This window comes from Pontibacter sp. GD7, from assembly GCF_058216375.1.
In genome coordinates this window covers 1-115343 of sequence record NZ_JBYZMP010000010.1, presented here as the reverse complement: position 1 = coordinate 115343, position 115343 = coordinate 1, and the positions used below count along the sequence as shown (strand labels likewise).

108 protein-coding genes, 1 tRNA gene and 1 pseudogene (1 of these 110 running past the window's edge) are annotated in these 115343 nt (G+C 46.5%); 60 read left to right on the top strand and 50 right to left on the bottom strand.

Translation table 11 applies throughout. The features are described 5' to 3' along the window. Both AC4BAP_RS15320 and AC4BAP_RS15315 read left to right on the top strand, forming a co-directional pair. Positions 1 to 645: the 3' portion of a TonB-dependent receptor gene (locus tag AC4BAP_RS15320; protein ID WP_490583544.1), read on the top strand. It extends 1713 nt beyond the left edge of the window; only the last 645 of its 2358 coding nucleotides appear in the window; its start codon lies beyond the left edge, outside the window; the stop codon is at positions 643 to 645. Between the two features lie 6 nt (positions 646 to 651). After that, positions 652 to 1686 (top strand): DUF4249 domain-containing protein, encoded by a 1035-nt coding sequence (locus AC4BAP_RS15315; protein WP_490583543.1) that lies wholly within the window; start codon positions 652 to 654, stop codon positions 1684 to 1686. A gap of 7 nt (positions 1687 to 1693) precedes the next feature. Here the strand turns inward: AC4BAP_RS15315 and AC4BAP_RS15310 are convergent, their stop codons facing one another. The 5 genes from AC4BAP_RS15310 to AC4BAP_RS15290 form a co-directional block, all read right to left on the bottom strand. After that, positions 1694 to 2410 carry an SAM-dependent methyltransferase gene (locus AC4BAP_RS15310; protein WP_490583542.1) on the bottom strand — a complete coding sequence of 239 codons (717 nt, stop codon included), beginning with the start codon at positions 2408 to 2410 and terminating at the stop codon, positions 1694 to 1696. 217 nt (positions 2411 to 2627) lie between these two features. Further along, entirely contained in the window at positions 2628 to 3398 is a 771-nt protein-coding gene (locus tag AC4BAP_RS15305; RefSeq protein WP_490583541.1) for an alpha/beta fold hydrolase, read from the bottom strand. A gap of 48 nt (positions 3399 to 3446) precedes the next feature. Beyond that, a complete protein-coding gene (gene selD / locus AC4BAP_RS15300; protein ID WP_490583540.1) occupies positions 3447 to 4493 on the bottom strand; it encodes a selenide, water dikinase SelD in 1047 nt (348 codons plus the stop codon). A 5-nt stretch (positions 4494 to 4498) separates the two neighbouring features. Beyond that, positions 4499 to 5527, bottom strand: coding sequence for a tRNA 2-selenouridine(34) synthase MnmH (gene mnmH / locus AC4BAP_RS15295; protein ID WP_490583539.1), 1029 nt, complete (start codon positions 5525 to 5527; stop codon positions 4499 to 4501). Between the two features lie 139 nt (positions 5528 to 5666). Further along, on the bottom strand, positions 5667 to 6380 hold the full coding sequence (locus AC4BAP_RS15290; RefSeq protein WP_490583538.1) for a pyridoxine 5'-phosphate synthase: 714 nt from the start codon (positions 6378 to 6380) through the stop codon (positions 5667 to 5669). Between the two features lie 176 nt (positions 6381 to 6556). On the opposite strand from AC4BAP_RS15290, the gene AC4BAP_RS15285 reads away from it, so the two are divergent. The 14 genes from AC4BAP_RS15285 to AC4BAP_RS15220 all read left to right on the top strand — a co-directional run bounded on the left by AC4BAP_RS15285 (position 6557) and on the right by AC4BAP_RS15220 (position 19899). After that, on the top strand, positions 6557 to 7018 hold the full coding sequence (locus AC4BAP_RS15285) for a GatB/YqeY domain-containing protein (protein ID WP_490583537.1): 462 nt from the start codon (positions 6557 to 6559) through the stop codon (positions 7016 to 7018). Positions 7019 to 7165: 147 nt separating this feature from the next. Next, complete coding sequence (locus AC4BAP_RS15280; protein WP_490583536.1) at positions 7166 to 7684, top strand: CvpA family protein; 519 nt, start codon at positions 7166 to 7168, stop codon at positions 7682 to 7684. A gap of 166 nt (positions 7685 to 7850) precedes the next feature. After that, on the top strand, positions 7851 to 8420 hold the full coding sequence (locus tag AC4BAP_RS15275; RefSeq protein ID WP_490583535.1) for an anthranilate synthase component II: 570 nt from the start codon (positions 7851 to 7853) through the stop codon (positions 8418 to 8420). A 49-nt stretch (positions 8421 to 8469) separates the two neighbouring features. Then, positions 8470 to 9246, top strand: coding sequence for an alpha/beta fold hydrolase (locus AC4BAP_RS15270; protein WP_490583534.1), 777 nt, complete (start codon positions 8470 to 8472; stop codon positions 9244 to 9246). Further along, positions 9243 to 9908 carry a CBS domain-containing protein gene (locus AC4BAP_RS15265; protein WP_490583533.1) on the top strand — a complete coding sequence of 222 codons (666 nt, stop codon included), beginning with the start codon at positions 9243 to 9245 and terminating at the stop codon, positions 9906 to 9908. The genes AC4BAP_RS15270 and AC4BAP_RS15265 overlap by 4 nt, the downstream gene beginning before the upstream one ends. 12 nt (positions 9909 to 9920) lie before the next feature. After that, positions 9921 to 11315, top strand: a complete 1395-nt coding sequence (locus tag AC4BAP_RS15260; RefSeq protein ID WP_490583532.1) for a BamA/TamA family outer membrane protein — start codon at positions 9921 to 9923, stop codon at positions 11313 to 11315. A 10-nt stretch (positions 11316 to 11325) separates the two neighbouring features. Next, positions 11326 to 12213, top strand: coding sequence for an NAD kinase (locus tag AC4BAP_RS15255; protein WP_490583531.1), 888 nt, complete (start codon positions 11326 to 11328; stop codon positions 12211 to 12213). Between the two features lie 124 nt (positions 12214 to 12337). Further along, a complete protein-coding gene (locus AC4BAP_RS15250; protein WP_490583530.1) occupies positions 12338 to 13342 on the top strand; it encodes a DUF6089 family protein in 1005 nt (334 codons plus the stop codon). Positions 13343 to 13390: 48 nt separating this feature from the next. Next, the gene (gene porG / locus AC4BAP_RS15245; protein WP_490583529.1) at positions 13391 to 14161 is read left to right on the top strand and encodes a type IX secretion system protein PorG; all 771 of its coding nucleotides are present in this window, start codon (positions 13391 to 13393) and stop codon (positions 14159 to 14161) included. Positions 14162 to 14221: 60 nt separating this feature from the next. Then, complete coding sequence (gene uppS, locus AC4BAP_RS15240; protein ID WP_490583528.1) at positions 14222 to 14965, top strand: undecaprenyl pyrophosphate synthase; 744 nt, start codon at positions 14222 to 14224, stop codon at positions 14963 to 14965. An 8-nt stretch (positions 14966 to 14973) separates the two neighbouring features. Then, positions 14974 to 17457, top strand: coding sequence for an outer membrane protein assembly factor BamA (gene bamA, locus AC4BAP_RS15235; RefSeq protein WP_490583527.1), 2484 nt, complete (start codon positions 14974 to 14976; stop codon positions 17455 to 17457). A 12-nt stretch (positions 17458 to 17469) separates the two neighbouring features. Beyond that, a complete protein-coding gene (locus AC4BAP_RS15230; RefSeq protein WP_490583526.1) occupies positions 17470 to 18126 on the top strand; it encodes an OmpH/Skp family outer membrane protein in 657 nt (218 codons plus the stop codon). A gap of 30 nt (positions 18127 to 18156) precedes the next feature. Beyond that, a complete protein-coding gene (locus AC4BAP_RS15225; RefSeq protein ID WP_490583525.1) occupies positions 18157 to 18774 on the top strand; it encodes an OmpH/Skp family outer membrane protein in 618 nt (205 codons plus the stop codon). A 93-nt stretch (positions 18775 to 18867) separates the two neighbouring features. Next, a complete protein-coding gene (locus AC4BAP_RS15220) occupies positions 18868 to 19899 on the top strand; it encodes an RluA family pseudouridine synthase (protein WP_490583524.1) in 1032 nt (343 codons plus the stop codon). Positions 19900 to 19997: 98 nt separating this feature from the next. Here the strand turns inward: AC4BAP_RS15220 and AC4BAP_RS15215 are convergent, their stop codons facing one another. The 9 genes from AC4BAP_RS15215 to mazG all read right to left on the bottom strand — a co-directional run bounded on the left by AC4BAP_RS15215 (position 19998) and on the right by mazG (position 28700). Then, on the bottom strand, positions 19998 to 21596 hold the full coding sequence (locus AC4BAP_RS15215; RefSeq protein WP_490583523.1) for a tetratricopeptide repeat protein: 1599 nt from the start codon (positions 21594 to 21596) through the stop codon (positions 19998 to 20000). Positions 21597 to 21642: 46 nt separating this feature from the next. Then, entirely contained in the window at positions 21643 to 22590 is a 948-nt protein-coding gene (locus AC4BAP_RS15210; protein WP_490583522.1) for a PstS family phosphate ABC transporter substrate-binding protein, read from the bottom strand. Further along, positions 22580 to 22801 carry a hypothetical protein gene (locus tag AC4BAP_RS15205; RefSeq protein WP_490583521.1) on the bottom strand — a complete coding sequence of 74 codons (222 nt, stop codon included), beginning with the start codon at positions 22799 to 22801 and terminating at the stop codon, positions 22580 to 22582. The genes AC4BAP_RS15210 and AC4BAP_RS15205 overlap by 11 nt, the downstream gene beginning before the upstream one ends. 156 nt (positions 22802 to 22957) lie before the next feature. Beyond that, positions 22958 to 23782 (bottom strand): energy transducer TonB, encoded by an 825-nt coding sequence (locus AC4BAP_RS15200; RefSeq protein WP_490583520.1) that lies wholly within the window; start codon positions 23780 to 23782, stop codon positions 22958 to 22960. Between the two features lie 767 nt (positions 23783 to 24549). After that, positions 24550 to 25371 carry an energy transducer TonB gene (locus tag AC4BAP_RS15195; protein WP_490583519.1) on the bottom strand — a complete coding sequence of 274 codons (822 nt, stop codon included), beginning with the start codon at positions 25369 to 25371 and terminating at the stop codon, positions 24550 to 24552. 2 nt (positions 25372 to 25373) lie between these two features. Beyond that, positions 25374 to 25901, bottom strand: a complete 528-nt coding sequence (locus AC4BAP_RS15190) for an ExbD/TolR family protein (protein ID WP_490583518.1) — start codon at positions 25899 to 25901, stop codon at positions 25374 to 25376. A gap of 16 nt (positions 25902 to 25917) precedes the next feature. Continuing rightward, positions 25918 to 26529, bottom strand: coding sequence for an ExbD/TolR family protein (locus AC4BAP_RS15185; protein WP_490583517.1), 612 nt, complete (start codon positions 26527 to 26529; stop codon positions 25918 to 25920). A 20-nt stretch (positions 26530 to 26549) separates the two neighbouring features. After that, complete coding sequence (locus AC4BAP_RS15180) at positions 26550 to 27422, bottom strand: MotA/TolQ/ExbB proton channel family protein (RefSeq protein WP_490583516.1); 873 nt, start codon at positions 27420 to 27422, stop codon at positions 26550 to 26552. Between the two features lie 465 nt (positions 27423 to 27887). Further along, entirely contained in the window at positions 27888 to 28700 is an 813-nt protein-coding gene (gene mazG, locus AC4BAP_RS15175) for a nucleoside triphosphate pyrophosphohydrolase (protein ID WP_490583515.1), read from the bottom strand. Positions 28701 to 28979: 279 nt separating this feature from the next. On the opposite strand from mazG, the gene glmM reads away from it, so the two are divergent. The 3 genes from glmM to AC4BAP_RS15160 all read left to right on the top strand — a co-directional run bounded on the left by glmM (position 28980) and on the right by AC4BAP_RS15160 (position 32320). Next, positions 28980 to 30371, top strand: a complete 1392-nt coding sequence (gene glmM / locus AC4BAP_RS15170) for a phosphoglucosamine mutase (RefSeq protein ID WP_490583514.1) — start codon at positions 28980 to 28982, stop codon at positions 30369 to 30371. A 135-nt stretch (positions 30372 to 30506) separates the two neighbouring features. After that, positions 30507 to 31649: a cysteine desulfurase family protein gene (locus AC4BAP_RS15165; protein ID WP_490583513.1), complete on the top strand. Its 1143-nt coding sequence runs from the start codon at positions 30507 to 30509 to the stop codon at positions 31647 to 31649. An 89-nt stretch (positions 31650 to 31738) separates the two neighbouring features. After that, complete coding sequence (locus AC4BAP_RS15160; protein WP_490583512.1) at positions 31739 to 32320, top strand: LOG family protein; 582 nt, start codon at positions 31739 to 31741, stop codon at positions 32318 to 32320. Positions 32321 to 32499: 179 nt separating this feature from the next. On the opposite strand, the gene hemH is transcribed toward AC4BAP_RS15160, so the two are convergent. Then, a complete protein-coding gene (hemH, locus tag AC4BAP_RS15155; RefSeq protein WP_490583511.1) occupies positions 32500 to 33528 on the bottom strand; it encodes a ferrochelatase in 1029 nt (342 codons plus the stop codon). A gap of 880 nt (positions 33529 to 34408) precedes the next feature. On the opposite strand from hemH, the gene era reads away from it, so the two are divergent. From era to AC4BAP_RS15130, 5 genes are all read left to right on the top strand, one after another. Next, the gene (era, locus tag AC4BAP_RS15150) at positions 34409 to 35296 is read left to right on the top strand and encodes a GTPase Era (RefSeq protein ID WP_490583510.1); all 888 of its coding nucleotides are present in this window, start codon (positions 34409 to 34411) and stop codon (positions 35294 to 35296) included. Between the two features lie 64 nt (positions 35297 to 35360). Continuing rightward, positions 35361 to 36674, top strand: coding sequence for a ribosome biogenesis GTPase Der (gene der, locus AC4BAP_RS15145; RefSeq protein ID WP_490583509.1), 1314 nt, complete (start codon positions 35361 to 35363; stop codon positions 36672 to 36674). A 69-nt stretch (positions 36675 to 36743) separates the two neighbouring features. Further along, the gene (locus tag AC4BAP_RS15140) at positions 36744 to 36923 is read left to right on the top strand and encodes a hypothetical protein (protein ID WP_490583508.1); all 180 of its coding nucleotides are present in this window, start codon (positions 36744 to 36746) and stop codon (positions 36921 to 36923) included. Between the two features lie 194 nt (positions 36924 to 37117). After that, positions 37118 to 37288: a hypothetical protein gene (locus AC4BAP_RS15135; protein WP_490583507.1), complete on the top strand. Its 171-nt coding sequence runs from the start codon at positions 37118 to 37120 to the stop codon at positions 37286 to 37288. A gap of 178 nt (positions 37289 to 37466) precedes the next feature. After that, on the top strand, positions 37467 to 37655 hold the full coding sequence (locus AC4BAP_RS15130; RefSeq protein WP_490583506.1) for a hypothetical protein: 189 nt from the start codon (positions 37467 to 37469) through the stop codon (positions 37653 to 37655). An 87-nt stretch (positions 37656 to 37742) separates the two neighbouring features. Here AC4BAP_RS15130 and AC4BAP_RS15125 read toward each other — a convergent pair whose 3' ends face one another. Then, positions 37743 to 38312 carry a hypothetical protein gene (locus AC4BAP_RS15125; protein ID WP_490583505.1) on the bottom strand — a complete coding sequence of 190 codons (570 nt, stop codon included), beginning with the start codon at positions 38310 to 38312 and terminating at the stop codon, positions 37743 to 37745. A 203-nt stretch (positions 38313 to 38515) separates the two neighbouring features. On the opposite strand from AC4BAP_RS15125, the gene AC4BAP_RS15120 reads away from it, so the two are divergent. Continuing rightward, positions 38516 to 39580, top strand: coding sequence for a hypothetical protein (locus AC4BAP_RS15120; protein ID WP_490583504.1), 1065 nt, complete (start codon positions 38516 to 38518; stop codon positions 39578 to 39580). A 194-nt stretch (positions 39581 to 39774) separates the two neighbouring features. On the opposite strand, the pseudogene murQ reads toward AC4BAP_RS15120, so the two are convergent. The 4 genes and pseudogenes from murQ to AC4BAP_RS15100 all read right to left on the bottom strand — a co-directional run bounded on the left by murQ (position 39775) and on the right by AC4BAP_RS15100 (position 43121). Beyond that, a pseudogene (gene murQ, locus AC4BAP_RS15115) lies at positions 39775 to 40592 on the bottom strand (N-acetylmuramic acid 6-phosphate etherase). A 42-nt stretch (positions 40593 to 40634) separates the two neighbouring features. Beyond that, positions 40635 to 41504 (bottom strand): hypothetical protein, encoded by an 870-nt coding sequence (locus tag AC4BAP_RS15110; protein WP_490583503.1) that lies wholly within the window; start codon positions 41502 to 41504, stop codon positions 40635 to 40637. Positions 41505 to 41549: 45 nt separating this feature from the next. Next, positions 41550 to 41810, bottom strand: a complete 261-nt coding sequence (locus AC4BAP_RS15105; protein WP_490583502.1) for a cytochrome b5 domain-containing protein — start codon at positions 41808 to 41810, stop codon at positions 41550 to 41552. A gap of 144 nt (positions 41811 to 41954) precedes the next feature. After that, on the bottom strand, positions 41955 to 43121 hold the full coding sequence (locus AC4BAP_RS15100) for a formimidoylglutamase (protein WP_490583501.1): 1167 nt from the start codon (positions 43119 to 43121) through the stop codon (positions 41955 to 41957). A 226-nt stretch (positions 43122 to 43347) separates the two neighbouring features. Here AC4BAP_RS15100 and AC4BAP_RS15095 point away from each other — a divergent pair, with 226 nt between their 5' ends. The 6 genes from AC4BAP_RS15095 to AC4BAP_RS15070 all read left to right on the top strand — a co-directional run bounded on the left by AC4BAP_RS15095 (position 43348) and on the right by AC4BAP_RS15070 (position 51743). Continuing rightward, entirely contained in the window at positions 43348 to 45108 is a 1761-nt protein-coding gene (locus tag AC4BAP_RS15095) for an AMP-dependent synthetase/ligase (RefSeq protein WP_490583500.1), read from the top strand. Between the two features lie 268 nt (positions 45109 to 45376). Beyond that, complete coding sequence (locus AC4BAP_RS15090; RefSeq protein WP_490583499.1) at positions 45377 to 45811, top strand: MarR family winged helix-turn-helix transcriptional regulator; 435 nt, start codon at positions 45377 to 45379, stop codon at positions 45809 to 45811. Positions 45812 to 45835: 24 nt separating this feature from the next. Further along, positions 45836 to 48238, top strand: a complete 2403-nt coding sequence (locus AC4BAP_RS15085; protein WP_490583498.1) for a 3-hydroxyacyl-CoA dehydrogenase/enoyl-CoA hydratase family protein — start codon at positions 45836 to 45838, stop codon at positions 48236 to 48238. An 85-nt stretch (positions 48239 to 48323) separates the two neighbouring features. Beyond that, positions 48324 to 49502 carry a thiolase family protein gene (locus AC4BAP_RS15080; protein ID WP_490583497.1) on the top strand — a complete coding sequence of 393 codons (1179 nt, stop codon included), beginning with the start codon at positions 48324 to 48326 and terminating at the stop codon, positions 49500 to 49502. 37 nt (positions 49503 to 49539) lie between these two features. Further along, entirely contained in the window at positions 49540 to 49893 is a 354-nt protein-coding gene (locus AC4BAP_RS15075; protein ID WP_490583496.1) for a four helix bundle protein, read from the top strand. 65 nt (positions 49894 to 49958) lie between these two features. Then, the gene (locus AC4BAP_RS15070; RefSeq protein ID WP_490583495.1) at positions 49959 to 51743 is read left to right on the top strand and encodes an acyl-CoA dehydrogenase FadE; all 1785 of its coding nucleotides are present in this window, start codon (positions 49959 to 49961) and stop codon (positions 51741 to 51743) included. Between the two features lie 189 nt (positions 51744 to 51932). On the opposite strand, the gene AC4BAP_RS15065 is transcribed toward AC4BAP_RS15070, so the two are convergent. Then, entirely contained in the window at positions 51933 to 53384 is a 1452-nt protein-coding gene (locus AC4BAP_RS15065) for a hypothetical protein (protein ID WP_490583494.1), read from the bottom strand. Between the two features lie 258 nt (positions 53385 to 53642). Between AC4BAP_RS15065 and AC4BAP_RS15060 the strand changes: the two genes are divergently transcribed. Beyond that, positions 53643 to 53843 carry a hypothetical protein gene (locus AC4BAP_RS15060; RefSeq protein WP_490583493.1) on the top strand — a complete coding sequence of 67 codons (201 nt, stop codon included), beginning with the start codon at positions 53643 to 53645 and terminating at the stop codon, positions 53841 to 53843. Between the two features lie 177 nt (positions 53844 to 54020). On the opposite strand, the gene recG is transcribed toward AC4BAP_RS15060, so the two are convergent. From recG to mutY, 5 genes are all read right to left on the bottom strand, one after another. Further along, positions 54021 to 56120 (bottom strand): ATP-dependent DNA helicase RecG, encoded by a 2100-nt coding sequence (gene recG / locus AC4BAP_RS15055; RefSeq protein WP_490583492.1) that lies wholly within the window; start codon positions 56118 to 56120, stop codon positions 54021 to 54023. Between the two features lie 780 nt (positions 56121 to 56900). Beyond that, on the bottom strand, positions 56901 to 57467 hold the full coding sequence (gene gldD / locus AC4BAP_RS15050) for a gliding motility lipoprotein GldD (RefSeq protein ID WP_490583491.1): 567 nt from the start codon (positions 57465 to 57467) through the stop codon (positions 56901 to 56903). Between the two features lie 13 nt (positions 57468 to 57480). Then, positions 57481 to 58851, bottom strand: a complete 1371-nt coding sequence (gene gldE, locus AC4BAP_RS15045; RefSeq protein WP_490583490.1) for a gliding motility-associated protein GldE — start codon at positions 58849 to 58851, stop codon at positions 57481 to 57483. A gap of 26 nt (positions 58852 to 58877) precedes the next feature. Then, on the bottom strand, positions 58878 to 59333 hold the full coding sequence (locus tag AC4BAP_RS15040; protein WP_490583489.1) for a single-stranded DNA-binding protein: 456 nt from the start codon (positions 59331 to 59333) through the stop codon (positions 58878 to 58880). Between the two features lie 103 nt (positions 59334 to 59436). After that, positions 59437 to 60528: an A/G-specific adenine glycosylase gene (mutY, locus tag AC4BAP_RS15035; RefSeq protein WP_490583488.1), complete on the bottom strand. Its 1092-nt coding sequence runs from the start codon at positions 60526 to 60528 to the stop codon at positions 59437 to 59439. A 324-nt stretch (positions 60529 to 60852) separates the two neighbouring features. Between mutY and AC4BAP_RS15030 the strand changes: the two genes are divergently transcribed. From AC4BAP_RS15030 to AC4BAP_RS15020, 3 genes are all read left to right on the top strand, one after another. After that, entirely contained in the window at positions 60853 to 61158 is a 306-nt protein-coding gene (locus AC4BAP_RS15030; RefSeq protein ID WP_187068752.1) for an HU family DNA-binding protein, read from the top strand. 59 nt (positions 61159 to 61217) lie between these two features. After that, on the top strand, positions 61218 to 62081 hold the full coding sequence (locus AC4BAP_RS15025) for a tetratricopeptide repeat protein (protein ID WP_490583487.1): 864 nt from the start codon (positions 61218 to 61220) through the stop codon (positions 62079 to 62081). A 206-nt stretch (positions 62082 to 62287) separates the two neighbouring features. Further along, positions 62288 to 63886, top strand: a complete 1599-nt coding sequence (locus tag AC4BAP_RS15020) for an Rne/Rng family ribonuclease (protein ID WP_490583486.1) — start codon at positions 62288 to 62290, stop codon at positions 63884 to 63886. Between the two features lie 120 nt (positions 63887 to 64006). Here AC4BAP_RS15020 and AC4BAP_RS15015 read toward each other — a convergent pair whose 3' ends face one another. Continuing rightward, a complete protein-coding gene (locus AC4BAP_RS15015) occupies positions 64007 to 64666 on the bottom strand; it encodes an outer membrane beta-barrel protein (RefSeq protein WP_490583485.1) in 660 nt (219 codons plus the stop codon). 76 nt (positions 64667 to 64742) lie between these two features. On the opposite strand from AC4BAP_RS15015, the gene gldB reads away from it, so the two are divergent. Beyond that, positions 64743 to 65747, top strand: a complete 1005-nt coding sequence (gene gldB / locus AC4BAP_RS15010; RefSeq protein WP_490583484.1) for a gliding motility lipoprotein GldB — start codon at positions 64743 to 64745, stop codon at positions 65745 to 65747. Between the two features lie 19 nt (positions 65748 to 65766). After that, on the top strand, positions 65767 to 66966 hold the full coding sequence (locus tag AC4BAP_RS15005) for a glycosyltransferase family 4 protein (protein WP_490583483.1): 1200 nt from the start codon (positions 65767 to 65769) through the stop codon (positions 66964 to 66966). Between the two features lie 283 nt (positions 66967 to 67249). Here AC4BAP_RS15005 and AC4BAP_RS15000 read toward each other — a convergent pair whose 3' ends face one another. Continuing rightward, the gene (locus AC4BAP_RS15000) at positions 67250 to 67762 is read right to left on the bottom strand and encodes a YdeI/OmpD-associated family protein (protein WP_490583482.1); all 513 of its coding nucleotides are present in this window, start codon (positions 67760 to 67762) and stop codon (positions 67250 to 67252) included. A 183-nt stretch (positions 67763 to 67945) separates the two neighbouring features. Between AC4BAP_RS15000 and AC4BAP_RS14995 the strand changes: the two genes are divergently transcribed. Next, positions 67946 to 68401 carry a DUF4890 domain-containing protein gene (locus tag AC4BAP_RS14995; protein WP_490583481.1) on the top strand — a complete coding sequence of 152 codons (456 nt, stop codon included), beginning with the start codon at positions 67946 to 67948 and terminating at the stop codon, positions 68399 to 68401. 63 nt (positions 68402 to 68464) lie between these two features. On the opposite strand, the gene AC4BAP_RS14990 is transcribed toward AC4BAP_RS14995, so the two are convergent. From AC4BAP_RS14990 to AC4BAP_RS14950, 9 genes are all read right to left on the bottom strand, one after another. Continuing rightward, positions 68465 to 69055: an LURP-one-related/scramblase family protein gene (locus tag AC4BAP_RS14990; RefSeq protein WP_490583480.1), complete on the bottom strand. Its 591-nt coding sequence runs from the start codon at positions 69053 to 69055 to the stop codon at positions 68465 to 68467. A gap of 144 nt (positions 69056 to 69199) precedes the next feature. Continuing rightward, positions 69200 to 69706, bottom strand: coding sequence for a hypothetical protein (locus tag AC4BAP_RS14985; RefSeq protein WP_490583479.1), 507 nt, complete (start codon positions 69704 to 69706; stop codon positions 69200 to 69202). Between the two features lie 83 nt (positions 69707 to 69789). Next, on the bottom strand, positions 69790 to 70191 hold the full coding sequence (locus AC4BAP_RS14980; protein ID WP_490583478.1) for a hypothetical protein: 402 nt from the start codon (positions 70189 to 70191) through the stop codon (positions 69790 to 69792). Between the two features lie 329 nt (positions 70192 to 70520). After that, positions 70521 to 71204, bottom strand: a complete 684-nt coding sequence (gene nth, locus AC4BAP_RS14975; RefSeq protein WP_490583477.1) for an endonuclease III — start codon at positions 71202 to 71204, stop codon at positions 70521 to 70523. A gap of 19 nt (positions 71205 to 71223) precedes the next feature. Then, positions 71224 to 71454, bottom strand: coding sequence for a hypothetical protein (locus AC4BAP_RS14970; protein WP_490583476.1), 231 nt, complete (start codon positions 71452 to 71454; stop codon positions 71224 to 71226). Then, a complete protein-coding gene (locus AC4BAP_RS14965) occupies positions 71429 to 72031 on the bottom strand; it encodes an RNA polymerase sigma factor (RefSeq protein WP_490583475.1) in 603 nt (200 codons plus the stop codon). The genes AC4BAP_RS14970 and AC4BAP_RS14965 overlap by 26 nt, the downstream gene beginning before the upstream one ends. A 483-nt stretch (positions 72032 to 72514) precedes the next feature. Beyond that, positions 72515 to 72892 (bottom strand): group III truncated hemoglobin, encoded by a 378-nt coding sequence (locus tag AC4BAP_RS14960; RefSeq protein WP_490583474.1) that lies wholly within the window; start codon positions 72890 to 72892, stop codon positions 72515 to 72517. A gap of 267 nt (positions 72893 to 73159) precedes the next feature. Beyond that, positions 73160 to 73498, bottom strand: coding sequence for a hypothetical protein (locus AC4BAP_RS14955; RefSeq protein ID WP_490583473.1), 339 nt, complete (start codon positions 73496 to 73498; stop codon positions 73160 to 73162). A gap of 280 nt (positions 73499 to 73778) precedes the next feature. Then, entirely contained in the window at positions 73779 to 74207 is a 429-nt protein-coding gene (locus AC4BAP_RS14950) for a hypothetical protein (RefSeq protein WP_490583472.1), read from the bottom strand. 224 nt (positions 74208 to 74431) lie between these two features. Here AC4BAP_RS14950 and AC4BAP_RS14945 point away from each other — a divergent pair, with 224 nt between their 5' ends. After that, positions 74432 to 75694: an MFS transporter gene (locus AC4BAP_RS14945; RefSeq protein WP_490583471.1), complete on the top strand. Its 1263-nt coding sequence runs from the start codon at positions 74432 to 74434 to the stop codon at positions 75692 to 75694. Between the two features lie 67 nt (positions 75695 to 75761). On the opposite strand, the gene AC4BAP_RS14940 is transcribed toward AC4BAP_RS14945, so the two are convergent. Both AC4BAP_RS14940 and AC4BAP_RS14935 read right to left on the bottom strand, forming a co-directional pair. After that, entirely contained in the window at positions 75762 to 75884 is a 123-nt protein-coding gene (locus tag AC4BAP_RS14940; RefSeq protein WP_490583470.1) for a 30S ribosomal protein THX, read from the bottom strand. A gap of 72 nt (positions 75885 to 75956) precedes the next feature. Then, entirely contained in the window at positions 75957 to 76652 is a 696-nt protein-coding gene (locus AC4BAP_RS14935) for a T9SS type A sorting domain-containing protein (RefSeq protein WP_490583469.1), read from the bottom strand. An 871-nt stretch (positions 76653 to 77523) separates the two neighbouring features. On the opposite strand from AC4BAP_RS14935, the gene uvrA reads away from it, so the two are divergent. From uvrA to AC4BAP_RS14900, 7 genes are all read left to right on the top strand, one after another. Continuing rightward, complete coding sequence (uvrA, locus tag AC4BAP_RS14930) at positions 77524 to 80331, top strand: excinuclease ABC subunit UvrA (protein WP_490583468.1); 2808 nt, start codon at positions 77524 to 77526, stop codon at positions 80329 to 80331. A gap of 218 nt (positions 80332 to 80549) precedes the next feature. Beyond that, positions 80550 to 81311 carry a triose-phosphate isomerase gene (gene tpiA / locus AC4BAP_RS14925; RefSeq protein ID WP_490583467.1) on the top strand — a complete coding sequence of 254 codons (762 nt, stop codon included), beginning with the start codon at positions 80550 to 80552 and terminating at the stop codon, positions 81309 to 81311. A gap of 92 nt (positions 81312 to 81403) precedes the next feature. After that, a complete protein-coding gene (locus tag AC4BAP_RS14920; RefSeq protein WP_490583466.1) occupies positions 81404 to 81778 on the top strand; it encodes a 7(1) septoil knot domain-containing protein in 375 nt (124 codons plus the stop codon). Positions 81779 to 81785: 7 nt separating this feature from the next. Further along, entirely contained in the window at positions 81786 to 82616 is an 831-nt protein-coding gene (gene prmA / locus AC4BAP_RS14915; protein WP_490583465.1) for a 50S ribosomal protein L11 methyltransferase, read from the top strand. 16 nt (positions 82617 to 82632) lie between these two features. Further along, positions 82633 to 87399 (top strand): hypothetical protein, encoded by a 4767-nt coding sequence (locus AC4BAP_RS14910; protein WP_490583464.1) that lies wholly within the window; start codon positions 82633 to 82635, stop codon positions 87397 to 87399. A gap of 164 nt (positions 87400 to 87563) precedes the next feature. Next, complete coding sequence (gene plsY, locus AC4BAP_RS14905; RefSeq protein ID WP_490583463.1) at positions 87564 to 88211, top strand: glycerol-3-phosphate 1-O-acyltransferase PlsY; 648 nt, start codon at positions 87564 to 87566, stop codon at positions 88209 to 88211. Positions 88212 to 88309: 98 nt separating this feature from the next. Next, positions 88310 to 89689: a dipeptidase gene (locus AC4BAP_RS14900; RefSeq protein WP_490583462.1), complete on the top strand. Its 1380-nt coding sequence runs from the start codon at positions 88310 to 88312 to the stop codon at positions 89687 to 89689. A 61-nt stretch (positions 89690 to 89750) separates the two neighbouring features. On the opposite strand, the gene AC4BAP_RS14895 is transcribed toward AC4BAP_RS14900, so the two are convergent. From AC4BAP_RS14895 to AC4BAP_RS14860, 8 genes are all read right to left on the bottom strand, one after another. Then, positions 89751 to 90395, bottom strand: coding sequence for a porin family protein (locus AC4BAP_RS14895; protein WP_490583461.1), 645 nt, complete (start codon positions 90393 to 90395; stop codon positions 89751 to 89753). A gap of 131 nt (positions 90396 to 90526) precedes the next feature. Continuing rightward, positions 90527 to 91192, bottom strand: coding sequence for a porin family protein (locus tag AC4BAP_RS14890; protein WP_490583460.1), 666 nt, complete (start codon positions 91190 to 91192; stop codon positions 90527 to 90529). A gap of 432 nt (positions 91193 to 91624) precedes the next feature. Continuing rightward, positions 91625 to 92215, bottom strand: a complete 591-nt coding sequence (locus AC4BAP_RS14885) for a porin family protein (RefSeq protein WP_490583459.1) — start codon at positions 92213 to 92215, stop codon at positions 91625 to 91627. 225 nt (positions 92216 to 92440) lie between these two features. Continuing rightward, the gene (locus AC4BAP_RS14880; RefSeq protein ID WP_490583458.1) at positions 92441 to 93979 is read right to left on the bottom strand and encodes a YifB family Mg chelatase-like AAA ATPase; all 1539 of its coding nucleotides are present in this window, start codon (positions 93977 to 93979) and stop codon (positions 92441 to 92443) included. Between the two features lie 899 nt (positions 93980 to 94878). After that, a complete protein-coding gene (gene lpcA, locus AC4BAP_RS14875) occupies positions 94879 to 95454 on the bottom strand; it encodes a D-sedoheptulose 7-phosphate isomerase (RefSeq protein WP_490583457.1) in 576 nt (191 codons plus the stop codon). Next, the gene (locus AC4BAP_RS14870) at positions 95451 to 95798 is read right to left on the bottom strand and encodes a hypothetical protein (RefSeq protein WP_490583456.1); all 348 of its coding nucleotides are present in this window, start codon (positions 95796 to 95798) and stop codon (positions 95451 to 95453) included. Before AC4BAP_RS14870 ends, lpcA begins: the two co-directional genes overlap by 4 nt. A 130-nt stretch (positions 95799 to 95928) precedes the next feature. Beyond that, entirely contained in the window at positions 95929 to 97767 is a 1839-nt protein-coding gene (locus AC4BAP_RS14865; protein WP_490583455.1) for an ABC transporter ATP-binding protein, read from the bottom strand. 589 nt (positions 97768 to 98356) lie between these two features. Continuing rightward, the gene (locus AC4BAP_RS14860; RefSeq protein ID WP_490583454.1) at positions 98357 to 100024 is read right to left on the bottom strand and encodes a hypothetical protein; all 1668 of its coding nucleotides are present in this window, start codon (positions 100022 to 100024) and stop codon (positions 98357 to 98359) included. 114 nt (positions 100025 to 100138) lie between these two features. On the opposite strand from AC4BAP_RS14860, the gene AC4BAP_RS14855 reads away from it, so the two are divergent. The 3 genes from AC4BAP_RS14855 to AC4BAP_RS14845 all read left to right on the top strand — a co-directional run bounded on the left by AC4BAP_RS14855 (position 100139) and on the right by AC4BAP_RS14845 (position 102342). Beyond that, positions 100139 to 101080: a GNAT family N-acetyltransferase gene (locus tag AC4BAP_RS14855; RefSeq protein WP_490583453.1), complete on the top strand. Its 942-nt coding sequence runs from the start codon at positions 100139 to 100141 to the stop codon at positions 101078 to 101080. Next, positions 101053 to 101709 (top strand): uracil phosphoribosyltransferase, encoded by a 657-nt coding sequence (gene upp, locus AC4BAP_RS14850; RefSeq protein ID WP_490583452.1) that lies wholly within the window; start codon positions 101053 to 101055, stop codon positions 101707 to 101709. The genes AC4BAP_RS14855 and upp overlap by 28 nt, the downstream gene beginning before the upstream one ends. 174 nt (positions 101710 to 101883) lie before the next feature. Then, a complete protein-coding gene (locus AC4BAP_RS14845) occupies positions 101884 to 102342 on the top strand; it encodes a hypothetical protein (RefSeq protein ID WP_490583451.1) in 459 nt (152 codons plus the stop codon). Positions 102343 to 102665: 323 nt separating this feature from the next. Here AC4BAP_RS14845 and AC4BAP_RS14840 read toward each other — a convergent pair whose 3' ends face one another. Then, positions 102666 to 104024, bottom strand: a complete 1359-nt coding sequence (locus AC4BAP_RS14840; protein WP_490583450.1) for a DEAD/DEAH box helicase — start codon at positions 104022 to 104024, stop codon at positions 102666 to 102668. 134 nt (positions 104025 to 104158) lie between these two features. Here AC4BAP_RS14840 and AC4BAP_RS14835 point away from each other — a divergent pair, with 134 nt between their 5' ends. The 6 genes from AC4BAP_RS14835 (at position 104159) to AC4BAP_RS14810 (ending at position 108983) form a co-directional block, all read left to right on the top strand. After that, entirely contained in the window at positions 104159 to 105493 is a 1335-nt protein-coding gene (locus tag AC4BAP_RS14835; protein WP_490583449.1) for a dihydroorotase, read from the top strand. 2 nt (positions 105494 to 105495) lie between these two features. Next, positions 105496 to 105864, top strand: a complete 369-nt coding sequence (locus AC4BAP_RS14830; RefSeq protein WP_490583448.1) for a DUF6980 family protein — start codon at positions 105496 to 105498, stop codon at positions 105862 to 105864. Positions 105865 to 106117: 253 nt separating this feature from the next. Beyond that, a tRNA-His gene (locus tag AC4BAP_RS14825) sits at positions 106118 to 106194 on the top strand. A gap of 136 nt (positions 106195 to 106330) precedes the next feature. Next, complete coding sequence (locus tag AC4BAP_RS14820) at positions 106331 to 107254, top strand: PfkB family carbohydrate kinase (RefSeq protein ID WP_490583447.1); 924 nt, start codon at positions 106331 to 106333, stop codon at positions 107252 to 107254. A 152-nt stretch (positions 107255 to 107406) separates the two neighbouring features. Beyond that, positions 107407 to 107607 (top strand): hypothetical protein, encoded by a 201-nt coding sequence (locus AC4BAP_RS14815; RefSeq protein ID WP_490583446.1) that lies wholly within the window; start codon positions 107407 to 107409, stop codon positions 107605 to 107607. Between the two features lie 137 nt (positions 107608 to 107744). Next, on the top strand, positions 107745 to 108983 hold the full coding sequence (locus AC4BAP_RS14810; protein ID WP_490583445.1) for an NAD(P)/FAD-dependent oxidoreductase: 1239 nt from the start codon (positions 107745 to 107747) through the stop codon (positions 108981 to 108983). Between the two features lie 141 nt (positions 108984 to 109124). Here the strand turns inward: AC4BAP_RS14810 and AC4BAP_RS14805 are convergent, their stop codons facing one another. After that, on the bottom strand, positions 109125 to 110840 hold the full coding sequence (locus AC4BAP_RS14805) for a M61 family metallopeptidase (protein WP_490583444.1): 1716 nt from the start codon (positions 110838 to 110840) through the stop codon (positions 109125 to 109127). 216 nt (positions 110841 to 111056) lie between these two features. Here AC4BAP_RS14805 and rpmH point away from each other — a divergent pair, with 216 nt between their 5' ends. From rpmH to AC4BAP_RS14780, 5 genes are all read left to right on the top strand, one after another. Beyond that, positions 111057 to 111218, top strand: coding sequence for a 50S ribosomal protein L34 (rpmH, locus tag AC4BAP_RS14800; RefSeq protein WP_162347583.1), 162 nt, complete (start codon positions 111057 to 111059; stop codon positions 111216 to 111218). 43 nt (positions 111219 to 111261) lie between these two features. Continuing rightward, entirely contained in the window at positions 111262 to 111672 is a 411-nt protein-coding gene (locus tag AC4BAP_RS14795) for a ribonuclease P protein component (RefSeq protein ID WP_490583443.1), read from the top strand. A gap of 28 nt (positions 111673 to 111700) precedes the next feature. Then, on the top strand, positions 111701 to 113350 hold the full coding sequence (locus AC4BAP_RS14790) for a S41 family peptidase (protein ID WP_490583442.1): 1650 nt from the start codon (positions 111701 to 111703) through the stop codon (positions 113348 to 113350). A gap of 139 nt (positions 113351 to 113489) precedes the next feature. Then, positions 113490 to 114191, top strand: coding sequence for a tRNA (adenosine(37)-N6)-threonylcarbamoyltransferase complex dimerization subunit type 1 TsaB (tsaB, locus tag AC4BAP_RS14785; RefSeq protein WP_490583441.1), 702 nt, complete (start codon positions 113490 to 113492; stop codon positions 114189 to 114191). A gap of 11 nt (positions 114192 to 114202) precedes the next feature. Beyond that, entirely contained in the window at positions 114203 to 114715 is a 513-nt protein-coding gene (locus AC4BAP_RS14780; protein ID WP_490583440.1) for a DUF2480 family protein, read from the top strand. 353 nt (positions 114716 to 115068) lie between these two features. Here the strand turns inward: AC4BAP_RS14780 and AC4BAP_RS14775 are convergent. Next, the coding region (locus AC4BAP_RS14775; protein WP_490583439.1) for a hypothetical protein at positions 115069 to 115343 on the bottom strand (275 nt) is incomplete at its 5' end.

Sequence of the window (115343 nt, the reverse complement as noted above, 5' to 3'; positions counted from 1 at the left end):
AGCTGGGAAGTATACTACAAAGAACTCTACAACCAGATCGATTATAAGGATGGCGCCGTGCTGTTGCTGAACCCTGCCCTGGATGCTGATCTTTTGTTTGGTGATGGCTATGCCTATGGCTCAGAATGGATGTTTAAAAAGAACCAGGGCAGGCTTACCGGCTGGGTAAGTGCAACCTATTCCCGCTCGATGAGAATGATAAAAGGAGAGACCAGGGAAGAGACGATAAACGACGGCGATCCATACCCGACCAATTATGACAAGCCGGTAAACCTGAACATCTTCGCCAATTACCAGGCCTGGCCAAAATGGACGGTGTCGGCAAACTTTACCTATACCACAGGCAGGCCCATCACTGCGGCAGACTCCTGGTACAGGTATAACGACCAGATATTTGCAAACTACGTGGGCCGCAACCAGCAGCGCATGCCCGACTACCACAGGCTTGATGTATCGCTAAACCGTGAGCCGATCATTAAAGAGAAAGCAGTGTATGAGTGGGGCTTCTCTGTGTACAACCTTTATAGCCGGAAAAATGCCTACTCAGCTTTATTCCAGCACTACTATGGGGCGCCTCCCGGGGCATTTAAGCTTTCCATTATCGGGGTGCCGGTGCCATCTGTAAACTTCAACGTTAAATTTTAGCCAGCCATGCTGAAACAAACTTTTTTAGTGGTGTTGATACTCCTGCTAACAGGATGCATAGACCCTATTGATATCAAAAACAGCCAGCAGGAAAGCCACCTGGTGGTAGAGGCCGCATTCACCAACGACCCGGAACACAACTATGTGCGGCTTACATACTCCCGGCCTTATGCAGAGCCATACATGAAGTATGAAAAGGACGCTACAGTTTCGGTGCACAGTAACAACGGCGAAGTATACGGCTTTGCCTACGATGCGACTACGAACACTTATTACCCAACTGCCGGTGCCGCCGCGTTCGGCACCCCTGGGCAGGCTTATATGTTAAAGATTACGCTGGGGCCAAGGGTATATCAGTCGGAGTGGGTAACCATGAGAAACCCTGTCCCGATAGACACGGTGCATTTCGAGATCGATGAGCAGCAGTTTGCCTTTAAAGGCGACCGTAAAAAAGAGTTGTACCCTGGCTACCGCGTGCTGGTAAACTACCAGGACCCGGCAGAAGAAAAGAATTTTCTCAGGTGGTCTTTCTTCACTGAGTTTGAGGTAGCCACTCAGCCCTGGGACTATGTAAATGAAGACGGGATTGCAATACCTAAAAACTGCTGTGCCAAGTGCCTGCTGACCGAGAAACTGGACAGGTTTAAGGTAATAGATGACCGCCTTTCAAACGGGAAACATGTAATTAACCAGGAAGTGCTGTTCGTGCCCTTTTACCGTTACTTAGGTGTTAAGAATAAGCTAAAAGTATTTCAGTACTCCGTAACCGAAGAGGCTTATGAATTTTACCGGCTCATGGAACAGCAAAAAGAGGCTACCGGTACCGTTTTTGACCCGCCTCCGGCAAGGATAGTTGGCAACATGAGAAACGTGAACAGCGAAGATGAGCAGGTGATCGGCTTTTTTGATGTGGCCTCGGTGGTGACAAAGCAGGTAACCATTCTGCGCGACGATATCAACCACAATTTCCTGCCCTATAAATTCCCCGACGACTGCCGTGTACTGCCCAACGCTACAAGCAAAATTCCAGCAGACTGGTAAAGTATGGCTACCGGTAGATCAGGAAAACCGCAGGCTGCTTGTGTATGTCGGGTAGCTTGCCTTTCCATTGCTGTATGGTTTTGGTCTGGATGAACTCGTGCTCCGGAGAGGTGATATTGGCGGCAATGCAGAGTTTTGTTTCTGGGTGTAGCGTAGATAAAAGATCCTCAAGGAGTTTGTTATTGCGGTAAGGCGTTTCCATGAATATCTGCGTCTGGTTGCGCTGTTGCATCTCTTTCTCCAGTTGGCGCAGCGCCTGCAGCCTGTCGCGCTTTTCTATGGGCAGGTACCCATGGAAGGCAAACTGCTGCCCGTTAAAACCACTGGCCATCAGGCTTAGAAGTATAGCCGATGGTCCGGCAAAAGGCACTACTTTTATACTTTTCTGGTGCGCGTACTTTACCACCTCCGCACCGGGGTCAGCTATGCCGGGGCAGCCAGCCTCCGAAATGATACCAGCATCAATCCCTTTTTCCTGCAGTGGCTTAAGCGAGGCCTGCACCTGTGCCGGCGTAGCATCCTTATCTACCTGCACAAACGTTAGCTGCTCAATTACCAGATCCGGGCAAATGCTTTTTACATAGCGGCGGGCCGTGCGCAGGTTCTCCACGATAAAGTATGTCAGGTGCTGCACCGTTTCCTTTACCTGCGGCGATATTACCTGGTCTTGTGTGTTTTCTGCCAGTATAGTCGGTATCAAGTATAAAGTGCCGGTCTTTTTCATAAAGCAAAGGTAGGGGTTTAATTGTTGACCACAGATTAAGGGGATTCAATTGATTAGTGGGATTACCTTATTGTATAGGATTTATGTAGAGACGCAATATTTTGCGTCTTTTTTGAATCAGGATGAACAGATTATAGTATCCGTTATCTCAGTAAAAGCATAGTTTTCAGCCAAGACAAAATCCTATAAATCAATAAAATCTCCTTAATCACCGGTCCTAGTCGATTTGCAAAAACCTTGTAACAAGGTCGTATACTTCGTCGGGGGCTTCGGCGTGTACCCAGTGGCCGGCTTGTGGTATTGTTTCTACCTCAACCATGGTAAACAGATGCTCTATGCAGCCATAAATATCCTCTTGCTTAATGTAACCTGACTTACCGCCTTTTATAAACAGGGCATGTTTCTTAAAAGGAATATCCGCTGAGATGCCTTCGGCAATGTGGTCGTAATTGTTCCGGATGGCCTCCAGGTTCATGCGCCAGCCAAAGGTGTTGTCCTCCTTGCGGTACAGGTTCTTCATCAGGAACAGGCGCACATCACTCTCAGGTATACTTTTAGCCAGTTGCTCGTCAATCTCGCCACGGCTGGTTGCCTTACTCAGGTCTACTGATTCCAGCGCCTCAATTATATCATCGTGATGTGGCGGGTATGCTTTTGGGGCAATATCTACTACAATAAGCTTGGTAAGGCGAGTAGGGTATTTAAGTGCATACTTCATGGCAACCTTCCCACCCATCGAGTGGCCCATTATGGCAGGTGTGGATATGCCCAGTTCATCTACTAAGCGCAGCACATCGTCGGCCATTACATCATAATTGTGCTCCTCGTCGTGCGGCGAGCGGCCGTGGTTGCGCAGGTCTACCAGAAAAACGTTGTAATGCTCTGCCAGTCGTTTGGCCAGCGTTGCCCAGTTATCCAATGTGCCGAACAAGCCGTGCAAAATCAGCAGCGGCTGGCCGTGGCCCATTTCCTTAAAGTGTAGTTTCATTTATGTCGGTTAACAATTAGCAATAAACAGTTATCAGTCTACGGAAGTCTAAACCACTCGGATTAATTTGCTTTGTGGCTCGGTTAATACTCCAAGCGGCTCCAGCTGCAAGCCATAGTTTTCAAACAGCTGCAAAACTTCCTCACGACCAGCCGGATCAACTGCCACCAATAAACCGCCGCTGGTTTGCGGGTCGCAGAGCAGGTGCTTTTGGTCCGGGGTAAGGTCGGCGAGTTTGTGGCCGTAGCTGTCGAAGTTGCGGTGTGTGCCGCCAGGTATGGCTTTTTGCGCCAGGTACTCCAGGGCCTCTGGTATCACGGGCACTTTATCGAAGTATACTTCCGCACTCAGGTTACTGCCCTCGCACATTTCCGAAAGGTGGCCCATCAATCCGAAACCAGTTACATCGGTCATTGCCTTTACCTGTGATAGTTGACCCAGCTCTGCGCCAACTTTATTCAGCTGCATCATCTGGTTAGGTGCCAGGTGCACGTGTTCTGGTTTTAGTAAGCCTTTTTTCTGAGCCGTGGTAAGGATGCCTACCCCAAGCGGCTTGGTTAAGTATAGCTCACAGCCGGCGGTGGCGGTATCGTTACGTTTCAGGTTCGGGATGTCGAGCATGCCGGTTACTGCCAAACCAAAAATAGGCTCAGGACTGTCGATGCTGTGGCCTCCGGCCAGCGGTATGCCTGCTTCGTGGCAAATGCTGCGGCTGCCCTCAATCACCAGTTTGGCAACTTCGGGTGCCAGCTTATCAACAGGCCAGCCCAATACGGCAATTGCCATCATAGGAGTGCCGCCCATAGCATAGATGTCTGAGATGGCATTAGCCGATGCGATGCGTCCAAAGTCGTAAGCATCATCCACAATCGGCATAAAAAAATCAGTGGTGCTGATCACGGCGCGGTTGTTCCCGATATCGTACACAGCGGCATCGTCGCGGGAGCTGTTGCCTACCAGCAGCCGTTTCTCTTCGGGGTAATGCACATCGGAGTGCAGAATGGCATCGAGCACTTTAGGCGATATTTTGCAACCGCAGCCAGCGCCGTGGCTGTACTGGGTAAGTTTTATACTTTGAGTGGATGTCTCTTCCATGGTGTTTAGATCAGTTGATGTTGTTTAGCGAATGCCAGCACTTTGGCAGCGTTTTCTTCTGGGTTTATAACTGTGAGCTCCAACTGCAGTACGCGCTGTTTTTTTGCGAGGTCAAAAGTATAGGCTTTGTCGTAATAGGAGAGGGCAATGCTTACCATCTTTTCCATATCATCGTTTTCGATCGCAGCCAATGCCTCTTTTGTGGCCAGGCCTCCGAGGCGTTTCTTTATCTTAAGTATGGCAGCGGCAAGTATACTTTTATCGGTGCGGCAATACTCTTCGGTTAGCTTTTGCACGCGCAGTTGTTGCGGCACTTGCAGTACTATAGTAGGAGCTAGCTGCATCTGGTCGAAAAACGGTTTAGGCAACTGCGCTCTGCCAATGCTTATACTTTCGTCTTCCAGCCACACAGGTTTGCTTTGGTCAAGCTTAAGCAGCTCCGTGCCGAGCAGGTTCTCGAAGTGCTCAGTGGTGGGCTGCGGGGCCATGCCTATACTTCCGAAGGCAGAGCCTTTGTGGCTGGCAAGCTTCTCCAGGTCAATCACCTGCTGGTTTTGCTCCTGTAAGTAAGGTAGGAGGTCGGTTTTGCCGCTGCCGGTAAAGCCGCTAAGTATAAGTAGCTTTTGCTCTTTCTCGAACTGGTGATGTAAGTGTTGCCGGTATGCCTTGTAACCGCCTTGCAGCAGGTTTACCTTAAACCCTGAGAAGCTTAGCAGCCAGGCCATAGCCCCACTGCGCATGCCACCACGCCAGCAATGCAACAGCACTTCCTTCTCAGGAGCCAGTTCTGTTGCCTGCTTCACAAACCCCGACATCTTAGGCCCAAACAAATCCAGACCAATCAATACAGCCGGATCGTGACCCTGGTGCTTGTATGCGGTACCTACCGTGGCACGTTCTTCATCCGAAAAAATAGGAAAACTCTGTGCTACTGGGATGTGCCCTACCTCATACTCTTTGGGTGCACGGGCATCCAGCACAGGCAACCGCTCTGCCAGCTTCAGAAACTCTTCTATGGTAATTGAATTGATCAAAGGAGGTTATTTGTTTCTGAGAATATACTTGTCATTCAAAGTGTAACCCACCCCTGCGCCCCTCCCAAGAGGGGAATATTCGCGTAATTGTAATTCCCCTCCTCGGAGGGGTAGGGGTGGGTATTGCAAAGTATAAGAGCTACCTTAGCTGGTCCAGATAAAGTTGTATAGTTTTCTCCAAGCCAAAGTATAAGGCATCGCAAACCAAAGCGTGACCAATGCTTACTTCCAGCAGCCCCGGCAGTGTGTCATGCAGGTACTTCAGATTATCCAGGTCAAGGTCGTGGCCCGCGTTGAGGCCAATGCCAAGTTCCTGCGCTTTTCTGGCTGTGGCTAAGTATGGGGCTATGGCCTGCTCGCGGTTGCTGTGGTAGTTGGTGGCGTAGGCCTCTGTGTAAAGCTCCACTCTGTCGGTGCCTACCAGCTTGGCTCCCTCTATCATACTCTCCATTGGGTCAACGAAGATGGAGGTGCGGATACCCAACTCTTTCAACTCACCGATCACATCTGTTAAAAAATCTTTGTGCCTAATCGTATCCCAGCCGGCGTTTGAGGTAATGGCATCGGGTGCATCGGGTACCAGGGTTGCCTGCTCCGGGCGTATCTCTTTTACCAGCTTCAGGAAATCCGGGGTAGGGTTGCCTTCTATGTTAAATTCTGTGGTTACTACCTCTTTCAGGTCATACACATCGCGGTAACGGATATGGCGTTCGTCGGGGCGGGGGTGCACGGTAATGCCCTGCGCACCGAAGCGCTCACAGTCCTTTGCGGCCTGCACCACGTTTGGCCTGTCGCCGCCACGTGCATTACGCAGGGTGGCAATTTTGTTTATATTTACGCTCAGTTTGGTCATGTTGCTTATTTTGTAGCCTTATGCAGGCTTTTTTCGTCATACAAGTATAGAAGCTAAAATTAATGGAAATTTGGTTAAGATGTTAACCTATACACATCCCCGGATTACCGTATAAGCAACACACAATTATTTTTATAGCAGATTCTCAATAGTATAAGTATAAACTCATAAAAACTATGTCATTAAAAGAACGGGTTGATGCCGACATTAAACAAGCTATGCTGGCTAAAGATAAAGCACGCCTGCAGGCCCTTAGAAGTATAAAATCCCTGATTTTGCTTGCCGAAACAGAAAAAGGAGGAACAGAAGGCATAAGCCAGGATGCTGAAATGAAACTGCTGACCAAAGCGGCCAAGCAGCGCCGCGAGTCGGCTGAGCTATATGCCAAGCAGGGCCGCACTGACCTGGAAGACATCGAAGTAGCAGAGCTGCGTGTAATCGAAGAATACCTGCCAAAGCAACTCGATGAAGGCGACCTGCGTGTGCGCCTGGTAGAGATCATCCAGCGTGTGGGTGCCACCGGACCATCGGATATTGGTAAAGTGATGGGGGTAGCCTCTAAAGAACTAGCTGGCCAAGCCGACGGTCGCGCTATTTCCACGGCTGTGGGTGAGCTGCTGAACAACACTGATTTTTAAGCGGTTTACGGGTGGGCTGTGCCGGAGCCAGATGCTTTAAAGTAAAATTATTTTACAGCTTTTGCGCTTAATTAGCTAAATTAGATGCCGCAGTGTTGCAACACAGATTGTAGCGCTGCGGCATTTATACTTTATAGTTTTTCACCCTTGAGCACGTTTGATTTTTTTCTGGCGCTGCCCATACTTTGGGGCGCGTTCCAGGGTTTCCGGAAAGGTTTACTGTTAGAGTTGGTGTCGCTGGTGGCACTGGTGCTGGCCATACTTGGCGGCCTGAAACTGCTGGATGCGGCCTTGCCTGTAATGGAAGGCTTTATCGGTGATGTGCATGGCTTGTTACCTTACGTTACCTTCCTGGTGGTGTTCGTGGGTATTATCCTGCTCATCCATTTAGGGGGCATCATCCTAAAAAAAGTCATCGACTTCACGCCTTTCGGCCTGTTCGATAATGTACTGGGCAGTATTCTTGGCGCATTAAAATGGTGCGTAGCCCTCAGCCTGTTACTTTACGTTTCCGATATGGCTGGCATCAGCATCTCAAAGGACACTGCTGACGCTTCGATGGTGTACCCTGTCGTGCTAAAAACCACCCCCTACGCACTGGACATCCTAAGCTATGTGTTACCATTCGTAAAAGCACTGATCACTTCGCTTAAACAACACTTTTAGGATTTGAAAATGTGGAGATTTGGAAATTTGAAGATGAGGGAATATCTGACATAAAAAGCTTTAAAAATTATTGAAAGTTGGTCGTAAAGTATACCTAACAAGCATTTTCAAATTCTCGAATTTTTACATCTCCAAATTTTCTCATCTTCAAATTTCCAAATCAAAAATGCTCCTCCTCCTAGATAATTTTGACTCGTTTACCTACAACTTGGTAGATTACTTTGGGCAGGCTGGGGTGGAGGCGAAGGTGGTTCGGAATGATGTGCCGCTGGAGGAAATAAAACAGTTGCCGGTTACGGCTGTTGTGCTTTCGCCGGGGCCGGGCACGCCTGGGCAGGCAGGTAGTTTGATGGATGTGATCCATTATTACCACGAAAAGGTGCCAATGCTGGGAATCTGTTTGGGCCACCAGGCGCTTGGCGAATTTTTAGGAGCAAAGCTGGAGAAAGGTATCCGGCCCATGCATGGCAAGGTGTCGGAGATAATCTGTGAGCCGGATCCGATCTTTAAAGGTATACCCACTAAAACAGAGGTGGTTAGGTATCACTCGCTGGTGCTGCGCCACACCCCGGAAAGTATACTTCCGCTGGCGCATACTTCCGAAGGCGAACTGATGGCTTTCAGGCACAGAACGCTACCACTTTACGCGCTGCAGTTCCACCCGGAGGCCGCTCTGACGGCTTATGGTTTGCAGATGCTCAAAAATTGGGTTACTATTGCTAATATTGCAGATTAATTAACCGTATTGACGATAAAATACGTTTCTGTTACAAAGTATAGTTTACATGAATTTACAAATTAGAGAAGAGGCTGGATTTAAATATATAGACGAAGGCAATGGAGAGGTGATGGTGTTGCTGCACGGTTTGTTTGGTGCGCTTAGCAACTGGCATGGCGTGGTAGACCATTTCTCGAAGCATTACCGCGTGGTTATTCCGCTGATGCCGATCTATGAGATGTCGTTGCACAAGGCGGGTGTACCCGGGCTGGTGTCGTTTGTAGAGGATTTTGTAGACCATATGAACCTGACCGACATGACCCTGCTGGGCAACTCGCTGGGTGGCCACGTGGCACTGGTTTATACTTTGAAGAACGCCGACAAGGTAAAGCGCCTGGTATTAACTGGTAGCTCCGGCCTGTTCGAAGACTCGATGGGTGGCTCGTTTCCAAAGCGCGGCAACTACGACTACGTGAAAGAGCGCGTGGAGTATACTTTCTATAGCCCCGAGACAGCGACAAAAGAACTGGTGGACGAGGTGTTTGACATTACTAACAGCAATGCAAAGTGCCTGCGCATTATCGCTATTGCCAAATCGGCGCAGCGCCATAATATGGCCAAGGATATCACAAACATCAAGGTGCCTACGTTGTTAATATGGGGGTTGAACGACACAATTACCCCTCCGATGGTAGCTCATGAGTTTAACAGGCTGATCCCGAATTCAGAGTTATACTTTATCGATAAGTGCGGACATGCCCCTATGATGGAACATCCGGAGAAGTTTAACAGTATCTTAGATAAATTCTTAGCCAAAACACCCTTAACAGCCACCACTCCATGATCGCAGAAGAACTCATCAACCAAATGATCCCGCCGTTAAAGCCCTATGACTCGGTAGAGAAGGCTTTGCGCTGGATGGATGAGTTCCGTGTGAATGAATTGCCTGTGGTGAGCAACCGCAAGTATAAAGGGCTTGCCACTGAGCTGAAGTTAATAGAACTGCCTAACCGCACCCAGCAGCTAAAAGAACTGGAGCTTGAGTTCCCGGATGTGTTCGTGATGCACAACCAGCACTTTTACGATGTAATGGAGGCGGCCATTAAAAACAAGATCCAGGTGGTGCCCGTGCTGGACGAGGAGCACGACTACATGGGCATTATCACCATAAACGATACGCTTGCGGCTTTCGGGCAGATGTCGGCTTTGCAGGGGCAGGGAAGTATACTGGTGCTTTCGATGCCGGAGCGCGATTACTCGCTAAGCCAGATCAGCAGGCTGATTGAGGAGGAAAACAGCAAGATACTGAGTGCCTATGTGTCGCCGGATGAACTGGATCCTTACAAAATAAAGCTGACACTTAAGCTGAATACAACAGACCTTACCCGTATCATAGCCACCCTGGAGCGTTTCGAGTACCGCATTACAGCCCAGTTCAACGACACCTCAGACAGCGACATCGGCCGTGACCGCCTGGACATGCTGTTTAAATACCTGGATATTTAAAACTGCGCGTACATGATGCTGCGTGCACTCCTTATTGTCTTACTCTTAAGCTTACCCGGCATGGTGGCAGCGCAATCTGTACCCTGCGATACTCCCTTTGTAATAGTAGAAAGTATAAACCTGGTTGGCAACGAAACCACCAAAGACCAGGTCATGCTGATCGAGCTGACGTTCTCTCCAGGCGACACGCTGGTAACCGAAGATCTCCCTAAATTGCTGGAGGAGAACCGAAGGCGGCTTTTTAACCTGCGCCTGTTCAATAGCGTGGCTGTCGATTATACTTGTGGGGGTGGCTCGGTGCAGGTCAGTTATCGGGTGCAGGAACGTTTCTACCTTTACCCTATTCCCATACTTGACTTTGCCGATCGTAACTTTAACGCCTGGCTGGAGAAAAGAGACTGGAGCCGTATAGACTATGGCCTGAGCCTGGTGCGGCGCAACTTCAGGGGGCGCAACGAGGATGTGCGGGTTCGGGTGCAGCAGGGCTTTAACAAGCGCCTGGAACTGTCTTACCGGGTGCCATACATTATCCGGAAGTATAACCTTGGGGCCGACTTTGCAATATCAGACTACAGAAGCCGCGTCACGAGCTATACTAACTTTAATAACAAACAGCGTTTTGTTGAGCAGCAGGATGTATTGCCTATAAAGAGAAGCTCATTCGCAATGGGTATTGTACACAGGCAAAGCGTGCAAAGACAACAGGGGGTAAGGGTATCGTACCACAACGAGCAGATCTCCGATTCGGTGTCGCGCCTTAACCCGGACTTTTACCGCGATGCGCAGCAGGAGCGTCAATATATGCGCCTGGAACTCTATAAAGTCGTAAACCTGCGAAACAACTTTGTGTATCCTACCTCGGGTAGCTACTTTGAGGCTGGGGTGGCACAGACTTTCTTTATGAACGATACCGGCACACCGTTTACCACTGTCAGGGCAAAGTATGCGCATTACAGTAAATTGTCGGATAAGTATTTTTACATGGCAGGCGGCGAAGGGCAGTTACGGTTAGCAGGGGAGCATGCCTTTGCTGACAATATTGCTCTTGGCTACAGGTCTTATGTAAGGGGGTATGAACTGTACATTGTCGGCGGGCAGCATTATGGCCTTTTTAAGCAGAGCCTCACACGACAGCTTATTGACATTAAAAGTATAAAGCTTAAATTTATAGATAACCCAAAGTTTAATAATATACCTTTGTCGGTATACCTGAATGCCTTTACAGATGCAGGCTATGTGGTGGACAATGCGTTTGAGGAGGGAAACCCGCTAACCAATCGGTTTCTTGCGGGCGGTGGAGTGGGCTTACATGTTGTTACCTTTTACGACATGGTGCTGCGGGCAGAGTATACTATAAACCGCGAAGGAGACAGGGGTATTTACATCAGTACCCGAATACCTTTTTAAGTTCGACCCTATGAGAATAGCAATACTGGGAAAACCATTCAGCGACAATATTTCGCCTTTCATTCAAATGCTTTTCGATGAGCTGACCCGGCGTAAGGCAGAGTTATACCTGGTAGAGCATTTTTACCTGTATCTTAAAAACACCCTTAACCTGCCCACTGGCATACAGACCTTTACCCGCGGCGATAAACTGGAGGGCGTGGATGTGGTGCTGAGCATTGGCGGCGATGGCACGCTGCTGGATTCGGTGACGTATGTAGGTGCCCAGGAAATTCCTATACTAGGAATCAATACAGGTCGTTTAGGGTTTTTGGCCACCATCCCTTACGATAGTATAAACATTGCCCTGGACGCTTTGTACAAAGGACATTATACTTTAGATGACCGTGCATTGATACGGGTAGATTCCGATCAGGAGGTTTTTGACGGCATTAACTTCGGATTAAATGAGTTTAGCGTATTAAAGCGTGATACGTCGGCTATGATAGTGGTGCATACGTATATAGATGGTGAATATCTGAATTCGTACTGGGCTGACGGTCTTGTGGTCGCCACCCCTACAGGATCAACCGGCTACTCGTTAAGTTGTGGCGGGCCATTAGTGCTTCCGCAGACTAACAATTTTGTGATATCGCCCGTATGTCCCCATAACCTTAACGTGCGCCCAATGATCGTGTCTGATCGCAGCGTTATTTCCTTTGAGGTAGAGGGAAGGAGCAGTGGTTATCTGGCCTCTTTGGATTCCAGGTCTACGCCGGTAGACATGTCGGTACAACTGGCAGTGAGGAGAGAGAATTTCGTGGCAAGGCTGGTAAAGCTTAACCACGTTAACTTTCTGTCCACGCTTCGCAGCAAATTGAACTGGGGACTTGATAAAAGAAATATACTCTTAAAGTAATTATATTAAATATATCAAATATGATTTCTTTAATAGGCTTAAATAACTATTTTTGTCTTTGCTAGAGTGAAATTGGGGTAAGTGTTTGTTTCAGCGAATCTCCATCCATAAGAAATACTTAGATATGAGAAAATTTTGTACCCTGGTACTGCTGCTTATTTTCACGATCACCTTGGTAGCTACCGAGGCAGATGCACAGCGATTTACACAAAGAAAAAGGTATGGGTCTGTAGGTTTGAGCCTGGGTGCCATGAACTACTTTGGCGATATTGTACCAGAGCCAGACTTTACCAGCTTACGATTTAAGTCAACGCGTCCGAATGTAGGCATCAGCTATACTTATAGGTATTTTCCGAGAATCTCTGTGAGAGGCGCGCTGCACTGGGGGCGTATTATGGGTGATGACATGCTGAGCGCTTCACAGAATGAGGCGGAGAACATTGGCCGTTTTAAGCGTAACCTTTCTTTCCGAAACGATATCAAAGAACTTAGCGGGGTAGTTATTGTAGACTTGTTCGAAAACCGCCAGACGTATCGCCGCCGTCCTGACTTCGTGCCTTATGGCTTTGTAGGTATCGCTGTTTTCCACCACAACCCGAAGGCTTATTATGAAAGAGGTACATACTTTGCCGAAGGACAGGGTACATTAAACCCGGCCAATGATATCCCTACTGGATGGTATGAGTTGCAACCGCTTGGCACCGCCGGTCAGTATGCGGATGGAGATTATCCTGATCCCTATAAGCGCGTAGGCATTGCTATACCTTTTGGATTAGGCGTGCGTTATAAGCTGGACAGAAACTGGGACCTAAACCTGGAACTGGGCTGGAGAAAAACCTTCACGGATTATCTGGATGACTCTAGCGGTGGCTATGCTAACAAAGATGATATTTTAGCCGGTGGTGGCAGTAACCCTAAAGCTGCGGCCCTGCTATCCGATAGAAGCGCGGGCAGTGGTTTTAACACTGTGCCGGACCCTAACGGCACACCTTATGCAATTGTGCCGGGCTATGGTAACATCCGCAACCAGCGCAGAGGCAACGATGCTGACGACGATTGGTATATCACCAGCAATCTAACTATCAGCTACATCCTTTCTCCAAGAATTAGAAGTCCGAAGTTTAGATAATAGAAAGAGCAGTTGATCGTTCTTTACTAAACTCCGTAATAGATTTTCATGGCTTTAAGAATATCAAGACAAGTACTCCTTATTTGTGCCTTACTGCAAATAGGGAGTCTTTTTTTTACTCCATCGGCAAGTGGGCAGTCACAGGTTACTACCAGTGAGATAGGGATTGGCATAGGTGGTGCAAACTACAAAGGAGAACTGTCGCCGAATTACCGTTTTCTGAACAACCAACCAGCCATAACCGCTTTTTACCGCAGGGATATCTCAAGCCCGATAACAGCGAGAGGCGGTATTATGCTGAGTCACCGCATTATTGACAGCAACACCTTTAGTGATGCAGCCTACGATCTGCCGCTTCATAACTGGCGACAGACCGAAGCCCGTATAAGCCTGGCAGAACTGTCTGTTGTTGGGGAGTATAACTTCCTGGACTATTATGACCTGAGCCAGAAGATCCGCATTTCGCCATACTTTTTTGCCGGTGTGGCAGGCTTGGTTTACAACATTAAGGTTAATACAGATAACCCTGACCTGGAACCCATACTTGATAAACCATACGAAACGAATGTGGCTGTGTCGATACCTTTTGGGGTAGGGGTGAAGTATGCGCTAAGTAAACACTGGAACCTGGGGCTTGAGTTTGGTGCCCGAAAACTGATCATGGACCGCCTCGACAATGTATTTGAGATAGACGGCAAGCGCCTGGCCAACCCTTACGATAACGACTGGTATTATTACAATGGTGTAAGCCTTTCGTACACCATTTACCGGGTTAATTGCCCACCTCCTTACAAAAACAAACCGGGAATATTAGATTAGAAAGTTAATGTTTCACAAATTTGCCCTGCATTTTGTATCTTGCAAGGAAAATTTGCTTTAATGAATCTTAAAGAGAAAGTTGACTTGAACAATTTACCCAGCCACATTGCCGTTATTATGGACGGAAATGGGCGCTGGGCTAAAAAGCGGGGAGGTTTGCGTATATTTGGTCATCAGAGTGCCATTACAGCAGTGCGTGAAACTGTGGAGGCCGCGGCCGAGTTAGGCGTGAAATACTTGACACTCTATGCTTTCTCAACCGAGAATTGGAATAGGCCGGCCACAGAGGTCAGTGCTTTAATGCAGCTGCTGGTGTCTACTATCCGAAAAGAGACCGCTACCCTTAACAAAAACAATATCCGCTTACAAACAATAGGGAACACTGCCAGCTTGCCGGCATCTTGTCAGAAGGAACTGATGGAGGCAATGGAGCTGACAAAGCAAAACACCCGCATGACGCTGGTGCTTGCTTTAAGCTACAGCGGCCGCTGGGATATAACGCAAGCGGTGCAACGTTTGTCTGTTGAGGTGGGTCGTGGTAGTATAAAGCCTGAGGAAATTACGGAAGCCACAGTAGCGGATTTTCTGTCTACGGCCGGCATGCCGGACCCGGAGTTGCTTATACGTACAAGCGGCGAGCAGCGCATCAGCAATTTTTTGCTGTGGCAAATGGCTTACACAGAACTATATATTACAGAGTTGCTTTGGCCTGATTTCAGGAAAGAGCACCTTTATGAAGCAATTATTTCTTATCAGCGCCGTGAGCGCAGGTTCGGAAAAACTAGTGAACAACTAACCAAGTGAGAATATTAATGGTAAGATGCATCTGGGTGCTTGTGTTACTGCTGACGGCAGGCACAACTTCAGCCCAAATCCTGAACAACCCTTCGCAAACAACCCCTATTGATTACGCGCAGCCACGGCAGTATACTATTGCAGATATATCTGTAACAGGAGCAAACTTTCTGGTGCCTTCTGCCCTTGTGTCCATCACGGGCCTGAAGGTAGGAGACGAGATCACGGTTCCAGGTGAGGATATTAGCCGTGCCATCCAGAAACTATGGGAGCAGGGTATACTTGGCGACGTAGAGGTATTTGTTACTAAAATTGAAGGCAACCGTATCTGGTTAAACTTCAGCCTGACGGAGCGCCCAAGGCTTGCTGATTTTACATTTTCAGGTATCAGCAAATCGCAGGCAGATGCCTTAAAGGGCAAAGTACCGTTGCAAAAGGGTAAGATCGTAACAGACGCAGTACTGAACAGTACCCGCAACGTTATCCGAAAGTATTATAATGAGAAAAGCTTCCTTAACGCGAAGGTAAATATCGTACAGCGTCCGTCGGCTTCATTGCCAAATAGCGTGGTGCTGGATATAGCCATTGACAAAGGCGATAAGGTAAAGATCGGTGAGATTGACATTGTGGGTAACGAGGCATTCTCTGATGCCAAGTTGCAGCGCCAGTTAAAGAAAACAAAAGAGAAAAAGTTCTATAAGATCTTCACGTCCTCTAAGTATCAGAAGTCTGAGTATGAAAACGACAAAGACCTTCTGATCAACTTCTATAACAAAGAGGGCTACCGCGATGCTACCATCGTTTCTGATTCTGTATACAGGATAAGCGATGACAGACTGGGTATCCGGATCGTGGTGGATGAGGGCACACGTTACTACTTCCGAAACATTACCTGGAAGGGTAACTACCTGTACGACGATTCTTACCTGACACAGGTGCTGGGCATCGAAAAAGGAGATGTATACAACCAGGAGGAATTAGAGAAACGACTGAACTATAACCCAACCAGGGGCATAGATGTGTCAGGGCTTTATCAGAACGATGGCTACCTGTTCTCCAGCATAGAGCCTGTTGAAGTGGCAATCATCGGCGACTCTATTGACCTGGAGATGCGTGTGTTTGAAGGTCCGCAGGCTACAATTAACAAGATCACGGTTACCGGTAATGATAAAACGAGTGACCATGTTATACTTCGTGAACTACGCACCCTGCCTGGCCAGAAGTATAGCCGTGACGCCTTGATCCGTTCTCGCAATGAATTGGCTGCCCTCGGATACTTTGACCCGGAGCAGATTGGCATGGTACCGGTGCCTAACCAGGCAGATGGTACAGTAGACATTAACTATAGTGTGGTTGAGAGACCAAACGACCAGATAAGCCTTTCAGGTGGTTGGGGTGGCCCGATCGGTGCCGTGGGTACCGTTGGACTTACGCTTAACAACTTCTCTACCCGTAAGCTATTCGACTTATCGGAGTGGAGGCCAATACCGAGCGGAGACGGACAGCGTTTATCGCTTAACGTGCAGGCAAATGGTAAATATTATCAGTCTTATTCGTTATCCTTTACAGAGCCATGGTTGGGTGGGCGTAAGCGTAACTCATTTACAACTAGCTTATTTAAAACAGTTAGAAGGTTCCCTGGTGATGCTGACCAGCGCTTGAACGTAGATGGTGGATCTATCAGCTTAGGCCGACGCCTGAACTGGCCGGATGACTTCTTCTACATGAACCACTCGCTGTCTTATAACCGCTATAACCTGAACAATTACCCATTATTCCAGGGTTTTGATAATGGTACATCAAACAGTATCTCATTTGTAAATACCATAGGCCGTAGCAGTGTAGATAACCCAACGTTCCCACGCAGTGGTTCATCCATCTCGTTAAGTGTAAACCTGACCCCGCCATACTCACTGTTCTCTGACAGAAAAGATCAGTTTGAGTTTATCGAGTTTAACAAGTTCATGTTCGATGCCTCATACTTTATAAATCTGGCAGGGAATTTGGTACTGAATACAAGAGCACACTTTGGATTCCTGGGTACATATAGCCCCGAAGAATCGATCGGTCCGTTTGAGCGCTTTAAGCTAGGCGGCTCTGGTTTAGGTGGCGGTAACATTTTCGTGGGTACCGAGTACATCGGTCTGCGTGGATATGATGAGGATAGAGGTGGTGTTATTAATAACGATGAACCATTGCTTCGTTCTGCCGGTGGTGTTGCTTTTGATAAATTTGTGCTGGAGGCACGTTATCTGATTTCTCCTAACCCGGCTGCCACGATCTATGGTCTGGCGTTTTTGGAGGCTGGTAACAACTTTGGCTCTTACGAAAGATTTAATCCGTTTAAGCTGTACCGCTCTACGGGTGTGGGTGCCAGAATATTCATGGCTGCCTTTGGTATGCTGGGCTTCGACTATGGTTGGAGACTGGATACACTGCCAGGTGGCGAGAACGATAAGCGTGGTATGTTCCACTTTATCATCGGGCAGCAGATACGCTAAAATTGAATTAGTATGAAAAAGTTTTTGTTCATCTTTTTAACTGGCTTTTTGCTGGCGCATGTTTCGCAAGCTCAGAAGTTTGGTTATATTGACTCAAATTTTATTCTGAGTAAGATGCCGGCCTATAACAAGGTGCAGCAGGAGATGGACAAATATGCTGAGGCCTGGCAGAAGGAAATAGAAGGTTTGCAACAGCAGGTTGACAAGCTGAAACAAGATTACAAGGCTGAAGAGGTGCTCCTGACAGAGGAGATGAAAAAGAAACGCCAGGCTGAAATAGCCAAAAAAGAAAACGAGCTGCGCGATTACCAGCGCAAGGTTTTTGGTTATGAGGGCATGATGTTTAAGCGCAGGCAGGAGCTGATGCGCCCTATTCAGGATGAGGTTTTCACAGCTGTAGAGAAAGTATCCAAAGCGAAAGGCCTTCAGATTATGTTTGATAAGTCCGGTGACCTTGTGATGATCTATACTAACCCTGTGCATGACTACACAGAGTATGTTTTAGAGGAACTCGGGTTAGCTTCTGAAAGGCAAAACACGCCGGGTAAACGCCCTGCTGTAAACAATGCTGATAAACCGGATGATCTGCCGGAAACAAATGAGCAGGAAAGCCAGCCACAGAATACTAATAACACAAAGCCGGCTCCTAAAAAGAAGTCAAAAAACTAGAAACTGAATATTATTTTAATTAACCAACCAATGATGAACAAAATCAAAACCCTAGTAGTAGCGTTCTTACTGATCAGCTTTGCGTCTTTTGCACAAAGCAACGACCAGCCACTTAAGATTGGTTATACTAATGTAGAATACATCCTTTTACAGTTGCCTGAGAGCAAGCAAATAGAGTCTGAGCTAAAGACTCACAGCACACAGTTGGAAAATCAGCTGAAAGGCAAATACAATGAGTATGAAGCAAAGCTTCAGGCATATGAGAAAGGTGCAGCTACAATGGACAAAACAATCCGTGAGGACAAGGAAAAAGAGTTGATGAACCTTAACAACTCAATCCAGGAGTTCCAGCGTAATGCACAGATGTCTTTACAGCAGAAAGAGAAGTCTTTGGTTGATCCTGTAATTACTAAGATTGACAAGGCGATCAAAGATGTAGCGAAAGAGAATGGCTATACTTATGTTTTCAGCAACCAGGCATTGCTTGCTGGTCCGGAAGACGGCGATATCTCTCCGCTTGTGTTAAAGAAGCTAGGCGTTGACCCTGCAAAAGCACAGCAGAAACCAGAGCCGGCTGCTGCTAAGCCTGCTGCAACTACTACTCCTGCTAAATCTGCTACAAAGTCACCAGTTAAGAAGAAAAACTAGTAACAAGTAGTTAACTCATATTTTCTATAGTTCAGAAAGCCGAAGTGTACACCTCGGCTTTCTTTTTTATTGTACCCAAAGTATAAATTACCCGTGGTTGATTATCTAGATCAGGAAGAGACGGCAGAAGACTCTGATGAGTTGTATGAGCATCATCGGATTGTTGTAGACAAGAAGCAGACCTTGTTGCGAATTGATAAATTCTTGATGGACAGGTTGCCGAATGTAACCCGTAATAAGCTTCAGGGCGCCATCAAGTCTGAAGCGGTGCAGGTAAACCAGAAGCCAGTTAAAGTAAGCTATAAGGTAAAGCCAAACGACGTTATTACCATTACCCTAGCAGAGCCACCCCGCGATACCGACATCGTACCGGAGAATATCCCACTGAACATACTTTACGAGGATAACGAACTGCTGCTTGTAAACAAGCCTGCCGGCATGGTAGTGCACCCGGCCTATAACAACTGGAATGGTACGTTGGTTAATGCCCTGGTCTATCATCTTCAAAACCTTCCTACCACCCAAAATGGAGAGGGGAGACCTGGGCTTGTGCATAGAATTGACAAGGATACGTCAGGGCTTCTGGTTATTGCCAAAACCGACTATAGTATGGCATACCTTGCCAAGCAGTTTTACGACCACTCTATAGAGCGAACTTACTATGCCTTGGTATGGGGTAACCTAAAGGAGGATGCCGGTACCATTACGGGCCACGTAGGCCGCAGCGCGAAGGACAGAAAGGTGATGACAGTTTATCCGGAAGGAGAGTATGGAAAGCATGCTGTAACGCATTACAAAGTGCTACGCAGGTATAAGTATGTTACTTTGGTACAGTGTAATTTAGAAACCGGTAGAACGCACCAGATTCGGGCACACATGAAGTACATAGGCCACCCGCTTTTCTCGGATGCAACCTATGGTGGCGATAAGATTTTAGTGGGTACACCTAATGGCTCCTATAAAGCCTTTGTAGAGAATGCCTTTAAGATTATGCCAAGGCAGGCTTTGCACGCAAAATCATTGGGTTTTGTGCACCCTGTTACGAAGGAATTTTTGCAGTTCAATTCAGAGCTGCCTGATGATTTCAAGCAGGTTCTTGAGAAATGGGAACTCCACGCTGAGTAGTATACATATCACTTCTAGTTCTAAAAGTCTTAACAAAGTATAAAACAAAAGCGCCCGCTCAATTGAGCGGGCGCTTTTGTTTATGTTATTGCTGCTAATTACTTTTTCTTCTTAGCAGTCTTATTAATCTCTGTCAGGGCAGCCTCAGCCTGAGCATTGGCAGGGTCTAACTGCTTCACGATAGTGTAATGCTTAACGGCATTCTCACGGTCACCTTTCAGGTAGTAGTAGTAGCCAAGGTAAGTGTTTGCCTCAACCAGCTCTTTCTTATACTTCTCGGTTTCGTTACCAGCCTGCTTAACAAACTCCTCATACATTGGCTTTGCTAAACCTTGCTCTGTTTCAGGGTCCTGGCTATAAAGCGCGCGTGCTCTCCACAGGTAAGCATAAGGGTAAGTCGGGTTGCTCTCAGTGATCTTAGCATAAGTCTCCTCAGCTTTCTTGAAGTCCTCAGCCATCATGTAGATATTACCCATGTGGTAATAATCTGTGTTAGAAACGCCGTGCTTATCCTGCTTCTGCTTGTAAACAGCAACTGCCTTGTCAAACTGCTTTTCTTTAGCGTAAAGGTTCGCCAGGTCAGTGTAAAGCTCAACCTTCGAAGAGTCCATAGAGATCGCCTTGTTCAGGTTCTCAATAGCTTTCTGGTTCTGGTTGTTTCTGCTCAGGATCTTGCCATAGTACTCGTAGTCACTGGCAATAAGTTTATTTTTATCAACCTTTGTAAGGTACGTGTTGATAGCCTCCAGTGCTTTCTCAGGCTTACCAAGCTCCAGGTATGAATATGCTCTTAAGCGGTTCATAACCGTGTTAGCCGGGTCTTTCTGTAGCACTTGCTCTACTTCTTTCAGTGTCTGATCGTAATTTTTAGTCAGGAACAGGAACGAAGCATACTTTGCACGGGTCTCTGGCGTTTTCTCAGCCATGTCTACATACTTCTGGAAAGTAGACAAGGCTTTGTCATACTGTCCTGCAAAGTAGTAAAGTTCGCCAAGGTCACGGTAAGCTGGAGCATAGTTCGGATCCAGTTCGATCGCTTTCTTGAACGCTTCCTCAGCCTCGTTGTAGTTACGTGAGCTAGTATAAAGCTGACCTCTTCTCAGGTATGCCTTCGGGTTTTTCTCATCCATCAGAACAGCTCTGTCATAAGCTGTCATGGCCTCACCACCTTTTTTCAGGGCCAGGTAAGCATCACCCATGATAATGCTTGCTTCCGCATTGTTCTTATCACGGTCAATTGCCTGCTTCAGGTACTCAATACCTTTATTTATTTCAGCTTCAGTAGCATTAGGTGCTTTAACATACGCCTCACCGATCTCAGTCAACACATAAGAGTCTTTTTTGCCTTTTTTCATGGCTGCTTTAAAGTGCTCTTCTGCTTTTGCCTTATTGCCGTTTTCCAGGGCAATTTTACCAAGGCCAACGTGCGCGATTGATGATTTTGAGTTTTTAGCTAATGCCTGATTAAAATAAAATGCAGCTGAATCTGCCTTTTCTGTCTTTAGGTAAATATCACCGATTGCATAATAAGCCTTGTCAGCATCTTTAGAGCCTAATTGAGACTTATAAATCGATTTTGCTTCTTCATAGCGCTCTAGGTCAACAGCTTTTTGTCCTGCACCACCTGATTGTGCGAACGCTGCAGTTGCAGGAAAGGCTGCCGCCATAAGGGCGATATACTTCCAATTTTTCGTCATTGTAATTTAGGTTTAGTTGTTTCTGTATTTGTTTGTAATAGGGCTATTAATTTCTTAAGCCAACCACTCGTACCGGCATTGTAGCGGGCACCAGCCCCGACTTAAGCATGATCCTTTGGCCTTTGTCTCCCGCAACATAGGATGCAAATCCTGTGCCAAGACCTGTACGGCCCTCAGTGCTAATGATATACAGGTAGCGGCGCAGCGGATATTCACCTTGAGCGATATATGCCTGGTATGGTTTATAATAACTGTCTTTTGTGAATGGGGCAGGATCGCGGCTTACGCCTACTACATTTACCTTATCCATAAAACCAATAACCGCAGAATCGTCGAAGTCGCTTATCCAGTTTACTCCAATCACACCAATTGCATTCTCATTCTGATTCACATAGTCTATTAAGGCTTCGTGAGAGTTTGAGGCAAACGTGTTTGGGGGTAGTGGCTGTCCTGCTATCAGGGAGTCGCGTACATAACGTGCTGTGCTGGAGTTATTGTTGTCGAATACTATTGTGATGTCACCGAGTTTTGAGTTTTCACTAATCTGTTTCCAGGTTTTGGTTTTACCTGAAAAGATATTTTTTAATTCATCAACAGTTAACAACGTGTCTTTATTGTTCTTATTAACAATTAATGCAACAGCATCTATGGCTATTTTTGTTTCGCGTGGCACTAATTTCCTTTTTTCAAAGATTGCTTTCTCTTCCGCATTAAGTATGCGCGACAATACCACAACCCTTACACTATCATTGATGAGGTCATTTACAACCTGCCCCTCTGGCTTATAAGCAGCTGTGATGTCAGCATACTTATAAATACCCTCAAATGTGTCTATCTGAGATGCCATGATAGGCTGGAAGGACTCATCCACACTAATTTTTATACTTCCTGTGGTTGGTGTGTCCAACTCTTTTTTCGGGTCATTGCCTCCGCATGAAAAGAACAATGGCGTGAATAATACTCCTAAAAGTATTTTGGTGATGCTACTCTTCATCCCTGTCTCTCTTTGATTTTTTGTTTAACTGGTAAACACGTACAAATCGTGCTGCCCCATATAAAATCAATATACCTCCCAATACCATTCTAACCTCATTCGAAATATCCAGGTTCAGTTGATCTTTGTCTATGGCGATCAAGAAGATGCCCAGTCCGACGTAGAGCAGTGTCATTAGCAGGCTGAATATGCGCACGAATCGCTGTGCCATATTAGCAGGTTTGTTTTGGCGAGGTCTTAGCATTATTTTTTTGCTAAAGTTTTTGTTTAACCCTTAAAATTAACGTTTGTGTATTAAAAAAGAAAGCAGAAGCCTGCATTATAGATATAGACTTCTGCTTTACTTTTTTGTTTCAACAGTTTATTCTCATCTCATACTAAATCTGATAGGGAGTGTGTATCTAACCGGCACCGGTTTTCCGTTTTGTTTGCCGGGTTTCCATTTCGGCATGCTGCTTACCACTCTTACAGCTTCTTCATCCATGCCATACCCTAGTCCTTTTACTACTTGCGCGTCTTTTATCTCACCGTTTGGGGCAACCACAAAAGTAACGACAACCAGGCCCTGAATGTTTTCTCTTTGGGCTGCTGCAGGGTATTTGATCTTTTTACCAATGTACTGCAGCATAGCTTTTTCGCCGCCGTCAAATTCAGGCATTTCCTCTGCAAAATTAAATATTGCAGGTGTCGCTTCCTCTTTGGTCCCTGTTCCTTCGTCAACCCCTTCTATACCTTCCAGATCGGGAGTGAGCTGAGCTATGCCTTCTATTCTCTCCTTGCCAAAAGCTGCATTTTTGAGGTCTTCCTGGTTTGCTAATGTCTTCTCTGGTACTTCTGCATTATCTGAAACAACTTTAGGTTCAGCGTATACTTCCGTTTTAACCTTTGACTCAGCTTTTGCAGCCGGCTGTTCCATTATCTGAGGTTGCTCTATTACCGGGATGATCTGGTCTATAACTATTATGCCACCGTTATCTTTTAAGGTTGTCTGGTTTGATTTTCTATCCGGAAAATATTTTTCTTTGATAAGGGGGCTAAGTATAGAGCTTGCAAAAAGTATTATAGCACATGCAGCTGCAACTTTTATATTGCGTTCGTATTGGGTTCTTAATTCATAGGCTCCATAACCTTTGTTTCTGTCTTTGAAGATTACCTCATTGAAGGTGTTGCTCAGATAATAACTCTTTTCCATGGCGTTGATCCTTTAAGTGTTTTACTTGATATGGTTAAATCGCAGGTTTAAAATCTCTGCCGTTTTTTTACCAAGTTTACGCCTTCAATCTTCGCCTTTCTGCTCAGATTAGGATTTGAGGACACTCATTACCGGATTTGAGAGTTATTTTTGTTTTTTTGAACAGTTAGTTTAACGCTTCGACCTACCTACCCCTGAAGCGCTGCGTTCGGCAACTCAAAACGCTTGTTTTTGAGTATTCCAGAGGAGTGTAATCGGGAACAATTGTAATATCCCTACCCCCTTCAAAGGCAGGGTTGTTTCATTATATTTTTGCTGGCGCGGATCTGTGATCCGTGACTTGTTATACCGTTGGATTTGCAATCCAACTGGGCCAGAGGCCCAGCTATAGCAGGTCACGAGCGAGGACGCTCGCGCCATAATCATGTAATCTGCTAGAATGAAACGGACCTGTCTTCAAAGCGGGATACTTGATTAGGAATTATTTCCTACTGTTTTGGGGGACAGAGGTCTGGGGTGAGGTAAAACTCCCCTCCTTGGCCAAGGAGGGGCAGGGGTGGTTTGACCCGGAAGTGTGAAAATTCCCCTCTGGGGGTAGGGGACCTCTTTAATGAGAGGGGTGCAGGGGTAAGTTTACTCCTGCCAGGTTTATCATATATCGCAACTTTAGTTACTTAATCTAAAGTTATTTGAAGTATAAGTCCTTATAAACAAGAAGGCCAGCCGAATTTCGGCTGGCCTTCTTGTTTATAAGGACTTGTAAGTGCTTATTTAATCGTGAATCGTACTGGTAGCGTGTAACGTACTGGTACTGCTCTACCGTTCTGCTTACCTGGAGTCCACTTAGGCATTGTTTTCACAACGCGCATCGCTTCTTCGTCGGTACCAGCACCCAGGTTTTTCACAACCTGAATCTCTGAGATCTCACCGGTTTTGCTAACTACGAAAGATAGAACTACCAGACCTTCAACGCCTGCACGCTGTGCAGCAGCCGGGTAGCGGATGTTCTTAGCCAGGTACTTTAGCATTTCAGTTTCACCACCTGGGAAAGATGGCATCTGCTCTACGTAAGTATAAGGCTTTTCCTCTACTACTTCAGCAACTACGTCGCTGGTTCCGTCGATATTACCAAGATCAAGTGGTGCACCTTTTACACCTTCTACTGTCTTCGTTCCGATATCAACATCCTTCAGCTGCTCTACGTCAGGAATCTCTTCTTCTTGCCTCACCTCTTCGTCACGCTTTACTACAGGTGGAGTAAATTTCACCTGAGCACGTACTGGCGGTGGCGGCGGTGGAAGATCTGGCGGTGGCGGCGGTGGCGGTGCCTGCTCTTCCAATGGTGGTGGCGGTGCCAAGTCTACTTCCGTAATAATTCGCTCTACCACTTCTTCCTCATCATCTGATGCTAACATTCTGTTTATAAGCGGGATGCTGATGAACAGAAAGAATAAAATTGTAGCAATGATCGAGGCTCTTGTGATATGCTTATTATACAGTCTGCGAAGTAAGTATGCACCATACGCCTTATTACGTCCTTCAAAGACGATATCATCAAGCGATGCTTTTGCGAACTGACTTGCGTCCATATCTATTGTCCTGTTTTTTGCTGTACCAGTTGTTTGTCCGTGTCTGTAATGTCAACAAGGGCAAATTTCCTGGTATCTGTGATTTTCAACTCATCTAAAATATCCACCATATTCTTATAGCGGGAAGTCTCCATTGCTTTTACCAGCACAGTCATTTTCTCATTAGACTTAACGCGTGGCGATAAAAGCACTTTACGGATACCATTTGCAGAGTAATCTGACTCCAGTACTTCCGGGTTCTCAGCTGGGTCGCCAAGTCCGAAGTAGTAGTACAGGTTATCATCTTCTCCCAAAATGATAGTTAAAGCGTTACTAGCTTTAATAGGTATCTGATCTTCCGGAGTCTCCTCTTTCACAGGCATGTTAATTTCCATGGTCTGTGGCTTACTGAACGTAGTCGTAAGCATGAAGAACGTTAGTAGAAGAAAGGCAAGGTCTACCATTGGTGTCATGTCCAGGTGGACAGACATTTTCTTGGATCTTTTCTTCCCGCCTTTACCGGAGTCGGCTTTTTCTTGTATTTCTGCCATTTCTTATCTCCTTCTATTAAAGGTTAGTAGGTTTATTTTCCATGTCAGTGATCAGGTTAAATCTGTTGATCTTCCTGTCCTGCAATGTGTTAATCACCTTCTGAACCGTTTTATAGTTTACGTCCTGGTCACCTTTGATGGCGATAACCACCTTAGGATTTGTCAGTCGTGTCTGGTGTACCCAATCAGCTAACTCGTTGTTTGTAGAGTCAACCGGGATACCAGGCGCAGTCTTGTCAAACTTCTTACGGGCATCGGTTTCCATGGCTAAGTATGACTTAAGCCTGTTCATCGGTACACCGAAGTTTGTTAAGAGTGAGAAGGTTTCTGTTTCTGTTGGACTGAAACTAACACCGTATTTGCCCGCCATCTTGTTTAGCAGAGCTTCCTTTGTTTTTTTGCTGTCAACACCGAAGAACACACGGTCGTTTTTGTCAACCGTAATGATGATAACATCTGACTCCGGCAGTTTGATCTCAGAAACGGACGATGGAGTATCCACGATTACCGCCTCTTCAGGAGCAAACTGAGTTGTAAGCATAAAGAAAGTAACTAGCAAGAAGGCAAGGTCCACCATTGGTGTCATGTCCAACGTTGGTTTGGTCCTTTTTACTTTTACTTTAGGCATTTTCTTGTGTTAAGAGTCAATTAAACAGTTTGTGGTCTTACTGGAGTACCAGTTGTTTCGTGCTGAGCAGCGAAAGTAGAGATAATGCTGAAGCCAGCCTCATCAATGCTATAAGTTAACTCGTCGATTTTGCTAGTGAAATAGTTGTAAGCAACGATTGCAAGAGCAGAACCTGTAATACCAAGAGCCGTGTTGATCAAGGCCTCAGAGATACCATTTGAAAGGGCAGTAGCGTCTGGAGTACCTGCAGCAGCAAGAGCCGAGAACGCTTTAATCATACCAAGTACCGTACCGATAAGACCCACAAGCGTAGAGATCGAAGCGATAGTTGAGATAACAACCAGGTTTTTCTCAAGCATTGGTAACTCAAGAGCAGTAGACTCTTCAATTTCTTTCTGGATAGCAGCAACTTTCTCAGCTTTCAGAAGCTCAGGCTCGTTCTGCATTTCCTTATACTTAAGAAGACCAGCTTTTACTACGTTAGCAACAGAACCTTTCTGAGCGTCGCAGGCAGCGATAGCGCCGTTGATGTCACGCTGGTTAAGTTTTGCAGAGATGTTACGTACGAAAGCAGTAACGCTCTTAGTACCTTTTGCTTTGCTGATAGTCAACATACGCTCGATAGCGAAGATGAATACCATCAGTACAAGCGACATTAGGATAGGTACAACCCATCCACCTTTGTAAACGATGCCCAGGTAGTTTCCTGGAAGTGGGTGGTTCTCATTGCTTCCGCCTTCAAAGTTTGCCGGGTTACCCAAAACGAACATATAGATCAGAACGCAAACGAAAATTGCCAAAGGAATAACGATAGAAGCAAATAAAGAGCCACCAGTGCTGGCCTTAGTTTCTACATTAGCATTTTTGCTTACTACTGCAGTCTTTTTTTCCATTTTTTTAAAGTTTAAAGTTTAGCTGTTTGTGTTGTAATAAATTGTTTGTGTAAATATTAAATGTAATTGTTTCGCTTTTAGTTCTTTATTCAAATTGCAATTTCTGCTTTTTCTACAATTATCAAATACATAGAGGTATAAAAATTTTCAAAGTATAATATTTTGATGCCCCGGGCCTTCCTACAAATCTAAACATTTTATCTGCCTAAGCAAAGCCTGTGCAAGCTGGCATTTTTGCTCTTGGGCCAACATTAATTACTCTGGTATAGTCTTGTAAATGTAATGGACACTTAACTAAAAAGGAGGAAGTATGTCGGCTTTGATACTAAAACCTGAACTGTATATAACGTTCAGGAGATGCCTGTGCAAAGTGATAAAAATGTATGTTCTGTATCAGCAGTTCTTTATTAGTTTAAGAAAAAGTGCTTTAAATATAGATAAAGTCTCTACACGTTGTATGCTTTCCTACAGTTTTTTTGCCTTATTCCAATAATAATCCATTTCTTCCAAGGTCATGTCCTGTAACTTTTTCCCGTCCCTGGCAGCCTCCGTCTCCATGTACTGGAAACGGCTGATAAATTTCAGGTTAGTTCTTTCCAGCGCCTCCTCCGGATTTATCTCTATGAACCGGGCAAAGTTTATCAGAGAAAACAGCAGGTCTCCAAACTCGGCTGTGGCATGTGTTCTGTCTGTCTGGCTAAAGTCTTCAACATTAAACTCTGATTCAAACTCATTTAGTTCCTCTTTAACCTTTTCCCAGACCTGTGTCTTGTCGTCCCAGTCGAAGCCGGCACCCCTGGCTTTTTCCTGTATGCGCATGGCCTTTACTAGTGCAGGCAGCGAGGCTGGCACACCGCCAAGCACCGATTTGTTGCCCTCTTTCAGCTTTAGTCTTTCCCAGTTCTGTTTTACCTGCTCTTCGGTTTCAGCTTTTGTATCGCCATAGATGTGCGGGTGTCGGAAAATGAGTTTGTCGCACTGTGCATTAAGCACGTCGGCAATATCAAAGGCATTTCTCTCAGAGGCAATTTTGGAGTAGAAAACCATGTGCAGCATAATGTCGCCGATCTCCTTTTTTATTTCCGGGAGGTCGTTTTTAAGGATGGCGTCAGACAACTCGTAAGTTTCTTCTATGGTCAGGTGTCTCAGGCTTTCCAACGTTTGTTTCCGGTCCCAGGGGCACTTTTCACGCAAGTCTTCCATTACATCCAGCAGGCGGTTAAAAGCCTGAAGTTGCCTGCCTCGGGGGCTGTCATCAAAGTTTATGGGAGTAGTCATACCTGCAAATATAATAAAATATGTAGGTACAGCGAATCAGGCGGGGCATGTTAGTGCCTGCAAATGTGATCAAAGTGAGTGAGATAGCACATATTTATTTGTCTTGTGCTGTTTGATGACTATTTAGGTTGGGTATAGATCTGCGCCTGTTTGCTACCCTTGTGTATACTAATACCAACTAATTGTGCTAAGGCGCGGCTTTTCACTAAGTACCAGGCGTTATTCTTCCGAAAGTATGCTAAAATTTGCTACTTTTGCGGACTAATAAATTTACAACAAGTGGCTTTAATAAAATCAATTTCCGGTATTCGCGGTACTATTGGAGGAAAGGCTGGCGAAGGCCTTACCCCTGTGGATGTGGTGAAGTTCGCGGCTGCTTTCGGTACCTGGGTGCTGAAGACAACTGGCAACAACACACTAGTGGTAGGTCGTGACGCGCGCATCTCCGGCGAGATGGTAAACAAGCTGGTTTGCGCAACATTGCAAGGACTAGGTATAAATATTATTGATGTTGGGCTATCTACTACTCCAACTGTTGAGATGGCAGTGCCCGACATGAAAGCGGGTGGCGGCATTATACTTACAGCCAGCCATAACCCAAAGCAATGGAACGCTTTAAAACTGTTGAACCAGAAAGGCGAGTTCATATCAGACGAGGAAGGCAAGCTTGTGCTGGAGATAGCTGAAAAAGAGGCTTTCGAGTTTGCGCAGGTAACTGAGCTGGGGTCTTATAAAACAGACGATACCACGCTGCAGAAGCATATCCAGGCTATACTTGACCTGCCGTTGGTTGATGTAAAAGCCATCCAAGAAAAGAAATTCAATGTCGCCATCGACTGCGTTAACTCTACAGGAGGTATAGCGGTACCTATGCTGCTGGAGGCGCTGGGCGTGAAGACAGTGGAGAAGCTGTATTGCGAACCAGACGGTAACTTCCCGCACAACCCGGAACCGCTTCCGGAAAACCTGCGTGAGATATCAAAGGTGATAGAAAAGGGCAAGTTTGACCTGGGCATAGTAGTTGACCCGGACGTGGACAGGCTGGCCCTTATTAATGAAGACGGCAGCATGTTTGGCGAAGAGTATACTTTGGTGGCTGTTGCAGACTACATTTTAAAGAACCAGACAGGCAACACGGTTTCTAACCTGTCATCTACAAGAGCCCTGCGCGACGTTACGGAGAAGGCCGGTGGCGAGTATTTTGCCGCTGCAGTAGGCGAGGTGAACGTGGTGAACATGATGAAGGCGCAAAATGCCATTATAGGCGGAGAAGGTAATGGCGGTATTATTTACCCGGAGCTGCACTATGGCCGCGATGCCCTGGTTGGTATTGCCCTTTTCCTGACACACCTGGCTAAGTCGGGCATGAGCATGACCCGCCTGCGTGCTTCTTACCCAAGCTACTTTATCTCTAAAAATAAGATCGAGCTAACGCCAGATGTAAGCGTGGACGAGGTGCTGACGCAAATGCAGGAGCGTTACGCAAAGCAGCCAATCAATACCATCGATGGTGTAAAGATAGAGTTTGGTAAAGAGTGGGTGCACCTGCGCAAGTCCAACACAGAGCCTATCATCCGGATCTATGCCGAGTCTGACAGCAATGCTACTGCAGAGCACCTGGCCAATAAAATTATCGCTGACATTAAAGAAATCATTTCTGTTAAAGCATAATGTGGTTTTGCTGTAGCATAGTATAACCAGCAATCAGGGGTTGCGCCAAAGGAGAAACAAGGTCTTTTTTCTCACTTGGCGCAACTTTTTTTTATACTTTAGTGGTTCGTTAAATTGAATTCATCCCGAAATAACATGCGTGTTTACCTAGATAATGCTGCTACCACTCCTCTTGATAAGGAGGTTTTTGATGCGATGGCGCCTTTCATGCTGGAGCATTTTGGAAATCCTTCGTCCATACACTCGCATGGGCGTGAGGTTAGATCCGCAATTGAAAAAGCCCGCAGAACAGTAGCTACCTTATTGAATACTTCGCCTGCGGAGATATTTTTTACTTCGGGGGGCACGGAGGCCGACAATGCCGCTATCCGCTGCACTTGCCGCGCCTATGGTATAAAGCACGCAATCACTACCAAACTGGAGCACCACGCGGTATTGCATACTATGGAGTTGCTGGAGAAAGAGGAGGGTGTGCAGGTAGCTTACCTTAAGCATGATGAGCGGGGCAACCTGGACCTTGCGCATCTGGAGGAGCTACTGGCAAGCCAGCCACGCACAATGGTGTCTGTTATGCACGCCAACAACGAGATCGGCACTTTAAATGACATTGAGGCGATCGGGGAGATATGCAAGAAGTATGACGCCATCTTCCATTCTGACACAGTACAGACGATGGGCCATTATAAGCATGATATACAAACGCTGGGGGCAAACTTTATAGTTGGCTCAGCACACAAGTTCCATGGGCCTAAAGGCGTGGGCTTTTTGTACTGTGACGCCAACGTTAAAATAAACCCGTTGATACAGGGTGGTGCCCAGGAGCGTAATATGCGCGGTGGTACCGAGAACGTGTATGGTATCATTGGCCTGGCTAAAGCACTGGAGATCGCTTACCGTGACATGGAGGAGCATGCCAAGTATATTCAGGGCCTTAAGGACAGGATGATCTTTAAACTGCGCGAGCAGATGGAGGACATAAGCTTTAACGGCATGTCGGAGTTTGGTGATAAGAGCTTGTATACGGTTCTGAACGTGAGCCTGCCAGCCTCTGATATTAACGAAATGCTGTTGTTTAGTCTGGATATAAATAAAATCTCTGCTTCGGGTGGAAGTGCCTGTAGCAGCGGCGCCAATGCCGGCTCGCATGTTTTACGCGCCTTAAACGCAGACCCGACCCGTGGCTCCGTGCGTTTCTCCTTCAGCAAGTATAACACAAAAGCAGAAATTGACTATGTAGCCGAAACCTTGGCTAAAATGTATAAAAAAGAACTGGCTTAAGTATAACAGCTTGTTCTGTAAAGTATAAAAGGGCTTCAGCTGCAACGTTGGAGCCTTTGTTTTTTAAAAGAGTCCATTAAAAGTATAAGATGAAAAGTATAGGTGTTTTTTGCGGGGCTAACCACGGATCAAATCCAGTTTACCAGGAGGCGGCAGCTAAACTGGGTAAATTAATGGTGCAGCAGAATATCCTGCTTGTGTATGGTGCCGGCAATGTAGGTTTAATGGGGACCATCGCCGATGCTGTGCTGGCCGATGCTGGCAAGGCAGTTGGCGTTATTCCGCAAAGCCTGGTTGACCGGGAGGTGGCGCATACAGGTTTAGCGGAGCTGCACGTGGTACAGACCATGCATGAGCGTAAAGCACTGATGGCGGCCCGGTCGGATGCTTTCATTGCCATGCCGGGCGGTTTCGGCACCTTTGACGAGATCTGCGAGATTATCACCTGGAACCAGCTGGGTATTATTAAAAAGCCGGTGGCATTCTTTAACGTGAACGGTTACTGGGATAAATTCCTGGAGATGGTTGACCATACCGTGGCTGAGGGCTTTGTAAAGTATGACCAGCGCGAAAACCTGATCGTTGAAAGTGACCCGGAAGTACTGCTTCAAAAGCTCAGAACTTACGCCGATGCCACTTCGGATTACTGGGTAGACTTTAAGAGGATCTAATTACAGATTTGAAGATGTGGAGATTGGGAGATTTGAAGATGTCTCTAAAGTATAAACCAGAAGCGCTGATGCATAAGTTTGCATCGGCGCTTCTGGTTTATACTTTAAAATTTTATGATTTTTTACTGGAGTTGAATTAATAAGGAATTCTTAACTCTGAAAATCATCTTCAAATCTACTTAATTTTCTAGTATCATGTTTTTTACTGCCTCTACCCAGGTGTCGTTAGAGTTCAGGCTTTCTACCAGTTGCCATTTCTCGCCGCCGGCGTGCTCAAACATTTCTTTAAACTCTTCGCCTACCTCAATGGTAGTTTCCAGGCAGTCGGCTACGAAGGCAGGGCTATAGGCCAGTACTTTCTTGATGCCTTTGGCCGGAAGCGTCTTCAATACCTCATCTGTGTAAGGCTGTAGCCACGGGTCTTTCAGAAGCCTAGACTGGAAGGTAACCGTATACTGGTCTTCGCGCAGTCCCAGCTTCTCGGCCAGTAACCTGGAGGTGGCGAAGCAGGCTGCCCGGTAGCAGTATTTGTTGCGCTTATTGTAGGTATTGCAGCAGGCTCCTAACTGGCAGTAGCCCTTGTCGCTGCCTTTCAGCACTTGTCGTTCTGGCAAACCGTGATAACTGAAGATGACATGGTCATAATTATCCTGTTCCATATGCTGCTTGCCCAGTTCTGCAAAGGCGTTGATAAAGCCAGGGTCGTCGCAGAAAGAGGAGATAAAGTTAATGCTAGGTATAACCCACCATTCACGCACAATTTCCATTACTTTATCTTGTACCGAGCCAGTAGAGGCAGCGGCATACTGCGGGAAAAGCGGGAGCACAATAATGCGGTCTACACTTTTATCGCGCAGCTCTTCCAGTGCACTTTTTATACTTGGGCTTTGGTAACGCATGCCAAAGGCAACATAATAGTCATCGCCTAAAGCAACTTGAAGCTTTGCCTTCAGATCAAGGCCATGGTACAGCAGCGGGGAGCCACGTTCGGTCCAGAGTTGCTTGTATACTTTAGCCGACTTTGGAGCCCTGAATGGAGCGATAATGCCATTAACTAACGCATAGCGTCCAACAGGATTCATATCTATCACACGAGGGTCCAGGAGGAACTCGCGCAGGTATTTTCTTACGTCAGGAGTGTTGGGACTATCCGGAGTGCCGAGATTTACCAGTAACACGCCAATCTTGCCAGCTTTTTTCTTGCTCATTTATACTTTAAAATACTTTTGCCCTACAAAGATACGAAGTATAACTCGTTTGTTATTGATTGATAGTTTCTATGTATTGATAGAGACTGTTGGGTAAAGCAGAAAGTATGGTGAATTGTTTATTTTGTATAGACCTCGCAGCACTTGGCATATACCACCCATGCACCTTAATATCCAGAGATCGTGTAATCATTAGTCTCATACCTTCTATTTGTAAGAAATTTATTTGCTTCTAGCTGGCTTTTCGCCTCGCCGGCTGGGCCTTACTTTTCTCCTTGATGAGAAAAGTAAGCAAAAGAATCAAGACAATTTTGTTTGTCGAGGGCCCCTACCCCCACTCGCTGAACGCTCAAACAAAAAATCGTCGTAAGTGCACATGGCAAGTTTTGTTGATTTGTAGGAGAGGTGTAAAATATGCCTTGCCCATCCCTGGCCAACGAGGGGAGTTTACCAAAGACGATTAACACACCCCTACCCCTCTCAAGAGGGGAATCTCTACACTACCAATTTATACTTTTAAGCCAGTTGCAACAGCCGTCAACAAAGAAGTATCAATCCCAGCCTTTGGGTGGGGGAAGGGGCCCTCGATAAAGAGCGCCTTGTAGCTGTTGCGGAGCAGAGCGAAGGCAGCTTCAGATACACAGTGCGATGCCAAAAGGCGAGGCCACGCTTAAAGAGGGCCCCTTCCTCCGCCTTGAGCGCACCAAAGCCGGATGTGAAACAATACAACTGGTAAGACTGAGGAAGAATGGCAGCTAAATAGAAAGACAGGAACACTAATACCTAAACCTCAAACACTTCCTCTTCATTTACAAATAATTATACATCCCGCATTAGTCTCGTAAAAAAGAAGTAATTTTGCATCCTTAAATTTTAGAGTATGGCCGAAACACCGCATAAAGCCGGATTTGTAAGTATAGTGGGCAAGCCAAACGTGGGTAAATCTACGCTGATGAACGCGCTGGTAGGAGAAAAACTTTCTATCATCACGTCAAAAGCGCAGACCACCAGGCACCGCATCATGGGTATCCTGAACGGAGATGATTTCCAGATCGTGTATTCTGACACGCCGGGAATTATCAAGCCGCAGTATGCCCTGCACGAATCGATGATGGGCTTTGTGCGCACCTCGCTGGAGGATGCCGACGTTATACTTTTCGTGACGGACATTTACGAGAAGCACGACGAGGACGATGTGATCAAAAGACTGCAGCACGCCGAAGTGCCTATACTTCTGCTGATCAACAAAATTGACCAGGCCACGGAGGATGAGGTGAAGGAGAAGGTGGCTTACTGGCAGGAGGTTATGAACCCAACCGAGATCATGGCCATCTCAGCATTGCATAAGGTTGGACTGGAGCATCTGTTTGAGCGCCTGCTGCATCATTTGCCGCAACATCCGCCATATTACCCTAAAGATGAACTGACTGACAAGCCTGAGCGTTTCTTTGTGTCAGAGATCATCCGGGAGAAGATCCTGATGAACTACAAGAAGGAGATTCCTTACAGCACAGAGGTAGTAGTGGAAGCCTTTAAAGAGGAGGAGGATATCATCCGGATTCGTGCCGAGATCATAGTAGAGCGCCGCAGCCAGAAAGGCATTATTATTGGCAACAAAGGCGAGGCGCTGAAGAAAGTAGGCACACAGGCCCGGGTGGACATGGAAGACTTCTTCCAGAAAAAAGTATTTCTTGATTTATACGTGCGCGTGAACGAGAACTGGCGAGCCGACCAGAAGCTGTTACGCCGTTTTGGCTACAGCGAGTAGCGCACCATAAAGCTTCGGGGCAGGGTGCTCCGAGGGCACTTTAACTATTTTTTATTTTAGAACGATGTCATCAAACATCATTGCGATCGTAGGTCGCCCAAACGTGGGTAAATCCACGCTTTTTAACCGCCTGATTGGCCAGCGCAAAGCCATCATGGACAACGTGAGCGGCGTAACCCGCGACAGAAGCTATGGCCACGGCGAGTGGTGCGGAAATTTTTATACAGTAATCGATACGGGTGGCTATGTGCATGGCTCCGACGATATTTTTGAAACTGAGATAAACCGCCAGGTGGAGTTGGCCATGAACGAGGCCGACGTTATACTTTTTATGGTGGATGTAGACGCAGGCTTAACCGGCCTTGACGAGGAATTTGCCAACGTACTGCGCCGCACCGATAAACCAGTTTATGTAGTTGCCAATAAGGCCGACACGAATGCGCGTATGCACCAGATGGGTGAGTTCTATGCTATGGGTGTAGGTATCGATATTTACCCAATCTCATCGCAGAATGGCTCTGGTACTGGCGAACTACTGGATGAAGTGGTAAAGCACTTTAAAGACGAAGGCATAGAAGACCCTGATGCTGGTATTCCCAAAATTGCCGTGTTGGGCCGCCCTAATGCAGGTAAGTCTTCTTTTGTTAACCTGTTGCTAGGCGAGGATAGAAACATTGTAACTGATATTGCCGGCACTACCCGCGATGCGATCCACTCGCGCTATAATGCGTTTGGCAAAGAATTTATTATTGTGGATACAGCCGGTCTTCGCCGCAAAAGCAAGGTAAGCGAAGATATCGAGTTTTATTCTGTAATGCGTGCTATACGTGCCCTGGAAGATGCCGACGTTTGTATTGTGATGCTGGATGCCACACGAGGTATTGAGGCGCAGGATGTGAACATTATCACGCTTGCCGAGAAAAACCGCAAAGGCATTGTTATACTTGTAAACAAGTGGGACCTGGTAGAGAAAGACACCAACACCACCCGTGAGTTTGAGCAGCAAATTCTGGAACGAATTGCGCCAATAAAGTATATCCCGATCATCTTTACGTCGGTGCTTACAAAGCAGCGTATACACAAGGCTGTGGAGAAGGCCATGGAGGTTTATGAGAACAAAACCCAGAAGATACCTACTTCTAAGCTAAACGACCTGCTGCTACCGGACATCGAGCGTTACCCGCCACCGGCCATCAAAGGCAAGTTTATCAAAATTAAGTATGTAACGCAGTTGCCAACACACAACCCAACGTTTGCATTCTTCTGTAACCTGCCACAGTATATCAAAGAGCCATACATGCGTTACCTGGAAAACAGGCTGCGCGATCATTTTGGTTTTGAGGGTGTTCCGGTGAAACTAATATTCAGGAAAAAATAGAAAAGTATTAGGAGATTGAAATATAGTAGTATATTTGTCTCTTCATTTCATCAAAACACTTAAAACACCATGAAAAAAGTATTCGGTTTACTATTTGTTGCTGGTCTTTTCGCTTTCGCATCTTGCAACAACACTGAAGAGACAGCTACTGAAGTAGAAACTACTGAAGAGACTGTAGTAGAAGAGGCTCCAGTTATGGAGGAAGACACTACTGTAGTTCCAGTTGACACAACTGAGGCTGCTCAGTAATCAACGAAACCTCCCGGCGCATGGCCGGGCAGCAAAGGCCACCCCAAAAGGGTGGCCTTTGTTTTTAATATTTTTTTACAACTATATTCTGTTATCAGCGTATTCGTAGTGTTTTCTTGAAACGGGGAAATCAGGTGTTTTACTTCTGGTGATCGCACTTGTTAATTTGTTACCAATCACTTAAAAATATGATTATGAAAAAGGTACTCTACGTATTTGCGCTAGGCTCTCTGTTTACGTTTGCAGCATGCGACTCGCCGGCAGAAGAAAGAGCTGAAGAAAGAGAAGAAGCTATTGAGGAGATGGAAGACGAGGCTGAGGATATGGCCGAAGAGATGGAAGATACTACTGCTGTAATTGAGTAGCAAAAAGTATAGAATATTGCGGGGCTAAATGCAGATACAAAAGGTATTTATGGCCCCAACAGGTATAAATAGAGCACTTATTCAACCCAGAAGCTAATTTAATCGTTGTTAATAAATGCAAATATTTATACTTCTGATTTGAGGTATATAGTAAGCACTTAAACAAAATATAATTGATATGAAAAAGACATTTTTAATGCTGTTCGCCGCAAGTATGTTCTCATTCGTTGCATGTGACTCACCTTCCTCAGAAGCGGAGGATGTAGTAGAGGAGGCGGAAGACGTAGCTGAAGAAAAAGAAGAGCTTCGTGATGAAGTACAAGAGTACAACGAAGAGGTTGCAGAAGACACTACTGTGATTGAATAAGTCGGATCTTTTTGATCTACCCTTTTCAGAATAATTACTAAAAGCTTTTAGCATCTATAGCAACAGGTGCTGAAAGCTTTTGTTTTGTTACGGCCCCAGCCTTTTCTGAATCATACTGTTTACTAGTGCGAATAGGCGCTTCGGGGTAAAGGTGCGCCAGTAAATATCCTCCAGGCTGCCACCCGAGTTAATGTAGGAGTCCAGGTTATAGTTGCGCATTTCGCTGAGCACAAAGTCCCGGAAGCCAATGGCGGCAATCCAGCCTTCTTCAATATCCTCAAACCACTCTTCATAGTATGAGTCGTCAGACCCATGAAAATTAAACACATTCTCGCCAATAAGTATAAAGTGCTTGATGCCCTCAGACACAAGTGGGTCAACAATATTGCGTTTCAGGCTCATGATGTCGTTGTTCAACGCATCATTCCACTCGCCTATAAACTCAATCACTACAAAGCCCAGATCATAATCCGTGTAAAGGATCTTAAGGAAAAGGGTCTCAGAGTCGATGTCGTCCCACTGCGGGTGTATGTAATACCCATAAATGGTATTGGTATAATGGGTAAGGCTGTTCTCGGCCCCAAACAATGGGGAACGCGGGTCGTCTGACGCCGAGTATTTCTCAATCCAGTTATAAAATGGTTCGATGTCGTGCATAAGAGTGAGTTAAGGTAAGGCGCGGCCAGTGCCAGCCCCCGAGTACATGTACTGCAAAGCTTTTTGGAAAGTTGAAGCAGCCGGCGCTGTTTCAAATATGAAACTTATCAGCACAAAACAGCCTTGATGTATAAGGTGTGCAGGAAAACAACGTTATACTTGTGCAAAATAAACAATCTGCTTCTCTAAACCCTTACTTTACCATGAGAAACAAATTTTTAGTAGCCGCCCGTTCTTTTGTGCTGTTGGTTTTTGTGCTGCTGGCTACCAGTGCCTACGCAGAGAGCGTGGACTATACCAAAGCATATTTCCCCCTGATCAACAAGGCAGAGCTAAGTATACTTGAGAAAGACTATGCCACGGCACTGCAGTTGTATGAGCAGGCTTTCCAGGCCGTGCCCACCCCGTTTGCCCGCGACTATTATAATGCTGCTGTTTGCGCCATGCTTTTGCAAAACAAGAAGCACTCTTTGGCATACTTGCAGCGGCTGGCAACTAAGGGTGTAAGTATAGATTACCTGGCAGCGCAACCAGTATTCGACTCGCTGCAGGCAACAAAGCAATGGAGAAAGTTTAAGAAGAAGTACCCTAAGTACCGGCAGCAGTATGAAAGCCAGTATAACATGGACCTGCGGGCCGACCTGGACGAGCTTTATGCCCGGGACCAGTACTTCAGGCAGGCGGCAGGCGGTTTGCGCATATACGGCGATACGCTTCAAAAAATAGAGGCGGCCAATGTGAAAAAGCTTCTGCAGTGGGTGGATAAGCATGGGTACCCCGGTGAGAGCCTGATCGGAGTGGGGGATACGCTGGAGCAATTGCCCCGGTTCAGCGTTGTGATACAGCGGCAGACAAAAGCCAGAAAAGGCCACGACTTCTCCCAGATGTTGGAGGAGGCTGTGAAGCAGGGCCGGTTAAGGCCACAGGCGGCGGCATATCTTATTGAGCAGCAGGTTGGGCGAAGCAAGTATGGCTCAAAGGCATTTGTTAAAATAAGCTGCAACGCCTGCGAAGAAGGTGAATCGCAGAACGACGTGGAGCAATATATGGAAGAGAGGCGCACCGAGAAAGAGCTGCTTACCATTGAGGCTAACCGCGAAAGACTTGGACTTGAACCGCTTGGAGATTATAAGAAGAAAGTGTTGTATGGTATGGCCGACAAACGCTTTAAACTGAATTATACCTGGTCTGTGGTAAATTATAAGGTGCCCAGTAAGGAAGCCGCCGAAGTTATGATGGCTAACTTTATAATGGCAGAGGCAGAGTAAGAAAAACGAAATAGAAGCTGTTTAGGGTTTTGGCTAAAAGAAATCGAACCCGCCATTGTTGGTGTTTTTCACCAACGATTTAAGGAACTGGCTATTATACTTGCTGGTGAGAACACGCAGCAAGGGCAGGCAGTATTACTATAAGCAGGCTCATAGTATAAAGAAATGGGAAGCAGTATCATTGCTTCCCATTTTTATTTTGTGCTTTTGCCGTTTGTATAAGCGTTGATGGCTGCACGAACGCTCCCGAATTTTTTTAAGAGGGCTGCGGCCTCTGGTCTTGTCAGTTTAAGCTCGTCCATTAACATGCGGGTGCCACGGTCAACCAGCTTTTCATTAGATAGCTGCATGTCTACCATTTTATTCCCTTTTACACGGCCAAGCCTGACCATAGTAGAGGTGGTAAGCATGTTAAGAGCCAGTTTTTGTGCCGTGCCTGCCTTCATGCGAGTGCTTCCCGTTACGAACTCCGGGCCTGTGACTACCTCAACAGGATAATCGGCTGCGGCGGCAACGGCGCTCTCTGTGTTGCATACTATACAACCTGTGGCAATGCCTTGCGCACGGCATTTTTGTAGTCCGCCAATTACATAGGGTGTCCTTCCGGATGCAGCAATGCCCACCACAATGTCCTGTGCGGATACTTCGTGCTGCTGCAGGTCCAGCCATGCCTGTTCCATGTCATCTTCCGCAAACTCTACCGCTTTCCTGATGGCAGTGTCGCCGCCGGCTATTAACCCGATACCATGCCATGCGGTACACCATAAGTGGGAGGGCACTCTGATGCATCTACTATACCCAGGCGGCCACTCGTGCCTGCCCCGATATAAAATAACCTTCCCCCATTTCTTAGTCTTTCTACAGTCGCCTCTACCAACCGTTCCAACTGCGGAATGGCGGCTTCAACTGCGAGGGGCACTGTTTTGTCTTCGCGGTTTATGTTAACAAGCAACTCCCTGATGCTCATTTGCTCCAGGCGGTCGTAGTTAGAGGCTGACTCTGTGGTAGACATGGTGTGCTAATGGATAAAAGTATGATCAGAAGCTGGCAAACTCTATTGATTTGGTGTGCCGAACGCTTGTAACAGTTCCTGGTGATACAGGATCATGCCTTCGCTTGGTGTGCTCAGGATCTGGCCCATGTTCACGCCATACTTTTTAGCTACCTGCTTCAGTGTATCAGAGAAATGGAAGGCGATAGAGCCCACGAAATGCACTGGAAGCGTATCAAAGTTTTCGTATTTGGTAATGTGGTGCTCAAAAAACTCTGAGAAGCTTTCGTAGATCATCGCCTTGATGGCCGGGTGCTGGCGCTTTTCATGCATGAATTTAGCAAAAGAGGCCATATAGCGGCTAGGTACATCGCTGCCATACAGCTCGTCAAGTATGCCGTTCTTGGTCAGGTTATACCTGTTTTTAAGCGATTGGGCCAGCTCTTCCGGTAACTCACGGTACAGAAACGCTCTGATAAGCAATTTGCCCATGTAGGCACCGCTGCCCTCGTCGCCTAACAAAAAGCCTAACGACGGCACGTTGTCTATGATCTCAGACCCATCATAAAGGCAAGTGTTGGAGCCTGTGCCAAGTATACAGGCAATGCCCGGGTTGCGTCCGCACAGCGAGCGTGCAGCGCCCATCAGGTCGTGGTCTACGTGAATTTCTGAAGTAGGGAAAGCCATTCTCAGGGCATCCTCTACGCGTTTGTTCCGTTCGGGTGAGCTGCATCCGGCGCCATAAAAATAAATGGCGCTTGGTGTCTTATGCTGTAGTTGCGGCAGCAGTGATTCGTTTAAAGCCTTGTAAATTTCGTCAGCCTCCTGGTACATCGGGTTAAACCCGATGGTTTGTACCTGACCGAAAGTTTCCGTGGCCGTAACCATGCGCCAGTCTGTTTTAGTAGAGCCGCTATCAGCAATTAATATCATATGTATAAGTAAAGTGGTTCCTACAAATTAAAAAAGGTTTCCGTATTAATTGTTCCCCATACGGTAAACAGAGTTTTTTACTACCCCGATTGCCTCAAATTTATCAAAAACATAGTCTGTATGGGGCGCATCTTTCAGTTCTACGGTAAGGTCTTGCCCGGCCCAGTGCTCATAGTGGTTGCCTTCGCGCCACAGCCTCGACTTTCCAACATCGTAAATCACGCCCTTATACGCTATCCATACTTCGTCGCGGTCCTGCCCGTTACGTGAGGCCAGTTGTTGTAAAGTATACTCGGGTAAGATCATCTTTAATGTGCTAATTTGTTTAATGTATTGATATGCTAATTTAAGTATGCTAAAATGTAGCTGCTATAGAAGCTTGTTTATTAACTAATTCGAGTTAAATTTTATCCGTTAATTACTACATTAAAACATTACCCAATTATCACATTATCCGATTCTTGCCTGCGTCAGTATCCAGCGGTTCGGGATTTCGCCTTTAATGGCTTGCAGGTAGTCCTCGTAGCTGCATGGCACCACGCGGTTGCCTTTCTCGCTGCTCAGCGCCTCAACCTCCAGCCACCATTTCTCACTGTGCTTGCTTTTGTAAAAGATCATGCGGTCCGGGTTATCCTCCGAGAAGGCAACGGCATACTTTGTAAACTGCTTGCTGTTAAAGTCAGTCTCGTTTTTGCGGTGGTAGTACCCCTCTATAAAATACCAGATCATGGTGGCAATTGTCATGGCGGTTAACTCACGCTCATCTGCCTCGGGGTTGTACTCATAAATGCCCAGCGAGGTTAACTGATCGTTTAGTCCGGCATACCAGCATATCTGGCATGCCTCTTCAGCGGTTAACCCAAACGGGTTGGCCGGTTCATAGCCGGGGGCATCCTGGTGCCTGATCGCGGAGATGTCAAAAGTAAGCAGGTCTGCTACACGCACCACAGGCTCCATCTCCTGCACGTTGCGGTGTACCTCGCCTACCCGGTGCGCTTCAAAATGCAGTTTCTCCAGTGTAGCCATAACCTCCGGCTCCACCAGGTACGACTGGTAGCCTATCTGCCCCAGGCTGAAGAGGTAATTCGGTTCATGCACCAGTATCTGGCGAAGTTGTTTTTTATTGGCTGCGGCTTCCGGGTCTTCTGTCATGTCCACGGTGCTGTCCACGGTTACCATGTTTACCACACGGTCCAGGTGTTCGTAGCCGAGGTACTGGCCATACTCCAGGTCGTGCGTGCCCCCTATAATAACAGGTATGGTATTGTGTGAAATAAGTACTTCAACTATCTCTTTCAGGCGAAGGTAAGTGTCATCCAGCGTTATTCCGGGGCGCAGGTTACCCAGGTCCACAATCTGGCATCGGCCACTACCTTTCAGCAGGCTGTAGAGCTTTTTTCGCACCGATCGTGCCGGAGAGGAAGCAGGTGTTGTTTCCATGGTTTCTGCCCCGGTAAGGCCACGGGTTTCGTGTACGCCAAGTATGGCTATGTCGGCTGCTCTCCAGTCCGGAAACTTGCTTACGAAGCGGTTGATGTAGGCGCCAAGCGTGCGGGGCCTGTTCATCTTTACAAAAACATCTTCGTTTAGCGGCTCAAAAAAGATAGAAAGGTTCATGTAGTAAAAACTGTGGTAGCCAAAAATACTAAAATAACAGTTTTTATGCTGATATCTGCCATAAGTAAGCTTCAATTATCAAAAAATATAAGATATATCAAATATTTATACCATGTAGTCTGGCAGTTTTGGAAAAAAATCCATAAAATGCGTATAGCATAACCTTAGCCGGTAATATTTACCGTAAACTCCTTAATTACTAAACTGAAGCTTAACCTATAACACCATGGAGATGACCCGCATGTTTGACTTGCTGTCTAATCAGCTAGCCAACTATCCTCAACCAGATTGCCTTGCTGCCAAAGAGAACGGACAGTGGGTAAAGTATAGCACCCAGGATGTGCAAGACTACGCCAACAAAGTCAGCCTTGGCTTGCGCAAGCTTGGTATCGGAAAAGAAGATAAGGTGGCTATTGTGTCGTTTAACCGACCTGAGTGGGTGTTTGCGGATTTTGGTATTCAGCAGTTGGGCGCCATCAGTGTGCCGATGTACCCAACCATAACAGTAGAGGACTATAATTACATCTTCAAAGATGCTGAGGTGAAGGTGGTTTTTGTGGCTGATGCTTCTTTGTATAGCAAGGTGAGTGCAGCCACTGCCGGGCTGGATAGCGTTAAAGAGATCTATACTTTCGACAGAATAGAAGGTGCTAAGCATTGGAGTGAAGTGCTTGACCTGGCCAAAGGTGAAGATGTGCAGCAACTGGAGCCACTAAAGGCAGCCGTAAAGCCGGAAGACATCCTAACCCTTATTTATACTTCTGGTACAACCGGAAGCCCTAAAGGCGTTATGCTGACGCATGACAACATCATGAGCAACGTAAGGGGTACTATGCCTTATGTGCCGGTTAATCAGGAGCACAGAGCGCTTAGCTTCCTGCCGCTTTGCCATATTTTTGAGCGCATGCTTTTATACTTATACATGCGCATTGGGGTGTCTATCTACTACGCCGAAAGTATAGAGAAAGTAGCCGACAACCTGAAAGAGGTACAGCCGCATGTGTTTACCACAGTGCCACGCCTGCTCGAGAAAGTATACGACAAGATTGTGGCCAAAGGCATGGAGCTGACAGGTGTTAAGCGCAAGCTGTTCTTCTGGGCCCTTGAGCTTGGCTTAAAGTATGATACCCGCACCGACCAGGGCTGGTGGTACAACAAGCAGTTGGAACTGGCCAATAAGCTTATCTTCAGCAAATGGCGCGAGGCCCTGGGGGGCAACGTAAAAGTTGTGGTATCGGGTGGCGCTGCCCTGCAGGCGCGTTTGGCGCGTGTATTCTGGGCTGCCAACATACGCGTAATGGAAGGTTACGGCCTTACTGAGACTTCGCCGGTAATTTCGGTGAACCGCTTTGAGCCGGAGAATAACGTAATTGGCACCGTGGGTATGGCCATAGATGGTGTAGAGGTGAAAATTGCAGAAGAGGATGGTGAGATCCTGACGCGTGGGCCGCATGTAATGAAAGGCTATTACAAGCGACCTGACCTTACTGCCGAGGTGATCGATAAAGATGGCTGGTTCCATACAGGCGATATCGGAACCCTGGTCGAGGGTAAATACCTGAAGATCACGGACCGCAAAAAAGAAATGTTCAAAACATCGGGTGGTAAGTATGTAGCGCCACAGCCGATAGAGAACAAGCTGAAGGAATCTGTAGTGATCGAGCAGGCCATGGTAGTAGGTGAAGGGCAGAAGTATGCCGCCGCACTGATTGTGCCGTCGTTTGCAGGTTTGCAGGACTGGTGCCAGCATAAAGGTATAAAATATACCACAGACGAAGAGATGATCGAAAAGCCTGAGATAGTTGATAAGTTCCGCCGCGAGGTTAACAAGGCAAATGAAACACTTGCGCAGTACGAAACAATCAAGAAGTTCAGGCTGCTGCCACACATGTGGACGATAGAGTCTGGAGAGCTGACTGCTAAGCTAAGTATAAAGCGTAAGGTGATCTCGGCAAACTATAAAGATATAATTGATAGTATGTTTTAATACCTAAAACAAAAAGGCCCCTCTTGCAGGGGCCTTTTTGTTTACTAGTGTTCCGATCGGGTGCCTTTCCTGGTAGTTTAAAATAATTGAAGTCTTCTTAGAAATAAGAGGGCTTTTTTTGTGTGGTTACCGTAAGAAGTATGCACTCATAACAATTACTCCGAGAGCTGTTTGCCTGTGTGCTATAGTTGAGATTTTATAAAATTCTCAAAAATAGTATGCAAGCATAACATTTTTTTATATATTTGGTATACACCAATAACACTCCATGAAGCCTGAAGAAACAGTAGATTATAATTTTAAAGTATGCTGGCATGCCATTTCGCGCATGTATAACGCAGAGGCAATTCAGAATGATATTACAACATCCATAGGGTTTGTGTTGTTAAACATTGACCAGGAAGCAGGTACGCCGGCAACAAAAATTGCCCCGCTGCTTGGCCTGGAGGCACGAAGCCTTACCCGAATCCTGAAAAGTATGGAAGAGAAGAAACTGATATATAAAGTTTCTGACCCCTCGGATAAGCGTTTGGTGCGGATATTCCTGACAGAAAAGGGGCTTGAGAAAAAAGAGGTAGCCAGGAGAACGGTAAAGCACTTTAACACGAAGGTGCGCGAAGAGATACCGCAAAAAGAGCTTGAGACCTTTTTTAGCGTTTGCAGCCGCATACTTGGCATGATCGAGAATAAAGACATCTTTTAAATAATAGACAACCTTAGCTATTCTATGAAGAGAATAATTAAAAAAGTAGCCGTGCTTGGCTCAGGAGTAATGGGCTCACGCATTGCCTGCCACTTCGCCAACATCGGGGTGCAGGTGCTGCTGCTCGACATTGTTCCGAAGGAACTAACGCCGGCAGAGGAGAAGAAGGGCCTTACGCTGGATGATAAAGCTGTTCGCAACCGCAACGTAAACAGCCATTTGCAGGCAGCCATCAATTCTAATCCATCGCCGTTGTACCGCAAAGCCGATGCGCGCCTTATCCAGACCGGCAACTTTGATGATAACATGAAAGACATCGCCACTGCCGACTGGATCATAGAGGTGGTGGTAGAAAATCTTAAGATCAAGAAAGTGGTGTTTGACCAGGTTGAGCAATACCGCAAGCCAGGCACCCTGATCACAACCAACACATCGGGCATTCCGATCCACATGATGCTGGAGGGACGCTCTGATGACTTTAAAAAGCACTTCTGCGGCACGCACTTCTTCAATCCGCCACGCTACCTGAAGCTTCTGGAGATCATCCCGACACCGGAGACGGACAAAGAGGTAGTGGATTTCCTTATGCACTACGGGGATCTATACTTAGGCAAGACAACAGTACTGGCCAAAGACACGCCTGCCTTTATCGCCAACCGTGTGGGTATCTATGCCATTATGCAAGGCCTGCAGGTTATGAACAAGTTAGGCCTGAATGTGGATGAGGTTGACAAGATCTCAGGTCCGGTGATCGGCAGACCAAAGTCGGCCACGTTCAGAACGTTGGATGTAGTTGGTTTGGATACGCTTGCTAATGTGGCGAATGGCTTGTACCAGACCGGTGAGAAGGACGAGTCGAGGGAACTGTTTAAGTTGCCAGACTACCTGCAGAAGATGGTAGAGAACAAATGGCTGGGTGATAAATCCGGGCAGGGCTTCTACAAGAAAACTAAAGACGCCAAGGGCAAGACAGAGATTTTGACCCTTGACCTGAACACGATGGAGTACGGCCCTAAGCAGCGGCCGAAGTTCCAAAGCCTGGAGACGCTTAAGCCTATTGATGACCTGAAGAAGCGTATCAAGGCTTTCTCTAAGCAATCTGATAAAGCTGCACAATTCTTTAATGAGTCGCTTTATGGCCTGTTCCAGTATGTGAGCAACCGCATCCCTGAGATCTCTGACGAGCTGTACAGAATTGATGATGCCATGCGTGCCGGTTTTGGCTGGGAGCTTGGTCCGTTTGAGTACTGGGATGCCATCGGTGCCCGCGAAGGCGTACAGCGCATGATCGAGAACGGCTATCAGCCTGCCCGTTGGGTAGAGGAGATGCTGGAGCACGGCAAGGAGTCTTTCTATGTTGTAGAGAACGGTACCCGCCGCTACTACGACATCCAGAGCAAAGAATACAAAGCCATACCTGGTGCCGAAAACTTCATCATACTGGATAACCTCAGAAGCACTAAAACCATCTGGAAAAACAGCGGTGCCACTATACTTGACTTGGGAGACGGCATCCTGAATGTAGAGTTTCATTCTAAAATGAATACGCTAGGCGGCGATGTGATCCAGGGCCTGATGAAAGGCGTGGAACTGGCAGAGAAAGACTTTAGAGGCATGGTGGTTGGTAACCAGGGTGCCAACTTCTCAGCCGGCGCCAACCTGGGACTGGTATACATGTATGCGCTGGAGCAAGAATACGACGAGATCAATTTCATGATCAAACAGTTCCAGGATGCGATGATGCGCATGCGTTACTCTGCTATACCTGTAGTAGGCGCACCACACGGACTTACACTAGGTGGTGGTTGCGAGCTTAACCTGCACTGCGATCATGTGCAGGCCTCCGCAGAAACCTATATGGGCTTAGTTGAGTTTGGTGTTGGCTTGATACCTGGAGGCGGCGGTACTAAAGAAATGACGCTGCGTGCTGCGGATATGTATGCCGACGGTGACATTGAGTACAACGACCTGAAAAATGTATTCCTGACAATAGGTATGGCCAAAGTTTCCACCTCAGCTAAAGAGGCAAAGGATTTAGGATACATGCGCAAGTCTGACGGCATCACTATCAACAGTAACCGCCTGATAGCAGATGCGAAAGAGCACGCCATTATGCTTGCCGAAGCGGGTTATACGAAGCCGGTGCAGCGTACAGATATTAAAGTGCAGGGCAAAGGAGCGTTAGGTATGTTCCTGACGGGAGCGAATGCCATGTATACAGGGCGCTATATCTCTGAGCATGACAAGAAGATATCTGAAAAGCTGGCCTACGTGATGTGCGGTGGTGATTTATCTGCCGCAACCGAGGTAAGCGAACAATATCTGCTGGACCTGGAGCGTGAGGCATTCCTGTCGCTGACTGGTGAGCGCAAAACGCTTGAGCGTATCCAGAGCATCCTGACCACAGGCAAGCCGCTGAGAAATTAATGACTAATGAATAATGGAGAATGATTAAGCTCTTGTAAAAGAGAAATCAACGATCAGCCATTTAACAATTTAGCAATTAGAAAATATGAACAATGCATATATCGTAGCCGGATTTCGCAGCGCAGTAGGTAAAGCACCACGTGGCGTTTTCCGTTTCATGAGACCCGATGACCTGGCCGCCGATGTCATCAAACACCTGATCCAGTCTGTGCCTTCACTGGATCCTGAGCGGGTAGATGACCTGATCGTGGGGAACGCGGTGCCAGAGGCAGAGCAGGGCTTACAAATTGGCCGTATGGTGTCGTTGCTGGCTTTGCCCATGTCGGTGAGTGGCATGACGGTGAACCGTTACTGCGGATCAGGCCTGGAAACAATAGCTATTGCAGCCAACCGTATCCAGGCTGGCATGGCCGACTGTATCATAGCTGGCGGTACAGAGTCTATGTCGCTGGTGCCAACGGCTGGCTGGAAAACAGTTCCTAACTATAAGATCGCCAAAAACCACCCGGACTGGTACCTGAGCATGGGTTTAACGGCTGAGGCTGTTGCCAATGATTATGATGTTTCACGTGAAGACCAGGACGAGTTCGCTTATAACTCGCATAAGAAAGCGCTGAACGCCATCGAGAAAGGCTACTTCAAAGACCAGATCGTCCCTATAACTATAGAGGAAACCTACCTGGATGATAATGGAAAGAAAAAGACACGCACTTATACCGTAGACACCGATGAAGGCCCGCGTGCCGATACTTCTATGGAAGCGCTGGCAAAATTAAAGCCGGTATTTGCTGCAGGCGGTACGGTAACGGCCGGTAACTCTTCTCAAACATCTGATGGGGCTGCCTTTGTGATTGTGATGAGTGAGCGTATGGTGAAGGAGCTGAACCTGGAACCAATTGCACGTCTGGTAAGCTACGCGACTGGCGGCATTGACCCACGCATTATGGGTATGGGGCCAATCGCTGCAGTGCCGAAGGCCCTTAAAATGGCCGGCATGACGCTCAACGACATTGACCTTATTGAAATGAACGAGGCCTTTGCAGCACAATCAATCGCCGTAATGCGCCACCTGGAGTTTGACCCGGATAAGCTGAATATAAACGGAGGTGCCATTGCACTCGGTCACCCGCTGGGCTGCTCCGGTGCCAAGCTGTCTGTGCAGCTCTTCAGCGACCTGCGCCGCACCGGAGGCAAGCACGGCATCGTAACTGCCTGTGTTGGCGGAGGCCAGGGCGTGGCAGGTGTGTTTGAGCTTTTAAAATAGACATTGGACTCAAGACGTAAGACACAAGACTTCTTTAATGCATAATTTTAAAGAGTTGATTATCTGGAAAGAAGGCATGGCCTTAGCAAAGGCTGTGTATCAAAACTCAGCTTCTTTTCCTGCAAATGAAAAGTATGGTCTTACATCTCAGATAAACAGATCCGCAGTGTCTATACCTTCAAATATTGCTGAAGGTGCAGGAAGGGGCTCCAATAAAGAGTTTATTCAATTTCTGAATGTAGCATTAGGTTCGGCTTTCGAACTTGAAACACAGCTGCTCTTAGCAAATGCTTTTGGGTTTTTATCTGAAGATAAACTTGAAAAGCTGTTAGACCAGCTTCGCAAAATTCAGAGAATGATTGATGGATTTAAAAAGAAATTAAAAGGCTAAGCTTAAGAGCAAGTCTTAAATCTTGTGTCTTATGTCTTGTGTCAAAAAACAAAAAGACTAAAACAATGGAAACTAAAACATCAACAATCAAAGGAGGAGAGTTCCTGATCAAAGAAACTGATCCGCAGGACGTGTTTACGCCTGAGGAGTTTAATGAAGAACAGCGCATGATGGCGCAGACTTGCCTTGACTTTGTAGAGAATGAGGTAAGGCCACTACTGGACCGACTAGATAACCACGAAGAAGGCCTGATGGAAAGCCTGATGAAAAAAGCAGGTGAGCTTGGGCTATTTGCTGTGTCGGCACCAGAGCAGTATGGTGGCCTGAACATGGACTTCAACACGTCGTTGTTGGTAACTGAATCAGTTGGCGGCGGACACTCTTTCCCGGTGGCATTTGCGGCGCACACGGGTATAGGCACTTTGCCAATTTTATACTTTGGCACCGAAGAGCAAAAGCAAAAGTATATCCCGAAGCTGGTTAGCGGCGAGTGGATGTCGGCTTACTGTTTAACTGAGCCGGGTTCCGGTTCGGATGCGTTGGCTGCCAAAACAAAGGCAGTGTTAAATGAGGCTGGTACTCACTACATCCTGAACGGACAGAAAATGTGGATCACCAATGCAGGCTTTGCAGATGTGTTCATTGTTTTCGCGCAGGTGGATGGTGATAAGTTCACAGGCTTTATTGTAGAGAAAGACTACACAGGCTTAAGCTTAGGTAACGAAGAGCATAAGATGGGTATCAAAGGCTCATCAACACGTCAGGTGTTCCTGTCGGATTGTGAAGTGCCGAAGGAGAACGTGTTAGGTGAAATTGGCAAGGGCCATTTGATCGCTTTCAATATCCTGAACATTGGTCGTATCAAGCTTTGTGCTGCTACACTGGGTGCTGCTAAAAAAGTGGCTGACCAGTCTGTAAAGTATGCAAACGAGCGTCACCAGTTTAACATGCCTATCTCCAAGTTTGGGGCAATCCGCCATAAACTGGCAGAGCAGGCTATCCGGATCTATGCAGTAGAGTCGGCGCAGTACCGTGCAGGCATGGACATCTACCGTAAAGAGCAGGAGCTTATGGCTGCCGGCAAGAACGAGAATGAGGCATTGCTGGGTGCTGCCCGTGAGTTTGCCGTAGAGTGCGCCATGCTAAAGGTAGAGGGTTCTGAAGTGCTGGACTATGTAGTGGATGAGGGTGTGCAGATCTATGGTGGCTACGGCTTCTCTGCAGACTACCCAATGGACCGTTCTTACCGCGACTCACGCATCAACCGCATCTTCGAGGGTACAAATGAGATCAACCGCATGCTTACTGTAGACATGATTCTGAAGAAGGCGATGAACGGGGAGCTTGATCTGATGGGACCAGCACAGGCAGTTCAGCAGGAGCTAATGGCTATTCCTGACTTTAGTTCTGAGGAAGAGTCGTTGTTCTCTGCAGAGCATAAAGCCATCCGTAACCTGAAGAAAGCTATTCTAATGGTAGCAGGTATTGCGGTGCAGAAGTATATGAACTCACTTGCCAAAGAGCAGGAGATACTCATGAACATTGCCGATATGGCTATTAAGACCTATGTAGCAGAGTCTACTTTGCTGCGCGTTGAGAAGCTTGTAGGGCAGCGTGGCGAAGAGGCTCTTGCCAAGCAGATAGACATCGTGCGCGTGGTAATAAACGATGCCGTAGATGCATGCTTTATCGCTGGTAAAGATGCCATAGCATCTATGGCCGAGGGCGATGAGCAACGCCTGTTATTTATGGGGCTAAAGCGTTTTACGAAGAAGGATCTCTTCAATACAAAAGAAGCCCGTCGTCGTATAGCAGCCGCCATGATTGAGGCAGACGAATACGTATATTAATTCTGACCACTTATAGTTTGGAAAGGCCATCTCTTTAAGGGGTGGCCTTTTTGTTTTGGCTACTGCTGCTGCTTTGCTGCCAGCGCCTCGTAGAGTAAAGAAACTATACTTGGAGAATAAAGATATGGCAAGTAAGTAGGACTTGTCATGTTGGCCTTAAAACAGTGTATGTCTAAACTGGATCAAGCCTTACTTCAGCTGTATATGGCTCAATCTAAGTCCCTCAGCTTTTTTGCTGGGGCGTATCACCGTAATGATGTTCTTGTCTGTAAGCCAGGCAGTGAAATCTTTTACATAGGCCAAATTCCTGTCATTGGCCACATTAATGCCTACAGGTTTAGCGACAGTAACCTGACCAGAGTTGCTGTCGATCTGGCGCAGGTATAGATCATACTTTCCGTTAAGCTCTTCCAGGGTTAGCAGGTGTATGGTACTATCGCTTGCTTTGGTACGGTAAGAAATGCCGCTAAAGGCCTCATCGGCCGGAGCTTTCTGCTGTTTACGCAATACAGCGTTCCAGGCAGTGCTCATGTACTCATCATAAGTAAACAGATGGAGGTCTTCGGCAAAGTATGGGGCATCCTCTCCGCCTTCAGTATACTTCTTTTCGGCAATTACTGTCAGTTTGCCGTTGTCCGATAACAAAAGGTCTGATAGGTAGATATCCTCCAGGCGTGGCTCAGGATTGCTTTTGCCAGGAGGGACAACCTTTTCTACGTAGGCTTTCGTGAATTTGAATTCATCGGCAAATATCATGTCGTTTGCCTCAAAATCGAATTTTACGGCCTTAAGGCTGTAGTATCTGCCGGTTTCCTCTTCCGCTGTCAGCACGGCGCCATACAGGGTGTTATTGGGCATCAGTTCAAACCTGGAGTCCAGAATGTATACCTTACTACCGTTGTATACTCCGCCAACCAGCACGCTCATTACCGTTGCCTGAGAGGTACTGGTGGTGTACTGGCGAACTGTTAAACGGTTCATGTTGTCAGATATCAGGCATACGTACTGCTCTCCGGTGTTGCTTACTTTTACCTCTGTGGTAAGTATACCGCTTATGTCGTTCAGGTTATACTTCCGGTCTGCTATCTTTTGGAGGTTAACATCAAACAAGACACCACTAATGTCATTTATCTGCTGGTTGTTGTCCGTGTGGTAACGGTACGCCAGCAACTTAGAACCGTCTGGGGAATGGGCTATACTTGCACGACGACCTTTTGCGGGAGATTCCAGCAATAACACAGCACTTTGCTTTTCGCCGTTTTGCAAATTAACGCGGTATGCATGCAGCAGCTGCTTTTCATCCGTTTTTCGAAGTGTTATAACAACAGCTGAAACAGGCGAAGTATAAAAAGCTTCAACGGTTTCGGTCTCCGTTAAGGGGATACTGGCACTCCACGATTTCTTCAGGCTGGCATTATACTTCTCCACAGAATAGGCGCTGCTTGCCTGCCTGCTAAGTATAACGAACTCATTCTGGTTTAGCGCTATAGTTTTTTGTGGCACACGCTGGTTATACTCATCCCCGTTTTTCTCGGGCAAATAAACAAAGTCTGCCGCAGCCTTCAGTTTAGATTGAGCACCAACCTCTGATGAGTACAGAAAAAGGCAAAACAGGAACAAAGTATAGACAATGCGTTGCATCACTGGAATAAAGCTTAAGATTACGGTTGTAAATGTATTAACGATGAGGTTATCCGGCAAGTATAGCACCGACACTATTGTTTCGCGTGGAACCCAAACATGTATTTGTCAACATATTCAGATATAGCTCTAAATTAAGTGCGATCGCATAAAAATTAAAGGTGAACAGTAGTTTTTAGAGGGTGTTTACCCAATACGCCTGTGGCGAGACAACTTATAGTATGGCTTTTGAGTACAGCAAAGAACATAATTCACACTATGAAATCTATACTCAAGCTCTTTTTGTTTATGAGCATAATCCTCATAAGCAAATACACAAAAGAAAATGAGATAGCGACAGCAAGTGCAACTATGAAAACTAGCAACGTGAGGGCATCATTTACTAATTTTCAACAGAAGGTTGATAAAGCAAATGAGAAAGAGGAGTCAGATAAGAAGGCTGCCGAGGTAGTTTACTAATAACAGGAGGATTGTAGGGGAGAAAAATTTACAAAAGACAAATCAAGCAGGGGCGTTTTCAAGAGGGTGTGCAAAAAGTACGTCCGGTTGTTTCTGAAGCTATAGCAAATTCTGATTTTTTAGCTTAGTGCTGTGGCACTAAAACAGGAGGCATTATAAAGGCAAGCTAATAACTTATTAGCTGATCCGGCTCCAGTTTACGGTATTGGCGCTTAGCGACTGTATGTGCCTGCGTATGTTGGCGTGTTGCGGGTGTTCCAGCTGAGGATCCTGCTCCAGCACACGCTGCGCGGCTGCACGTGCTTCCTGAAGTATGGGCGCGTCTTTTGCCAAGTCAGAAATGAGCAGGTCCAGCACACCGCTTTGCTGTGTACCCATCAAATCGCCGGGGCCACGTAGTTTCAGGTCTATGTCGGCTATCTCGAAGCCATTGTTGGTGCGTACCATAGTTTCCAGCCTCGTTTTACTATCCTTGCTCAGCTTGTAGCCGGTCATCAGTATACAGTAACTCTGCTCCGCCCCCCGACCCACACGGCCACGCAACTGGTGCAGTTGCGACAAACCAAACCTCTCGGCACTCTCGATGATCATAACAGAGGCATTGGGTACATTCACGCCAACTTCGATTACTGTAGTAGCCACCATAATTTGGGTTTCGTTTCGGACAAAGCGCTGCATTTCGTAATCTTTGTCCTGCGGCTTCATTTTTCCATGCACCATACTTACCTTATACTCCGGAAAAGCACGCTGCACACTTTCAAAGCCATCCATCAGATCTTTGTAGTTCTCCATCCCCTCCGATTCCTCGATCAAAGGGTACACAATGTATACTTGGCGGCCTAGTTTAATCTGGTCGCGTACAAATTGGAACACGCGCAGGCGGTGCGAGTCGAAACGGTGTACCGTTACGATTTCTTTACGGCCAGCCGGCAACTCATCAATCACCGACACATCAAGGTCACCATACAGCGTCATGGCCAGGGTGCGCGGAATTGGAGTGGCTGTCATTACAAGCACATGCGGAATCACGCGCGGGTTCTTGCGCCACAGTTTAGAGCGTTGCTCCACGCCAAAGCGGTGTTGCTCATCCACAATACATAGGCCCAGATTCTGGAACTGCACCACATCCTCAAGCAAAGCATGCGTGCCCACAATCATTTTCATGTCGCCAGAGCGCAGTTGCTCGTGCAGCACTTTGCGGTCTTTGGTCTTGGTAGAGCCGGTTAGTTTGCCCAGATTTATACCCAGCCTGTCTGCGAAAGCCTTTAGGCCCACATAATGCTGGTCTGCCAGGATTTCAGTAGGCGCCATCAACACCGACTGTGCCCCGTTGTCCGCAGCAATCAGCATGGTGATAAAGGCCACGATGGTTTTGCCCGAACCCACATCGCCCTGCAACAGGCGGTTCATTTGCTTGCCAGCAGTCAGGTCACCGTAAATCTCCTTCACCACACGCTTTTGCGCATTGGTCAGGTCAAAGGTCATGTGGTTTTTGTAGAAGTCAGTGAGTGCGGAGGTATTTTTAAAGATTTGGCCTTTGAGGTCGGCTTTGCGCACCACTTTTTGCCTGAACAGGCGCAGCTGTATGTAAAAAAGCTCTTCAAACTTCAGCCTGAACTTAGCCGCATTATACTTCTCCGTAGACTGCGGGAAATGTATGTTGATTAGCGCGGTGCGTTTATCCGTGAGGCGGTAGTGGTCAATCAGGTCGGGGGCAAGGGTTTCCTGTATGTTGGGTACCGCCAGCTTTAGCAAATGCTCCATCATTTTGCTAATGGCTTTGCTATCGATGCGGTGGGCTTTTAGTTTTTCGGTAGTATGGTAAACTGGCTGCAGAAAGGCATTGGTCTGTTTCTCTTCTCCTACTTCCTCCATCTCGGGGTGCGCCATACTAAACCTCCCGTTAAACTCAGTTGGCTTCCCAAACACAATGTAGTCGGCGTGGTTTTTCAGCGATTTCTGCATCCACTTTACACCCTTAAACCATACCAGTTCCAGCTGGTCGCCGTTCTCGTCTACCAAAGTGGCAGCCAGGCGTTGTTTACGGCCTTCGCCTAGTAACTCTTTGCCACGCACGCGGCCGCGCACCTGTACATAGGGCATACTTTCGTCCAGCTCCGCCACCTTGTAAAACTGGGTGCGGTCCAAATAGCGGAAAGGGTAGTGTTGTATAAGGTCTCCGTAGGTGAAGATCTGCAGCTCTTTCTGCAGCAGCTCCGCCCGCATCGGCCCCACGCCTTTCAGGAACTCTATTTTTGTATGGAAAAAGTTGGTCACGCCTGCGGCGAATTATGAATTACGAATTCAGAATTATAAATTATGAATTAGCTCAAAAGTACTGCTTCCCTGATTGTAGGTTATACTTTGGCTAATTTAGAAAGCTGACTTTACGTAAGAATGATCTTTGCAGCTGTACAAGATACAAATTTAATCAAAAGCCTTGATAGGTGTAAGTGGGGGATAGGGTTTTATACTTGATTTGCTTTGAAGTATGACGTGCTGGAATTGGTAAAAAGACTTTGCTATACTTTCTGGTAGCTGTTATTCCTCAGTCTTACTTGCCTATTGTTTCACTTCTGGCTTTGGTGCGCTCAAGGCGGGGGAAGGGGCCCTCTTTAAGCGAGGCCTCGCCTTCGGGCATCGCGCGGTGTACCTGAAGCTGCCTCCGCTCTGCTCCGGCTGCCTCACTCCGTTCGGCACCGCAACAGCTACAAGGCGCTCAACCCAAAGGCTGGAATGGACACTTCTTAGTAAACGGCTGATGCAGCTGGCAAGCAAGTATAAACCTCGATTCTTAGGGACAGGTCGTGACCTGTCCGAGGAATATCGATAGCTATGAAACTTACATTTTGGTTAATCAAAGGCCGAGATTCCCCTCTCGAGAGGGGCAGGGGTGTGTTTACACTTTCTTAGAAACAAGTCATTTCCTGCCTAAGGAAGAGTGTTAGCAGCAAAACTCTTCAGACACTCGCAGGAGCGGAGACCAGCCCCGTAGTATTTCGGGGACGCTGGGAGGTCTTATTGCTGACCTAACAACCAATAACCATCAACCAACAACTACTTCTTCCCCGTCCACTTTAGGGTGTTCAGCATATGGATCACGTCCTTCTTTACAAACTCGATGATAGGAGCCAGGGAGTCGTTTTGGGTGGCCGTTCTGAAGTATAAAGCACCTCTTAAAAAATGCTTGCTAGAATCGGTAACATAGAACTGGAACTGGCTTGGCACTTCGCCTTCCAGCTCAAACACGGAGGCGATCTCGCCTGTAGGTGTTTTTACCTCGGTTTCCTCGATGGAGTAAGCCTTAATCTGGTGCTTGCCAGTTAGCTTGCGGGCATCCTCGATCATGTTGTTCAGTTCTTCGTCGCTGCCTTGCAGGTCTTTGTAAGTCAGCTGCACATCTGCGCCAAGGCCAGGATAGATAATATGAATCCAGTGCGGCTCTGCTATCATAGAAGAGTCGGGGCGGATTTTGGCATGGCTGGAGTACTCGAACGTATAAGGGTGCTCCTCTTGCAGGGACTTGTATGTTTGCTCGGGCAGGTCGATGCGGTTATAGCCCTTGGGCTTTGGCGTATACTCTGCGCCACAGGCTACCATGCTGGCCGCTAAGCCAAACCACATAAACAGTTTTAACCTAGCTAGCTTTATGGTAGTGTTCCTTTTTGTTTCTGACATTGATCTTTACTCGTTTTACGCGCTTGGCATCAGCCGACTCCACTGTAAAATGATAACGGCCAAAGCTTGCTTCTTCGCCTACGCGCGGAATCCGTGAGAACATTGCCAGCATCAGGCCGGCAACGGTTTCGTTCTCGCCTTTTACCTCGTTAAAGGCATCAAAAGGCAGTTCCGCTATTTTACACAGGTCGTGCAGCGATGTTTTACCATCAAAGATAAAAGTATTTTCGTCGAGTTGTGAGTAAATGATATCGTCATCGTCGTCAAACTCATCGTTGATCTCGCCTACAATTTCCTCGATGATGTCCTCTAAGGTTAGAAGTCCGGCTGTCGTGCCATACTCGTTCACTACAATGGCCATATGCACGTGCTTGTCCTTAAAATCCTGGTAAAGGTCGGCAATGCGTGTGGTATCGGCTACAAAGAATGGCGGCCTTATCAGTTTCTGCCACTCAAAGTCATCGCCCTGTTCTAAGTATGGCAACAGGTCCTTCACATAAAGTATACCTTCGATCTTATCAGTGTTTTGGGTATAAACCGGAACGCGTGAGTAACCCCACTTAACGATAAGCGGAAGCAGCGCTGTAAACTTTGTACTGGTACTAAAGGCAATGATGTCGATACGGGGTTTCATGATCTGGCGCACTGTAATTGCTCCAAAATTCACGACACCACGTAATATCTTGCGCTCTTCCGGCGATGTGTCCTCGTTTGTAAGGGCCACGTCCAGGCTGTGGTGCAGTTCCTCTATCGTATGGTTATAGCCCCGAATGATGTAGTGCTTTTCAATATAGCTGCTGATACCCGACATAATCCAGGAAAGCGGCTTCGCCACTGCCTGCATGTACCTGATAAGCGGAACAGTATTGCGGGCTACCTGGAGGCGTTTTTTCTGCACATATACTTTAGGCAGCAGTTCGCCAAAGAACACAATAAAGAACGTTACAAAAAGCAATGCCGCTACCATGGTAACCACCGGCAGACTGCGGGTGCCAAACAGTTGCCATGTTACATAAGCGAAAAGTGTAATGATGCTTACATTAATGCCATTGTTAAACACCAGCAGGGTGTTGAGTAAGTTACGAGGGTGTTGCAGCAGGTTATAGATGGTTCGCTCCGTTGGGTTGGAGCTTGTTCTGCATTTGTCCAGTTCTTTCTCAGTGAGAGAAAAAAAAGCTGCTTCTGCCCCGGATACCAGGGCAGAAAGCAGCAATAGGATGAAGCAGGCAAAAGCTGCTGCGATATATTCTATTCTGAGTTGCTCAAACGAAGTTTGTAATAACTGAAGTAAGCTATAACTCAGGGGGTCTCCGGGGTCTGTACTTTCCAAAATCAATTAATTTGGTCTAACATGTTTTAGAACGGCAGGTCATCTGGCTCGTCGTTCTGGGCTACAGATGCATTACCATAGTTGCTGCTGCCGCTGCCTGATGCAGAAGATGCAGACTCCTGATAGCCTGTGCTGCCGTTCCCGTCGCCGCCACGACCACCTAACATGGTCATGTTGTCGGCTACGATCTCGGTGCTGTAGCGCTGATTGCCTTCTTTGTCCTGGTACTGGCTTGTACGGATCTTGCCTTCGATAAAAACAGACTGGCCTTTGCGCAGGTATTTCTCTGCCACTTCAGCCAAGCCGCGCCACAATACAACATTGTGCCACTCGGTTTTCTCAACTCTTTGTCCGGATTTGTCTTTGTAAGATTCGGAGGTTGCCAGTGGGAATCGGGCTACAGCCACACCACCTTCTAAATGACGTACTTCCGGGTCTTTGCCCAGATTTCCGATCAGGATTACTTTGTTTACACTTGCCATGCTTTTTTGTCTTTAATGTTAAATTTAATTGGGCTACTCCGACAACCTAGCCGGAGGCAATATGGCTTACTGAACTACAAATATAATGTTATATAAGTTCAGTTTATAAATGTATTAAAATCTTAGCATCTTTCAAATAGTTATTCATCAAAACAGGCTTCGGAAGTTCATCTATTTTTTCGGGACTATACAATGCTAGGCGGGCCTCTTGAAGCACCTCTTCTTTTAAACGAGTTTTAAGCCTGAAATGATAGAATTGTGCCCTGATTTTTTGATGACTGAGTATGTGTTTATACACCTTGGAAGGAGGTGCCGCAGCAGCGGTTTTTAGCTCAATGCCAGCCTCGGTAAGCTCTTTCTCCAGCGCTTGCGGGGCCAGTTCCGGAGTGTCAGATTCGTAGAGATAAAAATCATAAAGCCCCTGCCAGATGTCGCCCTCCAGTCTTTTACGCAGGTAAAAGCTGCCCTCAAACTCCAGTACAATGTAATGGAAGAACCTTGGCCTGGCCGCCTTAGCCTTCGACTTTACGGGCAACTCCTGCACCATGCCGTTGTTAAAGGCAAAACAGCTTTGCTGCAAAGGGCAAAAGAGACAGTCGGGCATGACAGGGGTGCATTGTATGGCGCCAAATTCCATGATAGCCTGGTTGTAGGTATCCGGCTCGCTGGCGGGCACCAGTTCGTCGGCCAGTTTCTGGAAAACCTTACGTGATGCCGGTGCGGCAATATCTTCTGTAAGTCCAAACACGCGCGCCAGCACCCTGAACACATTGCCATCAAGCACAGCCACCTGCTCCCTGTAAGCAAATGCGGCAATAGCGGCGGCAGTATAGCTGCCCACTCCTTTTAGTTTTAGCAACTCCTCATACTTGTCCGGGAATTTGCCGCCATACTGCTCTACCACTATTTGGGCCGTATGGTGCATGTTGCGGGCCCGGGAGTAATAGCCCAGCCCCTGCCAAAGTCGGAGCACTTCGTCCTGTGGTGCCGCGGCCAGGTCCTGAACGGTAGGGTATGTTTCTACAAACTTCTGGTAATAGGGTAAACCCTGCGCTACCCGGGTTTGCTGAAGTATGACCTCTGACAGCCAGATAAAGTATGGGTTGGTTGTTTCGCGCCAGGGCAGGGCCCTTTTGTGCTTGCCGTACCACTGAATAAGGGCCTGAGAAAAAAAAGATGTTGGCTTAAATGCCATAGTATGAATTAATTGACTTCTTTCGTGTTGTGATGGAACAGGTAAAAGTAATCATTTGTTCTGAACGGAGCCTTAATCTGCGCCTGCATGAAATATAAGTAGTTGCAGGGCGTTAGGATGAGGCGCAGCTGGCATGGGGATTGCATAAAATCGAAAATTACAGGTAAAAAGGTAAGAATCAGTCTGTAATATTTTTCGCGAATGCTTTTACTTGTCGAAAAGTAAAATTACCTTTGTGCCCCGAAAATCAGCAAGTTGGTGTAACTGCCTGATTTATAAATGGTGGAAATTATCTTATTATTTAATTTATAAAAATCTAAGAAAGTGACTAAAGCAGAAGTAATATCAGAAATTGCTGATAAAACAGGGATTGATAAGGCGGATGTACAGGCTACAATTGAGGCTTTTTTCAAAGTAGTTAAAGACTCTATGGCTGATGGCAACAACATCTACGTGAGAGGTTTTGGTAGCTTTGTGAACAAGAAGCGCGCGAAGAAAGTAGCACGTAACATTTCCAAGAATACGTCTATCATCATCGATGAGCACTTTATTCCGAGCTTTAAGCCGTCTAAAACTTTCATCCAGAAGATTAAGAACAGCAAAAAGATCAAGGAATTAGCAACTGCTTAATTTTTTGTATCTTTGCTAATCAGATTTTGTAATCATTGATTCACTACTAGGTAAAAAGAATGTCACGGTCTCAAATACTAATCGTTGTACTAGCTATTGCGTTGGTTGCCGCCATGTTCTTTTTGCCTAAAGTAGTGGTCAACGATGACAAGGATAATCTGGCAAAAGGTGAAACCGCTGCCGCCATACCGGAAGGCCACTCAGAAGAGGATGGCCATAACCATGGTGCGGAGGGTGAAGCCATGGCAGATGTGCACACGACGGCTACGCCAGAGCAATTGCTGGCTTTAACCACGGCACGCGCCAAGTATAATAAAGCTACCGATACTCAGACAAAGAACCGCTTGGCAGCGGAGCTTGCCGCAGCTTATGCAACGGCCTCGAAGTATGACAGCGCAGGTTATTATTACGAAATAGCAGCTAAAGCCCGCGGTGGTGAGAAAAGCTATAAGAAAGCCGGCGACGCATACTACGAAGCATTTACATTTGCAGCAACACAGCAGCGTGCCGGCGAGTTAGGCGAGAAAGCGCGTAACATGTATGAGCAGGTGCTTAAAAACAACCCGTCTGACCTGGATGCGAAGACAAACGTTGCCATGACCTATATTGCCAGCTCAAACCCTATGCAGGGTATTATGCTGCTAAGAGAGGTGATCGCATCGGATCCGAACAACCAGAAGGCGCTGTTTAACCTGGGTATACTTTCTATCCAGTCTAACCAGTATGACAAGGCCGTAGAGCGTTTCCGTAATCTGGTGGCGGTTAACCCGCAACATGTAGAGGGCACGTTTTACCTGGCGTTATCATTAGCGAACACAGGCGAGAAAGAAGAAGCCAGGGCTTTATTTAACAAGGTAAAAGGCATGAGCAAAGATCCTGCACTTAACACCTCTGTTGATGAAGAGTTGGCTAAATTAAATTAGAGTTAAAGAATTTGTAAAACATAAACGTACAAGACTATGCCTTGCGGAAAGAAAAGAAAAAGACATAAGATCGCTACTCACAAAAGAAAGAAGCGCCTAAGAAAAAACAGACATAAGAAGAAGTAATTTCTTCTGCGTACGATGAGGCCCACATTGCACTGCAATAGTGGGCTTTGGTCTATACATCCAACTAATCATTGAGAGAATTGAGTAATGAACTAATTATCAATTCCACTCAGGATGGAGAGCGCATCGCTCTTTTGCAGGACAAACGACTGGTAGAGTATCACTTCGAGCGTAAAGACACAAATTACATCGTTGGCGATATTTTCCTGGGTACTGTAAAGAAAGTGATGCCAGGCCTAAACGCTGCTTTTATTGATATTGGTTACCAGAAGGATGCTTTCCTGCATTACCATGATCTGGGTGCCAATATCAAAACGCTTAATAAGTACCTGAAAGCAGCTCAGACTCAGAAGAACGCAACGCCTAAACTAAGCCAAGTAAAATTTGAGCCTGAGATAGACAAGCTGGGTAAAATAGCTGATGTTCTTAAAAAAGGACAGCAGCTGTTGGTTCAGATCGTAAAAGAGCCTATCTCTACTAAAGGCCCAAGACTTTCCTGCGAGTTATCCTTAGCAGGCCGGTTTTTGGTGCTGGTACCGTTCTCGAATACGGTCAGTGTATCCAAAAAAATTGTCAGTAAAGAAGAGCGCACCAGGCTTAAACGTTTGATCACGTCGATCAAGCCGGAGAACTTTGGTGTGATCATCAGGACCGTGGCAGAAGGCCGCGAGGTGGCAGAGCTCGACAGAGACCTGCGCAACATGCTCGCTAATTGGGAGGAAGGCTTTAAAGCGTTGAAAACGGCAAAACCTTGTGACAAAGTCATAGGCGAACTGAACCGTTCTTCTTCCATTTTGAGGGATTTGTTAAACGAGAGTTTTGACAACATAGTAGTTGACGATAGCCAACTGTATGAGGAGATCAAAACATACATCGGAAGTATTGCTCCGGATAAGTTAAAGATCCTGAAGCAGTATACCGGTAAAACCAAAACCTACGAACACTTCCACATCGAGAAACAGCTTAAGGCTGCATTCGGTAAAACAGTGACCATACCAGGAGGCGGATACCTGGTAATTGAGCACACCGAGGCACTGCATGTGATCGATGTAAATAGTGGGAATAAATCTAATACCGAAACCGATCAGGAGGCTACAGCGCTAAACGTGAACCTGATGGCTGCCAAAGAGGTAGCACGCCAGCTTCGCCTTCGGGATATAGGTGGTATCATTGTGGTAGACTTTATTGATATGAAGTCGCCGGAAAACCGCCAGAAAGTATACGAGGTTGTAAAAGAAGAACTTAAAAAAGACCGATCAAAATCTACGGTTCTTCCGATCTCGAAATTCGGCTTGATGCAAATAACACGGCAGCGTGTAAGGCCAGAGCAAAACATTGTAACCGGAGAGGTTTGCCCAACATGCAACGGCACCGGTAAAATTACAGCCAGTATACTGGTAACAGACGAAATTGAAGCAGCGGTAGACGACCTGCTGACAAGCCATAACCACAAAGGACTAACAATTTACCTGCACCCGTTTGTATACGACTATTACACCAAGGGTTTGATATCGAAGCAAACGAAATGGTTCTTTAAGTACTTTAAGTGGGTAAAGCTGGTAAAAGATACATCGCTGGGCATTACGGATTTTAAAGTAATGGATGATCGGGGCGATGAAATAGAACTGCGGGCCACTTATACTGATGTAAATGGGGCAAGCGACAAAGACGACGAGTAAATAATATATTTGCAACAAAAAAACCGTCCTGATATCTATCGGGACGGTTTTTTGCTTTAATGACTAACTGAAGGGCAGCTACTATAAAAGTATGGAGTTCAGCAGAAATGGAGCGCGCTACTAAAACTTCACGCCCACATCAAGTGAGAAGCTGTTGTTCTTGATGCTGATATTCTTGTCGGCTAGCACATCACGGTAATAATCGTCGATGTTGGAAAGGCCTCTGTGGTAAGTAATGCCTGCAAATATCTTAGTGCTTTCCCCCATCTGGAACTCGGCACCGCCGCCAAGTATGGCATCGGCCTCAAAAATGCTGAAGCGCTTCATTACTTTCTCGCCGTTGATCACTTTTTCGTTGTTCACGTTTGCCGATACCTTGGTGTTAAGCGAGCCTCCCACCTGGAAGTATAAAATAGTGCCGGGGGTTACTTCGTTGGTAAACAGCTTAAGTGTAACGGGCAATTCGATGTACTGGATAGAGTTATCATCCTGGGGTCTTATAGGGTTTCCACTTTCATCAGTACTTCTATAAGAAAGCTCACCGCCTTCGCTGCGATAAATTAAACCAGTACTGAACGCATAGTTCTGGGCAAAGAAATAATCGGCGATAACCCCTACGCCCAGGCCTAATTTTCCGCCCTCGTTCTTAAAGTTATACTTATCTTCGGCTATAAATCTTGGGCTTGAAATGGTGGGTGATACCATTAAACCAATTTCTACCTGGGCCATTGATGTAAAGCCGGCAAGTAAAAAGAGTAATAAGAGTGTGATTTTCTTCATAAGCATAATTAAATTGATGCATTAGTGTTACACTAATACGTAAGAACCCTCTATTTTTGTACAAATATACACGATAATGTATTACAGAATTTTAATAATAGCGGTACTACTACTACTCTCTTTTGGGTGCAAAAATAAAAGCTGTGATATTCCCGAAGAAATAGCTGAAATCCCCATAGAAGTGGAGATTGACCGGTTGGAAAAGCCGTTATATAAGGCTGAGTCCGGGCAGGAAATTGTGCAGTTCCTGAATAGTAACCCTTTGTTTGCCAATAACTACCTGCAACGTGGCGAGTACCCTGCAGATTCTATACTTGTAAATTCGTTGCTGCCTCTTGCAACCAATGCATCGCTGGACACGCTGGTGCAGGAAGCCACTAAAAAGTTTGGCAACATGGAAGAGGAAAAAGAGCAGCTGGAGATTGCCTTTAAGCATATCAAGCACTTCTACCCGGACTTCAACCCGCCACAGGTAAAGACATTTGTTACCGGTCTGGGTTCGCTTGGCAACGATTTGTTTGTGTCTGACTCTTTGCTGGTATTTGGCATCGACTACTTTATTGGGAAAGGGGCAACTTATCGTCCGCAGGCGTATGAGTATATTTTAAAACGCTACGAGCGCGAAAAGATGGTGCCTGCCGCCATGTTGTTGCTCTCGAACAGGTATAACAAAGCTAACTTCAGAGACAGAACGTTGCTGTCTGAGATGATAAACATGGGCAAGGCTTATTACTTTGTAAAAGCCGTAATGCCATGTACCCCTGATTCGCTTATCATCAGTTATACGGATCAGGAACTGGCGGATGTATACCATAACGAAGGACGCATTTGGGCACATTTCATTGAAAAGAGCCTGCTTTATGAAAAGAACCCGTTCCAGATACAGAAGTATGTGGGAGAACGGCCTTCTACTCCTGAAATAGACAGCAAAGCACCAGGCCGCCTGGGAACATGGGTAGGCTGGCAGATCGTGCGCGCTTACATGGAACGTAACCCAAACGTAACGTTACCTGAGCTGATGGCAGAAACAGATTACAAGAAGATCTTTAACGAGTCAAAGTATAAGCCTAAGAAGAAGTAGCCCAATGGGTTAGCCCCTGATGCATATAGCCGTATTTAACCAGCACCACCACAACCCGGATTGCCCTGCCACGTGCAGGCACTACACCTTTTTACAGGAGTTGGCTAAGCGGCACCAGGTAACGCTTGTTACCAGCAACGGCTGGCGCAGTATCCGGATCAGCGATAAGTATGACTGGGTGCCAAAGGGTGTGAAGCTGCATGAGTGTGAGGTTGCCTATGCGAATAAGATGGGCATACTACAGCGCCTGTTCTCTTTTGCTGGCTATGCTGCCTACAGCTTCTGGAAAGGCCTTTCTATACCTAAACCGGATGTATTTTGGGCTGTTTCTACGCCGCTAAGCACTCCTTTTATAGTGGCGCAAGTGGCGCGGCTGCGTAATATTCCCTGGGTGTTTGAGGTGCAGGACCTGTGGCCAAGTTTCCCGATAGAGATGGGTGCCGTAAAGTATAAATGGATGCAGCGCCTGCTGTTCCGCACCGAAAAAAGCTTGTACAACAGTGCCAGCCACATCATCACCCTCTCCCCGGACATGACAGCCTACGTAGCAGGATTGGGAGTGCCACTAGCTAAAATAACGACAAACTACAACGGCACCGATATTGAACAGGCTGATGCCGTAACGGAGCAGGAAGTAGAAGCGCTACGGCAAAAGTATAGGTTACAAGGCAAAAAGGTGGTGCTGTATGCCGGTACCTATGGCCGTGCCAACGACATGCTTACCCTAATGCAGGCAATAAAGCAGACTGCCACGGATGAAAGTATAAATTTTATACTTACCGGAAACGGATACTACGAGCCGCAGCTACGGGAATTGGCGGCGCAGGTGCCGAATCTGCTTTTAATGGAGCCGCTTCCGCGACCAGAGGTGTTTAAGCTTTTTAAGTTAGCTGATGTTTCGCTGGTTACTTTTAACAACCTGCCAGTACTAGCATCCAACTCACCGTCCAAGTTCTACGACAGCCTGGCCTGTGGCACTCCGGTTATCGTAACCAACCCTGGCTGGACGAAGCGTTTTGTGGAAGAGCACCAGGTAGGGTGGTATACACCTGCCGAAGAGCCGACTGCTTTGGCAGAAAGTATAAATTACGCGCTTAGTAAGCCAGAAGAACTAAAAGCAGCAGGTTCCAGAGGCGAGGCCATAGCCCGCAGTTTATTTAACAGGCAAATGCTTGTGAAAGATGTAGAACAAGTGCTGTTAGAGGCTGCAAAAATATAACCTGTTCCTGCCGCAAGTTACGTTGTCGCTAAACTTGCGGCTGAGAATGATACCAGTTTGCAACTGGCTTTATACATGATCAGAAATTATACTTCTGTAAATTCCCCTCTTAAGAGGGGCAGGGGTGTGTTAATCATTAGTGGGCAGATATAAAGTATGCCTCAGCTCATCGCAGTTCTTGCTTTTTCAAAGCATAGCAGTTGAAAACTGCTGCTATGCACAGCCACAAGTTACGTTGTCGCTAAACTTGCGGCAAGAATCGATAAGGTTGTATGGTCTGAGCTTACTTCCCCAACATCTCCCTGAAAGACTCTTTCCCAACTGGCAGCTTCTTCAGGTTCTCAATTAATAGTATGGCCCTGTCTATGCGCAGCTGGCTGTTTTTTACACCTGCTACATAATGGATAATGTAGCGTTGCCTGCCAGGGGTAAGTCCATCGAAGCGCTTTTTACCTTCTGCATCCTGGGCCAGTAGTTCTTCCAGTTCTTCGGGCATCTCCATGCCATACTTGCTTTCGTCTTTCTCCAGCTTTACCCATACTTCGGAGCCGGCTTGTAAGCCCAGTTGCTTCAGGCGTTTGTTGTTGATGCTGATATAGCCACAACCATTTCCTAAAGCCACAATGCCGCCCTGAAAGGTAAGGCTGTCGTTGATCGTGCACAAAAGGCGCACATTATACTTGCCGCCTAACTGCTGCACCACTTTCTGGGGCACTTCCAAGTAATGCATTCCTACCAGGTGCGCTAACTTGTTCACACAGGTTTTATACTTTATTTCAGGAAGTGCTGGGGGCATAGGAGTAAGCATTTACAAGTATAAGTATAGCTAAAAACATGCAGCCTACATATCAGTGAGTCTGAAAACCTCAATTCATTTTCTGGCACAGCTTTTGGAAGTGCCATAGCAACAGGGCAAGCAATCTTAGGTTCTGTCCCTGAACAACCAAATAAGCATCTAACCTTTTATAAAGAAAGAAAAATGAAAAAGATCATAGCAATGTTGGCCATGGGTGCACTGATGACAGGAGCTACTTACGCTCAGGAGGCACCGCAAAAAGACAGAAAGCACCGCACAGAACGACATATGCACAAGGCTAAAAAATCTCCGGAAGAGATGGCGGCCAGGCGCACCGAGATGTTCACCAAAAAGTATGACCTGAACAAATCGCAGCAGAAGAAGGTGCAGGCCCTGAATCTGAAATTTGCCCAGGAGAAACATGAACTTCACAAAAACCGAGGCGAAGCCAGAGACCACAGGAGCATGCGCGGCGAAATGCAGGCCAGCAGAGCACGCTACGAAGCCGAGCTAAAAGATATCCTGAATAAAAAGCAGTATGCCCAGTATGAAGCTGACAAAGCGGAAATGCGCACTAAACATGAGCACAAGCGTGAGCACCGCAAAGGAGAACGCGGAGAAAGGCATCACAAGAGCTAATAATATGAGAATGCAGAAAGGGGAGGCGCAATGGCCTCCTTTTTCTTTTTATAAAGTATATGTCTACTCTTTCAGCACCATGTCGATGCACATAACAGCGCCAAGTATAAGCAGACGGATGTTGTTGTTTTGAGGAACCTGGTCGGTCATGGTGAGCATGTAATTATCTGCGGAGGTAAAAAGCTCTTTACCAATGCCAGCCCATTTTTTACTTACATGGGCAAACTCCAGGTTGTCTTTCACAAATTTAAAGTCCCAACTTGTCCATTTGCCCTGCAGCGTAAACAGGTAGTTATCGGCAGTGTCCACCACATCAAACTTGCCCCCGATCGAGAATAACTTTTGTTTCAGGCGGCCAACTACTTCACCGTTTCCGTCCAGTATATCAACTGTAGACCTGAAAAAGGCCACGCCTCTGCGTACTGTAAGTATCGTTTCGCCGTCGCTGGCTGTCCTTACCTCGATGTTGAAGGGCGTCATGCGCTTGTAGTCGGTAAAGCGCAGCAGACGGGAGAATATGCCCAGGTTTTCCTCGCGGCAGTAAAATGCTACTTCCTGCGTGTGCGGGTCGTAGATGTCGTAGTTGTTGGAGGCTTTAAAAACCCCGGTGTGTTCTTTTACAAAGTATGAATTCTGGTTTAAGGCTGGGTGCATGTGTTAAGGTTAGGTTGTTTTAAGGTTGATTTTATACTTGTTGCAAAGTATAAGTATACAATATAGGGTTTTTAAAGTATAAGTATATTAAAAGTAAGGTGCTCCGTGATTCAATCATACAGCTTTAAAAGCTGGTTTAGAATTTTAGAAATATGATGGCGCAATATCAGTCATTATTATCCAGCCCCTTGAGGTTTTGTATGCTCCTGTTATTTCAATTTTGAAAGATTTGCCACTTCCATAAATTGTGAAGATGACCTTTTTTACAGTTGCGTCTCCGAATGCCTCATCCTGTACTGAGTTAAGTTCAATACTTTCTAATGCAGATATTCCTTTTTCCTTAAGCATTTCTTGGAGAGAGCCGAAGGCCATGTAATGGTTATTCTTTAAGTTGTATATTGTAGGGGTAATACCATTGTAAAAGCCTAACCTTTCCACAAATGGTACTTGACTGGCTTTCTTTTGATAAGCTAATTCAAGTACATCCTTCTTATTTGGAACATACTTTTTGGTAAATCCCTTTGCTGTACCCTTCAGCAAGTATTTACTTATTTCCTTAGTTAATTTCTCATATTCAGTTTGTGTGTGGGACGACGCTAAAGTTGATAAACTACTCAATAGTATAAAAAGAAATAGTAGACCTTTCTTCATCTGTTTGTTTTGATTGTTAATAACATTTTTAACGAAAATACGACTAATCAATATTGGCCTGCCTCGAGACTTAGCTATTGCTTTTAAGAAATTGGCTCTTTGATATTTTGGGGTAACTGTTTCTTCTCTTTAGAGAACTCAACGATTTTAAGATCATAAATTAAACTTTCAAGGCTCTCAACTAAAAGTTGATCAATACCTTCTGGAATATCCATACCTGAAGCAATATATTGCTTACAGGCAACTTCTATTAACTCACTGACAGTAATTTGACCTGTAGCATCCAAGTAAATTTCCTGAGACCAAAAGTCTAGCGTAATCATAGTAGGATTTCCATCAATATTTTTAGGTATATAAATTTCTTCCTTATTAAGCCAACCCCAAGGGCTGGTTCTAACAAAATACATGCTTTTGTTTTCATAAGTCTGAATGAAACTTAAGTCAGAGTTTATAGGGCTTAGCCGTTTGAAAATATTCTTTAACATATGTTTGTCTTATTACTCTATTCCTGAGTATGAAGCTGTTTAGGGTTTTGGCTAAAATAAATCGAACCCGCCATTGTTAGTGTTTTTCACCAACAATTTAAGGCACTGGCCATTATACTTGCTGGTGATAACACGCAGCAAGGGCGGGCAGTATGGATTTTAATAAACGCTAAGCAGGCTCTATTGTAAAAACCTATCTAGCCAAACTATTTTTGATAAGTAAGCCAAATAACTACTTAATATACTACATAATTTCGATTCATCAGCAACAAAAAAAAGCCTGCTGCAACCACAGTTACAGCAGGCTTTCATACTTTATACTTCAAGCTTTACACTCCCCCAACCTTATTCTCCGGGTCATCGGGTATGTTGGGGTAGTATTTCTGGAAAAAGGCGCAGAAGTGGGTAAGGGGGCAATCGTCGCATTTGGGTTTGCGGGCAAGGCAGATGTAGCGGCCATGGAGTATAAGCCAGTGGTGTGCTTTGGCTACCAGGTCTTTGGGCAGGTTGGCTACCAGCTGTTTTTCTACCTCCAGGGGTGTTTTGGCTGCTTTGGTAACCAGGCCCAGACGTTTGCTTACCCTGAACACGTGCGTATCCACGGCCATGGCGGGCTGGTTCCAGATTACCGATACGATTACGTTGGCGGTTTTACGGCCCACGCCAGGCAGCTTCACCAGCTTTTCCACTGTATCCGGAATCTCGGAGTTAAACTGTTCTACCAGCATCTTGCCCAGTCCGGCCAAATGCTTTGCCTTGTTGTTGGGGTAAGATATACTTTTAATGTATGGGAAGATCTCCTCAGGGGTAGCGGCTGCCAGGTGCTCGGGCGTAGGAAAAGCCTCGAACAGGGCAGGCGTAACCATGTTTACGCGCTTATCAGTGCACTGCGCGCTAAGCACAACGGCAAGTATAAGCTCGTAAGGGTTAGTATAGGCGAGTTCGGTTTCAGGCTCCGGAAAGTTCTGCGTGAAGTACTCTACCAGCTGCCTGTAACGTTCTTTTTTAAGCATAAAAAAAGTTTGCAATCGGTTAAGACTGCAAACTTAAGCTTTTTGAGTAATTAAGTATATTTTGTACGGCACGCTTGTGCGGGCTTTTAAGCGCATCGTCTAAAAGATTCTGGATCTGTAAGAGCTCTGAGCAGCTTTCGGCAAGCTCATCGTCGTGCATAAATGCCACCTCCAGCTGTTCACAGGCATCTTCTGCCAACTCGTTGTATACATACTGGATCAGCTCATTCTGAGTAGAGGTTTTTATCATAAGCAATGTTACTTTTTAGCATCTTTTTCCTCAGGTTTATCAGCGCATAGCGCATACGACCCAAGGCAGTGTTGATGCTCACGCCGGTGGCGTCGGCTATCTCCTGGAAGCTCATGTCTGCGTAATGGCGCATCATAAGCACTTCCCGCTGCGCTTGCGGCAGCGTCTGGATTAGCTCTCTCAGGCGGGCATGTGTATCTTCTTTTACCTGCAAGTCCTCGGCAGAGGTCTCAGCAAAAGACAGGTTATTAAACACATTGCTGCCGTCTTCCAGCGTGATCATCGGGCTGCGTTTCTCTTTACGGAAAAAGTCGATCGCCAGGTTGTGGGCGATTCGGCATATCCATGACGAGAACTTGCCTTCTTCGTTATACCTGCCGCTTTTCATGGTATGGACGGCTTTAATAAAAGCGTCCTGCATGAGGTCTTCGGCAGTATACGTGTCTTTAACTATTAATAAGATCGTGGTGTAAACTTTGTTTTTGTGTCTGTTAACCAGCTGTTCAAACGCATTCTCATTACCTGCGATGTAAAGCGATATCAAAGCAGAGTCGCTTACTTGCGTAGTTGTATTCATCTTAAAGCTACATTAGTTTAACGTAGAGCTTTATATCATATTGTGGCGTTTAGGTTTTTTAACAAAGTTTTTTCTGAAGTGAAGAATCAAATATATGTAATGCATTTTATTTCTGCAAGGGCGAGTTATCCTAACAGCCAAATAAAAATACATGCAATTGGAGTAAAAGAGCCTCTTTGTTTCACCGGACTCTTACCGTTGGTCTAACTGTATACGGGAGAATAGTTTAAAAGAGTGTCAAAATCTTTCAATTTAGTTTTCCACATATAGCAAAACGGGCTTATTTTAAAGATTAAGCGGTTTTTGGGCAGTAAGGGTAACGGTTTTTCGTGCATCTTGTGCATTAAGACGCATTAGGTAAGAGGGGAAGGCGCGCTAAAAACTATACTTTAAAACCATAACCACACAGGCGAAAAGCCACTTTGTAATGGGTGTTTTGATCTGGAAAGTATGGTCAAGTATGAAATATGATTTCGGGTTGTGTTAGCTGGTGAAAGTACTTAACATGCCCATGCGTGCCTGAAAAACCTGGGCAATGCTGCTGGCCTTTTGTTTCGATTCGACAGCCTTAGGCCCTTCAAAAAGCGCATCTACGGTATTTGTAAAAAGCTCTACCCAGCGGGTAAAGTGGCTTTGGCTGATCGGAAGGTGCATGTGTTTCTGGAAAGGGTAGCCTTTATATGTCATGCTGCCAAGTAATACTGTGCTCCAGAAACTATACATTATTGGCAAATGAGCCTCCCATTCCACCCTGGCATGCCCGTTAAATACCGGCGACAGCAGGTTGTCCTGGTTTACTGCCTCGTAAAAGGTGTCTACCAGCAGCTTTATATCCTCCTCGTTTTCCAGATCTTTTTTCATGTGCTCTTTTTATTCAAGCAGCAGTACGCTATTCTCTATTTATACTTGTCCACAGGTTGGGCTATGGCTTTGTAACACAGGTACAAGTTTAGGTGGATTTCTGCCGTAATAAAATGATCTTGGTCATTTTGTGGGCATTAAGTAAAAGTTGATGTTGCTTTGGAGGTGATATAAGGGGGGAGGCAGGACCCACAGGAAATAAAAAATCCTTCGAAAGAGCTGAGGGATCTTATCGAAGGATAAAAACAAAAATGGAATGGGTGATAGTTATTTCCTGCTATAGCCTTTCAGGCGATTTAGGATCAGTAATAGTCTGCGGTTGATCTCACGTTCCTCTACTGGCTTGCACTGTGCTGTGATGTCGGTAGGCTTTTTCAGTTTTTGCTCCACATCTTTTAAATGCTCCAGGTAACACTCCAGTGTAGTGCACGACACGTTTTTGAGTACATCGTGGTTTGTGTCGGCTTCTGCTTTATACTTTAAGTTTATTGCTTTCGTGATCTCCACGTTGATCATCTTGGTAAGGTCAGCATTGGTTGTGATCTCTTGCTGGTACACCTTCCGCTCAATGTTCTCCAATAATAATCGGATGTCCAGTTGCTTCATAAGTTAAGTATTAAAATATTTTAACATGCATTTATTCCCTTTGGCTCTCTAAGGTACGCGGTAATAATTGAGTGCGTTTAGCGCAAATCGAATAATAGTATAATGATAATTTTAGGTATACTTCGGTAATAAAGTTTTAATAAAATGATTACCTGAATTTAACAGCCGGATGGCTATTGCTGTGTATTAGCACAGGTGGCTTTTTATATTGGTTTACGCAAAATTGCCGCCGAAGTATAGCTATATGGCAATTATTTCAGGAGTTAAATGGAAGAGAAGATTACGCTTTTACCTGGTATTTGTGCAGCCACATCAGTGCATCGTGCTCATTTGTAAAGCAGTTAAGCGTCAGGACCTCACTCATTTCAACCTCCTGGGCGGCATGCGGGTTTTTCTGCAAAAGCACCTGGTATTGCAGCGGGGTCATTAGATAGGCGATATAGGTCATACTATCAAAGGCATCTTTAAGCACCGGCAAAAACTCTTGTTTGTACCAGGTAACTTTGTCGTTCTCGGAGATGTGCCGTTTCCGGATATCCTGTAGCCAGAATTTGGTATGGTACTGCTTAGCCATAAAAAGAGAGGTCTGATAGCCTTCTTTAAACTGCATATAGTCTACTCTGCTGTTCCATCTGCAAAACAGAACGTCCATATCCTGCTGAAAGTATATGCTCAGGTAATCCAGGTCGGTTTGTTGGGCAGAGATCATTTGATTTACCAATAACTATAAAAAAGCTGAAAGCGGAGACAAGCCGCTACCAAATTGCAGTGCTGTATTAAGGTTGTTTGAGTAGAGACTTAAGAAGCAGTGGTATAGGGTATACGTTTAATATAATTATAAGGCGATAAAATTGACTTTAATATTATGAAGTGAACCTGTTCATGCTAGCAAGGGTTTGAGTAGCTTTGCAATCTTGCAATTTCGATTCCCTTATGAAAGATTCTTTGCGGCACGACCCTTATGCGGTCCTTCGCATCCCGGATTTCCGCCTTTACGTTTCGGCCAGGTTATGTATAACGCTGGCCATGCAGATCCAGGCGGTAATTGTGGGCTGGCAGGTCTATGAACTCACGCAAGACCCGCTCTCGCTTGGCCTGATCGGCTTGGCTGAGGCTTTGCCTTCTATCCTGGTGTCGTTGTATGCCGGTTATGTAGCCGATATGGTGGCACGCAAAAAAATTATTGTTACAGTGGTTGCTGTGCTATTGCTGTGTTCCGCTGCGCTGCTATTCTTTACACTTGATGTAAGTGTGGTACTGCAACAGTATGGCGTGATGCCAATCTATGCGGTAATATTTGTGAGTGGTATTGCCCGTGGATTTATGGGGCCGGCCGTGTTTTCGTTTATGCCACAATTGGTTGCCGCCAAGCAGCTTTACGCCAACGCTATTACCTGGAGCACTACTACCTGGCAGGCAGCCTCACTGGCCGGACCTGCCCTCGGAGGCCTGGTGTATGGTTTCTGGGGAGTTGGCGCGGCCTACACCGTAGACGCTGTACTGGTGTTGTTCTCCTTGTTGTTCTTCTCCATGATCGCCTCACGGCCTTTGCCTGAAAACATTAACCCGCAAAATTTTAAAGAAAGTCTGCGCACCGGGTTAAAGTTTGTTTTTGGTAACCAGGTTATACTTAGCGCCATCTCCCTGGACCTGTTTGCCGTGCTTTTCGGCGGTGCTGTGGCCCTGTTGCCGGTATTTGCATCAGACGTATTGCGGATGGGGCCGGAAGCACTTGGTTTTATGCGTGCCGCACCAGCCATGGGGTTTGTGCTGATGGCCATTGTAATGGCATACAAGCCTATTACACAGGAGGCGGGCAAAAAAATGCTGTGGTGTGTGGCTGGTTTTGGTGTAAGTATAATTTTGTTTGGCCTGTCTACTAACTTTTGGTTTTCTATGGTGTTGCTGGCTTTAAGCGGTGCCTTCGATAGTATAAGCGTCATCATCCGGTCCACCCTGATCCATACTTTAACGCCGGAGTACATGAAAGGAAGGGTCTCATCGGTTAACAGTATTTTTGTGGGCTCATCCAACGAGATCGGTGCTTTTGAGTCGGGGTTAACGGCAAGGATAATGGGAGTAGTGCCGGCGGTTGTTTTCGGGGGAGCCATGACCTTGCTCGTGGTAGGCGTAACGGCCTTTAAAGCAGATAAACTGAGAGAACTCGACCTGTCCCCGAAGCCTGAACTAGCCTAAACAGTAAACAGCAACACCCCGGATAATATATCGTCCGGGGTGTTGCTTTTCCTGCACAGGATGTGGCTTACTTGGCTGTTTCGGTTTGTTTCTTCTCCTGCTTGGCTTTGTTTGCTTTGCGTGGGCGTCTGTTTCCGAAAGTGCCTTTCGTTACCTTGCCTCTCCTGGATTTTTTATCGCCTTTTCCCATAAGTTGTTTGGTTTATGTGATTTGTTTACACAAAGCATTACGGGTGAAGTATAAAATCAGGTTGCTACAAGTTTATTCAAGTATAATCCGTTGGTGCACTACCTCATTGCCGGATGTGGCGCTAAGTATAAACAAGCCTTTATGGTTACGTACTTCATCAGGGCTCAGCCGTGCAGTACCATCTTCCACCATCTTTGTAAGCACCACTTTACCCGACATATCCTTTAACTCCAGCAATGTTTTGCGTGTGCCTTTAAGTCCTTGCAGCACTACTTCACAATCACCGTTTCGACATGGGTTTGGAGCCACTGTTACACGCATCTCCTTTGATGACCTGCTTTGCACAGCAATTATTTTGGAGTAAGCAGACTGGCCATCAAAATCAACCTGCTTTAACCTATAGTAGTTAATGCCTTGTTTAGGGCTTACATCCAAGAAAGTATACTTCTGGGTTACGCTGGAATTGCCCCGGCCCTGCACAGTAGCTATCTGGTCGTAAACCTGTCCGTCTGAACTGCGCTGTACTTCAAAGTGGCTGTTGTTCTCCTCGCTGGCTGTTGTCCAGTTCAGGTTAACGCCGCTTTGGGTGGCAAGGCCGGTGAAGCTGGTGAGTTCTACTGCAAGCGGATCGATGATGCCACAGTTGAGCGCCTCACTGAATATGATATCTACTTTTTGTTTACTCTTATTAGTAAACTCTATCGATATTTTTAATTGCCCTTTATTGTCGAAAAAATTTGCATTTACCTGGAATACTCTTGTAGCCAATGTGGCAGTTATTTCAGGATCAGAAATGACAAAAGGCTTACCGTTTGCTTGAGGGACTTTAATCTCTGTAACCACATCACAGATATCCTGGAAAAAAATTTCTACATCGTATAGTTTATTATTTCCGGAATTACCAGGGCTAGAAGCACTTGGTGTCACAGCAACGTAGCCAACAGCAAAACAGCCATCACTAGAGATATAATTACAATTCCTCTCTCCCTGGTTATTAGTTTGTGCCAACACTTCCAATGAAGTATAGCTGAAAAATAGTAATAGTATAGTAGTGTATAATAATTTAGTATAGGTCTTCATAGTTGTGTCTTTAATTTTATCAACTCGCATAGCATCAACTGCACACCCTCGGCGGGAGGGTAAAAACGGCGCATGTACTCAGTATTAGAGTAAGCTCTAAGTAAGATTGGAAGATCAGTGAATCGCTTGCTCACCAGGAAGGGTCAGTACCTGGTTAAACGATAGCGTGCTTGCAGAGATGAACTTAAAATATTATAAAAAAATATAAGCACAGCCCTGCAGCATCTATCTGTATGCAGCGGCTATCTGTTTATGTGTACGCAGTATGTTTAATACTGTTAATTTAAGTTCAGCCTTTTTAGCGAATGTAACATTATACCAATGCTATATATTGGTTTAATACAAAAAATAGGTTGAAGGGTAACATGGCTAAACCTTTTTTCCGTGGCAGCTGTTAAAAAAGATGCTTTAACCCCAGTGGTAAAAGAAAGCAGTTCCTTTTTTCTGACATTAGAAACACTTTAGAAATGAGGGCTGCTATTTGTAACTTTACACGATAATCTAAAGATAAAACCGGCTGGTGGCAGTTTATACTTGAGCCGCAAAAGCCTTGGCTACTATGGCAAATATTCCTGACTATAACCTCGACGAACTAGACGCACGACAAAACATTATTATTAAAGGTGCGCGTGTTCATAATCTTAAAAACCTGAGCGTGGCATTGCCGCGCAACAAATTTATTGTAGTAACAGGCCTCTCCGGTTCGGGTAAGTCTTCCCTGGCTTTTGACACGCTCTATGCCGAGGGCCAGCGCATGTACGTAGAAAGCCTGAGCTCTTACGCACGCCAGTTCCTGGGCCGTATGGATAAGCCGGATGTAGATTATATCAAAGGCATCAGCCCGGCCATTGCCATCGAGCAGAAAGTAAGTATAAAGAACAACCGCTCTACTGTTGGTACCAGCACCGAGATCTACGATTACCTGAAATTGCTTTATGCCCGCATTGGCAAAACCTATTCGCCGGTTTCCGGGGAGGTGGTGCAGAAAGATACTGTGGCGGATGTAGTAGATTTTATTTTCTCGCTGGAGGATGAGGCCCGTGTGATGATATTGGCTCCGCTGTACTTGCACAAGGACCGCACGCTGGCAAAAGAGCTGGATCTGCTGCTTCAGAAAGGCTACTCGCGTATCTACGCTGCCGGCCAGGTATACTTTATTGAAGAGCTGCTGGAGCAGAAAAAGCCTAACCTGGGCAAAGAAGTATACATTCTGGTTGACAGGGCAGTGATCTACAAATCAGATGAAGACCTGCAATTCAGGATTGCCGACTCGGTGCAGACCGCCTTTTTTGAAGGACATGGTGAATGCCGGGTATTATATGGCGATGGGCAGGAGCGCGTGTTCTCCGATAAGTTCGAATTGGATGGCATCGTGTTCGAGGAGCCATCTGTCAACTTCTTCAGCTTTAATAACCCATACGGTGCCTGCCAGACCTGCGAGGGTTTTGGTAGCGTGCTGGGCATCGACCCTGACCTGGTTATCCCAGACAAAAGCCTGACGGTTTACGAGGGCGCCATTGCGCCGTGGCGATCTGATAAAATGAACGAGTGGCTGCAGCCCTTACTTAAAAATGGCATCCGTTTCGATTTTCCGATTCACAGGCCGTACAATGAGCTTTCGGAGGCAGAGCAGGAGCTGCTTTGGACAGGCAATAAATACTTCGACGGCCTGAACGACTTCTTTAAACACGTACAGCAACAAACGCATAAGATCCAGTACCGTGTGCTATTGTCGCGTTACCGTGGCCGCACAACCTGCCCCGATTGCAAGGGCTCACGTTTGCGCAAAGACGCCAGTTATGTAAAGGTAAATGGCAAAAGTATAACCGACCTGGTGCTGATGCCGATCACACAGGCATTGACCTTTTTTGAAAACCTGGAGTTAACGGAGCACGAGCATAAAGTGTCTGAGCGTTTGGTTACAGAGGTTTCAAACCGTTTGGGTTACCTGGTGCGTGTTGGGCTTGGGTACCTTACGCTAAACCGTCTTTCCAACACCCTTTCCGGTGGCGAGAGCCAGCGTATTAGCCTGGCCACCTCGCTGGGTAGTGCCCTGGTGGGGTCTATGTACATTCTGGATGAGCCAAGTATAGGCCTGCACCCCAAAGACTCGGAGCAGTTGATTGGCGTGCTGCGCACGCTGCAACAACTGGGCAATACCGTAATTGTAGTAGAGCACGAAGAGGAGATGATGAAGGCGGCAGACCAACTAATCGATATCGGTCCGGAGGCTGGCTCTGGTGGAGGAAATCTCATGTTCCAGGGCTCTTTTGAGGAAATGACAAAGAGCGCCGACACTTATACGGCCAAGTACCTGTCCGGTAAAATGGAAGTGCCTGTGCCGCCGCAGCGCCGCAAATGGCGCAACGTGATTGAGATTATCGGTGCCCGGGAGAACAACCTGAAGAACCTGAGCGTGAAGATCCCGCTGAATGTGATGACGGTAGTGACAGGTGTGAGTGGTTCGGGAAAATCTACCCTGATCAAAAAGATTCTGGCTCCGGCCATGCAAAAACTACACGGCTCATCATCTGAGGCTACTGGTAAATTTGATAAGCTGGCTGGTGATTACTCTAAGATTGAGCATGTGGAGTTCGTAGATCAGAACCCGATCGGTAAATCGTCGCGTTCCAACCCGGTTACTTATGTAAAAGCTTATGATGCCATCCGTACCTTGTATGCTGACCAGCCATTAGCTAAGTCGCGTGGTTTCAAGCCATCGCATTTCTCGTTTAACATAGAGGGTGGCCGTTGCGAAGTATGCCAGGGCGAAGGCCAGGTAAAGATCGAGATGCAGTTTATGGCCGACATCTACCTGACCTGCGAAAGTTGCCATGGGCAACGCTTTAAGCAGGACGTGCTGGATGTAAAGTATAAAGACAGGAGCATTTCTGATGTACTGGACATGACCATTGCCGACAGCATCGAGTTTTTTGCCGACCAGCCAAAGATCGTTGAGAAGCTAAAGCCGCTGAATGACGTTGGTTTGGGCTATATCCGTTTGGGGCAGTCGAGCAATACGCTATCCGGTGGTGAGGCGCAGCGCGTTAAACTGGCTTCGTTCCTGACCAAAGGCGCACAGCCACATCAGGATAACATACTTTTCATTTTTGATGAACCTAGCACCGGCCTGCACTTCCACGACATCAGCAAGCTGCTCACATCCATCAATGCGCTTATCGAAAACGGCAACACTGTCGTGATCATCGAGCACAACATGGACATCATCAAATCTGCCGACTGGATCATAGACCTGGGTCCGGAAGGGGGCACCAATGGCGGACACTTGTTGTTTGAGGGTACGCCGGAAGATATGGCTAAGCTAGAGGACAACCAGACTGCCAGATTCCTGAAAGATAAGTTGTAGGAAGTATAAAGTATAAGTAAAAAGCCGCTGCAAAGTATAAATTGCAGCGGCTTTTTGTTTACCCCTCCCCAACCCTCCCCTAAAAACAGGGGAGGGAGACTGGTGTACAAAAATCTGAAAAACCCCCTCCTGTTTTTAGGAGGGGCAGGGGGAGGTAAACCTTATTTTACTAACTTGCCGTACCTGAAATCAAATAAAAATCAACACAAAGTATAAACATGAGAAAACGTATAGTTGCAGGAAACTGGAAAATGAACAAAACCTACGAGGAAGCGCTTTCGCTGGTGTCGGAGATAGACAACATGGTGAAGGACGAGGTAAACGGCGATGTGACCGTGATCGTGGCCCCTCCGTTTCCGTTTCTGCAAAGTGTGGGCAAACTAACCCAAGGCAACGACCTGATGCGCCTGGCAGCCCAGAACGTAAGCGAGCATGAAAGCGGAGCCTTTACCGGCGAAGTTTCGGCAAGTATGCTAAAGTCTGTGGGCACAGAGTACGTGATTATTGGCCATAGCGAGCGCCGCATGTACCACCACGAAGATGCCCAGATGCTGTACAAAAAGCTGAAAGCAGCCATTGCGCAGGGCATGAAACCCATCTTCTGTTGCGGCGAGCCTTTGGAAGAACGCGATGCTGATCGCCATTTTGAATACGTAGGCAAGCAGCTACACGACAGCCTTTCATACCTGAGCAACGAGGAATTTGACCAGGTGGTAGTAGCGTATGAGCCGATCTGGGCTATTGGCACAGGCCGCACGGCCAGCAGCCAGCAGGCACAGGAGATGCACGCTTATATTCGTGAGCAGCTTTCGCGCATGTTCGATGCGGAGGCGGCACACAACACAAGTATACTTTACGGCGGCAGCTGCAACCCCGGCAATGCCCAAGAGCTGTTCGCTCAGCCAGATGTTGATGGTGGTCTGATCGGTGGTGCTTCACTTAAATCACGCGACTTCACTGATATTATTAAATCTTTCTAAGAAAGAAAATAAAGCAATTTGGAAGGCTGCCAACGTAAATAGTTGGCAGCCTTTTTTGTAAGTCATAACTTTAAAATAAGTAACTTTGAAGTATGCAAATTCTGATCACATTCTGGTTGGCGCTGGCGCCTTTGCTTTTTACCCCTAAGGCTATTCCTGCAAAGGCTGAAGAAGCAACAGTTGCCCGTGATTACTGCAAGATTTATGGTGCAGTATACCTGGAGCGCGACCCAAAGTATAAAAACACAGCCACCTACACAGTTTACCTGAACGAGGAGGAGGCATTTGCCAACATGATCGTATACCGGGAGAACAATAAACTGTTTGCCGATGCTACCGCAATTTGGTATCTTACACCTAACAAAGCGTTTGCCGACCACATACTTTATGTAACCGACAACCGCAACTTTGCAGACTTTAGCGTGCACTTCACAAATGTACGCTCGTTTGCTGCTTGCCGCGAATAACACACATATGGATTTTATAGAAGTTACCCTTAAAGTAAACGCGGATTTCGCGGACATACTTACCGCCGAGCTGGGAGAGCTGGGTTTTGATGCTTTTGTGGAAACAGAAGATGGTTTTAGTGCTTACATAGACGAAGACAAGTTTTCGGAGGAGGCGCTGCAGGAGGTTTTAGCCCGCTACGCTGATTTTGTGCAGGTAGAATATGCCGTACAGAAAATAGAGCGCCAGAACTGGAACGAGGAATGGGAGAAGAATTTTGAGCCCCTGTTTATTGGCGGAGAAGTGTCTGTGAGAGCCTCGTTTCACGAGAAACCTGAAGCGGCAAAGTATGATATCGTGATCAACCCGAAAATGTCGTTTGGCACGGGGCACCACGAAACCACAACACTGATGATCGAAAACCAACTGACCTTAGACCACCAGGGCAAGCGCGTGCTGGATATGGGTTGTGGTACTGGCATCCTGGCGATCATGGCCGGTGAGTTAGGAGCATCCGAGATAGTGGCTGTAGAGATTGAAGACTGGACCGTAGAGAATGCCCGTGAAAACGCTGAACTGAATAATTACGGAAGTATAGATGTGCGTTTGGGCGGTGCCGAGACCATAGAAGGAGATAAACCTTACGATATTATACTAGCCAACATTAACAGAAACGTTCTATTAGAGGATATGCCTGCTTACAAAGCCGTATTGGCCCCACAGGGCTGGTTGCTTTTAAGCGGCTTTTACACCGCAGACCTCCCGATGATACAGGAACGGGCATCTGAACTAGGACTGGATTACATTTCGCACCGGGTTAAAAACAACTGGGTGTCGGCAATTTTTAAAGCAAGCTAACCTTAACCTTACTGCTATGAGGCATACACTTTTACCCTTATTTTTCTTTTTATCGATTGTGGTGGCGCAGGCCCAGTCCAGAGTTTCGGATAAGCCTGCAGAGTTTGTGGCGGATGTAAAAGCAATGTTAGTAACGGGTAAAGCGACGAATGCCGAAAAGCTTGGCGCTGATCTGGAGGCTGTCTGGAACGGCGGCACGCTTACCTCAAAGCAGCAAAAGGAGATTATCGATATTACCCAGGGTCTATACCGCAAGCGCATGCGTGTTAATCCGCACATGGAGAATTTCTTTACCATGGTTACAGCCGGAGTGAACAACCAGAACATGCGCGGAAAGCAGCTCGACGACATGCTGGACGTTACAGCCAAGGCCGTGCAAAACGAAGACGGTAAGCACCTGGAAACGTTTCTGCACGCTGCCAGTCTGTTTCTGAAAACCAACCGCATTTACCAGAATACTTACTACCGCCTGAACACCTCAGGTGGTAGTTTTAGCTTTGCTTATGAAGGAGCGAGTAAAAAATCTGATGAGAAGACAGAGGATGCCTGGGGAGTATCCTGGGATGATGAGGTAAATGATAAAGGCGAGGTTTTAGAAGATGATGGCTGGGGTACCGTAACTCCAACCCCTAAAAAGGAAGACAAGAAAAAAGCTGAGAAGAACCGTAAGGAAAGTATAAAACGACAGTTTATACCTGCACAGCCAAAAGTAAGCGGCCCGGTGCTGAAGTTTGAGAATGTAAACCTGACCTTTGTAACCCCTTGGGACTCTACAGGCATCAAGAAGACCAATGGTGAGCTAATGCTTGCCAGCAATATGTTTGTAGGGGAAGGCGGCTCTTTTGACTGGACAGCGGATGGCGCGCCTGCCTCAGCCGAGATCAGAAAGTATAGTTTTAATACCACATTTGCAGGTTTTAAGGCTCCCGATGTTACTGTTTCATACCCATCGGTGTTGGCGGCACCTGTGGAGGGGGCTATGGAATGGATAAGCGGTAAGCGTAAAACAAGCGAGTATCCTTATCCAAAGTTCTCCTCGTTTACCAACGATGCCAAACTGAAAACGCTGGGCGATAATATTGTGTATACCGGTGGTTTCTCAATGCAAGGGAACCAGCTTGGAAGCAAACCCCTGGATAACAGCCTTTCTGAAATAGTAGTGTCGCATAGCGGCGAGCGCAAGTTCCGCTCTATGGCCCGCAACTATATCATCAGCGATTCCCTGATTATGGCAAACCGGGCCTCGGTGGCTATTTATCAGCAGAAAGACTCGCTTACGCACCCCGCCATGCAACTGCGTTTCTCCAAGCCAAAGCAAACGCTGACACTTACTAAAGACAAGGGACCATACGCGCGTACACCTTTCTACGACACGTTTCATAAGCTGGAGATAATGGCGGAAAGGCTGCACTGGAACCTTGCTTCGCAGGACATTGACTTTTCCATTATCAATTCTAAATCTCTGGTGCCTGTACAGATAGAGTCTTCTAATTACTACTCGAATAACCGCTACCAGCAATTGGTGGGAGTGGCGCCTTTCCATCCGTTGCAGATGCTGGTTGGCTATGCGGCGAAGGCAAAAAGCAATAATTTTTATGTGCCCGAGGTAGCACGCGCCACTAAATTATCCGAGAAATCGATACAGGAGGCAGCCCTGGCCATGCAGCATGCTGGCTATATCAACTACGATCCGGCTTCAGGGTATATCGAGATCAAAGAGAAAGCTTTGCATTATGTGCGTTCATCGCGCAACCTGAACGATTACGATCACCTTATCATAAAATCATTGGTGCCGTCTGGCAGAAATGCCACCCTGAACCTTTCCGATAACAGGCTGACAGTTCGCGGGGTTGAAAAGATCACTTTTAACAACGATACGGCCAGTGTGTACATCCACCCAACCAAAAATGAGGTGCACATACTTAAAAACCGCGACATAGAATTTGATGGACAAGTGTTTGCCAGCAGCCTTGCCTTTAAAGGCTCCAAATTCAAGTTTAACTACGATGAGTTTTCCATAGACCTTACCAAACTGGACACGGTAGCGCTGATGTCGAGGAAACGCAGGGCGCAGGGCGGCGAAGTAACCGACCAGGTGCTGACAGGAAAAAATGGCGCTATCTCGGGTAAGCTGTATATCAACAAGCCCAACAACAAATCAGGTAAAGACTACTATGCCGATTATCCGAAGTTTGATGCACCGGTGGGTGCGCAGGTAGCTTTCGCCAGACCAGATGTGGCTGGTGGTGCTTACGACAGCACGGTATACTTCGACATGCCACCTTTTAAACTGGATAGCCTGGCCTCTGGTAAAACTGTTATCGGTTTCGATGGCACCTTTAACTCTGGTGGCATCTTCCCGCCGATCAAAACCAAGCTGATCATGATGCCTGATGAAACACTGGGCTTCTATTACCAGCCAGGGGCCAAAGGCCTGGCGGCATTTGGGGGCAAAGGTATGGCTTACGACACCATTATGATGAGTTCCAGCGGTATCCAGAGCAAAGGCAAGTTAACCTACCTTACAGCAACCCTGCATGCCCCAATCTATACTTACTATAAAAACGCAGTAGTTACCAAAGAAGGAAAAACCGCTGTAATAGCAGAAGGCACGCTGGGGGGTACCCAGTTCCCGATAGCCAAAGTATCCAATTTTCATATGAACTGGCTGCCGCAGGCCGACACCATGTACATCCAGACGCAGAAAGAGCCGATGAAGGTATATAAAGAAGATTTTGCCTTTAAAGGTGTGGCCAAGCTTTCGCCGGGTGGCTTGTATGGGGCTGGCGTGGTGGATAACCCTGTGGCCAACGTAACCTCTGCCGAACTGCACTTTAAGCAGCGCAACCTGAGTGGTAACCATGCCACCATGATCGCAAAATCAGACGTTGCCGGCCGTCCGGCCATCAAGGCGCAGGACATGGCATTTGAGTATGACCTGGTAAAAGGCATCGTAGATTTTGAAAGTGAGGTAAAAGGTGCCGCAAGTATAGAATTCCCGAAGGCGCAGTATAAAACATCCATGAGTAGTGCCCGCTGGGATATGAACAAGCAGCGTGTAAGCCTTAAAGCCGACGAGAGCGGCAACAAGAACTGGTTCTATTCGCAGCATCCGCAGCAGGAGGGTCTGCGTTTTGCGGCTGCCAGCGGCGAGTACGACCTGAAAGCGAATACCATACTTGCAGGCGGCGTGCCTTACATTACCGTAGGCGACTCGTATGTGCTGCCAGACAGCGGCAAGGTGGCTGTGGCCGCCGACGCAACCATTAAAACATTGCGTAATTCCCGCATCACAGCCGATACGTTACAGCAGTTCCATAAGCTATATGCAGGCAATATAGATGTACTTTCCAGGAAAGCCTTTAAGGGCACAGCGGTACACGATTACCTGAATGCTGCCTCCGACTCGTTTAAGCTGACCTTTACCAATTATGTGTATGGCAACCCACGCGAGAAAAAGAAACCGATCTATACTTTCGCAGAGGCCAACGTGGACGAGAAGAGCCAGTTCTACATCTTCCCGAGAATTCTGTACCGCGGCAAGATTGTGATGCATGCGCCTAAAGAGCACCTTGACTTTGACGGTGACCTGAAGCTAAACTTCACTGGTAACCCCGCCGACTCCGACTGGTTCTCCTACAAGAAAGACTCGCTTAACCCGGCCAATGTGCGTATCCCGATAACAAAGCCAAAAGCATCAGACGGGACTCCGCTACACACGGGCTTGCACATTTCGAGAGGCAGTGCGAAGCTATACAACACGTTCGTGTCTAAGAAGCAGGATGCCGAGGACCTGGACCTGTTTACCGTAGACGGCTTGCTGTCTTATAACAAAGAGCGCACAGAGTTTAAAATGGGCAGAGAAGGCCGCGCTTACCAGGGTTCTTACGAGGGTAACATGCTGCTTTACAATGAGGCTTCCAATACCGTTCGGTTTGAGGGTAAAATGAACCTGGTGAAGCCAATGAAGAACTTCAATATTGAGACCTCGGGTAGTGGAGATGCCAACGTGGACAGCAGCCGTTACAAGCTGGATGCTTTCATGGCCTTCGATCTTTCAGCTCATCAGAACATACTTAATGCCATGGCCTCCTCTTTAAAAGACAATGTAGGCGGAGCAGGCGAGGCGATGGATAAAAGCGACGCCACCCTGTATAAATTGGCAGAGTTCATCGGCGATAAATCAGCGCGACAGTATGGGGCAACCATGGAATACGTGCCACTGCCTAAGCTATCTAATAAACTGGTGCGCAGCCTTGTGATTAACAAAGCCGACCTGCGCTGGTCTAACGAGCTGAAGGCCTGGTACAGCGTAGGCAAGATAAGCGTGGCCAGCATGCTGAAAGAAGACATCAACGCGCAACTGAACGGCTACCTTGAGATCAGGCAAGACATGAACGGTGAACCTGCCATGAATTTATACTTGCAGGCCAGCCCTTATGCCTGGTACTACATCAGCTTCCTGGAAAACTCACTTACCATTGCCTCTTCCGATGAGAAACTGAACAAGCAGGTGCGCTCTAAATCCAAAGGCAGCCGCGGCTCTACCTCAAGCTATGGTGTTTACGAAGGCAGCGACATCGATAAGAATACATTCCTGGAGCATTTCCGCAAAAACTACCTGAATGGCGAGGACGGCTTTAAAATTGCCACTGGCCAGCCAGTTAATGAGCCGGTTAACAGTGTAAACTTTGCCGAAGAAGAGGACAATGGGAAAGACAAAAAGAAGAAGCGCAAAAAAGGAAAAAACGACCCGTTTGAAGAGGGAGGAGACAACAGATAACCAGTAACCTTTTACACCCCGTATATAACTGTAAAACCTATTTTTGGCGTTTAAATTTAGTTTTAACTATATTTGAGCCGGTGTCTGCTGCTGTTAACGTATGAACTTATTGTACAGTATTAATAGTTACAGGGACACCTTAAGGGGATAAAGATTAGATTTACATGAATTTTTTGTTGATAGCGGGTTTAGCCGTATTGGCTTATCTTATTGGTTCTATTTGTACTGCTGTATGGTTGGGTAAAGCATATTATGGCATTGATATCCGCAAGCATGGTAGCGGTAACTCTGGTGCCACCAACACGTTCAGGGTACTTGGCAAGAAACCCGGCACTATTGTAATGCTGATCGATATTTTTAAGGGATGGGCCGCAACCTCACTGGCTGGCCTGTTGGTTATCTTTGAGGCCATTCCGGCGTCTAACCTGGTTATCTTTCAGCTTATATTTGGCGCGTTGGCCGTTGTAGGCCATATTTTCCCGGTTTATGAACGCTTTAAAGGCGGTAAAGGAGTAGCCACTTTGCTGGGTATGATGCTGGCCGTGCAGCCGGAAGTAGCTTTAGTGTGCATGGTCATCTTTGTGATCGTGCTGTTTACGTCGCGGTACGTTTCGCTGGGCTCTATGATCGCGGCGCTTGCTTTCCCGATGCTGCTTTTACTGCACCCGCGCTTCCACCCGGATAACCCTATACTTATCGTATTTGGGTTCGTGCTTTTTGCTGTGGTTGTTTTAACGCACCGCAAAAACATCAACCGCCTGATAGCCGGCGAGGAGAGTAAGGCCAACATTGGCATCGGCCGCAAAAAATAAGAGCGAAATAAACGACAATGTGCTTAAAAGCCATCCTTACGTGTAAGGGTGGCTTTTTTTTGTAACTTTAACTCAAATTAAAAACGTAACCACTAGCTATGGTAAACCAATATATAAACGAAAACAAAGACCGTTTTGTAAACGAGTTGCTGGACATGCTGCGCATACCTTCTGTAAGCGCCGACCCAAAGTTTAAGCAGGATGTAATGCGTACTGCAGAGTTTATAAAGCAGCGCCTGATCGAGGCTGGTGCAGATAATGTGGAATTGGTAGAGACTGCGGGCAACCCGGTTGTTTACGGTGAAAAGATAGTTGACCCAAACCTTCCAACTGTGATCGTGTACGGCCATTACGATGTACAGCCTGCCGATCCGTATGAACTTTGGAACTCGCCTCCTTTTGAGCCGGTAATAAAAGACGGGAAGATTTATGCGCGTGGCGCCTGCGACGATAAAGGGCAGATGTACATGCACGTGAAGGCCTTCGAAACCATGATGCAGACAGGTACATTGGCCTGCAACATTAAATTTATGATCGAAGGTGAAGAAGAAGTGGGCTCTGTGAACCTGGCCACTTTTGTGAAAGAAAACAAAGACAGGCTGAAAGGGGATGTGATCCTGATATCTGATACAGGCATGCTGGGCAACGACACACCGTCTATTACAGCAGGCCTGCGTGGTTTGAGTTACGTAGAGGTAGAGGTAACAGGCCCTAACCGTGACCTGCACTCTGGGTTGTATGGTGGCGCGGTGGCAAACCCGATAAATATACTTTGCCAGATGATCGCCTCGCTGCACGATGAGAACAACCACATAACTATACCTGGCTTCTATGACAACGTGCAGGAGCTAAGCCAGGAAGAGCGCGCTGAAATGGCCCGTGCTCCGTTTGATCTGGAGAAGTATAAAAAGGCCCTTGACCTGAGCGATGTGCACGGCGAAGCAGGCTACGCAACTATGGAGCGCAACTCCATTCGCCCAACCCTGGATGTAAATGGTATATGGGGCGGCTACACCGGCGAGGGTGCTAAAACGGTAATACCTTCCAAGGCGTTTGCCAAGATCTCGATGCGCCTGGTGCCAAACCAGACATCAGATGAGATTACCGAAAAGTTTAAAAAGCATTTTGAAAGTATAGCCCCGAAAAGCGTAAAGGTAGAAGTTAAGCCTCACCATGGTGGCGAGCCGGTTGTTACGCCAACAGACTCTGTGGCATACCAGGCGGCAGCCAGAGCCTACGAGGACACCTTTGGCGTGAAGCCGATACCTGTGCGCAGCGGTGGCTCTATTCCGATTGTGGCCATGTTTAAGTCTGAGTTGGGTCTTGATTCGGTGCTGATGGGTTTTGGCCTCGATTCTGATGCGATACACTCACCAAACGAGCACTACGGCATCTTTAACTACATGAAAGGCATCGAAACCATACCTCGCTTTTACCAGCATTTTGCAGCGATGCAGAAAGAGCAGGTAGCTGTTTAATGCTTGTGATTCGATTATAAAAATAGAGCCCGCTACAAACAGCGGGCTTTTTCTTTTTATTTTAAGGAAGCCGCGGCGAGACCAGGTAACCAACGCATAAGGTAAAGGCCAGGTTCTTTTGGTCCAGCAGTTTGGAGTGTGAGCGCAGGCCACCCGTATTGTGCAAGCTCATAAACAGGCCATTGTCAAGCTGTATGCCGAACCCTATCTTATAGCCATAATCCCAGCGCCTCAGGTCATTTATATTTATGCCATACTCACCAAGAATAACAGGGTCTGTTTCGTCTATACTTTCCCTGTCTATGATGTTTACCTTGGTAGTTTCGGAGAAGAGGTAGCCAGCATAAGGACCAGCCTCAGCAAACAAGCCACCTTTCTGGATCTTAAGCATCAGTGGCAGTGTAATGTAATGCAGGCGTTGGTCATCGATTAAGACCTCGTTAGGATTTATCGGAAAACCATCGTAGGTAAAGCCTTTCTGCTCGTAGAGTAGCTCTGCCTGCAATGCCAGCTTAGATACAAACTCGTAACTGCCGATAAGTCCCAGATGGAAACCCGGCAAAGAGTTGATCACATTCGAATTCCCATCATCACCATACACCCTGGTAAACCCGATGCCGGCTTTGGCGCCATATCGTACAAACTGGGCATTGGCAAAATATGACGTAGAAAGTATAAACAGGAGTAGTAAAAGTGTCTTTTTCATAGTGTTAGGTATATAAGTACGGCATTATGTTTTACTAAGCAGACTATAAATTTGTTGGCAAAGCAGTGGTAAAATAAAAATGCCGGCCCCGCAGTGTGCAGAGCCGGCATCTTAAATAAGGTTATACTATGTTATCGTGATGATGGGATTGTAAGGCCAACTGTTACCATTATTGTTGAGTGGCGCGCGTTAGCTAAATCGCCATCAAAATAGTCAGCTGGGGCATCCTTGGCAAAATCTGTAAAGCTGCCATTATAGCGTACGCCAAAGCTAATACCGTTTCTGGAAGCCAGGCCGATACCTGCGGCATATCCAACTTCTAAGTCTGTAATGCCTTCTTTGCTTCTTTCGTCGCGGGTAGAAGACTGCAGGTTACCATTGATGTAAGTTTTGGTTTCGTTGTTTACGCTAAGTAAATAACTCGCCTGCGGACCTGCCTCAAAGTATAAAGGACCGGCTTTTATTTTAGCAAGTATAGGCAAATCAAGGTAGTTGTAGTTTACCTTTCCTTCTCTTCTTCCCTTCTGTAGTGTCAGCGTAGTGTATTCCACATCACTGTTCTTGAAACCCTTAACAGAGTATAGCAACTCTGGCTGTATCGAGAAAAAGTCATCCACGATGCCAAAGTTAAGTATGGCGCCGGCATGGAAACCGACTTTGTTCTCAAACCTGTCTTCGTTGCGTAAGTCGCCGGAAAGGTTGGAAATATTAGCACCGCCTCTTACCCCAAACGACTGCGCCTGGGCAAACGAAACGCCAGATAATACAAATACGAGTGCAATTATTAACTTCTTCATAATCATAAAATGTTTAATTCACTGTGTTAAACGAGCATTATACGGTTAATAGGATACTTTAAGGTTAAAAAATTAGTACAAAAATTTAAGTCTTAGCTGTAAGCCGTTGAGCCTTAATAATTAAAGGCATAATTAAGCTGTACTTCTTACTGTTGCATGCATTTGGCCTAAAGCAACAAACAGGCCAAAAATATAGTCTTGTTCTATATAGATTAATTTAATGGTTATTGATCATGTGTTAGCAGCTGACTACCAGTATACTAACTGTTGCCTTTTGACAAAGGTAATTCCCGAAAATGAAGGTTTGATGAATTTAGGTTAGGTGTGGATTTTTGTTGGCTGCAGTATTAAATGGCTGTAAATAAATAAACCCTGTGGGTACAGGGCTTATCTATTCCATAGTTTATATTTTATACTAAAGACAATCCGGGATTATCTGCCAGAAAACATATAGGCAAGGGTTAACATGAACACGTTATTCCTTGCATCTGAAACGCTTTCGTTATCATAAAGTTTTGAAATATCGCCGGAATAACGAACTCCGATATTTAAGCCAAGTGTAGTGGCCGTTAAGCCAACTCCGGCAGCATACCCAAAGCTGGTGCGTTTAAACTGGTCAAGGTCATCGTCTATGTTCACGCTGTTAGACTCTATATCGCCGCCAACCCTGAACGATACCTGCGGACCACCCTCAAAGTATAAAGGTCCGGCATTTACACGACCTAGCACAGGCACTTCCAGGTAGCTGATTTTATACTTTAAGGAGTTGTCGTCAGACTCCGCACCTTTTTTAGTAAATAAAAGCTCTGGCTGTATGGCAAAGAAATTGTCTGTGGTCAGGTAAAACTGCGAGGTCAGGCCAGCATGAAAGCTGAACATCCTGTCCAGGTTGTCTGCGTTATCTCCTGAGAATCCGGAATAGTTTGCCCCTGCTCTGATACCAAGGCTTGGGCTTTGCATTTGTGCCTGCGCGGTAACCGTGGTTAAAACCGCCAGCAAAAGTATAACTAGGTTCTTTTTCATCTTCTTACATTATAAGTATAGGTTCAAATAATAGAAAGCATGTTAAAGCCATGTTTCTATTTCTGCATCCTAATACGAGGGATTCTGTAAAAAGTGAAATAAGTGTGCAAGTTTTTAAGGGCCTGCAATGTTTCCGAATGTGTATGCAGCGCAATATTTAGTATAAAAAAAAAGCGACCTGAATGGCCGCTTTAGAGGTTTATAAGCTTATGTAACAAGTATTTACTAACCTGCCCAACCTTCACGGTCAAGGCTGCGGTACTGAATGGCTTCTGCTAAGTGTTCAATTTTTATTTCGGGGCTATTTGCCAGGTCAGCGATGGTTCGGCTTACTTTTAGTATGCGGTCATAGGCGCGGGCGGAGAGGCCCAGGCGTTCCATAGCTGTCTTCAATAGTGCGCGTCCGGCATCATTGATCTGGCACACTTCCTTAACCATTTGCGAGGGCATCATGGCATTAGAGTGAATCTGCGGCATCTCTTTAAATCTGTTTGTTTGCAGTTCCCGCGCCTGCACCACCCGTTCCCTTACCAGGGAGCTCTCTTCCGCCTTGCGTGTGGCTGTCATTTCATCGAACGTAACAGGCGTAACCTCCACGTGCAGGTCGATGCGGTCCAGCAACGGGCCACTTACTTTGTTTAGGTAACGCTGCACCACGCCAGGACCGCACACGCACTCTTTCTCCGGATGATTGTAGTAACCGCACGGACAAGGATTCATACTTGCTATCAGCATAAAATTGGCGGGGAAGTCCAGCGTGGTTTTTGCCCTGGAGATAGTAACCCTGCGTTCCTCCAAAGGCTGACGCATTACTTCCAGCACAGTACGCTTAAACTCTGGCAGTTCATCCAGAAACAGCACACCGTTATGTGAGAGCGAAATCTCGCCGGGTTGCGGAATACCACCGCCACCTACAAGTGCTACATCCGAAATAGTATGATGTGGTGCCCGGAACGGACGTGTTGTAAGCAGCGACGCGGCTTCGCCAAGTTTACCAGCCACCGAATGTATCTTAGTTGTTTCGAGGGCCTCGTGCATAGACAAAGGAGGCAGCACCGAAGGCAGACGCTTGGCCAGCATAGTTTTACCAGCACCCGGAGGGCCGATCATGATCACATTGTGACCACCGGCTGCTGCAATCTCCAGGGCGCGTTTTATATTCTCCTGCCCTTGTACATCGGCAAAATCTGCGGCATACTGGTCAACACTCCCCTGGAAAACCTCACGGGTATCAATCACCAAAGGCTGTATTTCTCTCTGGTCATCCAAAAACTCGATTGCCTCCAGAATATTGGCCACACCGATCACATCTAAATTATTAACGATAGCCGCTTCGGTAGCATTTTGTGCCGGAAGTATAATTCCTTTAAATCCTTCTTTTCGGGCTTGTATGGCAATCGGGAGTACACCTTTTATGGGTCTCAGGGAGCCATCCAAAGACAGCTCTCCCATGATCATGTACTGCGAAACTTTGTCTGATTTGATCTGACCGGAGGCGGCTAGCAGTCCCATGGCGATAGGCAGGTCATAAGCCGCACCTTCTTTCCGGATATCAGCCGGAGCCATGTTGATCACTACTTTCTGGCGTGGCATTCTATAGCGATACTGCTTCAGTGCCGACTCCACGCGAAGCTCACCTTCTTTTACTGCATTGTCTGGCAGGCCTACCAACGTATACTTTGTGCCCGCGCTTACATTTACTTCGATGGTGATGGTGTAGGCGTTCACGCCCTGAACGGCACTTCCGTATGTTTTGATCAACATGGTTTTAAGTTTGTATAATTATTTTGATGCGGAACACCTTGTACAAATATTTAATTCCAGTAGTTGTGCAAAAGTAGGGAGTTTAAAATAATGTGGAGTTTTAATGGAGAAAATGAAGTGATAAGACAGGTGCTTTATATAAAGGTTATTCTTACTAATTGCCGTTATTCCTCAGTCTTATCTACCAATTGTTTCCCTTCTGTTTTGGTGCCCTCAAGGCGGGGGTAGGGGCCCTCTTTAAGCGTGGCCTCGCCTTTTGGCATCGCGCTGTCTATTGAAGCTGCTCCGGGGGAAGGGGCCCTCTTTTAGCTCCGCTACGGGCTGCCTCGCTTCGCTCAGCACCGCAACAATAGAAGGCGCTCTTTATCGAGGGCCCCTTCCCCCACCCAAAGTCTGGGATGGGCACTTCTTTGTAGGCGGCTGATGCAGCTGGAGAGTATGTCTGAATTGCTTGTAACAGAAGTTCCCCTCCTGTTTTTAGGAGGGGCTAGGGGAGGTAATTCCCCTCTTGCAGACTAGCCAAAACGAGAGTTTTGAGCTAGCGAGCGTAGCTCTCAGGGGTGTGTTTACATCTTTGTAGGGACATGCCGCGAACGACTGCGCCTATGAAAATTCTATACTTTTGAATCGAGTCTACGAGCCTGAATCAAGTCCGGGATCTGTGACTTGTGTCGAGCTATAGCTGGGCCTCCGGCCCAATTGGATCGCAGATCCAATAGTATACCAAATCACGGATCACAGATCCGCGCCAGCAAACTTTAGATTGAAACAATCTAATTAGATTGAAACAATCTTAATTGTGAGCAATAATTCTTTCAGGGCAAACCCAGAGCTGTAAAAAAAAGAGGCCACAACAAAACTGCTGCGGCCTTTACGTATCATATATCTGCAAGTATAAATTACACCAGCTTCTGCTCCAGCAAAAGTATAAGTATGTGTATCACCTTAATATGGATCTCCTGCACACGATCAGCGAATCCGAAATGAGGGACGCGTATCTCCACGTCACAAAGCGGGGCCAGTTTGCCACCGTCCTTACCAGTCAGGCCTACTACCTTCATGCCCTTTGCTTTTGCGGTTTCTGCAGCTTTCAGCACATTACCCGAGTTGCCGCTCGTGCTGATAGCCAACAGCACGTCGCCATCGTTGCCCAATGCCTCCAGGTAACGGGAGAACACATGGTCGTAGCCATAGTCGTTGCCAACACAGCTCATGTGGCTTGCATCCGAGATGGAGATGGCTGGAATAGCTTTGCGGTTCTCGCGGTAGCGGCCTGTCAGTTCTTCTGCAAAGTGCATGGCATCGCACATAGAGCCACCGTTTCCGCAGCTTAGAATTTTACCCCCATTTTGTATCGAAGCAGCCATGGTGTCGGCGGCCAGCTCAATGGCGGCAATGTTTTTAGAGTCTGATAAAAATGCGCTAAGCACTTCCTGTGCCTGCGTTAGTTCTGCCAATATGGTTTTAGCGGTCATGCTTGTTTTAAATATTCTACTTCGGTGGCCAGAGCGCTGGCTTTATAGCTGTTGCTCCTGAATGCCTGGCGCTTCTCATAAAGATCTGCCTTAAGCCTGTTGATCTTTAACTGGGCCATGTGCCGGTCATGCTTGATGTCAGCAATGTACAGCCTTGTTATTAGTAATCTGGCCAGCATTAGTACTCCTCCAATAGCTACCAGAACCTTGTACATGGTCAAAGCCTGATCTTCGGTTTGGACATTAAACACTGCCTCTACATTAAGGGCTGAGGTAAGTACCAGTACTGTGAAAATTACATAAGCAATTACAAGAAACCCCAGAAACGCTTTAAATGCTCTCATGTTAAAGTAGAATTTTTAGTACAACAACATGTTTAGTTAAAGCTACAAATAAAATATGGTTTTTCTGTAACTGATGCCCTTAATTCATTGATATGCGCACCTTTGCTTTGTAAATAATGCTATTTATCCGTTATGTGGCAAGCTGCATCTGAGTAAGTTTGGCGTAAAGTCCGCTGTGTTGCTGCAACTCTTCGTGGGTGCCTCGCTCTATAATGCGTCCATCTTGCAGCACCAGAATCTCATCCGCGTGCTGAATGGTGCTTAACCTGTGCGCGATCACGATGGAGGTCCTGTTCTTCATCAGGTTGGTAAGGGCCTCCTGCACCAGTTTCTCCGACTCCGTGTCCAGGGCCGAAGTAGCCTCATCGAGTATAAGTATAGGCGGGTTTTTAAGTATGGCCCGGGCTATACTTAAGCGCTGGCGCTGGCCCCCCGACAACTTACTGCCACGGTCTCCGATCACAGTCTGGTAACCATTCTCACTGTTCATGATAAAGTCGTGGGCATTGGCGATCTTGGCTGCGGCTATAACCTCCTCCATGGTGGCATCGGTCTTGTTAAAAGCGATGTTGTTGAAGATGGTATCATTGAAAAGTATGGACTCCTGCGTTACTACCCCCATTTTATCACGCACCGACTCCATGGTATAGTTGCGGATGTCATGTCCGTCGATAAGTATGGCGCCGGAAGTTGGGTCGTAGAAGCGCGGTATAAGATCTGCCAGCGTAGACTTGCCGCCACCCGATGGTCCGACCAATGCTATCGTCTTGCCTTTCTCGATGGTGAAGTTGATATCTTTCAGGACCATTTTGTCTCCGTAGCCAAAGCTAACATCGATGAACTCGATCTGATGCTCAAACTCAGGAAGAACCTGTGCATTTGGCTTGTTTTTGATCTTTGGTTCTGTATCAATTACCTGCAACACCCTGTCACCGGACACCAGGCCACGCTGTATGTTACTAAAAGATGCAGACATGGCCTTAGCCGGTACCAGTACCTGCGAGAACAGGATGATATAGGTGATAAACTCTGCCGGTGCAAGCTCTGATTGCTGGTTCAGTACCAGGTTACCGCCATAGTATAAAAGGCCGGCCACCACGGTTACACCCAGAAACTCCGACAGCGGAGATGCCAGGTCGCGCTTGTTGGCAATGGAACGCTGAATACGGGCATAGCGGTCATTCTGGTCGTGGAACTTGTTAAGTATGAATGGCTCAGCGTTGAATGCTTTAATTACACGCATGCCACTAAGCGTTTCGTCTATAATAGTAAGTATAAAACTAAGAGAATCCTGGCCCTGCTGCGCTTTGCGCTTTAGCCGCTTAGAGATACCTGCAATTACCCCACCCGACAGCGGAAGAAGTATAAGCGTAAACAGTGTGAGTTTAACCGACATGGTAAACAGTACCGCGAAAAATGCGATAATGGCAATCGGCTCCCGTACAACTACGGTTAAGGTGCTTACCACAGAGCTTTCCACTTCCTGAATGTCCACGGTAAGGCGTGTCATCAGGTCGCCTTTGCGCTCATTGGAGAAGTAGCCAAGCTGCAGCTCTGTTACACGCTGGTAAACGGCATGGCGCATTTTCTTAACTACATGTGCCCTCAACTCACCCACAATCCGGAAAGCCAGGTAGCGGAACAGGTTGGCCAGGAAAATGGAGATGATCACCACGATACAAACAAAAAGCAAAGCGCCCTCACGGCCATGCTCCAGTATAACCTGCCCGAAGTAGTAGTTAAAGAAATCGGTGAAAAAGCTCAGGCTGAAATCGAACTCAGGACGCTGTGCCACCATAGTGGACGCCTCTTCGGAGCCAACCTGTGCAAAGAGCACGTTCAGCAACGGAATGATCAGCGTGAAGTTGAAAATGCCGAAAATGATGCCGAGCACCGTGTAAATAGTATAAAGGGGTACAAACCTGCTGTAAGGCTTGGCAAACTGTAGTATGCGAAGGTATGTCTTCATGGGTGTTTTACTTGTTGCGGTCAGGTCACCTGCATATGGCATTGGAGCTTATCCGCAACTATAGCCGCCACAGTGTGTACTGCAGCCGCAAATATTCTGATTATGTTATACTTAGGTTAAAAAGGAGAGGCCCTGCCTGATCCGGCGCAAAGATACTTAATAAAAGTTTTAGAAGTTCGTTATTCGTTATTGGTTGTTAGTTATTCGTTGTTCGATTTGTAGAATCGGGATCGTTATTGGTTGTTAGAATTGTAGAGACGGGATTTCGTTATTGGTTGCTGGTTATTTGTTGTTGGAATTGTAGAGACGCAATATTTTGCGTCTTTTCAGCTACAGGGCAGTTCGTATCGTTATTCGTTGTTGGTTATTCTTTATTTGGTTGTAGAGACGCAACACTTTGCGTCTTGCCAGCTACAGAGAAGTTTGTTTAACTATTGGTTAGAGGCTATTCAGAGAAGCTATTTTACGTCTTGCTTAAGAAATAATAACATGCATCAAGTGCAGGGTACTCTAAACAGGCTCTACATAAAAGCAAAGAGGCAGAAAGTTTATTTCCTGCCTCTCTGCCTGTGATTATACTTTGTAAGCCTTAAAACTCATGCAGCCTTTGCGGTATGTTCCAGCGGAAGGCGAAGGAGGCAAATGTGGTGTTTCTGTCTAGTCGGCCTTCTTCTGCATCTGTTTTACGGATAATACCTTTCAGGTCCAGAAACATGTTGTGGCGCAGCTGGTACGTAGCTGTAAAGTCAAGGTGCAGCTGGTTTGTGGTAATACCCTGCCCGATCTCGTTGCCATAGTCAGAAACGCGCTTGGTATAAGGCAATAGCACATTGTTGCCATAGTTAAGCGTATCGCCATTTGCAATTATATCCTGACCGAAGCGGGTAGCAATGGCTTTGCCAGTCAGCATCAGGCGCGGGATCGGCTGGTAGTAGACAATGCCGATAAACTCAGCCAGGTTGGCACCCATGGGGTGTGCAAGCGGCTGACGATAATGCTGGTAGTTGCTTACAGAGCTGCGGTGCTGGTAAGTATAAGGTCTGATGATGTTTATTTCCCCTTGCAGGTCCAGGTTGCTCAAGCCAAACACGTCGATGTACTTGGCGCCTAGCTGGCCAGCTTGTTTGTTTGCCCACCAGCCATTACCGCCTTTTACTTCGTTCAGCACAAACTCATCCAGTTGCAACTGGCCATACAACTGCAAGCGGTTAAGTATATTCCAGCGGAAATCTGCTCCCAGCATGGCGTTGTCTTCACTGCCCAGGGCCTGCTCTATGGCTCTGTAGAAAATAATCGGGTTAAGATACTGCAGCTCGAACCGGCCTTTATCACGTGCAAAGATCACTTGTTCAAATACGCCGACATTAAAATTGTCGGTCACGTTTATGCCCAGGCGGTGCAGTGCCATGTATTTTTTAGGTAAAAGCCTGTCGCCGCCACCACGCTTGTACTCTGAAATCAGTTCCTGGAACAGGTTCATGTAATGCAGCCTCCAAACGCGCGTATTCAGCTTCAGGAAGAAAGCAGGCGGCGCAAAATCGGAGTAAGCCAGTGAGCGGTAACCATCGCCAATAAAATGGCGGTCGTGGCCCAGCTGTATCTCCACGTGCTTGCTAAGGGCATAGTTCAGGTAGCCGCGTGCCGTTATAAAGTCGTAGCCGTCTTCCTTAAACTTCTTCCAGAAGCCTTCGTGCGGCACAATGCCATCGCGCTTAATACGATCTACCACATAACCCGGAAAGCGTGCCTGGTTTTCGCCGATGAAAGTATAAAAGCCGAACTTCTCATCAATAGAGCCCTCCAATTGCACACCACGGGTATTCACATAGGTCATGTTGTCGCCGTCGTGACCAAGCTCCAGGTGCAGCACAGGGTTTACGCGCAACGTAAAGTCCTGGCTCTCGATGTGGTACAGGTCTGTTTTATTGCGGTAAAAATAACTAAGGATTGGTTTTTCGCTGTCGTTGTTCTCCTGGGTGGTGTAGTTCCAGTTATCGTTGAGCAGGTACTGTGTGTTAAACTCATCAACGGCGGTGCGGGCATTGCGTGCACTGATCTCAGCCAGTTCTGCCACACTCTTACGTCCATAAGGCCGCACTGCGGTATGCAGCGATTGTACCTGGTCGCCATACTTTATCTGGTACCGGTCTATCCAGTGGTAAACGTCACGGTTGTAAGGCACATAAGTGTCCTGGGCTTGTGCGGCAAAACCTGAAAGCAGGGCAATTGCTACGGCGCAGCGTATACTTTTTAACATATAAAAGTCTGAAAATGCGGAGCTTTAAAGTGCGAATTTACTAGAATATAAAATTATTGTTCTGTATAAACGCGGTTAATTTATACTTTAGCGCCAGATAAACTGCAAACATGCATGTTGCGTTACCTGCCACATCACGAGATAAACGAAAAAAACTGGGATAATTGCGTTGAGGCATCTGCGGAGATGATGATTTACGCCTGTTCCTGGTTTTTAAGTATGGTGTGCAAGCGATGGGATGCCGTGGTGGAGATGGATGAGGAGGGCCGTTACGTGTCGGTGTTTCCGTTGCCGTTGGGCAGACGCTTTGGGCAGATGGCAGTGCTGCAGCCATACTTTACGCAACAACTAGGATTGTTTACCACCCTCAAAAGCAGGCACACAAATATAGATGGTTACCTAGAACTTATACCCAACAAGTATAACTATGTATACCTGCAGCTTAACACTCGAAACACCGAAGCTGCCATAAATGCCACTGCACTTTCTATATATAAACGCATCAACTACCACCTGCCACTGCAACCGCCTTATGAGGAGTTGCTAAAACAGTACAAGAACCGACACAAGCTGAATAAAGCAAAGCGCAGTGGTATCAGTATAAAGCCCTTGGATGATATTAATGTCCTGATCAGGCTTTTCCGGAGCACAAAAGGAAAGGAGCTCACTGAGATAAAAGGCAAGCATTACAGGCTTCTGGCTAAAATGTATACGGAACTTAAGGCCAGAAACGCGGCAGAACTATGGCAGGTAGTAAACCTAGATGGCGAGGCCATTGCGGCAGCGTTTTTTATACTTCAGCCAGATAAGCTAATTTTCCTGCTATCCGGGGCCAGCGATGAGGGCCGCCGCACTGCCGCCATGACCCTGCTGCTGGATAGTATGATACAGCGCTTTGCCGGAACAGACTGCATACTTGACTTTGAAGGAAGCATGGTGCCCTCGGTGGGTAATTTTTATGCTAACTTTGGCGCCGAACCCGTAACCTATTTATCTTTAACCCGACAACACACCCCCTGGTATCTGAAATGGAAAAAAGCAATCTCTATATTTTAACGGACAAGCCCTCGCTGGCAAACCACTATGTGGCTGAGCTGCGCAACATACACGTTCAAGGCGACAGCCTGCGCTTCCGCAGAAACCTGGAACGGATAGGGGAGTTACTTGCCTACGAGATATCCAAAACGCTGCCTTACAAAAAGCAGGAGGTAATAACGCCACTGGCCACTACGGAAACCATGTTGCTTGCCGAGCAGCCGGTGCTGGCTACCATACTTCGGGCGGGTTTGCCTATGTACCAGGGCATGCTTAATTATTTTGACAAGGCCTACAGCACATTTGTGGGAGCTTACCGGGTAGAGGAGGAGAACACGGAACTTCAGATCAACATGGAGTACCTGGCCTCTACAGACCTGCACGATAAAATATTGATTCTCGTGGACCCGATGCTGGCTACAGGTCGTTCGCTGGTTAAGTCGTATAAGGGCATGCTGCGCCACGGAAAGCCGGTGCAGGTGCACATTGCCGCCGCCATAGCCGCTCCTGAAGGCCTGTCATATTTACAGCAGGAAATACCGGAAGCAAACATCTGGCTGGGTGCCCTGGACCAAAAACTTAACGATAAATCATACATAGTGCCGGGCCTCGGCGACGCCGGCGATCTGGCATTCGGACCAAAGATTTGACGCTGAACTTATTGCCGGGTGCATAGGTTATGAAATCAGCTGACGGAATGCGTGGATTTTGCAGGGAGTATACTAAAAATACTGGTATACTTATACTTTTAAAATAAACCCCTTGCGTATAGTATAATTCACAAAGTATTTTTGTTGCTGAATACAATTTAAGATAGGTTAGTGGTGGTAGAGATAATCAAGTATCTGTCGGTGTACCTGGTAAGTATGGTGAAGTTTTTCGCCGGACCTGTGACAGGTGTTGCAGTGGGCTTAAATTACCTGGAGTCGGTGTTGCTTACAATTGCCGGTATGATGACAACAGTCATCATCTTTTCGATTATTGGCCGCGCTTTTGCCAAGTGGATCTCGGCACGCCGCAGGGCTAAGAACAGGCCGGTGTTTAATAAGAAAACCCGTCGCATTATAAAGATATGGAAGAGCTTTGGCGTGGCCGGGGTTGCCTTCCTGACTCCTATACTTTTAACGCCCATAGTTGGAACGGTTGTAGCCGCACTTTTCGGTGCCCCGCGCAAACAGATTTTCCTGCACATGCTCTGGAGTGCTATAGTCTGGAGTGCACTGCTAAATTTGATGGTATTTGAGTTTGGCGATATAGCTTCTCAATATATAAAGCTACAATAAAGCAAAGGCCCGAAGCATCAAGTATACTTCGGGCCTTTTTTATTTTCCTCAGAGAGTGCTCGATTATTGGCATTAAAAACCTCAAAGCGTCTTCCAGACCTGAGAGTGTTTTATCCTGTAGCCAGCAAGACGCAAAGTATTGCGTCTCTACAACCAAATAAAGAATAACCAGCAACGAATAACGATACGAACTGCCCTGTAGCTAGCAAGACGCAAAATATTGCGTCTCTACAATTCTAACAACTAATAACTAAAAACCAATAATGAAATCCCGTCTCTACAATTCCAACAACCAATAACTAACAACCAGCAACCAACCCTGGTTACTTTTTCCGGCTGCCTTTCTTCTTGGTCTTCTGCCAGAACGAGTTCTTAGGGTCGCCTTTCTTTCTGCCTTTTTCAAACTTCGACTTGTGCCGGCCTCTTTTCTCATGGAAGGCGCCTTTAAAATCCGGGTTTTCACGACGTTTCTGGCGATCTACCTCGCGGGCCATCTCCTGCTGCTCCTCAAAAGGCGTTTCGAAAACCTTTACTTCGGCAGGCATTGGTTCCTGCGGTATTTGCATGCGTATGATTTTCTCAATCTTGTGCACATGGTACATCTCGGCATCAGTGGCAAAGGTAATGGCAGCACCCTCCTGTTCAGCACGACCAGTACGGCCAATGCGGTGCACGTAGTCTTCGTAAATAAGCGGCACATCAAAGTTGATCACATGGCTCACCATACTTACATCTATGCCTCTGGAGGCCACGTCGGTAGCCACTAGAAAGCGAACTTCGCCGCCTTTGAAGGCTTCCATCGAGTTGATGCGTGTGTTTTGTCCTTTGTTGCCATGTATGGCGCGTACCTCGCCGTACTCACGGTGCTCCAGAAATCTCGAAACGCTCTCTGCGTTTTTCTTGCTGCGGGTAAAGATGATCACGCGTGTAAACGTTTCCTCATCCTGAATCAGGTGCTCAAGCAACTCTATCTTGGTGCGCAGGTTGGGCACGCGGTAAAGCGTTTGGGTTACGGTCTCAACAGGTGTGGCCTGTGGTGTTATCTCCACCCTCGTCGGGAATTCCAGGAACTCCTCTGATAGCTGCACCACCTTGTCGGGCATGGTAGCCGAGAAAAGCAGGTTTTGGCGCTTGCGCGGTATTACCTCCAGCAGCTGACGGATCTGCGGCATAAAGCCCATGTCCATCATTTTGTCGGCCTCATCAAGTATAAGCGTTTTCAGCTCCTTCAACACCAACTCACCTTTCAAGTATAATTCCATCAGGCGTTTTGGTGTAGCCACCAGTATGTCTAAGCCTTTGTTTACAGCCTCGATCTGCGCTTTGGGGCCGAGGCCGCCGTAAATGGCTAAGTGACGGATGTCGGTATACTTTGCCAGCAGCGTGATGTTCTCTTCGATCTGCATCACCAGTTCACGGGTAGGGGCTACTATTAAAGCACGCGGGTTGTGGCCCTGCGCATACTTTACCTTCATAAGCAGCGGCAGCAAAAAAGCGGCTGTTTTGCCTGTGCCAGTTTGGGCAATGCCCAAAATGTCGTGGCCAGCCGATATTATAGGTATAGCCTGTTGCTGTATGGGCGTTGGTTTTTCATAACCGGCATCGGCAATGGCATTTAGCAGCTGTTTGTTCAGCTTAAAGTCCTCGAATGTGGTTATCTCTTTTTCTGCTTCGTCTGCCATGGCAGTAATTTATACTTGGTGTTGATGTGCAAAGGTACGGGAATTTTGCTGGAGGAAGGTGAAGATTCGCTTTTTGGTCAGGAATTGCCAGTTTCTTGGCTTATATTAGCTGCTATATCAACCTGCTTAGCATCATGAAATCTATCCTCATCAAAAACGCCCAACTCGTAAACGAGGGAAGTATAACCACCGCCGATGTACTGGTAAAAGACGGACGCATTGCGCAGATTGGGCAAAGTATAACCGCCGAAGCCGATGAAACCATTGATGCCACAGGCTTGCATTTGCTGCCAGGTGTAATAGATGATCAGGTGCACTTTCGGGAGCCGGGCCTAACGCACAAAGCCAATATCGAGACAGAGGCAAGAGCCGCAGTGGCTGGCGGAACCACTTCGTTTATGGAGATGCCGAACACAGTGCCGAACGCCCTTACGCAGGAACTGCTCGAAGATAAGTATAACATCGCAGCCGAAACGTCGCTGGCCAACTACTCTTTCTACATGGGAGCTTCCAACGACAACCTGGCCGAGGTGCTGCTGACAAACCCGAACACCGTCTGCGGAATCAAGATCTTTATGGGCTCCTCCACGGGGAACATGCTGGTGGATAACGAACAGACTCTGGAAGAGATTTTCGCTAAGGCTAAGTTGCCCATTGCAGTGCATTGCGAAGACGAGCAGACCATCCGTGACAACATGGCGATCTATGAGCAGATGTACGGAGAGGATATACCCGTTAGGTGCCACCCGGAGATCAGGAATGAGATTGCCTGCTTCAAGTCGTCATACATGGCTGTGAAACTGGCCGAGAAACATAACACACGCCTGCATGTGCTGCACATCTCTACAGAAGAAGAACTGAAACTGTTCAGAAATGACATACCGCTGGAGCAGAAACGCATAACTGCCGAGATCTGCGTGCACCACTTGTGGTTCGATAAATCGGATTATGAAACGCTGGGCAACCAGATCAAATGCAACCCGGCGATTAAAGAAGCCCGCCATAAAGCAGGCTTACTGAAAGGCATGCTGGATGATAAACTGGATGTGATTGCCACAGACCACGCGCCGCATACCTGGGAAGAAAAGCAGGCCAAGTATAAAAAAGCGCCGTCCGGGGTGCCGTTGGTGCAGCACTCGCTGCAGATGATGCTGGAATTTGTGAAGCAGGACAAGTTAACTATTGAGAAGATGGTAGAGAAAATGTGCCACGCGCCGGCCATACTTTTCAATGTGCGTGAGCGCGGATACATCAGAGAAGGCTATTGGGCCGACCTGGTGCTGGTGGATCTTAACAAACCTTATACTGTTACCAAAGAGAACACCTATTATAAGTGCGGGTGGTCGCCGCTTGAGGGGCGTACATTTGGGAGTACCATTACCCATACGTTGGTATCGGGGCACCTGGCATTTGCCAACGGCAAGTTTGACGAAAGCAAAAAAGGAGAGAGGCTGTTATTTGATAGGTAAGTATGGAGCTGGAAAAGTTTAAGGAGTTGTATGCCCGCTTTTTTGGCAAAGAATTGCCAGAAGCGGTGCTCAACTCTGAAGAATACGAAGCCTATGCAGAGGCCATACACGAAGACGAAGCCTGTTACAACTGGGCAATAGCCGAAAAGCTAAAGAGCAGAGGATTTAACTCCGAAGGTTACTGCTGCATGATGATGGCCGATAAGGTTTTCGAAAGCCTGGATGAGGACGGAGAGATAAAGTATGACGACCCGGAGGTGATCATCAACAAATGGGATGAAGGCTTTTATGGCATACCAGTGCATGACGGCAGCGCTACCATGGTGGTGATCAACTATTGCCCCTGGTGCGGCAGCAAGCTGAGTAAGTAGCCTTAAAGTATAGCTTAAGCAATAGACGGCATTAGCAGCAGCAAGTTGTATGTTGTACAATTGCCTGACCCTTAGTGCAGTTTGATCTGTAAGGCAAAAGTATGGATATCATTCCTTGCCTGAGAACTTGTTTGTTGCAATACCTAGTACCAAAAATAGCGTGCATAGCTGCGAAAAATATTTTCCGAAAATGCGCCACAGGTATTGCATTGTGTGATTTCGTGCGTATATTTGCACTCTCAAATGAGACACGGTGGTTGTAGCTCAGTAGGTTAGAGCACCAGATTGTGATTCTGGGGGTCGTGGGTTCGAGCCCCATCTTCCACCCCAAGCCCTTGAAGCAAACCTTCAGGGGCTTTTTTTATTTTAATGGTTAAATTGCTTTATGGTTAAATTGTTGATTCAGAGTTTGAACCAGCAAAACCATTCAACAATTAAACAATTTAACAATCAACAATTAAAAGATATGAGCTTAGTAGTAGTAGGTTCGATGGCGTTTGACGCGCTGGAAACACCCTTCGGAAAAACAGACAAGATCGTAGGCGGTGCGGCAACGTACATTTCGCTTTCTTCTTCATACTTCGTGAAAACAGTGAATGTGGTATCGGTAGTGGGCGGTGACTTTGACCAGGATCATATTGCCCTGATGCACCAGCGCGATATCAGCACCGAAGGTGTGCAAGTAAAGGAGAACGAGAAATCTTTCTTCTGGTCTGGCCGCTACTTTAACGACATGAACAGCCGCGAAACGCTTGTTACTGAGCTGAATGTATTAGGTGATTTTGATCCGATCATTCCGGATGCTTACCAGGGCTGCGAGTACCTGATGCTGGGCAACCTGGCACCGCAGGTGCAGCGCACCGTTATTGAGCGCCTGAATGAGCGCCCTAAGCTGGTGGTGATGGATACCATGAATTTCTGGATGGACATCGCGCTGGACGAACTGAAGGAAACGCTTAAACTGGTAGACGTACTTTCTATCAACGATGAGGAGGCACGCCAACTGAGCGGCGACTACTCTCTGGTAAAGGCTGCCAAGAAGATCATGGCGATGGGACCTAAGTTCCTTATCATTAAGAAAGGTGAGCACGGTGCCCTGCTGTTCCACGAGAACAATGTGTTCTTCGCGCCAGCCTTGCCGCTGGAAGAGGTGTTTGATCCAACCGGAGCCGGCGATACGTTTGCAGGTGGCTTTATAGGTTATATTGCCAGCACCGGCGACATCAGCTTCGAAAACATGAAGCGTGCCATCATTTATGGTTCAGCCATGGCCTCTTTCTGTGTTGAGAAATTCGGAACAGAGCGCTTGAAAAACCTTAGCAAAGAAGAAATTGAGAACCGCGTGCAGCAGTTTGTGAGCCTGGTTGCTTTCGATACAGTATTGCAGTAATTTAAGTGCTGTCAAGTATAAAAAGGGAGGCTTTGGCCTCCCTTTTTTCGTTTCATATAAGTGCCCGGCAGGCGATGTGGTTTTGCATTGCTTGTAACAAAATGAGCTTATCAGGGGTAAAACTAAGTATGTACTAATGAGAAACTTGACCTATGAGCATACAGAATCAGAATAAAAATAAAATGGATGAGTTGAAGAAAAACAACCCCAACCAGGTCGATCCAAAAAAGCCTATGGGTAACATCAACGATAGTCCGAACCGTAATGCACTAAACAAAGATGCCACTAAAGTGCAGAACCCTAATCGCAACTTAGCGAAGGGTGGCAACAATACGCCGTATGATAAAAAGTAGGGTGTATTTGTAATCAAAATAAAAGCTATGGAAACACTGAGGAGGAAAGCCTGAATGGTTTTCCTTCTTTTTTTTGTGCCTGCAGGTATTGCTTATGTAGCCATTTGCTTATATTTCATGAGTTTATACTTCTCTGTATGTACAAAACCGATATCTGTATACTTGGTGCCGGTCCGGGGGGCGCCACTGCAGCACTGCACCTGGCTCAAATGGGTATTTCCTGTTTATTAGTAGATAAAGCTGTTTTTCCGCGCGATAAAGTATGCGGCGATGCCTTGAGCGGCAAGGTCGTAAACGAGTTGCGACGCATTGATGAAGAATTGCCGACGCTTTTTAGTAAGCAACAGGAACAGGTGCCGTCGTGGGGTATTCATTTTATATCGCCCGGCGGTCAAAAGCTAAGCGTCCCTTTCAAGTATAACTATAACCGCACCACAGATAAGCCAGCGGGTTATATCTCAAAGCGTCTCCATTTCGATAATTTTCTAATAGAACAGGTAAAGCAACGGCCTGAGATCACTTTCTGGGAGGGGACAGAGTTTGCAAAATATGATCGGGTGCCAAGAGGTGGTTTTATACTTTCTGAAAAAGATGGCGAACCTAAAGTTGAAACCAAACTGCTTATAGTGGCAAATGGGGCGCAGTCGGGGTTTGCGCGGCATGTTGCCGGAGTAAAGCAGGAGCCAGCACATTATTGTGCCGGCCTCCGTGCCTATTACAAAGGCGTTCAGGATCTGGACGGCGACAATTTTATTGAGCTTCATTTTTTCAAAGATTTCCTGCCAGGATATTTCTGGGTGTTCCCGTTGCCGGGAGGGTATGCCAACGTGGGTGTGGGTATGCTGAGCAGTGCTGTCAGCAGGAACAAAATCAACTTGAAAAAAGAGATGCTGCGCATGATTGAGACGCACCCTGAACTAAAAAAGCGCTTTGCCGAGGCAGAATTAGTAGGCGATATTAAGGGGTATGGCTTGCCGCTTGGTTCTAAAAAGCGCAGCCTTTCCGGAGACAATTACATGTTGGTGGGGGATGCCGGTTCCTTGATTGACCCGTTTACCGGAGAGGGGGTAAGCAATGCCATGATCAGTGGGCGTTGGGCCGCAACACAGGCCGCCATGTGTTTGCAGCAAAAAAACTTCTCAGCCGATTTTATGCAGACCTACGACAAAGCTGTTTACAACCGCCTCTGGAAAGAACTGCGGTTGAGCAGGCAAATGCAGAAGTTGCTTAATTACCCGTGGCTGTTTAACCAGATCGCTGGTAAAGCCTCTAAAAACCAAGCGCTTGCCGAAACCATCTCTTGCATGTTTAATGACCTGGATTTACGGGAAAAGCTAAAACAACCGTCTTTTTATTTTAAGCTACTTTTTAATTGAGATACAAGATGTAAGACACAAGTGTCAAGACTTTTTTTCAGGTTTTCATACATACTAAATGAAAGTATATGTGGAGTATGATGGATTTTATGACAACGATCTGTTTTCTTGCGTCTTGATACTTGCGTCTTGTGTCCCAGACTAAAATTCCTGTTTAAGCCATGCTTTAAAATTGTGCTTTTGCTCTTCAGTGGCATCTGCTCTTTTTTCGATGGTATACTTGCTGTAGTAACTATTGCCATCAGGCGCCAGGTTTATACTTTGCAAGTGCTTCTCCCTGAAAATAGTTAGCTGTATTTCCTCTGGTTGTGATGCCAGCAAGTGCTGCAGGTTGTTTTCTATCTTTCTACCATTTAAAGCTACTATTTCGTCATCTATACTTAGTGCCGTGCTGGCGGGTGAACCGGGGGCAATGGCTGTTATTTTAACTATGCCCTCAGAAGCTACCTTAAAGCCATACTTGCGCTCATTAAGTATAGGATTCTCTGTTTCCTTTAAAGTACATCCAATAAAATGCAACGCTTCATCCAGTGCAGGTTCGATGGGTGCGGTGCCGTTAATGTATTGCTCAAAGTATGACTCAAAAGAGGTGCCGACTACTTCGTCAACTAACTGTGCATAATCCTCTTCGGTGTAGCCTTTGCCCGTTTTTCCATAGCGCTCCCAAAGCAATTGCATTATAGTGTCCAGGCTGGCTGTGTGGTTGGTTTGCTGGCGCAACTGCAGGTCCAGGAGCAGGGCAGTAAGGGCGCCTTTAATGTAAATGGATACTTTGCGATCGGGGGTGCCTGGTTTATAACCATCCAGCCACAGGTCGAAGGATGAGTCTGCCACAGAAAGATTATTGCGGCTATAATCTGCAAAGTAGCGCTGGAGTGTTGTGTTCAGTTCGTCGAAATACTGTGAGGCTGTAAATACGCCTGCCCTTGCCAGCATGTAGTCGCCGTAGTAAGTAGTAATGCCCTCTGCCACATAGCCTGTTTTAAAGTAGTTCTCTTGCGCAAAGTTGTAAGGCATCAGCTCAGCGGGCCGTATTTTCTTGATATTCCAGGTATGGAACAACTCATGCGAACTCACTCCCAGGAATTCTTTGTACAAGCTGGGGCTCATAAGCAGCTCGCCAGGGCCGAGGGTAATAACAGTAGAGTTGCCATGCTCCACACCATGATAAGTGCGGTAAGGCAGTATCTGGTTCAGGTAATGGTACTCCTGCACCGGAAAATCCCCGAAAACCTCCAGTTGCTCCTTTGTGTATGCTCTGAAATCGTGTACTATCCTTTCCCAGTCCGGCTGGCAATCGCCTTGTATCCATACATGAAACGTTACCCCGCCCTCGCTAAACGATCTTTTTTGCAGCGATGGGCTGGCAATAAAAGGGCTGTCTGCTAACTCATCAAAATCATTTGCCTGTAAAACATGCTTTTCCTCTTCAGGTAAGCCAGTGGCTATTTGCCAGTTTTCGGGTATATTCAGTCGCACAAAGTATGGTTCAAATTCACGTCCTTCAACCGCCATCAGGCAGTTGATCGGGTTAACATAAAGCTGTTGTTCATCCAGCCACGAGCCGCCAGCATCCATCTGCCGCGCATAAAAGCTATACCTTACCTCAAACGTATCAGCCTCATTTGTATAAACCTGCCATTTGTCTTTTGTTATCTTTTGTATAGGTATACTTTCGCCGTTGGCTGTGGCAGTAACGGCTTTTAACTTTTGTGCGAAGTGTTGTAACTCATACCTTCCGGGTCGCCAGGCGGGTAACTGCAGGTATACTTTATCTGCTTTGTTGCCGGCTACGGTTAAGGTAATATCCAGGTAATGGCTAAGCGGGTTGGTATAAGAGAGTTGGTATGTGATCATAAGGTTTCAGTTACTATTTGGTGATTCATTGTACCGGTAAGGGAAGTTTTCAGTTGGCAGATTCTCAAATTATGATGATACAGCAAGTATAGTTCTGAAATAATATTTAAAACAATCAACAATCAAACAGGTTTTTAGTAAAAAAGTAGAGGTAGGCTTTGTTAATTTCAAAAGGTTGTCTAATTTTGCAGGCCATAATAAAACCATTGGCAGACGATGAAAAGAACATTCCAGCCTTCGCAGAGAAAAAGAAGAAACAAGCACGGTTTCAGATCTAGAATGGAAACCGCTAACGGCAGAAGAGTATTGGCTAGCAGAAGAGCCAAAGGCAGAAAGAGACTAACTGTTTCTGACGAGAAGAGACATAAGGCGGCTTAATCCCTGTTTGGGATTCGCTTCGCTTATTTATTCGTAGCCGCTCATGCATAACGGGCAAGCTAACGAGCCAATAAACGGACAGCCAACTTCCTATACATTTTCGAAAGAAGAACACTTGTGTAGCAAGCGTTTAATCACGCTGCTATTCAGCAAGGGTTCTTCTTTTAATTTGTATCCGCTGCGGTTTATTTATTATACTCCGCAGGATTTGCCACCTGGCCATACCCAGGTACTCATTTCTGTATCTAAGCGCTATTTTAAACGCGCCGTAGACCGTAACCGCCTGAAGCGGCAAATACGTGAGGCTTACCGCCTTAACAAGCAAGTGCTTTACCAAAACCCGGCACAGTGTCCCCGGCTGCTAGGTATACTTTATATTGGTAAAGAAAAAAAGTCCTTTCAAATCATCCAAAAAAAACTAATTTCAGGTTTGGAACGTTGTTTGAGTAAGTAGTCTTACCACGTCCTTATACCTAGAAATTATGTACAAGAAGTCTATTGCTGCCCTCCTTATTGGCGCACTTACCTTAGGATTATTTTCCTTCAAAACTGATTCCGAGCGTTACTTCGAGATAGCTAAAAACCTGGATGTTTTTGCCACGCTTTTTAAAGAGGTGAATACTTTTTACGTGGACGATGTGCCTCCTGCCAAAATGATGCGCACAGGCATCGACGCCATGCTGAAATCGCTGGACCCTTACACAAACTATATTCCGGAAGATGATATAGAGGATTTCCGTACCATGACCACTGGCCAGTATGGCGGCATTGGTGCCCTGATCGGTAGCCGCGATGGCAAAATTACAGTGCAAATGCCATACGAAAATTCCCCTGCACATAAGGCTGGCCTGGTAATCGGCGACGTTATCCTGAAAGTGAACGGGGTAGACGTTAGTGGTAAATCTACCAATGATGTTACCAAGCTACTGAAAGGACAGGCTAACACTCCTGTAAAACTGGAAGTGCGCAGTTACGGACAAAGCAAATCCAGGGTTGTGGAGTTGATGCGTGCCAATATAATGGTAGATAATGTGCCATACTATGGTATGCTGAACGATGAGATTGGCTACTTCCAGTTGTCTGGCTTTACAGTGGATGCCTCTAAGGAAGTAAAGATGGCGGTGCAGAAGCTGAAGGAAATGGGAGCCAAAAAGATCGTTTTTGATTTGAGAGATAACCCGGGTGGCTTACTGCACGAAGCGGTGAACATCTCAAACGTTTTCGTGGATAAGGGTAAGGATATTGTAAGCACAAAAGGCAAAGTAAAAGAGTGGAACAAAACCTACAAGGCGCTTGATGAGCCTCTGGATAAAGAAATACCATTAGTTATACTTACCAGCTCACGCAGCGCATCAGCTTCAGAGATTGTGGCTGGCGTTATGCAAGACTATGACCGAGCCGTTCTGGTTGGAGAGCGTACATTTGGTAAAGGCTTAGTTCAGGCTACAAGGCCGCTTTCCTATAACTCACAGTTAAAAGTAACAACTGCTAAGTACTATACACCAAGCGGCAGATGTATACAAGCAATAGATTATGCGCACCGTAACGAAGATGGTAGCGTGGGTAAGATTCCGGACTCATTGCGTGTTGCTTTTAAAACAGCATCCGGTCGTTTGGTGTACGATGGTGGCGGCATTAGCCCCGATGTGGAAGTGAAACAGCAGAACTACTCAGAAATTACAAAGACAATTGCCCGTAAAGGTTATTTCTTTGATTTTGCTAACAAGTATAAAGCGGAGCATCCGACTATTCCTGCTGCTAAGAAATTTAAATTAACAGATGACGAGTACCAGCAGTTCGTGTCTTACCTGGCTAATAAAGATGTAAGTTATACTACAGCCATCGAGAATGAACTGCAAGACGTGTTAAGCAAAGCAAAAGAAGGCAAGCATTATGATGACATTAAGGCCGAGCTTGATGCCATAAAGAAGAAGGTGTCGCATAACAAGGCAAACGACCTGATGCGTTTTAAGTCTGAGATCAAAGAAATGCTGGAGGCTGAGATCGCTTCGCGCTATTACCTTCAGAAAGGTTATATAGAGTCTACGTTTGATGATGACCCGGATATTTTGATGGCAGTGCAAGTGCTGAACGACCCACAGAAGTATAACTCATTTCTTAAAGTGAAATAAACAATAATAGATTATTAGAGGAGCCATACTTAAACAGGTATGGCTCTTTTGTTTTGTAAGCTGAAGTATAAACCTCAGGGTTTTGTACCTTGGCATGCATCCTGTAATTTTGCGGTTATACTTTTATACACTATATACTATGCATACTCCATTGTTGCTTGCCCTGGAAACATCTACTACAGTTTGCTCAGTAACGCTATATAAAGGAGAGCAGCTTTTGGGAGCTTCCGAGCTGCGAATCGAAAAATCGCACTCCTCTCATATAACAGTTATGATGGAGCAATTGGTATCAAACTGCGGTGTAAAGATGGCGGATGTAAATGCAGTGGTAGTTTCTGGCGGACCTGGTTCTTACACTGGCCTGAGGATAGGCACGTCAACTGCCAAAGGGATATGCTATGCACTGGACATTCCTCTTATTGAGGTATCAACGTTGCATAGTATGGCCGCCCAGGTAATAAAGTATACACCTAACCCAGAGTCCTATTTATTCTGCCCAATGTTGGATGCCCGCAGAATGGAAGTTTATACTTGTGTGCTTACCCATTCGCTTGATGAAGTGATGCCAGTGGCGCCGGTTATTCTAAATGAGGAAACGCTGCAGCATTTGCTACAGGAAAACAAGATTATCTTTTTCGGAAGCGGTGCAGAGAAGTTTAAAGGATTTGCAGCGCATAATCAAAATGCATTGTTCATAAATGATGTAGTGCCTTCGGCAGTTGAGGTAGGAAAGATTGCCTTGACCAAGTATGAGCAGAAAGTATTTGAAGATGTGGCATACTATGAACCCTTCTATCTAAAGGATGTTTATATAACTAGCGCAGGAAATAGCGCAAAATAAAATTTAACACTATGTCTGATATTATAAATAGAGTAGCGCAAAGTGCATTAACCACCATAAACCTGGAAGAACTGCTTCATCCTGGTGAGCGTGTGCTATATGATATTAAGGAAAACCTGTTTCAGGGCCTTATATTAAGAGAGAAAGACTTCAGGGCATTTGTGAAGGAACATGACTGGTCTGTATATGCTGGTAAAAATGTTGCCATCATCTGTTCCGTTGATGCTATAGTGCCAACCTGGGCTTATATGTTGCTGGCAACAAAGCTTGGCGGACAAGCAAACTATTTTGTGTTCGGAGATCTCGAGGCATTGGAACAGGCCCTGATGCAGGAGGCGATAGCCAAAATAGACGTAGAAGAGTATAGAGATGCAAAAGTTGTGGTAAAAGGATGCGGTAGTATACCTGTCCCAACTTATGCATATGTAGAAATCATGCGCAGGTTATTACCAGTGGCAAGTAGCTTAATGTATGGAGAGCCGTGTAGTACAGTGCCTCTATATAAAAAGCCAAAGACAGCTTAGATAAAAAGAGTAAAAAAAACAGAGCAGGGATGAACCAATTCCTGCTCTGTTTATGTTACCACTCTGCGTCCAATAATAAAAAGGTCTAGCCTTAGAAGAAGGCTAAACAAATTTGTGAAAATTTTGGTGCTAATTTTCAAACGGTTACACGCTCTGGTGAGAAATCTTTGGGCCAGCCCCTTGCAAGCCAGGAAACTCTTCTTACCTTTGCATCCCAGTTCGGCAGGGACGGGGCAGTCGGGAGAGTGAGAGGAGGTGTGAAAAGCGCCGCCGCATGGCCTTGAGGGCTGTTTTCCGGCTGGGACGGCCGAAAAAAAAGTTTCGAAAAAAGCTTGCGGATCGGGAAACTCTTCTTACCTTTGCATCCCGGTTCCGAGAGAGGCGCCGAGGGCGGAAACCGGAAAGAAAAGCTTTCCGAAAAAAACACTGAAAAAAGTTGCTGCGAAACGGAAAATGTTTCCTACCTTTGCAGCCCGCCCCGGAAGGAAGTTCCGGTCGGAGAGAGTGAAAAAAAGATTGAAAAAAGTTTTGGATATCAAGTAAAAGATTCCGAACTTTGCACCCCGCAAACGAGCGGGGTTAAATAAAAGAGACAGCGCACAACGGTGGCGCTCAGGCGAAGAGGGAA

What these genes read in the sequence shown, in the direction of transcription:
- AC4BAP_RS15315 (WP_490583543.1), top strand. Translation starts at nt 652, where the DNA reads ATGCTGAAACAAACTTTTTTAGTGGTGTTGATACTCCTGCTAACAGGA.
- AC4BAP_RS15310 (WP_490583542.1), bottom strand. Translation starts at nt 2,410, where the DNA reads ATGAAAAAGACCGGCACTTTATACTTGATACCGACTATACTGGCAGAA.
- AC4BAP_RS15305 (WP_490583541.1), bottom strand. Translation starts at nt 3,398, where the DNA reads ATGAAACTACACTTTAAGGAAATGGGCCACGGCCAGCCGCTGCTGATT.
- selD (WP_490583540.1), bottom strand. Translation starts at nt 4,493, where the DNA reads ATGGAAGAGACATCCACTCAAAGTATAAAACTTACCCAGTACAGCCAC.
- AC4BAP_RS15290 (WP_490583538.1), bottom strand. Translation starts at nt 6,380, where the DNA reads ATGACCAAACTGAGCGTAAATATAAACAAAATTGCCACCCTGCGTAAT.
- AC4BAP_RS15285 (WP_490583537.1), top strand. Translation starts at nt 6,557, where the DNA reads ATGTCATTAAAAGAACGGGTTGATGCCGACATTAAACAAGCTATGCTG.
- AC4BAP_RS15275 (WP_490583535.1), top strand. Translation starts at nt 7,851, where the DNA reads ATGCTCCTCCTCCTAGATAATTTTGACTCGTTTACCTACAACTTGGTA.
- AC4BAP_RS15270 (WP_490583534.1), top strand. Translation starts at nt 8,470, where the DNA reads ATGAATTTACAAATTAGAGAAGAGGCTGGATTTAAATATATAGACGAA.
- AC4BAP_RS15265 (WP_490583533.1), top strand. Translation starts at nt 9,243, where the DNA reads ATGATCGCAGAAGAACTCATCAACCAAATGATCCCGCCGTTAAAGCCC.
- AC4BAP_RS15260 (WP_490583532.1), top strand. Translation starts at nt 9,921, where the DNA reads ATGATGCTGCGTGCACTCCTTATTGTCTTACTCTTAAGCTTACCCGGC.
- AC4BAP_RS15255 (WP_490583531.1), top strand. Translation starts at nt 11,326, where the DNA reads ATGAGAATAGCAATACTGGGAAAACCATTCAGCGACAATATTTCGCCT.
- AC4BAP_RS15250 (WP_490583530.1), top strand. Translation starts at nt 12,338, where the DNA reads ATGAGAAAATTTTGTACCCTGGTACTGCTGCTTATTTTCACGATCACC.
- porG (WP_490583529.1), top strand. Translation starts at nt 13,391, where the DNA reads ATGGCTTTAAGAATATCAAGACAAGTACTCCTTATTTGTGCCTTACTG.
- uppS (WP_490583528.1), top strand. Translation starts at nt 14,222, where the DNA reads ATGAATCTTAAAGAGAAAGTTGACTTGAACAATTTACCCAGCCACATT.
- bamA (WP_490583527.1), top strand. Translation starts at nt 14,974, where the DNA reads ATGGTAAGATGCATCTGGGTGCTTGTGTTACTGCTGACGGCAGGCACA.
- AC4BAP_RS15230 (WP_490583526.1), top strand. Translation starts at nt 17,470, where the DNA reads ATGAAAAAGTTTTTGTTCATCTTTTTAACTGGCTTTTTGCTGGCGCAT.
- AC4BAP_RS15225 (WP_490583525.1), top strand. Translation starts at nt 18,157, where the DNA reads ATGATGAACAAAATCAAAACCCTAGTAGTAGCGTTCTTACTGATCAGC.
- AC4BAP_RS15215 (WP_490583523.1), bottom strand. Translation starts at nt 21,596, where the DNA reads ATGACGAAAAATTGGAAGTATATCGCCCTTATGGCGGCAGCCTTTCCT.
- AC4BAP_RS15210 (WP_490583522.1), bottom strand. Translation starts at nt 22,590, where the DNA reads ATGAAGAGTAGCATCACCAAAATACTTTTAGGAGTATTATTCACGCCA.
- AC4BAP_RS15205 (WP_490583521.1), bottom strand. Translation starts at nt 22,801, where the DNA reads ATGGCACAGCGATTCGTGCGCATATTCAGCCTGCTAATGACACTGCTC.
- AC4BAP_RS15200 (WP_490583520.1), bottom strand. Translation starts at nt 23,782, where the DNA reads ATGGAAAAGAGTTATTATCTGAGCAACACCTTCAATGAGGTAATCTTC.
- AC4BAP_RS15195 (WP_490583519.1), bottom strand. Translation starts at nt 25,371, where the DNA reads ATGGACGCAAGTCAGTTCGCAAAAGCATCGCTTGATGATATCGTCTTT.
- AC4BAP_RS15190 (WP_490583518.1), bottom strand. Translation starts at nt 25,901, where the DNA reads ATGGCAGAAATACAAGAAAAAGCCGACTCCGGTAAAGGCGGGAAGAAA.
- AC4BAP_RS15185 (WP_490583517.1), bottom strand. Translation starts at nt 26,529, where the DNA reads ATGCCTAAAGTAAAAGTAAAAAGGACCAAACCAACGTTGGACATGACA.
- AC4BAP_RS15180 (WP_490583516.1), bottom strand. Translation starts at nt 27,422, where the DNA reads ATGGAAAAAAAGACTGCAGTAGTAAGCAAAAATGCTAATGTAGAAACT.
- mazG (WP_490583515.1), bottom strand. Translation starts at nt 28,700, where the DNA reads ATGACTACTCCCATAAACTTTGATGACAGCCCCCGAGGCAGGCAACTT.
- AC4BAP_RS15165 (WP_490583513.1), top strand. Translation starts at nt 30,507, where the DNA reads ATGCGTGTTTACCTAGATAATGCTGCTACCACTCCTCTTGATAAGGAG.
- AC4BAP_RS15160 (WP_490583512.1), top strand. Translation starts at nt 31,739, where the DNA reads ATGAAAAGTATAGGTGTTTTTTGCGGGGCTAACCACGGATCAAATCCA.
- hemH (WP_490583511.1), bottom strand. Translation starts at nt 33,528, where the DNA reads ATGAGCAAGAAAAAAGCTGGCAAGATTGGCGTGTTACTGGTAAATCTC.
- era (WP_490583510.1), top strand. Translation starts at nt 34,409, where the DNA reads ATGGCCGAAACACCGCATAAAGCCGGATTTGTAAGTATAGTGGGCAAG.
- der (WP_490583509.1), top strand. Translation starts at nt 35,361, where the DNA reads ATGTCATCAAACATCATTGCGATCGTAGGTCGCCCAAACGTGGGTAAA.
- AC4BAP_RS15140 (WP_490583508.1), top strand. Translation starts at nt 36,744, where the DNA reads ATGAAAAAAGTATTCGGTTTACTATTTGTTGCTGGTCTTTTCGCTTTC.
- AC4BAP_RS15135 (WP_490583507.1), top strand. Translation starts at nt 37,118, where the DNA reads ATGAAAAAGGTACTCTACGTATTTGCGCTAGGCTCTCTGTTTACGTTT.
- AC4BAP_RS15130 (WP_490583506.1), top strand. Translation starts at nt 37,467, where the DNA reads ATGAAAAAGACATTTTTAATGCTGTTCGCCGCAAGTATGTTCTCATTC.
- AC4BAP_RS15125 (WP_490583505.1), bottom strand. Translation starts at nt 38,312, where the DNA reads ATGCACGACATCGAACCATTTTATAACTGGATTGAGAAATACTCGGCG.
- AC4BAP_RS15120 (WP_490583504.1), top strand. Translation starts at nt 38,516, where the DNA reads ATGAGAAACAAATTTTTAGTAGCCGCCCGTTCTTTTGTGCTGTTGGTT.
- AC4BAP_RS15110 (WP_490583503.1), bottom strand. Translation starts at nt 41,504, where the DNA reads ATGATATTAATTGCTGATAGCGGCTCTACTAAAACAGACTGGCGCATG.
- AC4BAP_RS15105 (WP_490583502.1), bottom strand. Translation starts at nt 41,810, where the DNA reads ATGATCTTACCCGAGTATACTTTACAACAACTGGCCTCACGTAACGGG.
- AC4BAP_RS15100 (WP_490583501.1), bottom strand. Translation starts at nt 43,121, where the DNA reads ATGAACCTTTCTATCTTTTTTGAGCCGCTAAACGAAGATGTTTTTGTA.
- AC4BAP_RS15095 (WP_490583500.1), top strand. Translation starts at nt 43,348, where the DNA reads ATGGAGATGACCCGCATGTTTGACTTGCTGTCTAATCAGCTAGCCAAC.
- AC4BAP_RS15090 (WP_490583499.1), top strand. Translation starts at nt 45,377, where the DNA reads ATGAAGCCTGAAGAAACAGTAGATTATAATTTTAAAGTATGCTGGCAT.
- AC4BAP_RS15085 (WP_490583498.1), top strand. Translation starts at nt 45,836, where the DNA reads ATGAAGAGAATAATTAAAAAAGTAGCCGTGCTTGGCTCAGGAGTAATG.
- AC4BAP_RS15080 (WP_490583497.1), top strand. Translation starts at nt 48,324, where the DNA reads ATGAACAATGCATATATCGTAGCCGGATTTCGCAGCGCAGTAGGTAAA.
- AC4BAP_RS15075 (WP_490583496.1), top strand. Translation starts at nt 49,540, where the DNA reads ATGCATAATTTTAAAGAGTTGATTATCTGGAAAGAAGGCATGGCCTTA.
- AC4BAP_RS15070 (WP_490583495.1), top strand. Translation starts at nt 49,959, where the DNA reads ATGGAAACTAAAACATCAACAATCAAAGGAGGAGAGTTCCTGATCAAA.
- AC4BAP_RS15065 (WP_490583494.1), bottom strand. Translation starts at nt 53,384, where the DNA reads ATGCAACGCATTGTCTATACTTTGTTCCTGTTTTGCCTTTTTCTGTAC.
- AC4BAP_RS15060 (WP_490583493.1), top strand. Translation starts at nt 53,643, where the DNA reads ATGAAATCTATACTCAAGCTCTTTTTGTTTATGAGCATAATCCTCATA.
- gldD (WP_490583491.1), bottom strand. Translation starts at nt 57,467, where the DNA reads ATGTGGTTTGGCTTAGCGGCCAGCATGGTAGCCTGTGGCGCAGAGTAT.
- AC4BAP_RS15040 (WP_490583489.1), bottom strand. Translation starts at nt 59,333, where the DNA reads ATGGCAAGTGTAAACAAAGTAATCCTGATCGGAAATCTGGGCAAAGAC.
- mutY (WP_490583488.1), bottom strand. Translation starts at nt 60,528, where the DNA reads ATGGCATTTAAGCCAACATCTTTTTTTTCTCAGGCCCTTATTCAGTGG.
- AC4BAP_RS15025 (WP_490583487.1), top strand. Translation starts at nt 61,218, where the DNA reads ATGTCACGGTCTCAAATACTAATCGTTGTACTAGCTATTGCGTTGGTT.
- AC4BAP_RS15015 (WP_490583485.1), bottom strand. Translation starts at nt 64,666, where the DNA reads ATGAAGAAAATCACACTCTTATTACTCTTTTTACTTGCCGGCTTTACA.
- gldB (WP_490583484.1), top strand. Translation starts at nt 64,743, where the DNA reads ATGTATTACAGAATTTTAATAATAGCGGTACTACTACTACTCTCTTTT.
- AC4BAP_RS15005 (WP_490583483.1), top strand. Translation starts at nt 65,767, where the DNA reads ATGCATATAGCCGTATTTAACCAGCACCACCACAACCCGGATTGCCCT.
- AC4BAP_RS15000 (WP_490583482.1), bottom strand. Translation starts at nt 67,762, where the DNA reads ATGCCCCCAGCACTTCCTGAAATAAAGTATAAAACCTGTGTGAACAAG.
- AC4BAP_RS14995 (WP_490583481.1), top strand. Translation starts at nt 67,946, where the DNA reads ATGAAAAAGATCATAGCAATGTTGGCCATGGGTGCACTGATGACAGGA.
- AC4BAP_RS14990 (WP_490583480.1), bottom strand. Translation starts at nt 69,055, where the DNA reads ATGCACCCAGCCTTAAACCAGAATTCATACTTTGTAAAAGAACACACC.
- AC4BAP_RS14985 (WP_490583479.1), bottom strand. Translation starts at nt 69,706, where the DNA reads ATGAAGAAAGGTCTACTATTTCTTTTTATACTATTGAGTAGTTTATCA.
- AC4BAP_RS14980 (WP_490583478.1), bottom strand. Translation starts at nt 70,191, where the DNA reads ATGTTAAAGAATATTTTCAAACGGCTAAGCCCTATAAACTCTGACTTA.
- nth (WP_490583477.1), bottom strand. Translation starts at nt 71,204, where the DNA reads ATGCTTAAAAAAGAACGTTACAGGCAGCTGGTAGAGTACTTCACGCAG.
- AC4BAP_RS14970 (WP_490583476.1), bottom strand. Translation starts at nt 71,454, where the DNA reads ATGATAAAAACCTCTACTCAGAATGAGCTGATCCAGTATGTATACAAC.
- AC4BAP_RS14965 (WP_490583475.1), bottom strand. Translation starts at nt 72,031, where the DNA reads ATGAATACAACTACGCAAGTAAGCGACTCTGCTTTGATATCGCTTTAC.
- AC4BAP_RS14960 (WP_490583474.1), bottom strand. Translation starts at nt 72,892, where the DNA reads ATGAAAAAAGATCTGGAAAACGAGGAGGATATAAAGCTGCTGGTAGAC.
- AC4BAP_RS14955 (WP_490583473.1), bottom strand. Translation starts at nt 73,498, where the DNA reads ATGAAGCAACTGGACATCCGATTATTATTGGAGAACATTGAGCGGAAG.
- AC4BAP_RS14950 (WP_490583472.1), bottom strand. Translation starts at nt 74,207, where the DNA reads ATGATCTCTGCCCAACAAACCGACCTGGATTACCTGAGCATATACTTT.
- AC4BAP_RS14945 (WP_490583471.1), top strand. Translation starts at nt 74,432, where the DNA reads ATGAAAGATTCTTTGCGGCACGACCCTTATGCGGTCCTTCGCATCCCG.
- AC4BAP_RS14940 (WP_490583470.1), bottom strand. Translation starts at nt 75,884, where the DNA reads ATGGGAAAAGGCGATAAAAAATCCAGGAGAGGCAAGGTAACGAAAGGC.
- uvrA (WP_490583468.1), top strand. Translation starts at nt 77,524, where the DNA reads ATGGCAAATATTCCTGACTATAACCTCGACGAACTAGACGCACGACAA.
- tpiA (WP_490583467.1), top strand. Translation starts at nt 80,550, where the DNA reads ATGAGAAAACGTATAGTTGCAGGAAACTGGAAAATGAACAAAACCTAC.
- AC4BAP_RS14920 (WP_490583466.1), top strand. Translation starts at nt 81,404, where the DNA reads ATGCAAATTCTGATCACATTCTGGTTGGCGCTGGCGCCTTTGCTTTTT.
- prmA (WP_490583465.1), top strand. Translation starts at nt 81,786, where the DNA reads ATGGATTTTATAGAAGTTACCCTTAAAGTAAACGCGGATTTCGCGGAC.
- AC4BAP_RS14910 (WP_490583464.1), top strand. Translation starts at nt 82,633, where the DNA reads ATGAGGCATACACTTTTACCCTTATTTTTCTTTTTATCGATTGTGGTG.
- plsY (WP_490583463.1), top strand. Translation starts at nt 87,564, where the DNA reads ATGAATTTTTTGTTGATAGCGGGTTTAGCCGTATTGGCTTATCTTATT.
- AC4BAP_RS14900 (WP_490583462.1), top strand. Translation starts at nt 88,310, where the DNA reads ATGGTAAACCAATATATAAACGAAAACAAAGACCGTTTTGTAAACGAG.
- AC4BAP_RS14895 (WP_490583461.1), bottom strand. Translation starts at nt 90,395, where the DNA reads ATGAAAAAGACACTTTTACTACTCCTGTTTATACTTTCTACGTCATAT.
- AC4BAP_RS14890 (WP_490583460.1), bottom strand. Translation starts at nt 91,192, where the DNA reads ATGAAGAAGTTAATAATTGCACTCGTATTTGTATTATCTGGCGTTTCG.
- AC4BAP_RS14885 (WP_490583459.1), bottom strand. Translation starts at nt 92,215, where the DNA reads ATGAAAAAGAACCTAGTTATACTTTTGCTGGCGGTTTTAACCACGGTT.
- AC4BAP_RS14880 (WP_490583458.1), bottom strand. Translation starts at nt 93,979, where the DNA reads ATGTTGATCAAAACATACGGAAGTGCCGTTCAGGGCGTGAACGCCTAC.
- lpcA (WP_490583457.1), bottom strand. Translation starts at nt 95,454, where the DNA reads ATGACCGCTAAAACCATATTGGCAGAACTAACGCAGGCACAGGAAGTG.
- AC4BAP_RS14870 (WP_490583456.1), bottom strand. Translation starts at nt 95,798, where the DNA reads ATGAGAGCATTTAAAGCGTTTCTGGGGTTTCTTGTAATTGCTTATGTA.
- AC4BAP_RS14865 (WP_490583455.1), bottom strand. Translation starts at nt 97,767, where the DNA reads ATGAAGACATACCTTCGCATACTACAGTTTGCCAAGCCTTACAGCAGG.
- AC4BAP_RS14860 (WP_490583454.1), bottom strand. Translation starts at nt 100,024, where the DNA reads ATGTTAAAAAGTATACGCTGCGCCGTAGCAATTGCCCTGCTTTCAGGT.
- AC4BAP_RS14855 (WP_490583453.1), top strand. Translation starts at nt 100,139, where the DNA reads ATGTTGCGTTACCTGCCACATCACGAGATAAACGAAAAAAACTGGGAT.
- upp (WP_490583452.1), top strand. Translation starts at nt 101,053, where the DNA reads ATGGAAAAAAGCAATCTCTATATTTTAACGGACAAGCCCTCGCTGGCA.
- AC4BAP_RS14840 (WP_490583450.1), bottom strand. Translation starts at nt 104,024, where the DNA reads ATGGCAGACGAAGCAGAAAAAGAGATAACCACATTCGAGGACTTTAAG.
- AC4BAP_RS14835 (WP_490583449.1), top strand. Translation starts at nt 104,159, where the DNA reads ATGAAATCTATCCTCATCAAAAACGCCCAACTCGTAAACGAGGGAAGT.
- AC4BAP_RS14830 (WP_490583448.1), top strand. Translation starts at nt 105,496, where the DNA reads ATGGAGCTGGAAAAGTTTAAGGAGTTGTATGCCCGCTTTTTTGGCAAA.
- AC4BAP_RS14820 (WP_490583447.1), top strand. Translation starts at nt 106,331, where the DNA reads ATGAGCTTAGTAGTAGTAGGTTCGATGGCGTTTGACGCGCTGGAAACA.
- AC4BAP_RS14815 (WP_490583446.1), top strand. Translation starts at nt 107,407, where the DNA reads ATGAGCATACAGAATCAGAATAAAAATAAAATGGATGAGTTGAAGAAA.
- AC4BAP_RS14810 (WP_490583445.1), top strand. Translation starts at nt 107,745, where the DNA reads ATGTACAAAACCGATATCTGTATACTTGGTGCCGGTCCGGGGGGCGCC.
- AC4BAP_RS14805 (WP_490583444.1), bottom strand. Translation starts at nt 110,840, where the DNA reads ATGATCACATACCAACTCTCTTATACCAACCCGCTTAGCCATTACCTG.
- rpmH (WP_162347583.1), top strand. Translation starts at nt 111,057, where the DNA reads ATGAAAAGAACATTCCAGCCTTCGCAGAGAAAAAGAAGAAACAAGCAC.
- AC4BAP_RS14795 (WP_490583443.1), top strand. Translation starts at nt 111,262, where the DNA reads ATGCATAACGGGCAAGCTAACGAGCCAATAAACGGACAGCCAACTTCC.
- AC4BAP_RS14790 (WP_490583442.1), top strand. Translation starts at nt 111,701, where the DNA reads ATGTACAAGAAGTCTATTGCTGCCCTCCTTATTGGCGCACTTACCTTA.
- tsaB (WP_490583441.1), top strand. Translation starts at nt 113,490, where the DNA reads ATGCATACTCCATTGTTGCTTGCCCTGGAAACATCTACTACAGTTTGC.
- AC4BAP_RS14780 (WP_490583440.1), top strand. Translation starts at nt 114,203, where the DNA reads ATGTCTGATATTATAAATAGAGTAGCGCAAAGTGCATTAACCACCATA.